Source organism: Leptolyngbya sp. Heron Island J (assembly GCF_000482245.1).
GTDB lineage: Bacteria > Cyanobacteriota > Cyanobacteriia > Phormidesmidales > Phormidesmidaceae > Leptothoe.
In genome coordinates this window covers 1-115,343 of the sequence record NZ_AWNH01000070.1, presented here as the reverse complement: position 1 = coordinate 115,343, position 115,343 = coordinate 1, and the positions used below count along the sequence as shown (strand labels likewise).

General features: G+C 48.7%; 99 protein-coding genes and 1 pseudogene (1 of these 100 running past the window's edge). 55 read left to right on the top strand and 45 right to left on the bottom strand.

Going from position 1 to position 115,343, the window contains the following annotated elements:
* Window positions 1-734 carry the start of a S8 family serine peptidase gene (locus N836_RS73580; RefSeq protein WP_023074245.1) on the bottom strand. Its footprint begins 1,822 nt before the window's first position, so 734 of the gene's 2,556 nt are visible here — the first part of the coding sequence; the start codon lies at window positions 732-734; its stop codon lies beyond the left edge, outside the window.
* Between the two features lie 642 nt (window positions 735-1,376).
* On the opposite strand from N836_RS73580, the gene N836_RS59030 reads away from it, so the two are divergent.
* From N836_RS59030 to N836_RS77625, 6 genes are all read left to right on the top strand, one after another.
* Window positions 1,377-2,801, top strand: a complete 1,425-nt coding sequence (locus tag N836_RS59030; protein ID WP_023074244.1) for an L-lactate MFS transporter — start codon at window positions 1,377-1,379, stop codon at window positions 2,799-2,801.
* On the top strand, window positions 2,791-4,875 hold the full coding sequence (locus N836_RS59025) for an AMP-binding protein (RefSeq protein ID WP_023074243.1): 2,085 nt from the start codon (window positions 2,791-2,793) through the stop codon (window positions 4,873-4,875). The genes N836_RS59030 and N836_RS59025 overlap by 11 nt, the downstream gene beginning before the upstream one ends.
* Before the next feature lie 333 nt (window positions 4,876-5,208).
* Window positions 5,209-6,063, top strand: coding sequence for an RnfABCDGE type electron transport complex subunit D (locus N836_RS59020; RefSeq protein ID WP_023074242.1), 855 nt, complete (start codon window positions 5,209-5,211; stop codon window positions 6,061-6,063).
* 87 nt (window positions 6,064-6,150) lie between these two features.
* Window positions 6,151-7,644, top strand: a complete 1,494-nt coding sequence (locus N836_RS59015) for a DUF2330 domain-containing protein (RefSeq protein ID WP_031293344.1) — start codon at window positions 6,151-6,153, stop codon at window positions 7,642-7,644.
* Between the two features lie 95 nt (window positions 7,645-7,739).
* On the top strand, window positions 7,740-9,509 hold the full coding sequence (locus tag N836_RS59010; protein ID WP_023074240.1) for an ABC transporter substrate-binding protein: 1,770 nt from the start codon (window positions 7,740-7,742) through the stop codon (window positions 9,507-9,509).
* A 326-nt stretch (window positions 9,510-9,835) separates the two neighbouring features.
* Complete coding sequence (locus N836_RS77625) at window positions 9,836-10,957, top strand: pentapeptide repeat-containing protein (protein WP_023074239.1); 1,122 nt, start codon at window positions 9,836-9,838, stop codon at window positions 10,955-10,957.
* Between the two features lie 13 nt (window positions 10,958-10,970).
* Here the strand turns inward: N836_RS77625 and N836_RS59000 are convergent, their stop codons facing one another.
* The 3 genes from N836_RS59000 to sufR all read right to left on the bottom strand — a co-directional run bounded on the left by N836_RS59000 (window position 10,971) and on the right by sufR (window position 12,616).
* Window positions 10,971-11,354, bottom strand: a complete 384-nt coding sequence (locus tag N836_RS59000; protein ID WP_023074238.1) for a hypothetical protein — start codon at window positions 11,352-11,354, stop codon at window positions 10,971-10,973.
* A 219-nt stretch (window positions 11,355-11,573) separates the two neighbouring features.
* Window positions 11,574-11,858, bottom strand: a complete 285-nt coding sequence (locus N836_RS58995; protein ID WP_023074237.1) for a hypothetical protein — start codon at window positions 11,856-11,858, stop codon at window positions 11,574-11,576.
* 80 nt (window positions 11,859-11,938) lie between these two features.
* Complete coding sequence (gene sufR / locus N836_RS58990; RefSeq protein ID WP_327058720.1) at window positions 11,939-12,616, bottom strand: iron-sulfur cluster biosynthesis transcriptional regulator SufR; 678 nt, start codon at window positions 12,614-12,616, stop codon at window positions 11,939-11,941.
* Window positions 12,617-12,754: 138 nt separating this feature from the next.
* On the opposite strand from sufR, the gene N836_RS58985 reads away from it, so the two are divergent.
* The 7 genes from N836_RS58985 (at window position 12,755) to ybaK (ending at window position 20,440) form a co-directional block, all read left to right on the top strand.
* Window positions 12,755-13,114: a ferredoxin-thioredoxin reductase catalytic domain-containing protein gene (locus N836_RS58985; RefSeq protein ID WP_023074235.1), complete on the top strand. Its 360-nt coding sequence runs from the start codon at window positions 12,755-12,757 to the stop codon at window positions 13,112-13,114.
* Window positions 13,115-13,216: 102 nt separating this feature from the next.
* Window positions 13,217-14,653: a Fe-S cluster assembly protein SufB gene (gene sufB / locus N836_RS58980; protein ID WP_023074234.1), complete on the top strand. Its 1,437-nt coding sequence runs from the start codon at window positions 13,217-13,219 to the stop codon at window positions 14,651-14,653.
* Window positions 14,654-14,682: 29 nt separating this feature from the next.
* Complete coding sequence (gene sufC / locus N836_RS58975) at window positions 14,683-15,465, top strand: Fe-S cluster assembly ATPase SufC (protein ID WP_023074233.1); 783 nt, start codon at window positions 14,683-14,685, stop codon at window positions 15,463-15,465.
* Window positions 15,462-16,742 carry a Fe-S cluster assembly protein SufD gene (gene sufD / locus N836_RS58970; RefSeq protein ID WP_023074232.1) on the top strand — a complete coding sequence of 427 codons (1,281 nt, stop codon included), beginning with the start codon at window positions 15,462-15,464 and terminating at the stop codon, window positions 16,740-16,742. Before sufC ends, sufD begins: the two co-directional genes overlap by 4 nt.
* A 15-nt stretch (window positions 16,743-16,757) precedes the next feature.
* Window positions 16,758-18,008 carry a SufS family cysteine desulfurase gene (locus N836_RS58965; protein WP_023074231.1) on the top strand — a complete coding sequence of 417 codons (1,251 nt, stop codon included), beginning with the start codon at window positions 16,758-16,760 and terminating at the stop codon, window positions 18,006-18,008.
* Between the two features lie 171 nt (window positions 18,009-18,179).
* A complete protein-coding gene (locus N836_RS73570; protein WP_023074230.1) occupies window positions 18,180-19,805 on the top strand; it encodes a diguanylate cyclase domain-containing protein in 1,626 nt (541 codons plus the stop codon).
* A gap of 167 nt (window positions 19,806-19,972) precedes the next feature.
* Window positions 19,973-20,440 (top strand): Cys-tRNA(Pro) deacylase, encoded by a 468-nt coding sequence (gene ybaK, locus N836_RS58960; protein ID WP_023074229.1) that lies wholly within the window; start codon window positions 19,973-19,975, stop codon window positions 20,438-20,440.
* Window positions 20,441-20,447: 7 nt separating this feature from the next.
* On the opposite strand, the gene N836_RS58955 is transcribed toward ybaK, so the two are convergent.
* Window positions 20,448-21,203 (bottom strand): response regulator, encoded by a 756-nt coding sequence (locus tag N836_RS58955; protein ID WP_023074228.1) that lies wholly within the window; start codon window positions 21,201-21,203, stop codon window positions 20,448-20,450.
* A 1,145-nt stretch (window positions 21,204-22,348) separates the two neighbouring features.
* Here N836_RS58955 and N836_RS58950 point away from each other — a divergent pair.
* From N836_RS58950 to N836_RS58940, 3 genes are all read left to right on the top strand, one after another.
* A complete protein-coding gene (locus N836_RS58950; RefSeq protein ID WP_161635000.1) occupies window positions 22,349-23,584 on the top strand; it encodes a sensor histidine kinase in 1,236 nt (411 codons plus the stop codon).
* Between the two features lie 196 nt (window positions 23,585-23,780).
* A complete protein-coding gene (gene proS, locus N836_RS58945) occupies window positions 23,781-25,592 on the top strand; it encodes a proline--tRNA ligase (RefSeq protein WP_023074226.1) in 1,812 nt (603 codons plus the stop codon).
* A gap of 77 nt (window positions 25,593-25,669) precedes the next feature.
* Window positions 25,670-26,458, top strand: coding sequence for an LmeA family phospholipid-binding protein (locus N836_RS58940; RefSeq protein ID WP_023074225.1), 789 nt, complete (start codon window positions 25,670-25,672; stop codon window positions 26,456-26,458).
* 102 nt (window positions 26,459-26,560) lie between these two features.
* On the opposite strand, the gene N836_RS58935 is transcribed toward N836_RS58940, so the two are convergent.
* On the bottom strand, window positions 26,561-27,322 hold the full coding sequence (locus N836_RS58935; protein ID WP_023074224.1) for a class II aldolase/adducin family protein: 762 nt from the start codon (window positions 27,320-27,322) through the stop codon (window positions 26,561-26,563).
* Between the two features lie 564 nt (window positions 27,323-27,886).
* Between N836_RS58935 and N836_RS58930 the strand changes: the two genes are divergently transcribed.
* Window positions 27,887-28,150 carry an ArsR/SmtB family transcription factor gene (locus N836_RS58930; protein WP_023074223.1) on the top strand — a complete coding sequence of 88 codons (264 nt, stop codon included), beginning with the start codon at window positions 27,887-27,889 and terminating at the stop codon, window positions 28,148-28,150.
* Between the two features lie 378 nt (window positions 28,151-28,528).
* Here N836_RS58930 and N836_RS58925 read toward each other — a convergent pair whose 3' ends face one another.
* Genes N836_RS58925 through hpxO form a run of 3 tightly spaced genes read right to left on the bottom strand, consistent with a single transcriptional unit; the run spans window position 28,529 to window position 31,459 of the window.
* Window positions 28,529-29,890 carry an 8-oxoguanine deaminase gene (locus N836_RS58925; RefSeq protein WP_023074222.1) on the bottom strand — a complete coding sequence of 454 codons (1,362 nt, stop codon included), beginning with the start codon at window positions 29,888-29,890 and terminating at the stop codon, window positions 28,529-28,531.
* Window positions 29,891-29,897: 7 nt separating this feature from the next.
* Window positions 29,898-30,266 carry a hydroxyisourate hydrolase gene (gene uraH, locus N836_RS58920; protein WP_023074221.1) on the bottom strand — a complete coding sequence of 123 codons (369 nt, stop codon included), beginning with the start codon at window positions 30,264-30,266 and terminating at the stop codon, window positions 29,898-29,900.
* 26 nt (window positions 30,267-30,292) lie between these two features.
* Entirely contained in the window at window positions 30,293-31,459 is a 1,167-nt protein-coding gene (hpxO, locus tag N836_RS58915) for an FAD-dependent urate hydroxylase HpxO (RefSeq protein WP_023074220.1), read from the bottom strand.
* Window positions 31,460-31,859: 400 nt separating this feature from the next.
* On the opposite strand from hpxO, the gene N836_RS58910 reads away from it, so the two are divergent.
* From N836_RS58910 to N836_RS58895, 4 genes are all read left to right on the top strand, one after another.
* Entirely contained in the window at window positions 31,860-33,272 is a 1,413-nt protein-coding gene (locus N836_RS58910) for a uracil-xanthine permease family protein (protein ID WP_023074219.1), read from the top strand.
* Between the two features lie 149 nt (window positions 33,273-33,421).
* Complete coding sequence (locus tag N836_RS58905; RefSeq protein ID WP_036053869.1) at window positions 33,422-34,510, top strand: TIGR03032 family protein; 1,089 nt, start codon at window positions 33,422-33,424, stop codon at window positions 34,508-34,510.
* A 152-nt stretch (window positions 34,511-34,662) separates the two neighbouring features.
* Window positions 34,663-35,934, top strand: coding sequence for an adenylate/guanylate cyclase domain-containing protein (locus N836_RS58900; protein WP_023074217.1), 1,272 nt, complete (start codon window positions 34,663-34,665; stop codon window positions 35,932-35,934).
* 144 nt (window positions 35,935-36,078) lie between these two features.
* On the top strand, window positions 36,079-37,317 hold the full coding sequence (locus N836_RS58895; RefSeq protein ID WP_023074216.1) for a hypothetical protein: 1,239 nt from the start codon (window positions 36,079-36,081) through the stop codon (window positions 37,315-37,317).
* On the opposite strand, the gene N836_RS76630 is transcribed toward N836_RS58895, so the two are convergent.
* The gene (locus N836_RS76630; RefSeq protein WP_161634999.1) at window positions 37,309-37,452 is read right to left on the bottom strand and encodes a hypothetical protein; all 144 of its coding nucleotides are present in this window, start codon (window positions 37,450-37,452) and stop codon (window positions 37,309-37,311) included. The two genes, N836_RS58895 and N836_RS76630, sit on opposite strands and share 9 nt — an antisense overlap.
* Window positions 37,453-37,586: 134 nt before the next feature.
* Here N836_RS76630 and N836_RS58890 point away from each other — a divergent pair, with 134 nt between their 5' ends.
* Window positions 37,587-38,405, top strand: coding sequence for a hypothetical protein (locus N836_RS58890; protein WP_023074214.1), 819 nt, complete (start codon window positions 37,587-37,589; stop codon window positions 38,403-38,405).
* An 874-nt stretch (window positions 38,406-39,279) separates the two neighbouring features.
* The gene (locus N836_RS73565) at window positions 39,280-40,893 is read left to right on the top strand and encodes a DnaJ domain-containing protein (RefSeq protein ID WP_023074213.1); all 1,614 of its coding nucleotides are present in this window, start codon (window positions 39,280-39,282) and stop codon (window positions 40,891-40,893) included.
* A gap of 83 nt (window positions 40,894-40,976) precedes the next feature.
* Here N836_RS73565 and N836_RS77620 read toward each other — a convergent pair whose 3' ends face one another.
* Window positions 40,977-41,354 carry a hypothetical protein gene (locus N836_RS77620; RefSeq protein ID WP_023074212.1) on the bottom strand — a complete coding sequence of 126 codons (378 nt, stop codon included), beginning with the start codon at window positions 41,352-41,354 and terminating at the stop codon, window positions 40,977-40,979.
* Window positions 41,355-41,781: 427 nt separating this feature from the next.
* Between N836_RS77620 and N836_RS73560 the strand changes: the two genes are divergently transcribed.
* Window positions 41,782-42,249 carry a DEP domain-containing protein gene (locus N836_RS73560; protein WP_023074211.1) on the top strand — a complete coding sequence of 156 codons (468 nt, stop codon included), beginning with the start codon at window positions 41,782-41,784 and terminating at the stop codon, window positions 42,247-42,249.
* Between the two features lie 266 nt (window positions 42,250-42,515).
* Here the strand turns inward: N836_RS73560 and N836_RS58885 are convergent, their stop codons facing one another.
* Window positions 42,516-45,530 carry a leucine-rich repeat domain-containing protein gene (locus tag N836_RS58885; protein WP_051394619.1) on the bottom strand — a complete coding sequence of 1,005 codons (3,015 nt, stop codon included), beginning with the start codon at window positions 45,528-45,530 and terminating at the stop codon, window positions 42,516-42,518.
* A gap of 39 nt (window positions 45,531-45,569) precedes the next feature.
* On the bottom strand, window positions 45,570-47,828 hold the full coding sequence (locus N836_RS58880) for a Tex family protein (protein WP_023074209.1): 2,259 nt from the start codon (window positions 47,826-47,828) through the stop codon (window positions 45,570-45,572).
* A 106-nt stretch (window positions 47,829-47,934) separates the two neighbouring features.
* Between N836_RS58880 and N836_RS58875 the strand changes: the two genes are divergently transcribed.
* Window positions 47,935-48,369: a hypothetical protein gene (locus tag N836_RS58875; protein ID WP_023074208.1), complete on the top strand. Its 435-nt coding sequence runs from the start codon at window positions 47,935-47,937 to the stop codon at window positions 48,367-48,369.
* Between the two features lie 112 nt (window positions 48,370-48,481).
* Here N836_RS58875 and N836_RS58870 read toward each other — a convergent pair whose 3' ends face one another.
* The 12 genes from N836_RS58870 to N836_RS58815 form a co-directional block, all read right to left on the bottom strand.
* Window positions 48,482-49,708, bottom strand: a complete 1,227-nt coding sequence (locus N836_RS58870; RefSeq protein WP_023074207.1) for a glycosyltransferase — start codon at window positions 49,706-49,708, stop codon at window positions 48,482-48,484.
* Between the two features lie 118 nt (window positions 49,709-49,826).
* Window positions 49,827-51,467 (bottom strand): LA_3751/LA_3752 family putative glycosyltransferase, encoded by a 1,641-nt coding sequence (locus N836_RS58865; protein WP_023074206.1) that lies wholly within the window; start codon window positions 51,465-51,467, stop codon window positions 49,827-49,829.
* Window positions 51,468-51,787: 320 nt separating this feature from the next.
* Window positions 51,788-52,360 (bottom strand): chemotaxis protein CheW, encoded by a 573-nt coding sequence (locus N836_RS58860; RefSeq protein WP_023074205.1) that lies wholly within the window; start codon window positions 52,358-52,360, stop codon window positions 51,788-51,790.
* Window positions 52,361-52,392: 32 nt separating this feature from the next.
* Window positions 52,393-55,851: a hybrid sensor histidine kinase/response regulator gene (locus N836_RS58855; RefSeq protein WP_023074204.1), complete on the bottom strand. Its 3,459-nt coding sequence runs from the start codon at window positions 55,849-55,851 to the stop codon at window positions 52,393-52,395.
* A 135-nt stretch (window positions 55,852-55,986) separates the two neighbouring features.
* Window positions 55,987-58,323: a methyl-accepting chemotaxis protein gene (locus N836_RS58850; protein ID WP_023074203.1), complete on the bottom strand. Its 2,337-nt coding sequence runs from the start codon at window positions 58,321-58,323 to the stop codon at window positions 55,987-55,989.
* A 62-nt stretch (window positions 58,324-58,385) separates the two neighbouring features.
* Window positions 58,386-58,934, bottom strand: a complete 549-nt coding sequence (locus tag N836_RS58845; protein WP_023074202.1) for a chemotaxis protein CheW — start codon at window positions 58,932-58,934, stop codon at window positions 58,386-58,388.
* Window positions 58,931-59,296: a response regulator transcription factor gene (locus tag N836_RS58840; RefSeq protein WP_023074201.1), complete on the bottom strand. Its 366-nt coding sequence runs from the start codon at window positions 59,294-59,296 to the stop codon at window positions 58,931-58,933. Before N836_RS58840 ends, N836_RS58845 begins: the two co-directional genes overlap by 4 nt.
* 120 nt (window positions 59,297-59,416) lie before the next feature.
* Complete coding sequence (locus tag N836_RS58835) at window positions 59,417-60,706, bottom strand: response regulator (protein ID WP_161634998.1); 1,290 nt, start codon at window positions 60,704-60,706, stop codon at window positions 59,417-59,419.
* A 1,491-nt stretch (window positions 60,707-62,197) separates the two neighbouring features.
* The gene (locus tag N836_RS58830) at window positions 62,198-62,746 is read right to left on the bottom strand and encodes a CBS domain-containing protein (protein WP_023074198.1); all 549 of its coding nucleotides are present in this window, start codon (window positions 62,744-62,746) and stop codon (window positions 62,198-62,200) included.
* 222 nt (window positions 62,747-62,968) lie between these two features.
* Window positions 62,969-63,430, bottom strand: a complete 462-nt coding sequence (locus tag N836_RS58825; protein ID WP_023074197.1) for a CBS domain-containing protein — start codon at window positions 63,428-63,430, stop codon at window positions 62,969-62,971.
* Between the two features lie 70 nt (window positions 63,431-63,500).
* Window positions 63,501-63,725 carry a hypothetical protein gene (locus N836_RS58820; protein WP_023074196.1) on the bottom strand — a complete coding sequence of 75 codons (225 nt, stop codon included), beginning with the start codon at window positions 63,723-63,725 and terminating at the stop codon, window positions 63,501-63,503.
* Between the two features lie 26 nt (window positions 63,726-63,751).
* Complete coding sequence (locus N836_RS58815) at window positions 63,752-64,048, bottom strand: 2Fe-2S iron-sulfur cluster-binding protein (protein WP_023074195.1); 297 nt, start codon at window positions 64,046-64,048, stop codon at window positions 63,752-63,754.
* A 182-nt stretch (window positions 64,049-64,230) separates the two neighbouring features.
* Here N836_RS58815 and N836_RS58810 point away from each other — a divergent pair, with 182 nt between their 5' ends.
* Window positions 64,231-64,605: a recombinase family protein gene (locus N836_RS58810; RefSeq protein WP_023074194.1), complete on the top strand. Its 375-nt coding sequence runs from the start codon at window positions 64,231-64,233 to the stop codon at window positions 64,603-64,605.
* 132 nt (window positions 64,606-64,737) lie between these two features.
* Entirely contained in the window at window positions 64,738-65,952 is a 1,215-nt protein-coding gene (locus N836_RS58805) for a CBS domain-containing protein (protein ID WP_031293322.1), read from the top strand.
* Window positions 65,953-66,030: 78 nt separating this feature from the next.
* Here N836_RS58805 and N836_RS58800 read toward each other — a convergent pair whose 3' ends face one another.
* Entirely contained in the window at window positions 66,031-67,218 is a 1,188-nt protein-coding gene (locus tag N836_RS58800) for a M20 family metallopeptidase (protein WP_023074192.1), read from the bottom strand.
* Window positions 67,219-67,615: 397 nt separating this feature from the next.
* Here N836_RS58800 and N836_RS58795 point away from each other — a divergent pair, with 397 nt between their 5' ends.
* The 6 genes from N836_RS58795 (at window position 67,616) to N836_RS58770 (ending at window position 73,456) form a co-directional block, all read left to right on the top strand.
* Complete coding sequence (locus tag N836_RS58795; protein WP_023074191.1) at window positions 67,616-69,253, top strand: ABC transporter substrate-binding protein; 1,638 nt, start codon at window positions 67,616-67,618, stop codon at window positions 69,251-69,253.
* Window positions 69,244-70,251, top strand: coding sequence for an ABC transporter permease (locus tag N836_RS58790; RefSeq protein ID WP_023074190.1), 1,008 nt, complete (start codon window positions 69,244-69,246; stop codon window positions 70,249-70,251). The genes N836_RS58795 and N836_RS58790 overlap by 10 nt, the downstream gene beginning before the upstream one ends.
* The gene (locus tag N836_RS58785; RefSeq protein WP_023074189.1) at window positions 70,248-71,108 is read left to right on the top strand and encodes an ABC transporter permease; all 861 of its coding nucleotides are present in this window, start codon (window positions 70,248-70,250) and stop codon (window positions 71,106-71,108) included. Before N836_RS58790 ends, N836_RS58785 begins: the two co-directional genes overlap by 4 nt.
* Before the next feature lie 2 nt (window positions 71,109-71,110).
* Complete coding sequence (locus N836_RS58780) at window positions 71,111-72,040, top strand: ABC transporter ATP-binding protein (RefSeq protein WP_023074188.1); 930 nt, start codon at window positions 71,111-71,113, stop codon at window positions 72,038-72,040.
* Window positions 72,027-72,647 (top strand): ABC transporter ATP-binding protein, encoded by a 621-nt coding sequence (locus tag N836_RS58775; protein ID WP_023074187.1) that lies wholly within the window; start codon window positions 72,027-72,029, stop codon window positions 72,645-72,647. The genes N836_RS58780 and N836_RS58775 overlap by 14 nt, the downstream gene beginning before the upstream one ends.
* Window positions 72,648-72,811: 164 nt before the next feature.
* Window positions 72,812-73,456 (top strand): hypothetical protein, encoded by a 645-nt coding sequence (locus N836_RS58770; protein WP_023074186.1) that lies wholly within the window; start codon window positions 72,812-72,814, stop codon window positions 73,454-73,456.
* Between the two features lie 18 nt (window positions 73,457-73,474).
* Here N836_RS58770 and N836_RS58765 read toward each other — a convergent pair whose 3' ends face one another.
* Both N836_RS58765 and N836_RS58760 read right to left on the bottom strand, forming a co-directional pair.
* Window positions 73,475-74,344, bottom strand: a complete 870-nt coding sequence (locus N836_RS58765; RefSeq protein WP_023074185.1) for a DMT family transporter — start codon at window positions 74,342-74,344, stop codon at window positions 73,475-73,477.
* Window positions 74,341-75,204 (bottom strand): methylated-DNA--[protein]-cysteine S-methyltransferase, encoded by an 864-nt coding sequence (locus tag N836_RS58760; RefSeq protein ID WP_023074184.1) that lies wholly within the window; start codon window positions 75,202-75,204, stop codon window positions 74,341-74,343. Before N836_RS58760 ends, N836_RS58765 begins: the two co-directional genes overlap by 4 nt.
* A gap of 577 nt (window positions 75,205-75,781) precedes the next feature.
* Between N836_RS58760 and N836_RS58755 the strand changes: the two genes are divergently transcribed.
* Window positions 75,782-76,837 (top strand): PstS family phosphate ABC transporter substrate-binding protein, encoded by a 1,056-nt coding sequence (locus N836_RS58755; RefSeq protein WP_023074182.1) that lies wholly within the window; start codon window positions 75,782-75,784, stop codon window positions 76,835-76,837.
* Window positions 76,838-77,084: 247 nt separating this feature from the next.
* Here the strand turns inward: N836_RS58755 and N836_RS58750 are convergent, their stop codons facing one another.
* The gene (locus N836_RS58750; RefSeq protein ID WP_023074181.1) at window positions 77,085-77,690 is read right to left on the bottom strand and encodes a TetR/AcrR family transcriptional regulator; all 606 of its coding nucleotides are present in this window, start codon (window positions 77,688-77,690) and stop codon (window positions 77,085-77,087) included.
* A gap of 362 nt (window positions 77,691-78,052) precedes the next feature.
* Between N836_RS58750 and N836_RS58745 the strand changes: the two genes are divergently transcribed.
* Window positions 78,053-78,751, top strand: a complete 699-nt coding sequence (locus N836_RS58745) for an SDR family NAD(P)-dependent oxidoreductase (protein ID WP_023074179.1) — start codon at window positions 78,053-78,055, stop codon at window positions 78,749-78,751.
* Window positions 78,752-78,824: 73 nt separating this feature from the next.
* Window positions 78,825-79,814, top strand: a complete 990-nt coding sequence (locus tag N836_RS58740; RefSeq protein WP_031293320.1) for an NADPH:quinone reductase — start codon at window positions 78,825-78,827, stop codon at window positions 79,812-79,814.
* Window positions 79,815-79,998: 184 nt separating this feature from the next.
* On the opposite strand, the gene N836_RS58735 is transcribed toward N836_RS58740, so the two are convergent.
* Window positions 79,999-80,697, bottom strand: a complete 699-nt coding sequence (locus N836_RS58735) for a glutathione S-transferase family protein (RefSeq protein ID WP_031293319.1) — start codon at window positions 80,695-80,697, stop codon at window positions 79,999-80,001.
* Window positions 80,698-80,858: 161 nt separating this feature from the next.
* On the opposite strand from N836_RS58735, the gene N836_RS58730 reads away from it, so the two are divergent.
* Window positions 80,859-81,221: a winged helix-turn-helix transcriptional regulator gene (locus N836_RS58730; RefSeq protein WP_023074176.1), complete on the top strand. Its 363-nt coding sequence runs from the start codon at window positions 80,859-80,861 to the stop codon at window positions 81,219-81,221.
* Window positions 81,222-81,339: 118 nt separating this feature from the next.
* Window positions 81,340-81,483 (top strand): hypothetical protein, encoded by a 144-nt coding sequence (locus N836_RS76625; RefSeq protein WP_023074175.1) that lies wholly within the window; start codon window positions 81,340-81,342, stop codon window positions 81,481-81,483.
* A gap of 10 nt (window positions 81,484-81,493) precedes the next feature.
* On the opposite strand, the gene queC is transcribed toward N836_RS76625, so the two are convergent.
* The 4 genes from queC to N836_RS58710 all read right to left on the bottom strand — a co-directional run bounded on the left by queC (window position 81,494) and on the right by N836_RS58710 (window position 83,980).
* Window positions 81,494-82,186, bottom strand: coding sequence for a 7-cyano-7-deazaguanine synthase QueC (gene queC, locus N836_RS58725; protein ID WP_023074174.1), 693 nt, complete (start codon window positions 82,184-82,186; stop codon window positions 81,494-81,496).
* Window positions 82,187-82,188: 2 nt separating this feature from the next.
* Window positions 82,189-82,806, bottom strand: a complete 618-nt coding sequence (locus N836_RS58720; protein ID WP_200867442.1) for a 7-carboxy-7-deazaguanine synthase QueE — start codon at window positions 82,804-82,806, stop codon at window positions 82,189-82,191.
* Window positions 82,807-82,834: 28 nt separating this feature from the next.
* Window positions 82,835-83,224, bottom strand: coding sequence for a 6-pyruvoyl trahydropterin synthase family protein (locus N836_RS58715; RefSeq protein WP_023074172.1), 390 nt, complete (start codon window positions 83,222-83,224; stop codon window positions 82,835-82,837).
* 156 nt (window positions 83,225-83,380) lie between these two features.
* Window positions 83,381-83,980: a TetR/AcrR family transcriptional regulator gene (locus tag N836_RS58710; RefSeq protein WP_023074171.1), complete on the bottom strand. Its 600-nt coding sequence runs from the start codon at window positions 83,978-83,980 to the stop codon at window positions 83,381-83,383.
* Between the two features lie 203 nt (window positions 83,981-84,183).
* Here N836_RS58710 and N836_RS75990 point away from each other — a divergent pair, with 203 nt between their 5' ends.
* The 3 genes from N836_RS75990 to N836_RS58700 all read left to right on the top strand — a co-directional run bounded on the left by N836_RS75990 (window position 84,184) and on the right by N836_RS58700 (window position 86,365).
* Entirely contained in the window at window positions 84,184-84,468 is a 285-nt protein-coding gene (locus tag N836_RS75990; RefSeq protein WP_152532204.1) for a hypothetical protein, read from the top strand.
* A gap of 20 nt (window positions 84,469-84,488) precedes the next feature.
* Entirely contained in the window at window positions 84,489-85,373 is an 885-nt protein-coding gene (locus N836_RS58705) for a hydroxypyruvate isomerase family protein (protein ID WP_023074170.1), read from the top strand.
* A 101-nt stretch (window positions 85,374-85,474) separates the two neighbouring features.
* Entirely contained in the window at window positions 85,475-86,365 is an 891-nt protein-coding gene (locus tag N836_RS58700) for an aldo/keto reductase (RefSeq protein WP_031293316.1), read from the top strand.
* Window positions 86,366-86,433: 68 nt separating this feature from the next.
* Here N836_RS58700 and N836_RS58695 read toward each other — a convergent pair whose 3' ends face one another.
* On the bottom strand, window positions 86,434-88,113 hold the full coding sequence (locus N836_RS58695; protein ID WP_023074168.1) for a glycoside hydrolase family 13 protein: 1,680 nt from the start codon (window positions 88,111-88,113) through the stop codon (window positions 86,434-86,436).
* A gap of 177 nt (window positions 88,114-88,290) precedes the next feature.
* Here N836_RS58695 and N836_RS58690 point away from each other — a divergent pair, with 177 nt between their 5' ends.
* The gene (locus tag N836_RS58690; RefSeq protein WP_023074167.1) at window positions 88,291-89,550 is read left to right on the top strand and encodes an MFS transporter; all 1,260 of its coding nucleotides are present in this window, start codon (window positions 88,291-88,293) and stop codon (window positions 89,548-89,550) included.
* Here N836_RS58690 and N836_RS0138645 read toward each other — a convergent pair.
* From N836_RS0138645 to N836_RS58680, 3 genes are all read right to left on the bottom strand, one after another.
* On the bottom strand, window positions 89,474-89,830 hold the full coding sequence (locus N836_RS0138645; protein ID WP_031293315.1) for a FeoC-like transcriptional regulator: 357 nt from the start codon (window positions 89,828-89,830) through the stop codon (window positions 89,474-89,476). The two genes, N836_RS58690 and N836_RS0138645, sit on opposite strands and share 77 nt — an antisense overlap.
* A 78-nt stretch (window positions 89,831-89,908) precedes the next feature.
* On the bottom strand, window positions 89,909-92,242 hold the full coding sequence (feoB, locus tag N836_RS58685; protein WP_023074166.1) for a Fe(2+) transporter permease subunit FeoB: 2,334 nt from the start codon (window positions 92,240-92,242) through the stop codon (window positions 89,909-89,911).
* Window positions 92,235-92,921: a FeoA family protein gene (locus tag N836_RS58680; protein ID WP_023074165.1), complete on the bottom strand. Its 687-nt coding sequence runs from the start codon at window positions 92,919-92,921 to the stop codon at window positions 92,235-92,237. The genes feoB and N836_RS58680 overlap by 8 nt, the downstream gene beginning before the upstream one ends.
* Window positions 92,922-93,810: 889 nt before the next feature.
* On the opposite strand from N836_RS58680, the gene N836_RS58675 reads away from it, so the two are divergent.
* The 4 genes from N836_RS58675 (at window position 93,811) to N836_RS58660 (ending at window position 97,430) form a co-directional block, all read left to right on the top strand.
* The gene (locus tag N836_RS58675; protein WP_023074164.1) at window positions 93,811-94,128 is read left to right on the top strand and encodes a DUF5132 domain-containing protein; all 318 of its coding nucleotides are present in this window, start codon (window positions 93,811-93,813) and stop codon (window positions 94,126-94,128) included.
* Between the two features lie 68 nt (window positions 94,129-94,196).
* Window positions 94,197-94,754, top strand: coding sequence for an HMA2 domain-containing protein (locus N836_RS58670; RefSeq protein WP_023074163.1), 558 nt, complete (start codon window positions 94,197-94,199; stop codon window positions 94,752-94,754).
* 6 nt (window positions 94,755-94,760) lie between these two features.
* Window positions 94,761-96,929 (top strand): heavy metal translocating P-type ATPase, encoded by a 2,169-nt coding sequence (locus tag N836_RS58665; protein WP_023074162.1) that lies wholly within the window; start codon window positions 94,761-94,763, stop codon window positions 96,927-96,929.
* A gap of 210 nt (window positions 96,930-97,139) precedes the next feature.
* The gene (locus tag N836_RS58660) at window positions 97,140-97,430 is read left to right on the top strand and encodes a hypothetical protein (protein WP_023074161.1); all 291 of its coding nucleotides are present in this window, start codon (window positions 97,140-97,142) and stop codon (window positions 97,428-97,430) included.
* Window positions 97,431-97,532: 102 nt separating this feature from the next.
* On the opposite strand, the gene N836_RS58655 is transcribed toward N836_RS58660, so the two are convergent.
* Window positions 97,533-98,585, bottom strand: coding sequence for an acyl-CoA dehydrogenase (locus tag N836_RS58655; RefSeq protein ID WP_023074160.1), 1,053 nt, complete (start codon window positions 98,583-98,585; stop codon window positions 97,533-97,535).
* 53 nt (window positions 98,586-98,638) lie between these two features.
* The gene (locus N836_RS58650; RefSeq protein ID WP_023074159.1) at window positions 98,639-102,454 is read right to left on the bottom strand and encodes an NB-ARC domain-containing protein; all 3,816 of its coding nucleotides are present in this window, start codon (window positions 102,452-102,454) and stop codon (window positions 98,639-98,641) included.
* 385 nt (window positions 102,455-102,839) lie between these two features.
* On the opposite strand from N836_RS58650, the gene N836_RS58645 reads away from it, so the two are divergent.
* From N836_RS58645 to N836_RS58635, 3 genes are all read left to right on the top strand, one after another.
* Window positions 102,840-103,259 carry a hypothetical protein gene (locus tag N836_RS58645; protein WP_152532203.1) on the top strand — a complete coding sequence of 140 codons (420 nt, stop codon included), beginning with the start codon at window positions 102,840-102,842 and terminating at the stop codon, window positions 103,257-103,259.
* A 153-nt stretch (window positions 103,260-103,412) separates the two neighbouring features.
* A complete protein-coding gene (locus N836_RS58640; protein ID WP_023074157.1) occupies window positions 103,413-103,718 on the top strand; it encodes a hypothetical protein in 306 nt (101 codons plus the stop codon).
* A gap of 43 nt (window positions 103,719-103,761) precedes the next feature.
* Window positions 103,762-103,965 (top strand): hypothetical protein, encoded by a 204-nt coding sequence (locus N836_RS58635; RefSeq protein ID WP_023074156.1) that lies wholly within the window; start codon window positions 103,762-103,764, stop codon window positions 103,963-103,965.
* Between the two features lie 73 nt (window positions 103,966-104,038).
* On the opposite strand, the gene N836_RS58630 is transcribed toward N836_RS58635, so the two are convergent.
* Window positions 104,039-104,923 carry a LysR substrate-binding domain-containing protein gene (locus N836_RS58630; protein ID WP_023074155.1) on the bottom strand — a complete coding sequence of 295 codons (885 nt, stop codon included), beginning with the start codon at window positions 104,921-104,923 and terminating at the stop codon, window positions 104,039-104,041.
* Window positions 104,924-104,986: 63 nt separating this feature from the next.
* On the opposite strand from N836_RS58630, the gene N836_RS58625 reads away from it, so the two are divergent.
* The 4 genes from N836_RS58625 to phnE all read left to right on the top strand — a co-directional run bounded on the left by N836_RS58625 (window position 104,987) and on the right by phnE (window position 108,861).
* Complete coding sequence (locus N836_RS58625; RefSeq protein ID WP_023074154.1) at window positions 104,987-106,144, top strand: alpha/beta fold hydrolase; 1,158 nt, start codon at window positions 104,987-104,989, stop codon at window positions 106,142-106,144.
* Between the two features lie 147 nt (window positions 106,145-106,291).
* Complete coding sequence (phnC, locus tag N836_RS58620; RefSeq protein WP_023074153.1) at window positions 106,292-107,074, top strand: phosphonate ABC transporter ATP-binding protein; 783 nt, start codon at window positions 106,292-106,294, stop codon at window positions 107,072-107,074.
* A 108-nt stretch (window positions 107,075-107,182) separates the two neighbouring features.
* Window positions 107,183-108,031, top strand: a complete 849-nt coding sequence (gene phnD, locus N836_RS58615; RefSeq protein WP_023074152.1) for a phosphate/phosphite/phosphonate ABC transporter substrate-binding protein — start codon at window positions 107,183-107,185, stop codon at window positions 108,029-108,031.
* A gap of 14 nt (window positions 108,032-108,045) precedes the next feature.
* Window positions 108,046-108,861, top strand: coding sequence for a phosphonate ABC transporter, permease protein PhnE (gene phnE, locus N836_RS58610; protein WP_023074151.1), 816 nt, complete (start codon window positions 108,046-108,048; stop codon window positions 108,859-108,861).
* Window positions 108,862-109,051: 190 nt separating this feature from the next.
* On the opposite strand, the gene N836_RS0138635 is transcribed toward phnE, so the two are convergent.
* Window positions 109,052-110,740, bottom strand: coding sequence for a TAXI family TRAP transporter solute-binding subunit (locus N836_RS0138635; RefSeq protein WP_023074150.1), 1,689 nt, complete (start codon window positions 110,738-110,740; stop codon window positions 109,052-109,054).
* 32 nt (window positions 110,741-110,772) lie between these two features.
* Between N836_RS0138635 and N836_RS58605 the strand changes: the two genes are divergently transcribed.
* Window positions 110,773-111,606, top strand: coding sequence for a class I SAM-dependent methyltransferase (locus tag N836_RS58605; protein WP_023074149.1), 834 nt, complete (start codon window positions 110,773-110,775; stop codon window positions 111,604-111,606).
* Window positions 111,607-112,024: 418 nt separating this feature from the next.
* Complete coding sequence (locus tag N836_RS58600) at window positions 112,025-114,049, top strand: S41 family peptidase (RefSeq protein WP_023074148.1); 2,025 nt, start codon at window positions 112,025-112,027, stop codon at window positions 114,047-114,049.
* A gap of 106 nt (window positions 114,050-114,155) precedes the next feature.
* Here the strand turns inward: N836_RS58600 and N836_RS58595 are convergent, their stop codons facing one another.
* From N836_RS58595 to N836_RS0138630, 3 genes and pseudogenes are all read right to left on the bottom strand, one after another.
* Complete coding sequence (locus tag N836_RS58595) at window positions 114,156-114,401, bottom strand: hypothetical protein (RefSeq protein ID WP_023074147.1); 246 nt, start codon at window positions 114,399-114,401, stop codon at window positions 114,156-114,158.
* A 100-nt stretch (window positions 114,402-114,501) separates the two neighbouring features.
* Window positions 114,502-115,002: a helix-turn-helix domain-containing protein gene (locus N836_RS58590; RefSeq protein ID WP_023074146.1), complete on the bottom strand. Its 501-nt coding sequence runs from the start codon at window positions 115,000-115,002 to the stop codon at window positions 114,502-114,504.
* Window positions 114,999-115,343: pseudogene (locus N836_RS0138630) on the bottom strand (Uma2 family endonuclease); the annotation flags it as partial. The gene N836_RS58590 and the pseudogene N836_RS0138630, both read right to left, overlap by 4 nt.

Sequence of the window (115,343 nt, the reverse complement as noted above, 5' to 3'; positions counted from 1 at the left end):
GGACGGGCAGAGCGAAGATTTTCTAAATCGGCTAGGGCGCTGATGGAGGTCAGGGGCAACCAGCCGGAGACGGTATCTCCAAAGGCAGAGCCTGCAAACCCCAGGTTTTCTAAATCGGCCAATAGCTGTTGGGGATCCCTGTGGGCGATCGCATCAATGATGACACCGTCGCCATAGGTCTGGAGACTGTCTGCAGCCGTGGAAATTATATTATTGGCAAATGCGATCGCATCATTCCCCAGCCCTTCCATAGAAAAGTCTGGACTCAGGGCGGCCAGAGGCATCCCCAAAGTTTGCACCAATTGATGGTCAGCAAACGCCTGATGGCCCAAAAACAGATCGTTGAGGGTGAAGCCATCCTGAGCAGTTGCTGGCAGCATCTCGATTTCAGGCACAGAGAGGCCTACATCAAGCAACTCTTCTACAGCCGACAAGTCACCCGCTAACAGCAACGTGACCAGTTCTTCTATAAGCGCTTCTGGAGTCGGTAAATCATCACCATCATTCAAATCCACAGCTGCCCCCAGGAGGGCAGCCACATCATTAATGGCACTGTCTGCAACGAGCGGCTGAGACAATTCACCCCTCACAGCAGCAGCAAGCTGACCTACCAAAGAGGAGAGGTAGTTACGTTCAGCAGAAGTATTATCAAAAACGTCGAATAGGGATGCAAGCAAGTCTAAAGATAAGTCATTAGACAACTCGGCAGTGATCGGCAATAACCAATGACGCATGCTTAGGATGAGATTACTAAACGTACTACTTCGGCTCTCTGATCTACTTATTCAAAATCCTGAGCCACTTATTCAAGTTGATTGGCGTTGCTGATTGAGAGGATGAACCGATCTGTTAGAGGTGCCATATAGCAGCACCTTTCAGGTAAAAACATAGTTTGGATCAGCAACACCAATGCATTTAAATCCGCCAACACAGTTTGATCAGGGACACCAGCTTAAACCACGACTCTTTTTAGGAATGAGAATTCAATTAGGTCCTATCTTTTGCCGTACAGGCGTTCCATGGCACGCCTCTGCAGACAATATTTTTGGATCTGATAAAACCCTGATCCCTGTGATCTTGATAAGAGATACTAGAAAACACTCCTCTTGTTCTCGAAAGAATGGCTGCGGATCATATTATTTTTTCCTCCTAAAATAATTTTTACACAAGACTCCACTGCGGAGAAATCATGAATATCTAAACCTCCTAGCCAGTTCCATGAATGCGACGGGGTATTTGAAAATGATTTTCCAGCCGTATCCCAACACCAAACTCTCACACCTTGTTTTTGAGCTTCAATCTTGATTTCATCATAATGTCCCAAAATCCTGCTATCGTGCGTGAGAGCCAAATCGTTAATTATCAGTGCTTGTGACGTGAGAAAAGCTACCGTAACCGAAGGCAAATTGCTCCCCACCTTCCCCTTCCCTGCCGAGGCTCGTTTGTTTGGCTTGCCGCCCGATCAGGGTCGCTGGCTGTTTATTCCGCTCGGCTTAATGGTGTTGCTCTGTTTAGGTACGGTTTATTCCTGGAGCATTTTTAGCGGCCCCTTTGAGGCAGAACTCAAAAGTCGTCCGGGTACGATTTTACTGCCATTTTTGGTTTTGGGAGTCACCTTTACCCTGGTGATGCCGATTACCGGACTGTACATGAATCGCTGTAGCCCACGCATTCTTACCAGTTTGGGGGGAATCTTAGTGGGTCTGGGCTACCTGCTGGCCAGCCAAGCATCTAGCCTGCTCTGGCTGGTGCTGAGCTATGGCGTAGTGGCCGGTTTGGGGGTGGGCATGACCTACGGCGTGCCCCTGGCAGTGGCAGCTCGCTGGTTTCCCGATCGCAAAGGATTGGCCGTGGGGTTGACGGTCGTGGGATTTGGCCTGTCGCCACTGGTGACTGCACCGCTAGCCTTCAATCTGATTAACGGCAATCCCGCCTGGGATTTACCCGCCCTGGGAATACGCCAGACCTTTGTTTTGCTGGGTATTGTGTTTACGGTGCTAATTGTGGCGATCGCCTCTGTCCTGCGAATGCCGCCGCCCCGCTGGACTCCCAGCAACTTTGCGCAGACGCTCAATCAATCGGTCGAAACGGACGCCAGTCTGCCCATGATGCAAACCCAGACTTTTTATGGGCTAATGTTTTGCTACACCGTCGGTACCTTCGTCGGGCTAACGGCGATCGCCACAACCGCCCAGGTCGGAAGCGAACTGGTTAACCTGGAGGCCGAGGAACTTGCTCTGACTGTGCCGCTATTTGCAGTCTTCAATGGGCTGGGGCGACCGCTGTTTGGATGGTTGAACGATCGCCTGCGCCCCAAGTTCACGATTATCATCATCAACAGTCTGATTTTGATTGCCTCAATTTTGATGATTCACACCAACCCCAATGAACCCGGTCAATTTCTAGTGGCGTTTTCCATTTTCTGGTTTTGTCTAGGGGCGTGGCTGGCAGTCGCACCAGCGGCAACCTTGAGCTTTTTTGGGTTGCCCAACTACCCTAATAACTATGGTTTATTGTTCCTTGCCTTTGGCGGCGGTGGTCTTTCGGGAATTTTTACGGCGATCGCCCTGCGCGGCATCACGGGAAGTTTTGCGCCTTTTTTCTATGTCACGGCGACCCTGGCGATCGCGTCAATTTTGATAGCCTACTTTACCCTCAACGCACCCCGAAAAACGCGGCTGGCGGATTGGCTATTTCGCTATTTGATTAGCCCGATTACGCCTCTGCTAATGACATTAGTAGAGGGTTGGCTGGCAGTGGTAAAACCAAAAGAAATCAGGGAAAAAGGGGATGGCAACTAATCCGCGTTCGACTCCATCTATGCATCGTTTTGATAATCGTTCGGGAAATGATTCTGCCAACTATTTTTCAACCAAAGAACGGTTTGAGCATACCGGGTTAATCGACTATAGCCACCTGCGATCGCTCCCACAGATGTGGGAGATTACAGAACAATACTTTGGCAATGTGGAAGCGCTGATTGATCCCCACAGTCGTCCGGCAGTATCGCTGACTTATCGGCAGGTATATCAGCAAATTCGACAGTTCGCGGCAGGGATACAAACGCTGTTGTCCCCTTCGTCGCCCCTGCAAACTTCATCACAAACTTCATCACAAGATTTATCGCTAAATCTCTCACTAGGTCTATCTCAAAACCCGCCTCAAAATCCACCCATCGTGGCGCTCTTTGCCGACAATAGCTGGCAGTGGCTGGTGGCAGATCAGGGCATCATGCTGGCGGGTGCAGCGGATGCGGTACGATCGGCGACTGCAGATCGAGATGAACTGCTCTACATTCTGGAGCATAGCCAGAGCAGTGGGCTAGTGGTGGAAAACGCCAAAACGTTAGACCGGTTGGGTGATCGCATCTGGACATTGCCAGTGGAGTGGGTGGTGCTTCTGTCAAACGAACAGCCCGACTTACCCGGTCGCCCCTCCCACGTCAAACTACTCACGTTTGACCAACTGCTAGAACTGGGCAACCAGCAACCGCTACAATCCGTCAACACAACTCCAGACACCCTCGCCACGCTGATTTACACCTCTGGCACCACTGGCCAACCCAAAGGGGTAATGCTGAGCCACGCCAACTTTATCTATCAACTGGTAGCTTTAACGGCGATTATTCAACCCCTGGTTGGCGATCGCACCCTCAGCATCTTACCCACCTGGCACAGTTTTGGGCGGGTAGGCGAATACTACACGCTCTCCCAGGGCTGCACTCAGGTATATACCAATCGTCGTTATCTCAAGCAAGATCTGAAAACCTATCAGCCCGCCTATGTGGTGGGAGTGCCGCGATTGTGGGAGTCTATCTTCGAAGGTATTCAAAAGTCTTTTCGAGATCGCCCACCTCGAATGCAAGCATTCATTCAATCGTTTCTGGCGATCAGCAGTCGCTACATTCAAGCGGTACGTACCTGGAAGCACCGCGATTTGCGCAATTTACACCCGACCCGAGCGGCAGTCCTGCGAGCCTGGGCGACCACGCTGTTGCTGGCTCCGCTGCACTACTTGGGGGAACTGTTGCTCTACAAGCGAATGCAGCAAGCCCTGGGTGGCAACGTCAAGCAACTCATCTGTGGCGGCGGTTCCCTGGCTCAGCATTTAGAAGACTTTTTTGAAATGATTGGCATCGAAATTTTGGTCGGTTACGGTCTGACTGAAACCTCCCCCGTACTCAGTGCGCGACGCTATTGGAACAACGTGCGCAAGGCTTCTGGTCAACCATTAATCCAGACCGAATTTCGGGTTGTTGATCTAGAAACCCGACAAGCCTTGCCCGCCGGAAAACGCGGCTTAGTCCTGACAAGAGGTCCCCAAATCATGCAGGGCTATTATCGCAACCCCGAAGCCACCGCCAAGGCCATTGATCCCGAAGGCTGGTTTGATACAGGCGATATTGGCTGGCTAGCAGACGATGGCAGCATTATCCTGACCGGCAGAGCCAAGGATACGATCGTCCTCAGCAATGGCGAAAACATTGAGCCACAACCGATCGAAGATGCCTGCTTACGCAGTTCATTTATCGATCAAATTGTTCTGGTTGGGCAAGATCGAAAAGCACTGGGAGCATTGATTGTGCCTAATCTGGAAGCCCTGCAAGCCTGGGGATTAGCCCAATCACCTCCGTTGATGATTGGGGAGAATGAAGCGATCGCACCCGACAACCTCATCATTCACAAGCTCCTGCGCCAAGAACTCAACCGAGAAGTGCGCGATCGCCCCGGCTACCGTTCTCAGGATGAGATTGCTGCATTTACGCTGTTACCGGAGCCAATGACGATCGAAAATGGTCTGCTCACCCAAACGCTCAAAATTCGCCGCAATGTGGTTGTGGATCGTTACTCTGAGATGATTCAGGGGTTATTTTAGCGTTGCCAATAGATATTGCTCTTCAATGACTTCAGCAAGCATCTTTCGACCATTTTACTGGCGTTAGTAACATGATCGGAGAGTTAGCCATCGCTTGATATATATAGGTTTTATATAGTTAGTTGGTTGTTGTTGGGTATGTTGGATAGTTTTCTATTTCCAAGGATATAGGAAGTTAAGCCAAAAATAAGCCAAGGCGTTATATGTCCTGGCAGAGTACTGCGCTAATAAGGCTTTCAGCAATTCAATCTGTTTCATTTTCTGAAACTTAGGGGGCATCCGGAATTAGCATCGGCCATACTAACAGCCATAGTTGCCGGTCTAAAGTGGTCTATGGCTACCCCGACATTGTTACATCACTTCAGCCTATTCAAAGATGCACGAGACTATCAAATCCTGTGTCTAAGCTTATTTTTGGTCCTAGGGGTAGCCATGCGTGACTGGTCACTTCAACCAGCCATAGTGACAACGGCCATAGTGACAACGTTGGTGAGTCAAATCTTGCTATCTTGGTTAACCAAGGCCAACACCCTAGGAACAGAGCCAAAACTATCATTTACTCACGTTAACTGGCGCAGTCCATTGATTACGGCCCTGGGTCTAAGCTTACTGTTACGAACCGATCATATGACTACAATGGCTCTAGCGGCTGGCATCGCTATTGCCAGCAAGTTCTGCTTGCAGGTCGGTGACAAACATTTCTTTAATCCAGCCAATCTGGGAATTATCGCAGTCCTCACCCTGACTAACGACGCCTGGGTTTCTCCTGGCCAATGGGGCGATGAAATCTGGTACGGCTTGATCTTTATCGGTGCAGGGGGCATGGTGCTCAAGCGCGTTGGGCGTTGGGATACTACTGGGATGTTTCTAGCCAGTTACGCTCTGTTAGAGGCCATACGCAACCTATATCTAGGCTGGACCTGGGATGTGTGGACCCATCGGATGATGAGTGGTTCGCTACTGTTGTTTGCATTGTTTATGGTGACTGATCCTAGGTCAATTCCCAATGCGCGACCGGCAAGGTTGATGTGGGCAGTAGCCATCGCGGCCCTGACGTTTGTATTACGCAATCAGTTTTATCTCTCAACTGCTATTTTCTGGGCCTTGTTTGCGTTATCGCCATTAACAGTTGTGCTGGATCGGCTGTGGGAGTCTCCTCGCTTTGAGTGGAAGACAACAAGTTTATAGAACAGCAAAGTCATTGATATCCATCGTATCTACTGCAAACAACTCAAAAACTAAGACTCCCACCCTCGTTGTTCCTAGAAAAACAAAATGCTTAGTCTGTTCCGTATGGGTATGGTGGCGATCGCCATCATCGCCACCCTGATCATTCATCCTCAACCAGCCCATGCCTTCTGTGGCTTTTACGTCGCCAAAGCTGACACCAATCTTTATAACCAAGCCTCCCAAGTGGCCATTGCTCGCGACGGCACCCACACAGTGTTGACCATGGGCAATGACTACCAGGGGGAAGTGAGCGATTTTGCCCTGGTGGTGCCCGTCCCTACCATCATTACTGCAGATCAAGTTGATGTGGCCGAGCCAGTAGTGCTCGATCGGCTTGATGCCTTCAGCGCACCGCGTCTGGTGGAATATTTTGACCGTGACCCGTGCGAAGTGTTACGTCCTTTTCAGGTTGACGAATCACTGCGGTTAAGTCAGCGGACGACGACGCCATCGGCGGCCCCAGCCCCCACCTCATCCGAGGCCCTCGGCGTCACTATTGAAGAACAGTTTGCCGTGGGGGAATATGACATTCTGATTTTGAGCGCTCGCCAATCCGACGGTCTAGAAACTTGGTTGCGCCAAAATCAGTACCATCTGCCCCAGGGGGCTAGCTCAGTCCTGGCCCCCTATATCCGCCAGGGCATGAAGTTCTTTGTGGCCAGGGTGAATTTAGAGCAGTTTGATCGCAGCGGCTATCAGTCATTGCGACCGCTACAGATTACCTATGACTCACCCAAGTTTATGCTGCCGATTCGCCTCGGGATGCTCAATGCCGATGGCGATCAGAATCTGATCATTTATTTACTCTCACCGGAGGGACGCATTGAGCTGACCAACTATCGCACGGTACCGATTCCCACTGATATTGAGCTACCTCTGTTTGTCCAGGATGAATTTGGCCAGGTCTATCCAGAAATTTTCCAACGCCGCTATCAGCAAGAAAATAAAAATGTGGCATTTCTTGAATATGCCTGGGATATGCGTGGCTGCGATCCTTGCTCAGCGGAGCCCTTAACACCAGCCGAACTAGAGGCGGCTGGTGTTACCTGGCTCGATCGCGCTCCCCAACCACCATCGCTGCCGCCCGGTGTAATTCCCCCCCGTCCCCTGCCGCCAACTAGACCACCTGCTATTTTTATCTCGCGCCTCCATGTGCGCTACAGTCGCGATCGCTTTCCTGAAGATTTAATGTTCCAGACCACCGCTAACCGGCAGTTTTTCCAGGGACGCTATGTCACTCATCATGCCTTTACTGGCAGCCTTGACTGTCCGGCCCGACTGCGAGAGGAGTATGCTAACGAGGCGGATCGTCGTCAGCTAGAGGCATGGCTGGGTCAGGAGTATCGCGACATTGTCAAGGCTGCTCAGGATCGAGGTCAGACCTATCTACGGAACTTAATGGCTCGGTTTGAACAGGAATCCCAAAATCTAGCCCGACTCACCGGTCGAGATATCCAGACTATTCGTCAGCGGATTAGCGACGAGGTGCCGCAGCCGACACCATCGCCCTGGCTGGTTCGTTATCCCCAAGCTGGATAAATACGGTCAACAATTAGCCAAGGTGAAGTGTAGCTAAGGGCATGAATCGCTAGAATAGCTAGAAATTGTGTCTGGCTGTTCCTTCTAAGTGTTTTATGGGCTTTCGTAAGTTTCGCCGGTGGTCCTACTGGCTGATGAGCTTGGTGATAGTGGTTGCGATCGCAGGCTGCTCCCTGGATAACTTCAAAACCAGCGATACTGAACTATCGCGGTTGGTCTACAGCATCCTCAGCGATCCCAAAACCTTTAACTACGCCCTCAGCAGTGAACGCCCTAATATCTTCCCTTTAACCTATAAAGGACTGATCAGCGAAAACTACGAAACTGGCGAAATCGAGCCGGAGCTAGCTGAATCTTGGGAATTTTCCGATGATGGCCTGGCCCTCACCTATACCCTCCGAGAAAACTTGAAATGGTCCGACGGCGAACCTCTCTCCGTTGACGATGTCGTCTTTACCTACAACGACATCTTTCTAAATGACGCCATCCCTACCCAAATTCGTGACATTCTTCGCATTGGTGAAGAAGGCAAACTGCCTCAGGTGATTAAACTTAACGAGCGTCAGGTCAGATTTGAAGTCCCTGAACCCTTTGCCCCATTTTTGCGTAATACCGGGGTCAACATCATGCCCAAACATGCCCTGGAAGACGCCATTACCCAAACCGATTCTGAGGGTAATCCATTATTTTTATCAACCTGGGGCACCAGCACACCCCCCAGTGAAATTATTAGCAATGGCCCTTACATGCTCAAAGCCTTTACCCCTGGCGAGCGGGTAGTCTTTGAACGCAATCCCTACTATTGGCGTACCGACGATCAGGGCCAGCCCCAACCCTATCTCCAGGAAATCATCTGGCAGGTGGTCGAGTCCCAAGATAGCGAATTTGTGCAATTTCGCTCCGGTGGTCTGGATCTGACCAGCGTCAAACCCGATAACTTTTCATTGCTTAAACGCGAGGAGGAGCGTGGTCAGTTCACCATCTACAACGGTGGACCTGCCCCCAGTAGCCTGTTTATATCGTTCAATCTCAACAAAGGCTCCCGTGATGGCACCCCCCTAGTCGATCCTGTCAAATCGCGCTGGTTTAATACCCTGGAGTTTCGCCAGGCCGTCGCCCATGCCATCGACCGCCCCACGATGCTGAACAATATTTATCAGGGTCTGGGAGTCCTTCAAAACTCATCTATTTTCCCCTTGAGCCCCTATTCTGCCAGTCCTGAAGAAGACGGCATCAAAGCCTACAACTACAACCTGGAAACCGCTAAAGATCTCCTGCTGTCCGTCGGTTTTCAATATAACGACAGCGGCCAGCTGCTCGATGCCGAGGGCAACCAAGTACGGTTTACCCTGATCACTAATGCAGGCAATAAAGTACGTGAAGCCATTGGTGCTCAGATCAAGCAGGATTTAAGCAAAATTGGCATCATCGTAGACTTTACCCCGGTTAGTTGGGGCTCCCTGGTCGAAAAGCTCGGCGATAGTCTCGACTGGGAATGTCACTTAATTAGCTTTGGCGGTGGCTTAGAACCCAACGGTGGCTCTAATGTTTGGAATCCAGACGGTGGCCTACATGCCTTTAATCAAAAACCACTGCCAGGCCAAGATCCTATTGAAGGTCGTGTCGTCGCCGATTGGGAAGCAGAAATTGGCCAGCTATACCTTAAAGGAGCCCAGGAATTAGATGAAGCCAAACGTCGGGAAATCTACGTAGAGGCCCAGCGAATTGTCCAAGAGCAGCTGCCGTTTATCTACCTGATCAACCAGTACTCCATGGCCGCCATTCGCGACAAAGTCCAGAATGTGAAATACTCTCCCCTGGGAGCATTATGGAATGTTTATGAACTTAGCCTGGCCGAGGAATAGTTTTGTTACTAAATAGTCTTTTTTGATAAGGAATTGCAATGGAGCCTTAAAGGAATTGGAGGTTCTGGGGTCAGCCTTACAAACGATGGTCATAATCGGCTTACATTAGACTTTAATCATGAAGTCTGATTATTGAAAAACGTTTAGAAACTGAGTTAACACCACCCAAAAGTCCTACAAGAGTCCCATTAGCTAGTGAATCGGTTGATAGGCCTAACATTTTCAAGCATATTTAGACTGGCGGTTGTACGGCATCGCCTTCTGGACAAACCACGGTGTTGTTTTGCTCAACTAGCCGTTCCGTCACCGCTGTTATAACTCTACCCATGGACGATATCGCGAAAGCCTATAACGTACTGGAGTTAGAGCCCGGTGCCTCACTCTCAGACGTCAATCAGGCTTATAAAGACCTCGTATTTATATGGCATCCAGATCGGATTCCAGCCGATAACACACGGCTACGCGATAAAGCCCAAGACAAGCTTAAACGTCTCAACGATGCCCGCAGTCGTTTAAAGCAGCATCTGCGTGACGGGGCGTCAAAGCCTAAACCCAATAAATATAATCCTGAGCGCTACGGCAGCCACCGCTATCGTTCCTACAGTCAAAATCGATATACCTATCCCTACAGCACTGCCAATACAGCTCAAAACGGCAGTGGGACAACGGATACAGCAGCAGCAGGGTATAGCAACGGCACTGCGGCCCAAAGCCGTCGGGCTGCGAGTAATGGCTACAGCTCAGCTGGCTATGGCTCCGCCAATAACTACAGACCCACCAATGGCTCCACCGCTAATAATGGTGCTGCCGCTAGTAACTCCACATCGTCCCACTCTGCCTACAAAGATCCAGTCGTTTCCAATGGGAATGGCACTAATGGTTCCAGCAATGGCGCAGCTGCTCAAAGTAACTCGAATAACGGCAATAGTGCCACCAGTAGCAGCCCAGCTAACGGTCGTAGCTCTGCGTATAGCTCCGCCTATCGTCCGGTCAATGACAATAGCTATGCAGACTATATCTATCAAGTACCTCAGTCCAGCAGCTATTCTGCTCCGCAGAACTCAAATGCTCGCAAAAAAGCTGACCCCGATTTAGAAGGCTCTGATTTTAAGGGAGCCAATCTTAAGGAAAAGGATTTTTCCGGTCGCAACCTGAGTAAGTCGAATCTAGAAGGTGCAGACCTCAGCGATGCCTTTTTGCATAAGGTCAACCTGAATCAGGCTAACCTGCATAAAGCTAAGCTCTTTCGAGCAAACTTACTGCAGGCTAACCTGAGTCATGCCAATCTGCGGGAAGCCAACCTAGTTGGCGCAGACCTTAGTGGCGCAGACCTTAGTGGCGCAGACCTCAGTGGTGCCATCATCGGCTACGGCAATAAGGTCATGGTCAAACTGACCGCCGCCAGGCTAACGGGCACAATTATGCCCGATGGCCGCATCCACGAGTAAGCCGCTAGGACTGCTACCAGTCATTTGTTTGGGTCCACCGCACTTCAACAAAGTCACGCACTGCGTCACGATTGTCATCACTACGTTTGGCCTGTAGTCGCTCCAGCAAAACTTTTTTCCTAGCGTGAGTCTGATTTTGGGGCTCAAGGGTAATCAGTAAATTCACAACCTCCATCGCTTTTTTTTCAGCCCCCGAAACCATGAAGACATCACTTAGCAAAACCAAGGATGGCACATGACGAGCGTTCTGCCGTCTGGCCTTTTGCAATAGAGCAGCCACTGAATGAAGCATGTCTTCACTATCGTAGATACTCAGGCTCACAACTTTAGTCCATAGCGTCCGAGCCTTGAGATACAGATGATCAGCAGAGCGATTGCTTCGATCAAATAACATCATGTTCAGTCAAATTCCATAGTCCTTCACACAGTAGATAGGTCGAAACACAGATCGCTTGAACCTGGCTCCCACCCACCTTGCTAAGAAGAATGTTCTGGATTAAGGACAGTTCCTAGAAACGGACAAACTTCATCATTTTTATAAAAAAATAAAAATAAGCCCTAAATAGGACAAAAACTCCTGAATCATTGGCCCAAAACCGCCATGGTGGAAAATGCGCTATTTCTCTGAGGTCAAATCCTCTAAGTTTCTAGCATCCCACTTAAGTACAGAGGCACTAATACCTTGCTCCTGCTTACGCTTGGCATCCACTTCAAACCAAGCAATGATTTGTGCGGTGGTCAGATCATCAACTGAGGTCTCCAAATCCTTAGCAATAAATGCTAAAAGCTTTGCCGTCGAAAGGGTTAACCGGGTCAGAAATTTTTCTGGTGTGGTTAGCAGAGCTTTATCTACCTCCGCAGATTCTTCGGGCGTCAAAAACTGGAGAGTTTGATCGAACATAGGAGTCTAATGTCATTGATGAGCATGGCACAGCAAACTTAGGCATTCCATAGAACACCTCCGCAATCAAATCAGAAAAACTACTTCTTCTGAATCCTATAACCGCAGAGGTTTTCACCGCGTACCAGCCAGTGGGTGCGTTCTACCTGACAGTCGGGTAAGGCTACTGCGAACATCGCAAGTTCATGACCGCAGACAGCGGGATAGGATGCGGCCACCTGGGAAATAGCGCAGTTGTATTCGGTGATAATGTACGTATCTTCATCGTCACCGCTGTGGAGCTCGGCCATGTAGCCTTCGGCCTGGCGTAGCTCCACCAGATGCTGAACGCGCTCAGGGAGGGTACCGTTACCCAGGGTTTTACAATAGTTCTCGGCCTTACGCTGCCACTGCTCTCGTAAAATTACACCCACCTGTTCCGCCCCAACGGTTGCCGTCATGGTGTCGAGTAATGACACGGCAAATTGGTCGTACTGAGAGGGAAATTGAGCCCGCCCTTTGGAGCTGAGCTGATAGATGTAATTGGGACGGCCCATACCAGACTGCATCGCCTGGTGTTCTACTAGATCTTCGGCCTGTAAATCTTTGAGATGACGTCGAATCGCCTGGGGACTGACGCTCAGATTCTCAGCTAGGGTCTGGGCTGTCGCCTGACCAGATTTCATCAAAAATTGGAGGATATCGTCCTTAGTGGATGGCTGCTGCAGTGAGGTCATCGGCCCTGAAGTTGCGATCGCAATATTACAGACTGTAAACAATAAAACTGACTCTTCTTACTTTAACAACATACGTGTTGCTAAAGTCTGCCAGCTCGATTACTCTTTAAAAAGAGTTAAGCAACCTGTGTGTTGTTTAATTATAGAATCATCTGGTTGTCTCAGCATCCCCATTCACCCATGACCTTAAGTAAACCCACACAGGCCACTGACAAAAATCTTGAGTTAATACGAAATTTTGCCCAAAGTTATGCCAAGCGTACCGGCACCTATTTTTGCGCCGATCTCGGTGTAACCGCAGTGGTACTGGAGGGTTTAGCGAAGCATAAGGATGACTTTGGCTCACCGCTATGTCCCTGCCGGCACTACGAAGATAAGGAAGCCGAGGTCAAAAGCACCTATTGGAACTGTCCCTGTGTTCCCATGCAGGAGCGTCGCGAGTGTCATTGCATGCTTTTCCTCACAGAGGATAACGACTTTGCTGGTGAAGACCAGGAAATTTCCTTCGATCACATTCGCAAAGAAACCAATAAGTACTAGCCTGATCGTTTGGTCAAAGACCTGACGTTTTGCTATTCATCCGGTCAGTTTGCGAAAACTCCAGATTTGTTCAATCACACCCCTCAGCCCTCTCGGTAAACCATGAGCACTAGCGTTCAAGCTGTTGTTAGTCAGCCCTATAAGTACGGATTTGTCACTGATGTAGAATCCGATGTTATTCCTCGCGGGTTGAGCGAAGACATCATTCGTTTAATCTCACAGAAAAAGAACGAACCGGAATTTATGTTGGAATTCCGTCTCAAGGCCTACCGACAGTGGCTTAAGATGACGGAGCCCAACTGGCCCAATGTCAACTACGAGCCCATCAACTATCAGGACATCATCTACTACTCGGCTCCCAAGCAAAGTGAAAAGCTCAAGAGCCTAGATGAGGTAGACCCAGAAATTCTGGCCACCTTTGAAAAGCTGGGTCTACCTTTATCAGAGCAAAAGCGCCTTACCAATGTGGCCGTTGATGCTGTGTTTGACAGTGTTTCCATCGCCACCACATTTAAAGAGGAGCTAGCAGAGCACGGCATCATTTTCTGCTCGATCTCAGAAGCAGTTCAGGACCATCCAGAACTGATCAAAAAGTATCTCGGTAGTGTGGTACCTTCGGCAGACAACTACTTTACAGCTCTAAACTCGGCTGTTTTTAGCGATGGGTCCTTTGTTTATATCCCCGAAAATACCCAGTGTCCGATGGACCTGTCTACCTATTTCCGGATTAACAATGGCGATTCCGGTCAGTTCGAGAGAACGCTAGTTATTGCTGACAAGGGTAGCTCTGTTACCTATCTGGAGGGCTGCACCGCCCCCATGTATGACAGCAATCAGCTACATGCGGCAGTGGTGGAGCTAGTGACACTAGACGACGCCAAAATCAACTACTCTACTGTGCAAAACTGGTTTGCTGGTGACAAAAATGGCAAAGGCGGCATCTATAACTTTGTCACCAAGCGCGGTCTCTGTGCTGGTAAAAATTCCAAAATTTCCTGGACCCAGGTGGAAACCGGTTCGGCTATCACCTGGAAGTATCCCAGCTGTGTCTTAGTGGGAGATAACTCCGTTGGCGAGTTTTACTCAGTAGCTCTGACCAACAACATGCAGCAGGCCGATACGGGTACCAAGATGGTTCACGTGGGCAAAAATACCCGTAGCACCATTATTTCCAAAGGAATTTCGGCAGGTAATTCCAAAAATAGCTATCGTGGTCTGGTTAAAGTCGGTCCTAAAGCTGAGAATGCCCGCAACTACTCCCAGTGTGATTCCATGCTGATTGGCGACACGTCCAACGCCAACACCTACCCTTACATCCAAGTTCAAAACAATACTGGTCAGGTAGAACACGAAGCTTCCACCTCCAAGATTGGCGAAGACCAGCTGTTTTACTTTGCCCAGCGAGGCATTTCTCCTGAAGATGCTGTTTCTATGATCATCAGCGGTTTCTGCCGGGATGTGTTTAATAAGCTCCCCATGGAATTTGCTGCTGAGGCCGATAAACTGTTGGCCCTCAAGTTAGAAAATGCCGTTGGCTAGCGCCCCACCCCAAGACATATCAGATATACATGATTAATCCAGACGCAAAAACAATTCTCTCTGTTAAAGATCTACGAGCTAGCGTAGATGGGACCGAAATTCTCAAGGGTATGAACCTAGAGGTTAAAGCCGGTGAAGTCCACGCTATTATGGGTCTGAACGGCTCCGGCAAGAGTACCTTTTCTAAAGTTTTGGCAGGTCATCCCGATTACGAAGTGACCCATGGCACCATCGAGTTTAACGGCAAGGACCTGTCTGAGCTAGAGCCCCATGAGCGAGCCACTGCTGGTGTCTTTCTAGCGTTTCAATATCCTTTGGAAATTCCTGGGGTGAGCAACCGTGAATTTTTGCGGGTGGCCTACAATGCTCATCGCAAGGCCCGAGGTGAAGACGAGATTGACGTCTTTGACTTTGACGACCTGATCGAAGAGAAAGCTGAGGTTGTCAAAATGAATGTCAGCTTTTTGGATCGCAGCGTTAATGAGGGCTTTTCTGGCGGTGAGAAAAAGCGCAACGAGATTTTACAAATGGCTTTGTTGGAGCCTACTCTGGCGATTTTGGACGAAACTGACTCTGGTTTAGATATTGATGCTTTAAAGACCGTGGCTGAGGGGGTCAATCAGCTGGCCACTGCTGACAATGCCAACCTGGTGATTACCCACTATCAGCGATTGCTCAACTACATCGTGCCTGACTACGTTCATGTCATGTGCGGTGGGCATATCATTAAAACCGGCGGTAAGGAACTCGCCTTGGCCCTTGAAGCTAAAGGCTACGAATGGCTCTTGGAAGAGCAGGCGGTGCCTTCATGAGTAATGTTGTAACCGTGGCTCAGCGCGATCGCTACTTGACCGCGCTACTGACTCAGGCTGCTACCTCAGCTCAGCAGTCGCCTCTAGAGCTAGACACTTTGCGGGCAGCGGCTCAGTCGTTGGTTCAAGAGCGCACATTCCCTTCCAACCGCGATGAGGCTTGGCGCTTTACCGACCTATCGCCAATGCTGGATAAGTCGTTTCAGGCTCCCGCCAATCCTAGTCAGGCGGTGCTAGAGCAAGCCCAGACACTACTGACCAGTGTTAGCCTGACTGACGCCAGCCGCTTGGTGTTTGTCAATGGCGTCTATGTCGACAGTCTTTCTCAGGCTGTTGATGGTGTTAGCGTACTGAGTCAGCTGACAGCTATCCCTGATGGATTAGCCCAGGTGCATGGCAGTAACGAAGTATTTACGGCTCTAAATACGGCTGGATTTGTAGATGCTGCGGTACTCCACATTGGCAGAAACACAGTTATTGAACGCCCAGTTCAGGTAATTTACCTAACAGTCGGTGAAGGTTTATTTGTACAGCCCCGCTGTCTGGTAATCGCAGAAACTGGCAGTGCTGTGACGTTACTGGAAGAATTTCACAGTAGTGGCTCTAGCTTTACCAATAGCGTCAGTGAAATTTGGGTACATGACAATGCCGAGGTGACCCACCTGTGTCTTCAGCAAGAATCCACTGACGGGATACACATTGGTAAAACAGCCGTTTCTCAGGCGCGGGATAGTCGATATCGCAACACTACCCTTAATTTAGGCGCTGGCATCTCTCGCCATCACCTTGAGGTGTATCAGACAGGTCCTCAAACCGAGACCGACCTATATGGTCTGACGGCCATTCGTGACCAGCAGCTGGCCGATACCCATAGTTTAGTGGCGCTCAATCATCCCCATGGGACCGCTAATCAGCTCCAGAAGAATATCATTGATGGGCGTGCCCACGGTGTGTTTAACGGTCAGGTGTATGTGCCTAAACCGGCGCAGTTAACCAACGCCTCCCAGCTGAATCGCAATCTGCTGCTATCGCCTAAGTCGCGGGTAGACACCAAACCCGAGCTAGATATTGTGGCCGACAATGTGAAGTGTGCCCACGGGGCTACCGTCAGTCAGCTGGCACCGGATGAAGTCTTCTATTTACAAAGTCGGGGCATTAATCGTGACCAGGCCCAGCGACTTCTCATTTACGCCTTTGCCATGGAAATTATTGAGCCGATTCCTGTGGCTCCCCTGCGAGAGCGTATGACCCAGTACATTCAGCAATGGACAGTGTAGGCAATGACTCTAACGATGGCCAAACCTCTCGCCGATGAAGTCCGGGCGGATTTTCCGATCCTGGATCAAACGGTGAATGGCAAGCCGCTGATTTACTTTGATAATGCAGCCACATCTCAGAAGCCTAAAGCTGTTCTGGATGCTCTGGTGAATTATTACAATCGGGATAATGCCAATGTCCATCGTGGTGTTCATACCCTAAGCGCTCGGGCAACGGCGGCCTATGAAGCCACTCGCGATAAGGTGGCGGCATTTGTCAACGCGGCCAGTCGGGATGAGATTGTCTTTACCCGTAATGCCAGTGAAGCAATTAACCTGGTGGCCTATGCCTGGGGTTTGAGTAACTTGAAAGCTGGGGACGAGGTGATTCTGTCGGTGATGGAACACCACAGCAACCTGGTGCCCTGGCAGTTGGTGGCACAGCGGACAGGCGCTGTATTAAAGCATGTACAACTGACAGAAACTCAGGAATTTGACCTAGATCATTTTCGGGAGTTGATTGGCGATCGCACCAAGCTGGTGGCCATCAACCATATCTCAAACACTCTGGGCTGTATTAATCCGGTAGAAGACGTCGTCAAGCTGGCCCATGCTCAAGGCGCGAAAGTGCTGATTGACGCCTGCCAGAGCGTGCCCCACATGCCTGTGGATGTCCAGGCCATTGACTGCGATTGGTTGGTGGCTTCAGCTCACAAAATGTGTGGCCCCACGGGCGCTGGGTTTCTCTACGGCAAACTCGATATCCTCAACGCTATGCCCCCATTTTTGGGCGGTGGTGAGATGATTCAGGATGTTTATCTGGATCACTCGACCTATGCGGAACTGCCCCACAAGTTTGAAGCTGGAACCCCAGCGATTGCTGAAGTGATCATGCTGGGAGCGGCAGTGGATTACCTGATGGGGATTGGCATGGAGCGGATTGCCCAGTACGAGCATGAGCTCACCCAGTATTTGTATGAGCGCCTGGCGGATGTACCTAAGCTGAAGCTCTATGGACCAATGCCCAATGCCGATGGTAGTGGACGGGCTGCGATCGCGACCTTTACCGTCGATAGCCTCCATCCCCAAGATATCTCAACCTTTTTAGACCAGGCCGGTATTGCCATTCGCTCAGGGCACCACTGCACTCAACCACTGCATCGGTTGCTGAATATAGACTCCACCGCTCGGGCGAGTCTGTACTTCTACAACACCTACGATGAAATCGATAGCTTTGTTGCCGCCCTCAAAGACACGATTGAGTTCTTTGGCAACATTTTTGACTAGTACTAATGGGTGAACAGTGAAGGCATTGCTCACCCATTAGTACTAGCAAACAGAGTTAAAACACGACGCTGCTGAGGAATCCTAATTGAAGAAGTCTGATATCTGTAGTTTTTAGGGGGCTCTTGCCCAACCTATAGCTGCATCAGATTGATTTATTCTTAATCAATTAGGATGTCACTTACATCTGAACAATCGCATCAGCCACTAGTAACGTCTGTTTTTTTAGATGCCTATGCATCCCCTAGCGCCCTATCCCAAGCCCTCTTGGACCTGAACAGATGTGCCTCGATTTACCGTGGTGATGTGGATGCGGCGACAGCTGCGATCGCCTACTCAGCGGTTAAAAATTTGGGCCTGACCAGTTGTCAGGTATGGCTATATGCCGACAGTCGCACTGCCTTTAAACCAGTAGCTCATTATGGGTCCGATGCCCTGAGCCAGCCTGTTCAAATCGCTGAACATGCTGACTATTTTGAGAACCTGGGCCAGCAGGATTGGCTAGTGGTTAATACAGCTGAAGCAATCCATCAAGCTGCCAACCGCAGCCCCACAGATATCTCGGTCAGTTGGCCACCCTATCTACGGAGCCAACAGCCAACCATTACCGCTCTGATCGAAGTCCCCATCCACCATGACCAACAAATTGTTGGCGTTCTATGCTGTGTTCAACACCATGCTCCCAGGGTTTGGCAAGCCGCTGAAAAATCTTTCGCGCTAACTGCGGCCTGTCTGATTGCCCTGGCCATAAGCCATGCCAGCCAGCAACAAAAAACTAAAGCCTTAAACAAACAGGACCACCAGCTCAAGTTAGCAAACATTGAGCGACAACAAGCAGAGCAAGCCTGGCAAGAAAGCCAACGCTTTATCCGAGGTATCCTGGACGCCAGCAGCAACATTCTCTATGTCAATAATTTTGCCAGCGGCACTAATTACTATGTCAATGGCTATATGGAGAATATCCTGGGGTATTCTCCAGACGAGATTCAACAATTCGGCGCTCATTTTTTAGAACGTTTAGCCCATCCCCATGACATAAACACTATTCAACAAGCTCGTCAACAGCTAGCCCAGTCGCAAAGCGGAGACGTGATTGAAAATGAATATCGACTCCAGCATAAACAGGGCCACTGGCATTGGTTGCTTTGCCGAGAAACTATCTTTCAGTGGAACCCAGATGGAACTCCTCTACAGCTGTTGGGGACCGCCACAGACATTACCATGCACAAAGAAAACACTGCAGCCTTACAACAGCAAAATCAAGAACTCACAGCTCTGGCTCGGGTCGACGCCTTAACCCAGATTGCCAATCGTCGCGTTTTTGATGAGTTTCTCCGCAATGCCTGGATGTCTCACAACCAGACTCCCCTGACTCTCATTCTGTGTGATATCGACTACTTTAAGCTCTACAACGATACCTATGGACACCAGGCTGGGGATGAATGTCTGCGGCTTGTGGCGCAGGCATTACAAAAGGCAGTTAAACGTCAGCCTGACCTGGTTGCCCGCTATGGGGGTGAGGAATTTGCAGTGGTACTTCCCAATACTGCCCTCGTCGGAGCACAGTATGTGGCTCAGGCTATTCAAACATCCGTACAAGAGCTTAAAATTGAGCATCGTCTGTCAACAGTGAGCACCTATCTCACTGTTAGTTTAGGAATTGCCACGGTTGCATCCACCACAAATGGATCTCCCCAAGAGCTGATTAGCGCCGCCGATCAGGGGCTCTATCAGGCGAAATCCGATGGTCGAGCCCAATTCTCAGTTGGGCAGTTGGACATACCTGTGACAAATTTTTAATCAACCAACCACAAACACTTTCAGCTAGCATGACTCTCAATCGCAGTCTCTACTTAGGAATGAGGATTCAATGAGGTCCTATCTTTTGCCGTACAGGCGTTCCATGGAACGCCTCTGCAGACAACATTGTTGGATTTGATAAAATCCTGATCCCTTAGCAACGGCCTATGAAAACTAACGCCGCCCGTCTGCTTGACACCCTGGCTATTGACTATCAGATTCTGACCTATACGGTAGACCCAGATAACTTGGTGGCTAGCGCTACCGCTGACAAACTGGGGCTAGCCCACGATCAAGTTTTTAAGACACTGGTAATTCGGGGCGATCGCAACGGAATTTGCCTGGCTGTGTTAGCGGCCAACGCGCAGCTCAACCTCAAGGCTCTGGCTAAGCTGACCAAGGACCGAAAACTGTTACCTGTCGCCCTCAAAGAAGTACAGCCCCTGACTGGCTATATCCGCGGTGGTGTCACCGCCCTCGCTGGCAAAAAGAACTATCCGACCTACGTCGATGAATGGATTGAGGCCCACGACAAAATTGCCGTCTCAGCTGGCATGCGTGGAGCTATGCTTTGGCTGAGCCCACAGGATTACATTAAAGCCACCCAGGCAGTTGTGGGTTCTATCATCTTGTAGAGGCAGTTTATCGGGCTAGCAACATATAACCCCGTCCCTGAATCGTCATAATCTGCACCGTACTGGTATCGAGCTTGGTTCTGAGACGTGAAATATGCACATCCAGGGCCTTTGTCTCTAAATCAGCATCATGGGTGTATCCCCACACCCGTTGAAAAATATTCTCTCGCGTAAAAATTTGTCCTGGGGACTGAGCCAACAGATACAAAATGTGAAACTCAATCTCAGTAAGGCGAATAGAGGTATTTGAGTCATACACCTTACGGGTCTGGGGATAGAGAATGAGATTGCTCACAGAGACCACTGGCAAATGATTGACTTGGCTAGTGGAGCGTTCTCTTCCTGCTGGAGACAAACGTCTCAATATTGAACGAATTCGAGCAATGAGCTCTCGACTGGAAAAGGGCTTAACAATATAGTCATTTGCCCCCAAATCTAAACCCACTACCCGATCAGAGGGACTACCCAACACAGTTGCCATAATAATTGGCACATCTGATTTCTGGCGAATCAGCCGACATACTTGCAAACCATCCAACTTCGGCATCAGGATATCCAACACAACGAGGTCAATCGCATAAGCTCTAAACTGAGCTATGGCATCTGCCCCATCCACGGCCAAAACTACTTCATAGCCAGCCTGAGTTAAATTACGCTGCAAAGCGTTACGAATATGAACCTCATCCTCAGCAATCAGGATGACAGCTTTACCGTTAACCACTGACATAACCTCAATGCACAGCTCTGCAAAATAAACGCCCATTGGGCATTTATTTTGCTCAATCAGAGCACTGTGGAGGAAAAATCGGCAAAAGTGACTTAGGCCTTAGCCTGTAGCTAAATCAAAGAATTAATGCCGTTGCTGCTTTAGAGGATGAATCAATCTGCTAAGCAGTGCAATTAGCCCAAACTTGACAGATGAAATCACACTGAGGAGCAGCAACGCCGGATTACTATTAGCCAAGTAAACAACTGATAAGGGCACATACCATGAGTGCCCTTACGGCCATATCACTTAATAAAATATTTCCTCTTTTGGGAAATATTACGTGACGTAATTACTGTTTGTTGAATTAAAATCTCCTCAATTTTGCAGATTGTAATCTATGTTGATGAAGTCTAACTCGTTTGACACTGTAACATTTGAAAGGTCGGATTCAGACCCTGATCTAGTTAGAGGTAGAGCACCTTAACAATTCGATACACATTTAAACAAATGTGTCAGTAATCCGTGTTTGATGATTGACTGCAGTCTAATGCTTTATTACGAGTTCATGTGAGGTTAGTAAGTCGGTTACTTGATTGCTACGTGGTCTTTTGGAAAAGAATTAAGAGTTTGGTTGGTAGCCTATTACTAAGTCAAACTCTGTTCTTATCCTAAGAACAGGTAGCTTGGAATAAAGACTTTAAGACACTTGTTTACTTAAAGGGCTGCTGGTTGTTAGTTTTTCGATGCCTTAAATTATTTAAAAGCCCGTTGGTTATCTCCTTGATTTTGCTCAGATTGAAAATGTTGATGTAAGTCTTTGAGCAAACGTTTTATACTCCATAAAATTTTTATGGGATTTTAAATTTTTATTTTTTAGATACTAAATTAGATATGTATCTTGGTTTTATCCACATAAAGTTTCTCCCGTCCTTTATTTTTATTGAAGGCTAAATTAGCAAAATACTTTTATAGCTGTTAACCAACCTGTTAACCGTTTCACTTGCACGACTTGGACTAGTTAATTCATTGGTGAACTATAGATATTGGTAGTTTTCTTGTGATTTAATAGCATCAAGTCAACTGTCCCCATGCACCTTTCTCACTGTATGGTGATGACGTAGGAGGCCAGGCAAGTCTTGAGCAATAACGGGTTTGAATTTAATTTAGTTCAGTCTGAAATGATTGATGCAGACCCGTCTATGTTGTCCGCTTCAGAAGCCTCTAACCATGGCATAAGTTTTCAACTAACAGAGCAAATTTTAGGGCTCATACAGCGAGGAGACTCTTTTCAAAAATTAGTTAGTTGGTTGCCGATGACTGTGGCCAAACAGTTTGATCTGCGTGGCTGTCAGATAGAGCTATATGAAAACCAACAGCAGCAAGCCAAATTAGTGGGTGGCGTTGGTGATGGCTGGCTGGGACCAGCTAACCAGTCCCGGCCCATTACTCAGCTATGGGACCTCTATAAGCCCCTAACTCAAGGAACATCGCTGCAGTTTAGCTCCCAGTGTCTAGGGACTAAAAAACCATCGGATGCTTCTTTGACATGGCTGGGCTGTCCAATCATGATGCGAACCACCTCGTTAGGGAATATGTGGGTGCTGCGTTCAGGTCAACGCGCTTTTGATGGGACGGAGTCAAAGCAGCTATGTCGACTGGCAAATTATGTTGCGATCGCACTTCATCAAACCCATCTAGAACAAACCATAGACCAGCAACAGACCCAAATTCGCCAATTGCGTAACGCCAAAGACGAATTTCTACAGCTCATCTCCCACGAATTATTTATTCCGCTGGGGAGTATTCAGCTATCCGCCCAAACCCTGGAGAGAATCTTTAAAGACGCCTCATGGCGCAAGGTACCTCAGCGTAGCACTGTACTCAAAGTGTTGAGCCTCCTCAGCCAAGAATGTCGGCGACAGAAACAGTTTGTCGACAATCTCATTACCCTGATGTTTCCCGAACACCAAAAAGCATCAGAACCGGTATTAATGAACCTGAGCGAGTGGTTGCCCTCATTGCTACGCACATTTACCACCAGGTTGGAGCAAGAGTCTTTAAAGCTCAGCATCACTATTCCCCAAGAGCCATTGTTATTTGAGTGCGACGTCACCCAGCTCGAGCGAGTGATCACAGAGCTGATCAACAATGCCATCAAATACACGCCAGCTAAAAAGACAGTCAAAATCACCGTCAAAGCTATCGATACTGCAGTAGAAATCGCCATCGCCAATACCGGTGTGCAAATTCCACCCAGCCACCAACCCTACATCTTTGAAAAGTTTTATCGCGTCCCTGAGATAGACAAACAACAGTATGGCGGTAGCGGACTGGGTCTGGCTCTGACAAAGCAGCTGGTTATCAATTTAGGCGGCACCATTGAATTAAAAAGCACAAGGCAAAAAACCACATTTACAGTGAAGCTGCCCAAGTAGAAAACCTGATACATTCTTAGTTTTTAGGGAGCTGCCGTTGGCTAAGCTCAACCTGCCTACAGGGCGTTACTACATCCGTCACACCCACAAAAAGCCGGAATCTTAAAACATCCTCTTACCAAATTTTCTACTTCAACGCAGTACTGCTTGCTTTAATGGACTAAACTGTGTTGATGTTGTGAGAATCTGCTGAACTATGCGCCTGTCCCAGATGCTGTTTGTCACGCTGCGTGAAGATCCGGCTGAGGCGGAGATTCCCAGTCACAAGCTCCTAATCAGGGCGGGCTATATCCGGCGAGTTGCCAGCGGGGTATTTGCCTATTTGCCACTGATGTGGCGAGTGCTCAATAAGGTATCAGCCATCGTCCGTGAAGAAATGAACGCGACGGGAGCCCAGGAATGTTTGCTCCCCCAGCTGCAGCCTGCTGAACTATGGCAGGAGTCGGGCCGGTGGGACACCTACACCAAGGCAGAAGGAATCATGTTTGCCCTGACCGACCGGCGTCAGCAGGAAGTGGCCCTGGGCCCCACCCATGAAGAGGTGATTACGGCTGTAGCCCGCGACATGGTGCGCTCCTATCGGCAGCTGCCCACCCATCTGTATCAGATTCAAACTAAGTTTCGCGATGAGATTCGCCCCCGATTTGGTCTGATGCGGGGTCGGGAATTCATTATGAAAGATGGCTATTCGTTCCATGGGGACATTGATAGTCTCAAAGCCACCTATGACGAGATGTACCAGGCCTACAGCAATATTTTGGCTCGCTGTGGTCTCAAGTTTCGGGCAGTGGAAGCAGACTCTGGAGCCATTGGCGGGTCTGGCTCCCACGAATTTATGGTCCTGGCCGATGCGGGGGAAGATGAGGTGCTGTTCACCGAGGATGGCAAGTACGCCGCCAATGTGGAAAAGGCGGTATCGCTGCCTGCGGATGCCATTCCCTCAGAGTTTAATGAATATAAAAAACTAGAAACTCCTAACACTTCCACCATTGAGACGATGGCTAAGTTTCTAGATTGCTCGCCGACTCAAATTGTCAAAAACGTTCTCTACCAGGCGGTTTATGACAATGGTCAAACCGTACTGGTCTTGATCAATATCCGTGGTGACCAGGACGTTAACGATACTAAATTGCAAAACGCCCTGACCAATCTAGCCGATGATTATGGCGCATCCACCCTGTTGTCGTTAGAGGTTCCTGATGCTGAGGCCCAAGCTAAATGGGCGGCTCAGCCTTTACCCCTGGGCTACATTGCCCCTGATATTTCGAACGACTACATTCAAAAACAGGACAACATAGTTCCCCACTTCCTCCGCCTCATCGACGAGACCGCTGTGGATCTCAAGAACTTTGCCACAGGCGCAAATGAAAAGGGCTATCACGTGGTCGGTGCCAACTGGGGTGACCAGTTCACTTTGCCGAAAAAGGTTGTCGATGTTCGCAAAGCCATAGCCGGCGATCGCGCCGTTCACGACTCTAGCCAAACCATTCAAACTGCACGGGGCATCGAGATCGGCCATATTTTCCAGCTGGGCACCAAGTATTCTACTGCCCTGGGAGCCACCTTTACCGATGAAGGCGGTAAGCCTCAACCACTAGTAATGGGCTGCTACGGCATTGGCGTATCCCGTCTGGCCCAGGCAGCTGTGGAACAGTCCTACGACAAAAATGGGATTATTTGGCCAGTTGCGATCGCACCCTACCACGCCGTTGTTGTCGTCCCCAACATCAACGACGCTGACCAGATGGCGGCTGCAGAAAAGCTGTATACCGATCTGAATGCTGCCGGTGTGGAAACCCTGCTCGACGACCGTAAAGAACGAGCTGGGGTGAAATTCAAAGATTCCGAACTAATTGGCATTCCTTTCCGGGTGGTGACGGGCCGCTCATTGAAAGAGGGTAAGGTAGAAGCGGTCAAACGTGCCGATGGCGAATCGGTTGAATTGCCCCTGGATGAGGTGGTAAGCACCGTGAAGCAATGGGTCGATGAGGCCGTTGCAGGCGTATAAATCATCCAAGCAGTCCCGTAGCAACCCCGTAGGGTGGGCAATGCCCACCCTAGAATTTGATGCCAGTTTTGTAGGCCATGGAATTTATTTCAATCCTGCTGTCCAGCCTTTTGTTTATCGGTTCACCCATTGGTTTTGGGTTGGATACCATTGCTGAAAATGCAATTCGGTCTCGGTTAGATGGTGTCGAAGATGTTCAGGTACGAGTGGATAATGGGTCAAATTTAAACCTGCTCAAAGGGAAAATCGACCGGCTGCAGGTAGGGGTGCGGGGGCTGTATCCAGTAGAAGGATTTCGGGTTGCGATCGCAGATCTAGAAACCGATCCAATTGATCTAGACTTCAGCAGTCTTAGACGGGGCAACGTAGTTCTAGACCAGCCGCTCAACGGGGCACTCCACATAGTGATCACCCCAGAAGACCTTAACCAGTACTTACTATCCCCCGAGTTCACCGAGCGACTTAATAACATTCAAGTCAACCTGGGCAATGCCGCCCAGAACCGTGAGGTCAGCCGCTATCAGTTTAGTAACCCCAACGCCACCTTTCTCCCCGACAACCAACTGCAGCTAGAACTCGATTTAGCCGATCCTAATCGAGACGAAGTTCTAAACATCAAGGCCCAAACCAGCTTTACCATCGAAAACGGCCACCGGCTGATTTTAGTGAACCCGCAGGTTTCTGTAAACGACAGCGAAGCCCCCGAACAACTACTCGATGCCTTTACCGAAAACTTGGGCGATCGCCTCAGTTTGAGACGTCTGGAGGACTCCGGCATCACCACCCGTATTTTGGACGCATCCATCAGCCCTGAACAATTTGACCTGGTCATGTGGGTCAGCATTGATCCCAGCTTTACGCAGTAGCACCCTAATGATAGGTTCCCATTGAGGTATGGGAAAAATCAATAATGTAAGAATTATCTCTCATGATAGTTTTTTAGTTTGAGACAACTGCCTATGCCAAGACTATGCCAACAGATCCGGCTCCTGTCGCAGGATTTTGTCATACAGCGACTGAAAACTAAACCATCCGATCCGATGAGACCCAATTTGGCTATAGGTTAAACTCGCCGTCTCAGGCTCAATCAGAACCGGATTGCCTGCAGCTTCTGCCATCAACTGTGCCTGGCAAGACCGATCCATGGTGATAAACCACCAGGCAGCTTCATCTACCGTATGGCCAACGGTGAGCAATCCATGATTACGCAGAATCACTGCTTTTCTATCCCCTAAGGTAGCTGCAATGCGTTTACCCTCTTCCGGATCTAGAACTACCCCGGTATAGTCATCAAACAATGCATGATCTTGATAAAATGCACAGGCATCCTGAGTCAGGGGATCAAGCGGTCGTCCCAGGGTGGACCAGCTTTTGCCATAGAGTGAATGGGCATGGGCAGCGGCATTGGCATCCGGTCGCGCCTGGTGGATTTGGGAGTGGATTGCAAACGCCGCCGCATTGACCGACTGATTGCCTTGGACAACCTCACCCTGGTGATTGACCAGCAAGAGATCAGATACGCGAATATGCCCAAAATACATACCAAACGGATTTACCCAAAAGCAATCTGACCACTCAGGATCGCGTACGGTAATGTGTCCAGCCACACCTTCATCAAAACCATAGCGAGCAAACAAACGAAAAGCTGCTGCTAAACGCTGTTGACGGTGGCGACGTTCATCTTCCACATTGTCAAACGTGGGTGGGGTGGGGAAGCTTAAGTCTGACATGGCCTGACTATTACAAGATCACCTTTCCTATTTAAGGGGAATTGGGTGGAATTACCAACCTATCCTCCAAAGAATATTAGAGGGTGCTGGTTTTGCTAATGCGGTACGCAACAGTTTTTTTCTTCATACTTTGTCTCTCTTGGAGCCGAAATAGAGTTAACCCACTCAATTAATATCTCCATGAGCACCAATATTAAACTCCTTCTCTAACAATACTGTCAGGCGTTAATCTTTAGTTTTTTTTAAGCCATGCAAAAAGAAATTTAATTTTTGGCATAAAGCCTCTGTTTACAAGGGTTTACCAATAAAACTGTTTCTTTTTAAAAAGAGGCTTCAGGGTTTTTTCGGACATAACTTTTTTAACGGTTGGGGAATCGTATACACATAAATATTTAATTGATTTCTTGCGATATCAATGCATGACGGCCTCTCACCTAACTACAACTCTCTTGCTTCATAGAGCATCTGATGAGGTCAACAAAACCATCATTTTTAAATTATTTACTTTTAATACATGACAACAAATGAGTAACAGTCCTACTGAACTTCAAAGGATACTTTGTCATGACCCAAGAGCCAGTAATCTCGGGATTTCACGCCCTATCCGATCCAATCCGCATACAGATACTTGAACTGCTCCAGAATGAGGAGCTGTGCGTAAGCGACATGTGTCAGAAACTAGGCATAGCCCAGTCTAGAATATCGTTTCACCTAAAGGCCCTGAAAATTGCTGCCTTGGTTAGCGTACGGCAGCAAGGTCGATGGATGTACTATAGCTTGAACAAAGAGCAGTTTGGTCATCTAGAAGCCTATCTGTCTGGCTACTAAGGCTTGAGTAAAGTCCCTTAATAGTTGTTTAATCCGTGTTCTCGTAGGTGATTCAAACATAGTAAATTTACATCCATCAGTCCTATCTATCCTGGGTATGCCAACAGGTCTCTGACGTTTTAACCGATAGGTGGTTGTTTACAGGTCAGACTGTTTCCCAAAAAATTCATTCGCCCTGCATTCCCTTGAGGTCGTTGCGCGCACTCAAGGGAATTTTTATGTCGCAACAATGCTCTTGCTACTGCTTAAGGGATCAGGATTTAGATCCAAAAATGTTGTCTGCAGAGGCGTTCCATTGATGCGCTACTGAGGGATTTGGCGAAGCCCTCATCATGCTAAAGTCCAACTCCGTCGACATCGTTCACTAGATGAGGTGATTCAGCTTGCCAAATCAGCTGCAAGGCGATTGCAGATTTCTATCAGGGGTCCAAGTTCTACGGTGGTCAGTCGTCCCTGAGCAATCACTTTCTTGCCATTGATAAAGCTATAGTCCACCGCTGGGGGCTGACAAAAGATTAGGGCTGCAACAACGTCGTGGTGACTACCAACAAAGGCAGGCGTATCCAGATTAAAGGCAATAAAGTCAGCAGACATGCCGGGTGCCAGATAGCCAATGTCGTCTCGCCCCAAGACCTGGGCTCCCCCTCGGGTGGCTAACTCCAGGGTTTCACGAGCGGTAATAGCGATCGCAGACTGGTCACGAACTCGGGCCAATAAAAAAGCGGTCCGGGCCTCCTGTAACAGATGACTGGCATCATTTGAGGCGGCTCCATCAACACCGATGCCAACATTGACGCCAGCCGCGCGCATTTTGCGCACTGGGGCAATACCGCTGGCCAGGCGCATGTTGCTACAGGGGCAGTGAGCTACTCCCGTATGGGTGTGGGCAAATTTTTGGATGGCAGCATCGCTGAGCTGAACGCAGTGGGCGTGCCAGACGTCTTTGCCCAGCCAGCCGAGCGACTCGGCGTAGTCACCGGGTCTGAGGCCAAATTTTTCCAGGCTGTAGTCCACATCGCTTTTGTTTTCTGCCAGGTGGGTGTGTAGTCGCACCCCTGGATAGCTACGGGCCAGAGCTGCAGACTCGCGCATGAGATCCGGTGAGACGGAAAAGGGAGAGCAGGGGGCCAACACCAGGCGCAGCATGGAATGACGGCTGTTGTCGTGGTAGGTCTCGATCAGCCGCTGGGAGTCTTTGAGAATATCGGCTTCGGTTTCCACTAGACTATCGGGGGGTAGCCCTCCCTGGCTTTCGCCAACGCTCATGCTGCCACGGCTGGCATGGAACCGCAAACCGATGGCCTGTACACTGCGAATCTCATCGTCAAGGGTACAGTCATTGGGAAATATGTAGAGATGATCGCTGCTGGTGGTACAGCCTGAAAGCATCAGTTCAGCTGCCGCCATCTGGGTGCTGGCGTCGATGGCCTCGCTGGTAAGGTTGGCCCAGATAGGGTAAAGCGTTTGCAGCCAGGTAAATAAATCACAGTCTTGGGCAGCGGGTACAGCCCGAGTCAGGGTTTGGTAAAAGTGGTGGTGGGTGTTAACCAGACCTGGGAGAACAATGTGGCGGTTTTGTAAATCGAGGACTTCATCGACTGCGATCTCACCCATCTCCTGGGTCCGGCCCACCTGCCGAATCACATTATCCTGAACCAGTAGCGCTCCATCTCGAATCTCTCGTCGCTGGTCGTCCATGGTCACCAGCGTATGGATATGTTTAACCAGTAATGTGCTCATACCCCCACTAACTGCCGCGATAAGTGCTATAGGACCAGGGAGAAACTAACAGCGGTACATGATAGTGGGCTGTGGCATCGGCAATGCCAAATCGGATGGGCACCAGGTCTAAAAAAGGCAGCGGGTCTGAAGCACTGGTCTGGGCGGCAAAATAGTCACCGACCCAAAACCGTAATTCATAGATACCAATTGCCATGGCCGCCGCCGCTAACAGAGGGCGATCTGTACGACCATCGCTGTTGGTGATTGTGCTAGCCAGACACTGTTCGCCGTTCTCTGCTAGCCCATAAAGCTCTAGTTTGATACCAGCAGCAGGACAGCCATTTGCTGTATCTAACACATGGGTAGTGAGTTTGCCGGTAGTTGCCTCTGTCATGGTCCGTCATGGTCCGTCATGATTGATCAATGCATGGGACCCAGTAAGATTGTTTGTGCGATCGCAGCCATAATTTTAGTGCCATCTTCTGAGGCCAGCTCAGTGTACCACTGCTGGGTTTTGGTCGGCACTTTTCCATGGGTCATTTCAGCCCGCTTACGGGCCTTGAGAATAATCTGAGCCACTCGCTCCAGCCGCCTGTCCTGATAGCGCTGCAGAGCATCAGCGACGCTGATATTGGTAGTAGCCAAATAGCTGGCCAGTGCCCAGGCATCCTCCATCGCCTGACATCCCCCCTGGCCCAAATCAGGGGCCGTACTGTGGGCTGCATCCCCAATCAGCGCCACTCGACCCTTGACCAAAGCTTTGAGCGGCTCAATGTCATGAATTTCCACCCGGTTGGTTTTGTCAGGATCAAGCTGTTGGATCAGCGTCTGCACCGGCTGCGCCCACCCAGAAAAATGATCTGACAGTTCCTGCCGATAAGTGTCAGGATTATTTTCAGTGCCCTTGGGTAAAGGCACATCCAGAAAGAAGTAAAAGCGATTGTCCCCAACGGGCATCACCGAAGCTCGCTGACCATGAGCAACGTAAATATCCCAGCTGTCAGGTGGAGCTAGCTCATCACTCACAGGCACCAGCCCATTCCAATTGACATAGCCCACATAGCGACGCTCGGTACCATGCCCCAACACATAGCTACGAATGATGGAGTGAGTACCATCGGCCCCCACAACGACATCCCCCGTTGCCCGATGGCCATCGTCAAAAATTGCAGTAGCACTGTTGGCATTCTGCTCAATCGCCACACAGCGTTTATCTAGCTGCACCTGGTCTGCTCCCAACGCCGACAGCAGCATCTGTTGCAAATCAGTGCGAGCGACTGGATAGGGAGCCTGACCAACGCGCTCCACCAGGGGAGAGAGATTAAACCGGGTAAGTACATCGCCAGTTTTGCCATCGTAATAGGCCATCTGTTCCATGAGGCCACCGATGCGAGCAATCTCACTTCCTAACCCCAAACGATTGAGCACCTTCACCCCGTTAGACCAGAGCGAGATGCCAGCCCCCGCCGGGCGCAGCGCTTTAACCCGGTCGTAGACTTCCACATCGTAGCCTGCCTGCCTCATAGCCAGGGCCGTGGTTAAACCGCCCATGCCCGCACCGACAACAATAACTTTAAGATTTTCCATACAGAATCGTTTGGGGTTGGGTTGAGTTGATGAGTTCGCTACGGAAGTGAGTGGTAAGCTTTCAGCACTGGTGAGCATAGCTGCGGAATTGTTACCAAAGTTGTTGACAGACCCAACTCAATCATAGAATGAAACAGGGACAATTTCTAGTCAGTCAATAACAACCGTACTGTCTCTTCTCCAATATTTAGCCTCAACCCTTAGACAGTTTACCGCTGGCTCACGCTAACAGCCCGGATCGATAACATCTGTATACGGAAGAACATTTTTTGTTTGATGGTTGACCTTAAATACTAGTGATAACTACGCAGTGTGCCCGTCAGAGATAACCGTACGATTTGTGAGATCGGCGTTACGCTCCCCATGTCGGACCCCGTTGCTGAGAATGAGGAGAAAATCGGTGAGCGAGCACGAGAGATTTATTCAGTATCCAGACGAAACTGTCGGTGATCTGCCACCAGAGCCCGTGGTTGCCAAGTCCACCGACTTAATCTACGGACTAGAAGCTAAACCACCTTTACGAGAGACTCTATTCGCAGCAGTTCAGCATGTTCTAGCCAGCTTTATTGGCATTATCACCCCCTCTTTAATCATCGGCGGTACTCTCGGTTTAGAACCTGACGACCAAGCGTATCTCATCAGTATGTCGCTGTTTGTTTCAGGCATTGCCACCTTTATTCAGACTCGCCGTATTGGTCCGGTTGGGTCAGGGTTACTCAGCATCCAGGGTACTAGTTTTGCCTTTATTGGTCCGATTATCGGAGCTGGAACAGCGGCCATTGCTGGCGGAGCCACACCTACCGAGGCAATGGGATTAATTTTTGGGATGTGTCTGCTGGGCTCATGTATCGAAATGGTGTTTAGTCAATTTATCGAGACCATTAGCCGAGTCATTACTCCACTGGTGACGGGTACAGTGGTGATGTTGATTGGGCTAACCCTGATTAATGCTGGCGTTCTAGCAATGGGTGGCGGTGCCCTAGCAAGACAAAATCAGACCTATGGCAGTGCTCAAAATATCTTTTTGTCATTTTTGGTATTGGTGATCATTATTGTTCTCAACAGTAGTCGTAATACATTTCTCCGCATGGCATCGATCGCCATTGGTTTGATTGTTGGTTATATTGTTGGCTTATTTATGGGAGTTGTGGATCTGAGCGGGCTAGGGCAAACAGCAGTATTCACTCTGCCAATTCCATTCAAATATGGTTTTGGATTTAATCCAACGGCGTTTATCCCCTTTGCTTTTTTGTATTTAATTACAACCATTGAGTCCATTGGCGATTTAACCGCTACCTCGGTTGTAACCGGACAGCCCATTCAAGGAGAAACCTATTTTCGCCGGATGCGCGGTGGAGTACTGGCAGATGGTCTGAATTCTTTTATCGCCGCTTTGTTTAACACGTTTCCTAATACGACATTTAGCCAAAATAACGGCGTGATCCAGCTTACGGGTATTGGCAGCCGCTATGTGGGGTACTTTATCGCCGTTATTCTTAGCATATTGGGATTATTTCCCATCATCGGTGGTGTGCTACAGGCAATTCCACAACCTGTATTGGGTGGGGCCACGATTATTATGTTTGGTAGTGTTGCCGCTGCTGGCATCAAAATTGTTGCCTCAATTGAGATCGGCAGACGCGAGGCGATTATTTTGGCCACATCTCTGGGATTAGGTTTGGGGGTAGCGTTTGCACCAGACCTGCTGACCGGGTTACCCCCCCTGGCTAAGAATATCTTTGGCTCTGGTATTTCCACCGGAGGTATCTGTGCGCTGGTGTTAAATATCTTGTTACCGGGAGAACGTCGGTGATGGCAATGAAGACGGGGGGGATTGCCTCGGCTGCGCCCATTCATATCCAGAGCACCGTATATATACGGTAGCTGACACAGCAGGGTTAGTAGATTGTGAACGCATCGGTTGTTTGCTTATCATCTGCCGTGCCGACGGCATCATGATTCATGAATATGACTACCCCACCCACCGCTGCACTCCGCAGTGTGCATACCCAAACCTTGCCAGAGTTGTTAACGCAGATCGGTGGGAGTTTGGTGGTATCTACCTATCAAGCAGGCAAATTGATTGTGGTTCGAGCCGATGGCGAGACCTTAAATACTCACTTTCGGATATTTAGTAAACCCATGGGGGTAGCGGTTGATGCGACTCGACTGGCCATTGGCACTAGTAGCCAAATTTGGATTAGTTACAACGTGCCCGCTGCAGCTGCCAAATTAGAACCCGCAGGCAAACATGACGCCTGTTACATCCCCAGACATATCCACACCACTGGTGACATTGATATCCATGAGATGGCCCTGGGCACGGACGGTCTGTGGTTTGTCAATACGCGGTTCTCATGTCTATGTACATTAGATTTTGACCACAGTTTTGTGCCGCGCTGGCGACCGCCTTTTGTTAGCGCCTATGCTCCAGAAGATCGCTGCCACCTGAATGGATTGGGCATGGTGGAGGGTACCCCCCGCTATGTCACAGCGTTAGGACAGACCGATACCCCCGGTGGCTGGCGGCAAAATAAGGCCAATGGTGGTCTGCTCATGGACATTACCGATAACCGCATCATTGCCACTGGTCTGTCGATGCCCCATTCCCCCCGCTGGCATCGGCAGCAGCTGTGGGTGCTGGAGTCGGGTCAAGGCAGCCTGGCCAAGGTGGATATTAACACTGGTAACCTCAGCACCGTAGCGACTCTGCCTGGATTTACTCGGGGGCTAACCTTTTATGGTCCGCTGGCGTTTATTGGCCTCTCCCAGGTGCGAGAAACTGCCACGTTTGGCAGTGTGCCAATCACCGAACAGCCAACCGAGCGAATTTGTGGGGTTTGGGTCGTCAATATAGAAACTGGTCAAACTATAGCCTTTTTGAAGTTTGAAGCTGCAGTCCAGGAAATTTTTGCAGTAGAGCTATTGCTAGGGGCAAAGTTTCCTGAAGTGATCAACGAAGAAAACGAGGTGTTCAAAACCTCCTATGTAATACCTGACGCCGCCCTGGCAGAAGTTGCATTTTCAGCACCCACCATTGATGGTCATTGATGGTTCGCCACCGGCTATGGGGTAAGGTATTGAGCAGTTCCATGGGCTAGCATTCATGAGCCCGCCACACCATAGATCAAGCATCCCTACGTAAATACTCCTGGATTTTTCTAGCATCCATGTAAACATGGCTAAAGGTGCTGCTCCCTGCTATGAATGCCTCGTCCCCTAAATCCGATGATTGCTCACTCAACACCCAATCGCCTGAACAGCTTGTTGCAGAAAATAGGCAACTGCATGAGGCACTGGCTTTAGCCGAGAGCGAACGCGATAACCTTGAGGCATTGATCAGCATTGTGACTGAACATTCCACTGTGCTGGAGAATTCTCTCAACCAGCAAAAGCGGGAAATGGCCAGCTATATTGAGCAGGTAAAAATTGTTACTTCAGCAGCAGCGGCAGTCCAAAAAGATATATTCACCTCAGAGCAATTGGCCACCGTTGCCGATCGTACTGATGAGCTGGGGAATCTAGCCAAGGTATTTACAGAAACCGTGTTAGCCGTCAAAAGCCATGAGCAGACCCTGATTAAAACCAACCAGCATTTGGAACACCTGCTGCAGGCCTATAGCCGGTTTGTCCCCCAGGAGCTGCTGCATTTTTTGCAAAAAGAGAGCGTGATTGACTTGCGGCTAGGGGATCACGTTAGCAAGGAAATGGCAATTTTATTTTCCGACATTCGCGGTTTTACCACCCTGGCCGAAACCATGACACCGCAGGAAAATTTTAACTTTATCAACACGTATTTGGGCTATGTGAGTCCCGAAATCGCCAACCACAATGGTCTAATTATGAAATACATGGGAGATGGCTTAATGGCCGTCTTTCCCGATGGCGTGGATGATGCGCTGCAGGCCTGTATTGCCCAAGCCCAACGGCTACGCGACTACAATCGACACCGCCATACCAACGGGCAAGCCCCTTTGAGTGTGGGCATGGGCATTCATGTCGGCCGCATGATGGTCGGTATTGTTGGTGAGAGTCATCGGATGCAGGGAGATGCCCTGTCTGACAATGTTAATCTGACCGCTCGGCTGGAGGGATTAACCAAATACTATGGGGTGCAGCTGTTGGTTTCAGAAGATGTGCTGCAAAAGCTGGCGGATCGCGATCGCTACCCAGTGCGGCTGATTGATCGAGCCATCGTCAAAGGGCGACACACACCCATCACCGTATACGAAGTACTCGACGCTGAAGACGATACCCTACGGGCCACCAAGCTCAAAACCTTACCCGCCTATTTAGAAGCCCTGGATTTTTATCAACGCGGACAGCTGCACCAGGCCCAAAGCTGTTTTGAGCACGTCTACCAGGCCAACCCCACCGACAAAACGGTTCAGCTTTATCTAGAACGATTACAGCTATTGCAGCTCCAGGGACTGCCCCATGACTGGCAAGGTATTTGGGAATTTACCCAAAAGTGAAGATCTCCTTTTGCCCCTGCCTGGAAGCCCACTCCCCAGCATCAAATTGCTATCCTTTGAGCAGAAATAATTACAATCAAAGTCCGTCTGCCCCCACGCTATGGTTATATACCGCTGGTGGGTTACACAAGACGAGTTGGCATCATGAGAGTTCTAGATAAACGGCGCTGGATAACAGTATTGCTCTTTGGGTTGGCGATCTTACTCTCAGTGGGGGTTTGGCTAGATCGTGGCAGTAGCGGCCCCAAAACGGCACTGGCGGCTAAGGTCAACTTGTGGGCCGATCGGCAGGTCGCCGCTGCCCTGCGTTCAGGATTTGAGCAAGCTGAACAGGCAACGGACCTAGCCCAAACTGCTAGATCGGTGGAGCAGTGGGATGAGGTAGTAGAGGCCTGGATCAGTGCGATCGCAACACTCCAAACGATTCCTGCCAACAGTCCAGAACGGTTTTTTGCTCAACGTAAACAGCGAGAATTCTTAGAAAATCTAGCACTGGCCCAACAGCAGGCCAATCGACTCAGCTGGCCTAACGTCTTCCCCAGTTTGGGTAGCCCAATTCTAGATGAGCAGCTGCGGCTTTATCTCAGCTATCTCGCCACATTTGGCCCACCCGACATATTAATTGTAGGCAGCTCGCGAGCCCTGCAGGGCCTCGACCCACAACCCTTGCAAACCCTATTAAATGCCCAGGGATATCCAGTGCGGGTGTACAACTTCAGCATCAATGGAGCCACAGCCCAGGTGATGAACTTTGTGCTGCAGCGGCTATTGACCCCCGAGCAGTTACCCAAGCTGGTGATCTGGGGCGATGGGTCGCGGGCGTTTAACAGCCGCCGGTTAGATGCCACATTTGCCAGCATTCTCGATTCACCAGGGTATCAGGCAGTCCTGGCAGGAGAACGCCCTGGTTTTGCTGACCGTGCGCCACTCCCCAAGCTACCCAGTACGATCAATGCCTATGGATTTTTGCCCGTGTTAGCTGAATTTGATCCAGTCGTTTTTTATCAAACCTTTCCTCGGGTTAGTGGTCGTTATGATGCGTTTTATAATCCCTTTGGCCTGACAGGGCTGCAGCTGGGGTCGTTGCGATCGCTAGTAAACTACCTCAAAAGCCAAAATGTCGACTTAGTTTACGTCCATCTTCCCCTCAGCAGTGACTACTTAGATGACTATCGCCTCCCCCTAGACCGACAATTTCAACAGTTTTTACAAACCCAAAGCCAGCGTCTCGGGTTTGTCGTGATTGACTTACTATCCCAATGGGTCAATCAAGATAGCTTTTTTGCCGACCCCAGTCATCTCAACCAAAAAGGAGCCACCGCCACTGTGCAACAAGTCGCCCGCAACCCTTTACTGCTTGAAAAACTCAACGCCCTAGAATAAGGCTCCGAGCGTTCCATAACAACCTGAATCAATCAACACACCATTACCACTGCCGGTGCCATTCTGTTGACCACCCGTTGTGATCTTGTCCGCATCTACCAAAATAACAATCATCTCACTGTTCAACATTGGCATATCTCTATCCAATTTAAACAAAATCCTTAAATCTAGTCCAGATACCCTGAGGATTGCCCCCCCGGGGTATTGTTGTCAGCTTGGACAGTGCTCATAATTGGGCGTTATTCTCCTCACCCCCGAGAGATTGCCCTATGAGTTATCAAACGTCTAAAATTTTTACAGCTATCGGTTTACTGGCTGTCGTTGGCGTCATTGGTTGTAGTCAAGAATCAGTCCCGGTTGCCGAAGCAGGCACTTTAAGCATTGAAGCCAACGGTGAAGATTTTGTCCGTCAGGGATTTACCACCAAAGATGGCTGGCAGATCAGTTTTGACCATGTCTATGTAACCCTGGATAGTGTCAAAGCCTATCAAACCGAGCCACCATTTGATCCACAGCAAAGTGACACCCTCAACGCCAAGACAGAAGTTAGCCTTGATCAGCCGACTACCATTGACCTGGCTGTAGGTAGTGAGCCCATCGAAGTTGGCAAGCTAGATGCCCCCGCCGGTCGATACAACGCCCTCTCCTGGCAAATGGTTGCGGCCCTCAGCGGTGCCGCCCAGGGCTATCCAATCATGATGGTTGGCTCAGCCAGCAAAGATGGAGAAACCATCGATTTCTCTCTCAAACTCTCAGAAGAGCTAAGTTTTACCTGCGGCGATTTTATTGGCGATGAACGCAAAGGATTTGTCAACAGTGGCGAGAGTGCTGACGTAGAAGCCACATTCCATTTTGATCATTTATTTGGTGATGCAGAGGCTCCGGCTGAAGATGCTATTAATACGGGAGCCTTGGGCTTTGACCCCCTGGCAGTCCTGGCAGAAAATGGTCAGCTAGATATCGACAGTGCAGCCTTAAAGACAAGACTCTCCGATGCAGACCATCAGAAGCTAATGGAGATTTTACCAAGCTTGGGTCATGTGGGTGAAGGGCACTGCGAAGAAACAACACTAACCACTTCTTCTTAACCGCACTACCACCCTTCTTTACCAAAAAAATCATATAGCAAGACAGCTGGTAAAGGATTCATCGGTTATCCAGTCCCCTAGCCTGCCAGATTTGGGGCTACCGTATATACATAAGTCGGAGAATAGCTCTTGAGTTCAAGCCCTAATCCCAAACCCTTCTCCCTGGCGGGCTACCGTGTATACACAAGTCGGAGAGTAGCTCCAATTTCCGAGCCCTCATCCCCCAACCCCTTCTCCCCCAGGGAGAAGGGGTTGGGGGATGAGGGCCAATTCAAGGTATGAAGCACCTTTCAAAGCACTATCTTCTAGATGTGTATAAACAATAGAAATTTGAGGGGAGGGGGACAAGACTTAAAAGCTTGACACAACACTAAACGGGCTCAGAACCATTAAGCAGCAATAGTTACTTGGCCTGAGTGCTAGCAACAATCTCCTAAACTCCACGCAACAGTTTTTGAAATGTGGAAAACCCGCGCGAACCTATAGCTGTATGGTCAGGCACCATAACCTGAGAAAACATTGTATAAGGACGCTAGGGTGTTCCTATCTCAGTGCAACGTATTTAACTGACTACATTGTCAAGCTGGTTTTTCCCTGCTTTTATCCTTTAAATCACAGACTTACCAATTTTGCAACAGGAGTTTGTATTTGTTTACTCAAGCCTGATAAAGCTCTATCAGCAGGCATGAAGGCTTCTTCAAAGTAGTGATAGTGACCGGGTCAGATAATGTGAAATTTGCTAGCATAGCCCCAAAACTAAATATTTTTTAGATATTACTCATGCCGAGGACCATCCTTATTTAAGTTACTGAGCTTACTCGATAATCCTTCAAAACTAATTGGCTATTGAAATACAGTCTTACCGTCTAAGCTCATGGCAAGCTTGAACTATTATTATGGCGTGCTTTGTTTAGAGCCCGGCAGCACCAAAGAAGATATCAAACGAGCCTATCGAAAATTAGCCCAGCAGTGGCATCCAGACAAATTTTCAAATCAACCCGAGCAGCTCCAACAAGCCCGAGAAAAGTTTGAGCTCATCAAGGAAGCCTATGACACGCTCATTCAGCTCTCCGAGCCAACCAACTTTGGCACCAGAATCTCAGTACGTCCCCCCAGTGCTGAAGAGCATTATGAAATAGGGATCGCCTATCTACAGACCGGAAAACATAAACAGGCTATCGAAAGCTTTACCCAGGCGATCCGCAAACGTCCCCATTATTTGCAAGCCTATCAAGCTCGCGCCTTTACCCTAGAACAGCTAGGCCTAGATCTACAAGCCAAAGCCGACTTTAAGAAAGTAGCTGAGCTAAAACGCCATACCCCATCCTCTGTTGACAATTCTCTGACTGAGGCTGAAATGGTCTTTCAACAAGGACTAGCACAGTTTAAAGCTCGAAAATATGGAGCAGCCATTGAGCATTTTACAACTGTTATTCAGCTCAATCCTAATCATATAGATGCCTATCGCTATCGTAGTCAAGCCTATTTCCGTCGAGGCTATGACGACCGGGCCGATGCAGACTTCAGACGCATGCGAGATTTAGAACAGCGAACCTCAGCCCCGAGACAATCGTCGGCTCAGGTACGGTCTCGTTCTCCGAGGTGGCAATGTCTCCATACCCTATCTCGTCATACTGCAGTTGTTTCTGCTGTGGCCCTGACCAGAGATGGGAAAAAGCTGGTCACTGGCAGCTACGACCAAACCCTACGGATTTGGAGCGTCAAAACCGGCAGTTTATTAAGAACCCTGAGTGACCATAGTAAGGAGATTTATTGTATAGCCATCAGCGGGGATGGAAAATTAATCGCCAGCGGCGGTACAGATCGAACCATTCAACTTTGGGATCTACGGACGGGAGACTTAGTACGCTCGTTGGGTAATTTGATCCTGGGACATGCAGATACGGTTACAGCGCTAGCCTTTAGCCCCAACAATCAGTTTTTAGTCAGCACCAGCCAGGATAAGACAGTGCGGCTCTGGTCATTAAAGTCTGGCAAAGAGGGTTATACTCTCAAAGACAATCCAGCAGCGATTCTAGCGTTAGCTATGAGCTGGGATGGGAAATCTTTTGTCTATGGCGGTAAGGGAAATCTGCTCAGCCTGCGTCATACTAAGACTGGTAAGGTAATTCGCTCGTTTTCGGCTAACCCGACTAGAGCTGTGGCCCTTAGTCGACAGGGTTCTCTCTTAGCAGTCGGCAGTGGGGCTGAGATTGTTATGTGGAATCGTCAATATCAGAAAAAACTATTTGAACTCAGGGGTCATGCTGAGACGGTGAGTTCTTTGGCTTTTAGCGCTGATGGTCAGATATTGGTGAGTGGCAGTTATGATCACACTGTTAAGATCTGGCATGTAAGCACTGGGAAAATTATTGATACCCTGGTTGGGCATCAGGCTGGTGTTTATTCTGTTGCTTATAGTCTGGATGGGAAGTTGATTGTCAGCGGTAGTGCTGATCATACGGTGAAGGTTTGGCAGCTGAGCTAATAAGGTCAGATAGCCTGATAAGGTGACACGCAGATTTGGTGGTGGCTAGAGCGATCGCATGTGCGATCGCTCTAGCCCTAGCTCTAGATAATTTTTACCTTCTTGGTCAAAATTGCCATCACTTCATTGGGGCGTCCGGTGGGTAGCGGACGGCTCCAGTCGTTGGGGTCAGTATAGTTGAGTTTATGCAACAGCTTGATGGTGGTCTGGACAAAGTGCAAACTCCCTAGCAGCAGATGCCGTCCCGTTTCGTAGGAAGATTCTGGTAGCGAGGCAGACAGATTGGTGAGCGCTGACGCGCTCTGATTTGAATTTTGAAACATGGGTTCTGGTTCTCCAGAGATAGGACAAGGAAAGCCAGAACCTAAGTCCTCAGCCCCCGCAAAATGTGTGGCAAATCGCAGAGGTTGAGGCATAATAACCCCATCCCAAGGATTGCTAGGTAATCCGCGGGTAGCCATCGGTTAGGTGTCGCTAGCACCTGCCGATGGTGCTAAGTATTAGGTTCTAGTAGAACAGCTGCACTGGCAGCATTGAGTCACTTTAGAACGGTAGCCAGACTTTCGTCAAGCGGGCTGTTATGGATTGCATAGCTCCAGCGTCAGAGTCTTGGAAGAACAGGTTTAACCGCAAAAAATCATTTCACAGCTCAATCACTTAAAACGACGGAAGTAATTTAAAACCTCGCGTTGCGCTGCGCTGCGCTGTTGCTATTCTCAGCTGAATTAATCATCCTTCAGATATTTTTCAGTTTACAGTCAGATGCCATTCAGCTACCTCTGGCATCTTGATTATTCAGATGGGGATAGACCTGTATAGGCTGCCTCAATACAACAAAAGACAATTTCAGTCCTATAAATTCTCCTATTTTTATTGAGAAGTCCTCACATGGTGTCAAAAACAAAAGTTGAAACTGTTGCCGTTGCCTGCCTGAATCTCAAGATTTTCTACAGTAAGGCCGAAGCATTAGTTACAGACTTTAATAATCTCTACCCTCAGTACGACTACGAAAGCCTGGTCCAATGGATCTTAGCGGGCGATGTAACGTATGTAGATCAGAAGCTTAAGCTGGCTCCCTACGTTACCCCAGAAGCGTTAGAACAGCTCGTTACCCAGATGAGAAGCAGCAGTGCCGGAATATCGATTAAAGACCGTCGCTATAAGCTCAAGGTATATCCAAAGTGCTTTATTGGCAATGAAGCCGTCGATTGGCTAATAAATAACGCTAACCTCACGCCGCACGAAGCTATCCGCGTGGGACAACGTATGTTAGAACGCCACATTATTCATCATGTGCTCGATGAACAAGATTTTGAAAACAACCACTTTTTCTATCGCTTCTATGTAGATGAATAGCCCAGGGGATGTACTTGGCCCACTTCGTCAGGTTCACCTCGCCTATGTGAATTAGCGCGACGACCATCCATAGACAGGTCGTTAGGTGGGTCAGATGTGTCCAGTTTCTGCCTTGACCCACCTAAGCTTTCAGGGCATCGTAGAGACGGGATTTTTTTTTACAGTATTTCTATGATTTGAGTGGTATCTAATTGCTGAACACACCTAGACAGTTTTGAACCTTGAGGCTGAGATTTTGGATTACTGTGGGTTGGCCAGTATTCATGTTATGAATCACTATTGGTATTTTCTTCTGATGATAACTGTTTAGTGTCTTGCCCACGCAATAATGGCAAGCGCTTGTAGGCTTCAATGATTAAGGTGACGAATTTTTCTTCGCTGAAGCGCTCGTCTTGCATAAGCTGGAATGCGCCAATAACACCAATAGAAAGTAGAGCGCCAATGATAACAATAGGCAAAATATACCAAGGTACGAGACGACTGACAATGGCAAACAGAGCTGTAACAATAAATAATACGAACAAATAGAATAGACCCGACCCCCAAGGAGTATGAGAGCGTGCTAAAGGAGTTGTCTGTAGATTTGGGATAGGTGCAGGAGGCGGAAACCTCTGCTCTAGTTCTTTGCGAGATTCTTGACGTTCTTCTCGATTTTGACTACTTTCTATTCCTTCAAGTAAGTCGCGAACGCGAACTTTTTGGCGAAGACCAGAGGGTACGAAGTCTTCCACACCCATTTCTTCCATGTCGAGTAGGTTTTTGTAGTCCACTAGAACATTAGGATTGCTAGGTAAGGGAACTTTTTCGTCTACTTCTAGGCCAGGTATGCTGCTGTGAATGTAGTCAAACTGATCGCGAATACTTTCTAGTAGGATACGTCGAGTGCTTTGGTTTCCACTAACCCAGACAAACATTTTTCGATCTTCCTTGTCGGCTTTGACGAGGGCTTTATTGACGCCTTTAGTAAGAACTACACCATTTCGCCAGTAGGTGCGTTTAGAGATGAGTTGATTCATACGGACAATGAATCGTGAGATAACACTACCAGGAAGAATATTATAATGATACTGAAAGGGGAGAATATCATTCCAATCGCCGGTTTCAGGTTCTTCTTTGCTAAGAAGATCGGGTAGGAGATAATTTTTGTCCTCGTAGCCTTCAAGAGGAAAGCACAGTTCAAACTTGCGCATGATGTCAAGGATGAACAGATGTTTGTCAGCAGGGTATTTTTTTTTATCCAGGATACGATGGAGCATAGAGCGCTCCAAAATTCCCTTATGCTCGGTCATGAGAGCATTATCATTAAGAATAGAGTAAACACCATTAGTTACCCACTCTGGGTTAAGAATATTGTCTTGCTTAAGGCGAGGATCATCACTAAAGTTAAGTGCGATACCCAGATCATGAAGAAAGCCAACCAGAGTTTTCTGATTTTGTTCTTGGGTGATGTTTTGAGATTGGCAAATATGTTGGTATTGGTGATATTCGATATAGTCGGCATCGAGTTTCTCTAGCTGGTCTTTCACAGCAAACCAAGAAGCAGGAAGGCTGTCAAAGACGTGGGGCTGGTTGGCAATTTGCTGTTGAATTTCACGCTTGAGTTTTTCAATACCCTTGTGTTTAAGGTTGCTACAGGAAGTCTCAATAAATCTAACTATATTGGGATACTTTTTCTTAAGGCCACGCCGATCAATATCGAGGGGTTTTTGATCAACCTGGTTTCCAACAATAATTACGGGAGAGTTATCACTAAAGCTGCGAATAATTTTGAGCCAGTATTCAATACGATTGGCATCTTCATCTTGACGAGCACTAAGAATAAGCAAATAAAGGCTACGCTTGGTAAGGAAAAACTGATGGGTAGCGTGCATGATTTCCTGACCACCAAAGTCCCACACGTTAAGCTTGACTTGTTGATTTTTAGCTGTCACTATCCAATCACGAATGTTGATACCTTCAGTCATACGCTCACTGGCATCAAAGGTCCCGTCAATAAGCCGTTTTGCCAAAGACGTTTTACCAACCTTAGCTTCACCTACGAAAAGAACCTTAGCTTCATTAAGCTGGCGAGAGGATTCTTCACTATTTTGTAGATAATAGTTGATGATTATGGCAGGCACATCAACTTTACTGACAATTTCAGGAGGAATGGATAAATGAGGATTCTTCCTGAGGTAGAACCGAGATAAGTTCGTGAGTTGGGCGATTTCTTCCGGTAAACTTCTCAATTGATTTGAACTTAGATCGAGCTGAGATAAATTCTTAAGTTGCCCAATTTCGGCAGGTACGCTATCCAGCTGGTTTGCGCGGATGTAAAGTACGGATAAATTAGTGAGTTGGGCGATTTCCTTAGCCAAGCTGCTTAGTTGGTTTACACTCAGATCCAGCCAAGCTAAATCAGTAAGTTGTCCAATTTCGACTGGCAGACTATTCAATTGATTTGCTCTAAGATCAAGCTCACACAATTTGGCCAGTTGAGCAATTTCTGTAGGTAAACTACTCAGTTGGTTTGCACTCAAATTGAGTACTAATAGGTTGATAAGCTGAGCAATTTCTGTGGGTAAACTACTCAGTTGGTTTGCACTCAGGTCAAGTTCCCATAGACTAATGAGCTGAGCAATTTCTGCAGGTAGACTCTTGAATTGATTTGCTCTTAAATCGAGAATTGATAAATTCTTAAGTTTGGTGATTTCTGGAGGTAGGCCATCCAAATTGTTTGCTTTGAGATCCAGCTCCCATAATTTAGTCAGTTCTCCGATTTCTGGAGGTAGGCTATCCAACTGGTTCGCACTGAGATCAAGCCAGGGTAAGTTGGTGAGTTGACTTATTGCAGCTGGGAAATAGCCCAGTTGGTTAGCTCTAAGGTAAAGCCAAGATAATTCGACTAGCTGACCGATTTCAGTAGGTAGACTGGTTAGTTGATTCGCGCTGAGATCTAACCAAGCTAAATTCGTAAGTTGCCCAATTTCGGCAGGTAGCCTACTCAGTTGATTTGCGCGTAGGGCGAACCGAGATAGATTTGTAAGTTGTCCAATTTCGGCAGGCAGGTAGCTCAATTGGTTCTCACTCAGATAGAGCTGAGATAATTTGGTAAGTTGTGTAAGTTCAACCGGTAAACTATGCAGTTGATTCTTACTGAGATCGAGCGCTGATAAATTGCTGAGTTGTCCAATCTCAGCGGGCAACTCACTCAAACCATATCCAGAGAGATCGAGTTTTGTTGTTCTGGTCCTAGCTGCTGTCTCGATAACCTTCAGAAGCTGATCTTTTGTCATTGGCATCGTCTTTATCACCTCCTTTAGTTAAGGGGTTCAAATCATCTACTTTCTTCGTTTTGAGCGACTAAACTTTGCTTGCAAATCTGCCAAACTAGCCGACTTTGGTGTTGCTTTCTCCACCGCCTGCTTCTTACTCGGTCTCGGTGCCGCCTTCCCACCACCCCCATCAACTGCTTTTATACTCAGCCCAATTCGCTTTAACTCTTTATTCACTTCCATCACTTTCACCTTCACCACCTGACCCACCTGCACAATCTCCTTCGGGTCTTTCACAAATCGATTCGCCAGCTGAGAAATATGCACCAGCCCATCCTGATGCACGCCAATATCCACAAAGGCCCCAAAGTTCGCCACGTTGGTAATCACGCCCTCTAACACCATGCCTTCCTTCAGGTCTGAAATCTCATTTACCCCCTCTTGGAAGTTGGCATAGGTAAACTCTGCTCGCGGATCTCGTCCTGGCTTCTCTAGCTCTTCAACAATGTCTCGCAGCGTCGGCAGTCCCACCGCCTCGGTGACATACCGCTGCAGGTCCAAATTGGCTAAATTTAGCTCACTTAGCCCCGCTTTCACATCCACGCCTTTGTCTTTCAAAATTGTGGTGGCCGTGTCATAACTCTCTGGATGCACGGCGGTATTGTCCAACGGGTTCTTACCGTCACGAATGCGTAAAAAGCCCGCACATTGCTCATAGGCTTTTGGCCCTAGTTTTGCCACTTTCAACAACTGTCGTCGGCTATTAAATGCACCATTCTCATTACGGTAGGCAACAATATTGTTAGCAATGGCAGAACTCACCCCCGACACATAGGTGAGTAATTCGCGGGACGCAATGTTTAAATCTACACCGACATAGTTCACGCAGCTTTCTACCGTGGCATCGAGCTTTTGTTTGAGTAGCTTCTGGTCCACATCGTGCTGATACTGACCTACACCAATGGACTTGGGTTCAATTTTTACTAGCTCTGCTAGGGGGTCCTGCAGTCGTCGGGCAATGCTTATGGCTCCGCGCACGGTGATATCCAGGTCTGGAAATTCTGCGATCGCAACCTCACTGGCTGAATAAATCGACGCCCCCGACTCATTCACCATCACCTTAATCGGCTTTGGATCTAGCTCCCGAATCACTTCCGCAACAAACCCATCAGTCTCTCGGCTGGCGGTACCATTACCAATAGCAATCAGCTGAATATTGTGTCGAGCAATCATCTCCGAGAGAATCTTGGCCGCACTCTCCTGTTTGCCCGTATGGGGAAAAATCGCTTTATATTCTAAAAATTTGCCAGTGCCATCAATGGCGGCGACCTTACAGCCTGTGCGGAATCCTGGATCTACGCCTAAGGTGGGTTTCATCCCAGCTGGAGCGGCTAACAACAGATTTTTGATATTGACGGCAAAGGTGTCGATGGATTCGCTATCGGCCCAGGCTTTTTTCTCGGCAATCACCTCATTGGTGAGGGAATTTTTCATCAGCCGTGAGAAGGTGTCTTTAATTAGGGTCTGGTAAAACTCTCTTATGTTGGCTTGTTTGGTGCGAATCTGATTGCGTTCTAGATGGTCGAGAATGGTGTCTTCATCACCAGTGAGGTTAACTTTAAGAATGCCTTCTTTGTCGCCGCGCAACAGGGCGAGTAAATTGTGGGGAGCCAGCTTTGCGATCGCACATTCATACTTGCGATACATCTCATACTTGGTGCTGCCTTCGGGATAGTCTGGCTTAATCTTGGAGCTAAAGACCCCCGTTTTTAGTAACGTCTGTCGTACATAGGCCCGCAGGTCTGACTGCTCAGCAATTCCCTCTGCCAGAATGTCGGCGGCTCCCTGTAAAGCGGCTGCCGCATCGGGCACCTCATCCGTAACAAAGCCGGTGGCCAATTCTTCTAGGGATTTCACCGCTGCCCCCGACTGGTTTAGCTGGGCGATTTGCTGGGCCAGGGGTTCGAGACCTTTTTCACGGGCCACCGTAGCACGGGTGCGACGTTTGGGGCGATAGGGTAAATAGAGGTCTTCTAGTTCGGTTTTGCTGGTGCAACGGGTAATGCGATCGCGGAGCTCGTCGGTGAGCTTGCCCTGGCTGTCAATGGACTCCAGTACCGTCTGTTTACGGTTGGTTAGCTCTGTGAGATAGGCGAACTGCTCCTCAATCTGCCGCAGCTGGCGTTCATCTAGCTCCCCCGTTTTTTCCTTACGATAGCGGGCGATAAACGGCACTGTCGCCCCCGTTTCCAGCAGTTCTAACGCCGCCTCTACTTGAGCCGGTCGAACAGACAGATCCTTGGCGATAACAGGCGCAAACTGCATAGAGCGTTCCTATAAAACAAGCAGCCATGATTATAGCTAAGGAGTCCTTGCCCCCATGGGTCCATAATTGCTATACCGTGAAATTACAGACGCGGTTAATAAGGCGATGGAACGACCCGTAGGTGTGACAATTTTGGCCATTATCGATGCCCTACAGGCTCTGTTGCTGGGCTTTTTAGGGGTTGCGGCCTTTTTTCTAAGTAAGCTGATTCTAGAACGGATGCGTCTGGACCCAGAGATGTCAGACTTGCTGGAACAGCTACCGCCAGGGGTAATTGATGCGTTTCCTAGGGTGATTGGGGGCATCTTTTTGGTGCTGGCCCTGGCCAATGCCGCGATCGCAGTTGGCCTCTGGGCGCTGCAGTCCTGGGCCTGGTATTTAAATCTGGGGCTGCAGGCCCTAGGCATTTTTGGCAACCTGGGGGGACTGCTGATGATTAATCCCGTCAGCCTGGCCTCCGTTGCCTTTAGCGGGTTTTATATTTACTACTTTTTGCAAGAACCCGTTCAAGAAGCCTTTGGCATCAACAATGCTTTCTAGAGCATTACTGACAAAAAAGCTGCCCTCTTAGCTCGGGGAGCTTAAGACTCAAAGCCCCCAAACTTGACGGTTTGGGGGCCTGAATAACCTGAAGCCAATTTGACAGCTACCGTCAATTATCCGATTTTTTCACCTGGGTGACCCGCCAGCTAAGCTTGAGATTCATCCAGAAGTTCCAGGCGGTTACCACTGCGATCGCAATCAGGTTAGCTAGATATCGATACTGCTGGCCAAAGACGACGTTAAAAATCAGGTTGAGCAGCAGTACATTCAGCACCAACCCCGACAGGCAAACTACGTTAAATTTGAGAAATCGCTTGAGTCGGGCTCCCATGCCTTGCTGGGATCTAGCAATGTCTGCAAAGGTCCAGGCGTCATTCCATAAAAAGTTATTGAGAATCGCGACCTCACCGGCAATAATTTTGCTGCGGGTGAGACCCCAGGCCAGGGTGCTGGGGTCGCTCAATAAATAGAGCACCACCATATCCACAAATACGCCGCTTAAACCTACCACCCCAAACCGCAAAAATCGACCGATGGGAAATTTCTGACGAATGCGGGCAATGCGCCCTTGCGATCGCAGCCGTACCAAGTGACCCAGGTATTCTACATATTGCTTCCAGGTCACCTTGCTTTCGCCTTCCTCCCGTTCCTGAAACACATAACCAACTTCGGCAATCTCACCCACATTGCCCCGACCAATCACCTCTAGCAAAATTTTGTAACCCAGGGGGTTGAGGGTGTGACCGGCAATAGCACTGCGCCGCACCATAAAATATCCGCTCATGGGATCGGTAACGCGACCGACCACACTGGGCAGAATCAGCAGCCCACAGACCTGGGCTCCCCGCGATAAGAAGCGCCGGATCGGGCTCCAATCGCTGACGCCACCTCCATGCACATGGCGGCTGGCCACCGCCAGATCGGCCCCTGCCTGTACATGGTGAATCATTTGCTTGAGGGTTTCAGGAGGGTGCTGCAAATCGGCATCGATGACGCCTAAAATTTCTCCCTGGGCCACCTGCCAGCCACGGATTACGGCTGAGGAGAGCCCCCGTTCTTGCTGACGTCGCATCACCCGCAGCTGCGGGTAGTTGGAGGTGAGTTGCTGGGCGACTTCCCAGGTATTGTCTGGGCTATTATCATCGACCAAAATTAGCTCATACTGGTTGGGCAGCAGATTATCCAGCAGAGCTGAGAGGTATGACACCAACTTGCCAACGTTTTTGCTTTCGTTATAGGTAGGGATCACCAAGGAAAATGGCAAACCGCTATGGGTAGACGTAATTCTTAATGGTCCTTGGGGGGGCTTAACCAGCTCAGAAGTATAGGAATTCATTGATACAGATTTACCAGGAGAGATACCCCACTGGGCGGGGGAGTACACATAACGCCCCTAGCAAGGCCTTACTGCTAAAGCTCTACTAAGGCTGATAGTTAGCGGAGTCCTGTTTAGGTTATTGATTAACGTTTATCAGTCCACGATAGAACGAATATTTACCAAAGGTACCCAATGATCTAAAGGATATACGCATGGCAGTATTATCGTTGCCAAACTGATTGGACCGTAAGATGCCTTGGTTGGGGATCAAGCAGGAAATGTCTGGCTCACAGAGATATAAAAATGATGACTCGCCCTGGTTCACGAGTTCTGCCGCTAGCTGGGTGACGGCGGTTTCGGTTTCGGTGCGAAAAAATGTCTTAAAGCGCAGGCTGGGCCAGAGCTGATGGGCGACCTGCTGGTGGGACATGGCCACCCAGGGTTCGTTGTAGCTGGCCAGGGCGGCAATGGCAGGGGCAACGGGGGCACGGTTGCTAGACAGTGAAATCGAGTTGGTCTGGGGATCGTAATAGTCCTTTAAACCCCCGTTGATGAGATTGATGTGTATGCCTAAGGCCATCACCAGGGCAATAGCAGCCAGGGTTTGCCAGCGTTTTTGGCGTATTGGCCACAGATGCTGCAACCCGGCGGCAATAATGAGGCCGGTTATGGGGACCAAAATGAGATACAGCCTGGGTCCCCATTGCGGGTCCTCAAGGCTGGAGGGGGCAATCAGGGGAACTGCGATCGCAAATAAGCTGCCAACGGTGATCAGCACAATACTTGCAGCGCGAGCCCGTCCTCCCATCCACCAGGGGAGTGCCAATGCCAGCAACCAGGCAGGGAAATACCGCAGCAGTGCAACCACCATATAGCTATAGTTATGCCAGATTTGAGTCGCTCGCTGACCAATGGATACACTGCTTTCTATGGCATACATGCCCAGGGTACGACCATAGATGACGCCGTTCATGCCTAGCAATCCCAGAATCGTCAGCGACATTGCGCCAGTAAAGGCCACCACTAAGCCCAGGGTTAATCCACGGGGAATGACCACTCGCCATCGAGTCGGTATCTGGGGAATCCGGCTAGCCACGACCAGGGCTGCCAAAATGATGGCTAAACACAACAATTCAGGCCGCAACCACACCGCTAACCCGACACAGACGCCGTTAACCAAGGCTTCATTCAGGCTGATGCGATCGGTTTGTCCTGCTGGCAACAGATGAATCAGTAGCCCTGAGACACCCCAAAAGGCTAGTGCGATCGCCAGGGTATGTTCCCAGTAAATCGCCCCGTAGAGAGTCAAGGGCGATGCCAAAATTACCAAGCCTAAGCTCAGGGCAATGATAGCTGAGTGAATCCGCCACACTCGACACACTTGCCACAGCCGCAACCAAGTAACCCATAAAGATATCAGGGGCACCACATATAGACCGTGGTAGCCTATCAGTCGATAGAACGGCGCAGTAATCGCCGGGAATATAAATGGAAACGTAATAAAATAATTTCCCTGTTGCTCATAAACATAGGGTGGTGCAAACGGATAAAGCCCCTGTCGCCAGAGGGTCAGCACCCAGGCCGGTTGAGGCAGATCCAGAGATGTTTGCCACTTGCCAGCACTAAACTGCTGGGACAACAGGGCTTTTAATCCAGCATCACCGCTAAAAAATACTCCATCTCGGCTGTAGAACTGTAGTCCTAAACTCAACCCTATGCCGACTATCAATACAAGTCCAGGTAAAAGCCAGGACAGCCACTTCCTTGATTTGAGCATTAGTATAGCGACGCTGAAGGCGTTGGCAAAACAATTTAGATACGTCCATGCAGAAGTCAGTCGCTGTATTTCTAAAACAGCACTGTTCAGTTAGCTAAGTTCAACAGCGCCTCAGTCTGTGCTCAGTACAAATAGTTACCCGATTACCACTAGCTTTAAAGTTGCACCACTTTATACAAAGCTTTTCTAAGGGTGACATTAACGGTGCAATTTACCGTTGCTGATTTACGACGATGAACCGATGGATTGAAAATGCCATCCAGCCATATCTCTAAGACGAAATCATAGTTCAGATCAACAACGCCTTCAATTTTAATGAGTTAGATGGTGGGTGGTAGCAAAGGTTGAGTCTGTAACAGCTGATCCGGATTGAGAACAAATAAAAGCGGCTCGACGTCAGACTGGACAATCAATCCGCTAACACATCTTATATTCACCCGAGTAGCATAGTTCGACGGTAGCGGCACTATGGCTGACTGGGCAAATCGTCGCACAGCTGGAGATGAGGCCACCGGCAGCCCCGCTAATTCTCCTTGATGGCTGCGAATAATAATTAAATATCCACCAGCAGACTGTTGCTCCAGGTATGGATATGATTGTGATGTGACATCTTCTGGCAACCCAAATGCCGGTAAACTGGCCTGGTAACTCATGGAGCCAAAAAGCTGCTGGGAAATATCTAAAACAAGCAGCTCTTTACCTTCATAAACAGTAAGGCCTGTCCCAGAATTATGATAGTCTCCCTGGGTCTCACTTTTACGTACTACCTTCTTGACCGCAAAAATTGGTAACGCAAACCACTCACGTTGCATTTGAAAAACAATGACCTGTTGCGTAGGCTCGCCTTTATAGGTTCTCAGACGTCGAGATTTGAGGGAAGATAAAGGAGTCATGGGGGTGATTACACTGCACTGAGGGATTGCTGTTAGAGTACCTGCTCAATTATTTGCAGAAGCTCATGATCCTGATAGGGTTTGGTAATGTAAGCAGTTGCGCCTAAACGCATCGCCAGCTGGCGATGTTTTTCGCTACCGCGCGAGGTCAGCATAATAATCGGTAAGTTCTTAAACCTGGCATCAGATTTAAGCTCAGCCAGCACACCATATCCATCTAGGCGCGGCATTTCAATATCACATACAATCGCATCAACGATTAATCCCCTAGATAATTGGTCTACCGCATCTTGACCATCTTTGCCCTGCTCTACACTATAGCCAGCTTGTTCTAGGGTCGTCCGTAGCAGCCGACGCATATTAATAGAGTCGTCAATCACCAGGATATTAATTTGTTGCACCTGAGGTAAGGCCAGCGGTTGAGGTGGTTCAGTCTCCCCTAGCCCAGACTGTAGCAGGTTCTGCCAATGGGGACGAGAATTGTTATCATCCTGTTCTGTTTCATCGCGCTCAACCCATTCCAGCAGTTTAACGGCATCGGCTAGAGGCACGACATGGCCATCTTCCAAAATAGTGCAACCGTTAAAGCCTGGCGGTAAGCTAATGACATTTTCAATCTGACGGATAACAACTTCTCGTTCTCCCCAAAACCGATCGATATGAATGCCACTTAAGCGTTCTCCTTGATTGACAATGAGAATTGATGGCTCATTGATAATCGGCACAGCTTCTCTATTGGTGGGCCGCATCGGACAGCGAAACTCTAGCCACCGATCCAGGTAGATCAGCGGCACGGTCAGCCCTTCCCAGTTAATCACTTTTTGCTCCGGCGTGTCGAAGATCTGCGTAGTTTTGAGACGGATCATCTCTTCGATACTATCGGTAGGAAATGCCAGTTGCATACCGCTGGTTTCCACCAGCAATACTCGCATGATGGAAAGGGTAAAGGGGACGCTAATGGTAAATGTTGTGCCCACTCCAGGCTGAGTGTCAACTTTAACCTCACTGCGAATCTGCTCAAGACTAGTACGGACCACATCCATACCAATACCTCGACCTGACAAACTGGTCACTTGAGAAGCCGTACTGAACCCAGGTTCAAAAATCATCCCCAGGAGCTCACTCTGACTCATGCTATTGAGCAGGTCTTCTGTCAATCCCATTTGATGGGCACGACTGCGAATTTTCGTGAGGTTAATACCTGCCCCATCATCGCTGATGGAAATCAAGGTTTGATTGCCTCTGTGGGTAGCTCGAATTTCAATGGTGCCTTGGGGGGATTTTCCTTGTAACTGACGGGTCTCGGCATCTTCAATACCATGGTCAAATGCATTGCGTAGCAAGTGCATGAGGGGATCGCGAAGATGTACCGCAACAAAGCGATCAATTAGGGTAGCCCCGCCTGAAATTTTTAGTTCGACTGCTTTGCCATACTGCAAAGATAACTCTCTAACTGTTCTAGGAAAGCGCTCAACAATATCAGACAGAGGTCGCATCCTTGCCCGTGTCACGTTGATCTGTAATGATTTAGCGGTACGGTTTAAATTGCTGGAGGCCTGTTTAATCTCCCGCATGTTGAGTTTTACATCGCTAGAGACTTCTCTCAGCTGCACCAAGGTTTCTCGTTGGGACTGGGATAGAAGATGTAAATCACTATAACGATCAAGCTCCAGACTATCGAAAGTCTGTTCAGATGCTGTTAGCGGATCTGCGATCGCAGGTGCGTTAGTTGTCTCTTGCCACGACGGGGCTACATTGGTGGCTACTTGAGAGACCAACAGCTCTATTTGACGAGCTTCAGCTCCATTGATTGATCCCATCCGAGATACTGGGGTATCAACTGCGAGCTGATCACAAAATGTTTGTAGCTCTACGTTCGTTTTATCTAGACTCACCATCCGTTTAGAAAACAGATTGATCAAATCCTCCATTTGATCCAGGCGTGAGTTGATCGTATTACGCTGAATGATCAGTTCTCCAAATAAGTCATTTAACTGTGTTAAGAGCTTAATGGGGACTCGAACCGTATTTTCTTGTGGATCTTGAGCATTGACTGTAGGAGACTCTACCGGTTCAACCAAAATTTCTACAAAATCATCATCTGCTGCTGTTGAGGATTGAGCAGGTGAAACTAGATTAGTTTGAGGCTCTACAACGGTCTCATTAACCTCAATGGATGAATTTATGTCCTCCTCAATGGCGACTGAGGCATCATCGAAATAAAATTCAGTTGGATTAAAGCTCTCAATTGCAGCTTCAATACCAGCCATATCAAACTCATGAACATCGTCTGCAACAGCGTCCGATGGATTAAAGCTCTCAATTGCAGCTTCAATACCAGCCATATCAAACTCATGAACATCGTCTGCAACAGCGTCCGATGGCGTAACTAGAGTATCCTGCTCCTCGTAAATTTCTGCAGCGATTGCTTCATCCAGGCTAGCGCTAGCGGTAGTACTTGGATCAGTATCTAAGGTTTCTACAAAAGCAACTTGATCAAAGTCAATCTTTTCTGAAACATCGACGGTCTCAACGGCATCTGCCTCAACCGTCTCTTCAGCTTCTACAACATCTGAATCATGAATAAAATTGAGATTCGAGAATGCTTCTGTATCCAGGTCTAAAGTCTTAAACTCAGAGTCCTCCGCAGTGACGAATGACTCTGAGCCCATAAACTCTAATTGTTCATTTTCAAACAGTTTAGAGACATCGGCAATATCAACCGGCTCTAGCTGGGTGGGTATCTTATCAAGTTTGCCAACCATCACCAAAGCTTGAGAACGCTGCCAGAGTTCTAGCGCTTGATGGGCAATCGGTTCTACCTGGTCTGGGGTCGCTGCTCTCAGTTGCTGATCAATGGAGGCACAGAGTTCGCAGAACGCATCCAGCTGCAGCATTTTACCGAGATCGTTCAGCTCCTCTACCATCATCTCCAATTCTTCCCGCAGACAGGGAGAACCAGGTGTAGTTAATACTGATGTGAGTCGTTCCAGCAGCTCATCCACCTCAGTGCCGAACATGACGGCTGCTGTACTATCGTCGGATTCTTCAGCCAGTAGAGCCAGTTCATCACTGGCTTGGACCTCACCCAGACGCTCACGAAGTTTCTCAAAGTTAGGATAGGCTTGCTCTTTCAACCAGGCTTCGGTAATCGGCAGCGCTTGACGATGGAGTGAGCTAATCTGGCGCATGGTATCTAGCCCCTGCAACAGCAGTATCTCCAGCGCCGCATCCATTTCAACTGAGCCACGACGAACCCTAATAATTTTTAGGGAGTCCTCGAATTGATGGGCCACCTGACTCATGGATGGGCATTCGATCATTGAGCCGATGCCTTTAATCGTATGGACTGCTCGTAGTGCCGCATCCATCTGCTGTGGATTCACCCCGGTTTCAGCAAGGCCGAGTAATACTGATTCAATAGTATTGAGATATTCATCAACTTCATCTAAGAAGTTGAGCCAGACCTCACGATCTGCTTCATGTGACATGGTTTTAATTTAATAGAGCAGAAATAGATTTGAAATAGGAGATATGGGCTACTGTCGGGCTGTCGATCTTAGAGATGAAGATAATTCTGCTAGAGAACCATGGCTCTCCATCCCTGAAGACGAGTGATGGTTGGATTAGGCTTCTGTTTTAATTTTGAACTGGTCTACTGTAGATTCTAATTCGCGGGCAACTTCTACGGTATTTTGCAGTGTTTCAGCAACTTCACGGGAAGAATCTGAGGTGCGCTTAGAGGCGGTGGTAATCTCCTGCATGAGCTGAGTCACCGTTTGAGATGTTTCAGCCTGTGAAACGGTTGCTTTCGAAATAGATTGGAGTAGATGATCAATTTCTTGTGATACTTCCACAATCTGCCCTAAGCCTTCTTTCGTTTCTTGCACCAGTTGAGTACCTTCTACTACCTGAGTAGTGCCTCGTTCCATGGCTTCTACCACATCTCGAGTCCCCATCTGAATGTTTTTCACAATCTGCTCAATCTCTTTAGTGGCAGCTGCTGACTGTTCTGCGAGCTGACCAACTTCGCTGGCAACTACTGCGAAACCTTGACCTTCTTCACCAGCGTGAGCAGCCTCAATACTAGCGTTGACGGCTAAAAGGTTAGTTTTCATTGCAATCTCGTTAATCAGCGAAACTACCTGAGAAATTTGCTGTGAAGCTTCACCCAGTTGTTTCACTTTCTTTCCTGTTTCCGCCACTGTAGACCGCAGGCCAAGAATACTTTCTACGGTTCGATCCATAGCAGTTCCACTGTTTTGGGCAGCGCTGGAGGCAACCTGAGCAACCTGGGCAGCTTGACGAGCATTGTCGGCAACTTCCTGAATGGAGTTCGACATCTGCTCCACTGAATTCAGGGTGTTGGTAATTTCGTCCATCTGCGCCAGGGCGTCATCGGCCAGCTGTTGAATAGCGCCCTCGCTGTGGTTAATCGACTCGTTTACCTGTCCAGCGGACTGTTTCACCTGGATCACAATGGAACGCAGGTTCTCAATAATGGTATTGAAAACGTCACCGATGATGCCAATCTCACCTGCTGTTAGCTCTGTACGGACGGTGAGATTACCGCTAGAGGCCTCTTCCATCTCATTTAGAAGCTGTACTAGCTCACGCTGTAACACTTCAGTTCTTCTGCGTTCCTCTTCAGCTCTTTCCATCTGGGCTTGGGTAGAGAGCTGCTGCTGTAGCGATTCTTCCTGTTTAACGAGCAGTGTCTGAATTTGGGATGCCATGAGATTAATGTTGGCACCCAGCTGGGCAATCTCATCATTGCCTTGGGTATTGATGCGCGTGTCAAAATCTCCTTGCCCCAACCGCTTTACGGATTCAGTAATTTGCAGAATTGGCAGAGTCGCACGCGTAGCAACCAAGGTGGAAACAGCGACCACCAACAGTACAGTAATGCCAGTACCCACAAGGACTGTATTTAAAAGCTGTTGAGAGGCAGAAAATGCAGTAGAGGTATCAACTAAACTGACGACGCTCCAGTTAAGTTGTGGGTTGTTGGGATCATGGATAATGGGCGCATAGGCCGTGAGTTGAGCGTTTTGCCCTTCATTCAGAATATCAACTTGCGGCTCTCTGTCCTGTAGCCAGGAAACCGAATCAGAGAGGTTAGTTAGAATTGGGTTGGACTCAACACCGTCAGTGTTGGTTAGAAAGATTTGTTCATTAGCATCAATCAGGGCTACTTCCGCATCGGTCGATACAAAATCACTCACCCGCTGTTTTAGTTCTTGAAAGTCAAGACGAACACGGATCATGTAAAGCATCTCACCCGTTTCGGTATCAAAAATGGGTGCTGCTCCGACTAGGGCAACTTCAAGTTCTCCGGCTTGTGGTGCCCGTGGTTGAACCCAGGTAATTTCCTGGGTATCCATAATGTTTTGAAACCAGTTGTTTTGACTCACGTTCGACGGAATACCGTCTGGGTTACTGACGGCAACTGGGTTACCGTTGAGATCAACCACCGCAATGTCGGCATAAATGGGTGATTTTTCGACCAGGTTCTGGAGAAATGCATTGCGATCGCTAATTTCTGTGGCCTCACGCACTTTGCCATCTGCAAACATGCTCAGTTGGGAGAAGATTCTCAAATCTTGGAACCGAGCATCCATGAACTCTGCAGTAAAACTAGCAATATCAGATGTTGTATGCTCTTGAGTCTCGCTTACCTGAGTTGCAATCCTTTGCCCCACAAAAAAGTACCCCAGACCACCCACGCCCACAACCGGAGCTACTCCCAGCGATAGAGCCAGAGCAAGTACTTTTTTCCTTAGGGTAAGCTTTTGCCAAAACCCCCCAGAGGATGAATTGACAGTAGCAGCAGGCTGCCCAGCATACTGAGGCTCACTAGTATTCAGAGCAGAATCATTAGAGGAATCCATACCATTAGGCAGATTGCCATTACCAGCTGGAATATTATTCAGCTGAGGCGAAAATTCTGTATTGGGGGCCATTGTTGTAAGTTTTTTTAGATTAAGAGTGATAGGAAGTACTGTGAAAGTTAGGCATTAAAGAATTATTCCCAGTTGCTTTGCAACATGGGAGAGCGGGCAATCGCCTCAGCATCCAAGACTAACAACATTTCATCTTGCTGTAGTAAGCATCCACGCAAACAAGGCATCAGACCTGGCGAAAAATATCCCTTAGGCTTCTGAACCAACTCTGGTGCCACATGGACAACCCCTCTCATAGTGGGCACAACTAACCCCAAAAGCACCTGATTATGAGCTGACGATACAAACATATTCTGTTGCTGAGATCGCTGAGCAACACGGATAATAACAACGTTATAATTACGAATATTTGCAGGCAGTGGTGTAGCCAGCAGCATGTGAGCCAAATCAACTAACCATATGACTCGACTGCGTCGAGTTGATAACCCCAGCACACAAGGAGGCATATTTGGCATAGGCGTGATCTGCTGTGCTGGCAGAACAATAATCTCCTGCACCTGATTCATTGTGAACAGTGCCGGTGTTTGCTCATTCAGTTCAAAGCCCAGACAAGCCGCACCAGCAGCTCCTCCGGGTTGAACTTGTCGATGCGCTAAAACTGATGCATTCATTGACTTAAGCTGTATCGAACGGCATTAACAAGTTGGTCTTCAGTGAAGGGTTTAGTGACATATACATTCACACCTTGTTTCATAGCCCAAAGACGATCAATCTCACCTGACTTCGATGTGCAGGCGACAATTGGCATCTTCTGAGTCACTGGATTCTTCTTCAGGTTACGGCACATTTCCAGACCGTTCATCCCAGGCATGACCAGGTCTGTAACAATTGCATTGGGCTGATGTTCTATCGCCTTGTTCAAAGCTTCTTTAGCATCAGTAGCTACAATTACCGTATAACCTCCTTTTCTTAGGTAACTGCTGATGAGTTCCAACTCATTGATAGAATCATCGACAACTAAGATTTTGGCCACTTTTATTCACCTCAAAAGCTGTTCGTTGAATTTTATGTAGAGGAATCAAACTAATAAAGATACTTTTAGATAGACAGCGTCCTATGCTTTAAATAAACAACCATAGCTCTCTAATATCTCTTAAGATAAATTCCTAGATATCACATCTAGTAAACTAGCTCTATTAAAAGGTTTCTCCAAGTAATCGGTAGCCCCCACTAACTTAGCTCTTGTTTTATTAATGATACCTTTCTTGCCTGTTACCATTACAACTGGTATATCTTCAAATCCGGGAAGACGCCGCAGCATTCTACATAATTCATATCCACTAATTGTTGGCATTGTTAAATCTAACAAAATGATATCCGGCTTCAGCCGTTTCAGCTGGAATGTGGCCTTAATGGGCTCAAGAAATTTAAATACCGAGAAGTTTTCTTCACCTAAAAAACGTTCAATTTGATCCAAGGTATTAGGACTGTCATCCACACAGGCAATCACTGGTCGAGATTTTTGACGCTTATTAGGAGTGGGTGTATGGGGTGTTGAGAATTTTCTACCTACAGTCTCAGTGGCAGCTGAGTCTAATCGCTGAATTCGTTTAGGCGCAGAACTTTCAAGTCCAGTGAGTCGATCAAAGGGAGCCTCTGGCTCACGGAGAATGATCGATTTATTATCAACGTAGGGATATAGAAACTTAGCAATATCAAGTTCGTCTTGCTGTAGAATAGCAGCGATATGACGAATACTATACCCCCGTAAAATAGTCCCGAGCTTACTTTTTAATCTCGGAGAAACAAAATTTGAATTGTCAGTTCTAAAAAAGCCATCTTGACTAACAATATAGGGGCGCTGGTGGGGAGATGTAATTAATGGCTTCAGCAGCTTCCAAGTATTTAAACGGGTTTGACATTTTGAAATTGTATCTTTAGGGTCTAGCCTTGAAAACACAGGGATTTCAAAAAGCTCTCTTTCAATTCTGACAGCGCCTCCTGATAGAGACAGAAATGACTCAATTGCCTCTCGTGTCAGCTGTTCTATCAACTCTTGCGCTTGCCAAACCTCTAGGTATTTCTGCTCAACCAGATAACATATAATCTGATATTCAAAATACTGAATTGATTGAATATTCTCAGGCTTGATATTTAACAACTCTTCGGAGTTTTCTTCCAGCCAAGACAATGCCTCATGGCTCATGATGGCTAGCTTTAACTTCAGCCACTTAAGAGAATATGCAAGACTTTTTTCAGATGCATGGGAAGCATAGTTAAGCTTTCCATCCTTAAAGTATATCCACCATGACATTGATTTCGCATCAACTTCTAAGCACCCACTTCCATAGGTATGAACGAAGCTTGCCAACAAAACTGGAGGCTGAAAACTCCGGATAGTCTTGGTGGGGTTTGTGGTTCTTGACTTTTGCAAGCTTTTCATAATGTTCATATACTTACAATTCCCGTAGGCATCCATCCATGGACTACTACCTCATCTCAAGTCAAACTGAAGATAAAAATGTGAAGGAACTAAAACTTGAAAATCTTCCAGGTCTCAAGTTTGAGATTTTAAGCAAAGTCACGTGAATCTACATATCAAGTTTTTGATGAAAAACATAGATTCAACAAGGTTCCAAAAACCCTCAAAAATCAGCAATTTTGACAAACTTCTGTAGAATGCTTGAAAAAATTAATTTCTGAGAGTACTATCCATAGTGTAAATAGCTCCTATAGCGCTATTCCGATGTGATATTTTTAACTTGGCTTAAAGGGAAACACAATTGATACAAAACTCTATTCATTATTTGCAGCTGTTTCTCCGGCAATCTAATCTGAAATTTAGATACTTATTTGACAGCGGCTTTTAAAGGGGGAAGCTTTAAAAGCAGTATCCAGAACTGGATAAACTTCCTAGTTGGAAAGAATCCTAATATCCCAACCTAATATCTCAATTAGATATATTTGGGTTTTCCCAACTTTAGGAAGATCTAGCGTAAAGTCCCACAAAATTGATGGATTTGGGGAGATAACCAGCACATTTAATCCTTTTTTTACAACCTCTCAGGGGTCAATGAAGAGATAGTAATTATTTTTATTTTTTCAAGGGCATAAACACAACAAAGCGGCATTCATCAGTCAGCTCATGAGATGGAACGGATATGCGGGCGAGGCAGAAAAAGTTATCCCTGATGAATTGGAGATACAGATATTTCTGATCCTACCTTATCTATCACTTAGAAAGGCCCTGATGCTTAGAAACCTTTTAATATGGTAGATTTTTCCAACTCTCTTAACAGTAAATTGAAATGAAGTAGTTGGCCTGTACAAAGTAGTCAGCCTATGCTTCGGAGTAGCGTGAACGAGCCGTTCTTAAGATAGTATTCTATTAAACAATTCGTTTTCATGTAGACCAAAGTAGATTTACAAATAATTTTTATATTAGCGAGATATCACCAGATAACGGAAAAGTGTCCTGAGACAAATTATTGGGATGGAAGAGTTAAGGTTAGATTTTAAGAAGTATCCGACTTAAAACATACCAAAGTTGTAGAGGTAATTACTGAGAGCAGAGCGATCGGGCATTGTTTAAAGTGAGCTAGCCCGGTATATTTTTGAAAGCTGATCTGTTCTTAATAGCGATTGCCTGATCTAGAACATACCTAGACTAAAGTAGAAGTTTTGATTGCAGTGAGCTGAAAGTCGCTTTAAGGGGTGGCAGCAGATTCAACGAGAAAGTACGGCAGATAGGGGTGACTGCTCAAGAATTTTGTGCTCAATGCCGGAGCAAACTGAACTTAAAAAATGCCAGCCTGGGAAGTAGGGAGGGCAATCTATTTGGAACCAACCGCTGTTTGACCACAGTGGACAAGCAGCGGGCTGGTGTTGATTAGCTAATTAATACGCGTAGGTTAGTCAGGTGCAACCGCTTAAGCTAGACGTTTTTAGCAGATCTCTGATGGGAAGCAGTGGCCTGGAGTTCTTCGACCACATCCCAGGCAGCTGCACAGGCTGGTGAAGTGGCTCCTTGCTCATCGCAGACTTTGCGTGCCTCCTGACGGGCTACTTCAATTTCATCTTCAATAAACAAGCGTTTGGGCTTTTCAACAAAATCGCTCTTACGTAAGATGTCTGACACCGAAATCACCCCCAGCAGGCGACCTTGAACCACAGGAGCCCGACGGATTTTGGTATTTGCAAATAGACGGGCTACATACTCCACACCGAGATCTGGGGGGACGACAACGCAGGGTTTGCTCATAATTTCAAATACCCGCATTTGCTTGGGGTTGTGGCCATAGGCAGCCACCTTGTAGACAATGTCAGTTTCGGTCACCATGCCATAGGGATCGTCTTCACTACGACGGTCTACGATCAGCGCCCGTAGACCCTTATCTTTCATTAAATCAACGGCTTCAGCAACGGTAGCTGAGCCACTGATAGTAATGACATTAACGGTCATAATGTCCTTTGCCTGCATCATGATTGCTCTGATCCCTTGGTAAACAAAATATACATAAAAAAAGAGGCGTTGCTGATCCGAACTATGCTTTCAAAAGCCTGGACTAATTGCACTGCTTTCAAATTAGTTCACCCTCTAAATCAGCAACGACAAAAGAGATTCTCACATTGAGAGAACCTCTTGTTTTGAACTTGAATTAAGGTACAACACTAGCGTAAAGTACTGGGTAGCACCTAATACCTCTTAAACGTCATATTCGCGCTCTTGTAGAACTTCGGGATCATCCATGTAGGAGCTGTGACCATAGAAGTTTGTTTTGGGTTTTTCAACAAAGTCACTCTTGCGCAGAATATCTGAAATAGAAAGGACCCCCAATAGGCGACCTTGAACAACTGGGGCACAACGAATTTTTGCATTTGCGAATAAACGCGCGACATATTCCACACCCAGCTCTGGTGTGATCACAATGCAGGGTTTGGTCATAATTTGATAAACCCGCATTTCCTTAGGATCATGACCGTATGCGGCTACTTTATAAACAATGTCAGTTTCGGTCACCATGCCATAGGGATCGGCTTCATGGCGACGTTCTACGATCAAGGCCCGTAGCCCCTTCTCTTTCATTAACTTAACGGCCTCAGCGACCGTTGCTGAACCACTTATGGTAATCACATCCTTGGTCATAATTTCCCGCGCTGCCATCATTGTCGTAATCTCCTTAACTTGATAAATAAAATCCCTATGGATAGGCGTTACACGCAACACTGCCCCTTTCTTAAAAGCCAGCCATATAGGTTTCCACTACCGCATCACTCTTCGTGCATAACACCATTAAGTAATCACAATGGTTACAAACAGTCCGAGTCACAAAACGATCAGCTGTACATCGCTGGATAATTTGTTCAGAAAACTGACTGATATCTAGAAGGTAGCGGTCGGCAATGGCCCCACAGTAGGGGCAGCGAATCTGCTGAGAAGAAAGGGATGTCAATTCAGACATGGTGTTTTCCTAGCCCATCGTTGTACTCAATCGAGATTGTCTTCTTGGTGGGTTTGAATGGTGCAATCAGACGAGGGATAAGCTACGCAAGTCAGTACGAATCCAGCCTCTATTTGTTCGTCTTCTAGAAACGACTGATCAGACTGGTCAACAGCACCAGAGATCACCTTGCCAGCACAGGTAGAACAGGCACCAGAGCGACAAGAAACAGGTAAATCAATGCCCTGCTCCTCAGCTGCATCAACAATGTACTGATCGTCAGGTACATCAATAACTTGCTTTTCACCAGCTTCGTCGATCAATGTCACCTTGTAGGTCGCCATTAAATATCTCCTCTCTGCAAAAAATAATGTAACTACTCACCCAGGTTGATATGACCAACATTCAAGGATCACGGTTAAGTTTGATAGGCTATAGAAACACTCAAATCCAAACACCTATATGCTTGAATCAGTAGTGTTTTACTAATCTGGTTTCCCGTTTACTGTTCATCCTCTGATCGCCTATGACTGCTGACCCTCAAAAGAACCCTATCTGGGAAAGATTGGAACTAGGCAGACGCAGCAAAGCGGCACAGGGAGGCTATGCTGGCTATGGCTCGCCTGCGTTTGGAGAAAAATCAGTCAATGGTAATCTGGTGGCCGATGAGAAAGAACAGCGTGTAATCGAACTCATACGCCGTCACCACAAGTCTGGAAAATCGCTACAGCAAATTGCCAACTGGATGAATACCCAGGGCTATAAAACTAAGCGAGGCAGAGATTGGCAACGGATATCAGTCAAGCGTGTTCTAGATAGGCTCTACGGAAAAACTCCCAGGATGTCCGGTAGTGTTTCTGACCAGCCTGCCTCTAAGGCTGAAGATGAGACTCAGGTGTAACCTGCTCTTTTCCAAATGCTTTTTGTATGGGCTTTTCAATCGATGAAACGTTACACCCCTAACTATATACCTCAGGTTGGCTAAAGTCCATACCTCATAAAGTTTTAATCTTGTTTACCTGTTACATCCCTCATGTACCTTGATAAGGCCTTAAATTTAACGCCAGTATCTGATACCCGTTGTTCGGAAATGGAGGGGTATCAAGGGGCGGATGAGGTGAGTACATCGTCTCCCCCCTGGCAAACGGTCACCCCGATGATGACGGACGCCGTTGATCGGCAGATATTACAGGTGGCTCCCGACTGGACTTTAAATCGAGCGATCGCAAGTATGGGAGCTGTGCGCAGCAATTGCGAACTAACCACAGGTCACTCCGGCGGTCGTCATGCCAGCTGTGCCTTGATCGTAGAAAACCAGCAAATCATTGGTATTTTCACTGAGCGCGATATCGTCAGACTAACGGCGGATGGGGTGGACTTAAGCTCGCTGACCGTGGCAGATGCGATGACCTCACCAGTCAAGACGTTGCAGCAAGCTGCCTTTCAAGACATTTTTGCGGTGTTGTTTTTATTCCGTCGCTATCGGATTCGGCATTTACCGATTGTTGATGAACACAATCATCCCATTGGGATTGTGACTCCAGATAGCATTCGGCGAGTGCTGCGGCCTGCAAATTTGCTCAAGATGCGCCGGGTGGCTGACGTGATGTCGACCGATGTGGTTCACGCCTTGCCCACTACACCCGTGATCCAACTAGCCCAACAGATGGCGGAGCATCGGGTGAGCTGCATTGTCATTGTTGAAGTCGATCGTCACGCTACGACCCACCGCGAGATTCAGGCATTTGTGCCCATGGGCATTGTTACAGAGCGCGATATTGTTCAGTTTCAGGCACTGGAATTAAATCTGCAGCGGTTAACGGCCCAGGATGTGATGAGTACACCCCTGTTTTTGTTAGAGCCCACTGATTCATTGTGGACCGCCCATCAGGAAATGCAGATGCGCCACGTGCGCCGTTTAGTTGTGTCGTGGAACTGGGGCAGCGGTCTGGGGATTGTGACCCAGACTAGCCTGCTTAAAGTCTTTGACCCCATTGAGATGTATAGCATCATTGAGAGCCTACAGCGCACCATGCACCAAATTGGCGAGGGCTCACCGGCCGACCCATCGCCAGCAACGCCTCAGGTTTCTGGAGTCAATGACCAGGTGACAGATTTACTGTTTGATATTGAAACTAAACTACTGGGTCTATCGAATAAGACCACGCTATCGGCAGCAGATCAGCAGAATCTGGTGCAAGGGGCGCTGCGATCGCTACAGCAGGTACAGGAGATATTGGGTGGGTAAACGTGGCTGACACAAAATCCTGATTAATCGCAGCCGATATTCCAGGTCAGACACCAGCTCTGTTCCTGCATTCACCCTCTAAACGCGCCGCTGCCAGTATTCATAAACGCTGGTGGCCATAGTCAGTACGCCGGTCGCGATCGCATTTTCATCCACCTCAAACTTAGGATGATGCAGGGGATGATTATGACGGTCTGGGAACCCCACTCCCAGGCGAAACATAGTGCCAGGCACCCGTTCAGTATAGAGAGCAAAATCCTCCGAACCCATGGACGGTTCGGGTAACCATTCGATATGACTTTCTCCCAGGGTAGATTGGGCGGCATTGGCGACAATTTGCACCAGGTAGTCAGTATTGATCACAGACGCCACCCGCCGCTGATAGTTCAGCTCATATTTAGCACCGTGCATGGCGCAGACACCGGCAAGAATTTCCTCAATCCAGGTGGGTAGCTTTTCATAGGTATCGGGCTGTAGCGATCGCACCGTACCCTGCATTACCACCCGGTCAGCAATCACATTGGCAGCTTTACCACCAGAAATCTTGCCAATGGTCACCACAGCTGGGTGTAACGGGTTTAACCGGCGGCTGATGGCCTGCTGCAGCGTCGTCATCACCTGGGAGGCCACCCAAATCGCATCAATCGCCTCATGGGGACGGGCACCATGGCCGGATTCACCAATAATCACAATCTCTAGATCATCCGCCGCCGCCGTCAGAGCCCCCCGGCGCAGACCAACATTGCCCGCCTGAATTGACGGAAACACATGCACCCCAAAAATAGCCGCCACATCCGCCAGCACATCGTCAGCAATCATCCACTTGGCTCCCTGCACCGTTTCCTCAGCAGGCTGAAACAAAAACCGCGTGGTGCCAGCAAACCGTTGCTGTTCAGTCAGTTCGGCTAGCACCATGGCCGTCCCTAAACCTACGGTAGTGTGGACATCATGACCACAGGCATGCATAATTCCCCGATTTTTAGAAACAAAGGGTAGATCCACCTGTTCTGGAATCGGTAACGCATCCATATCCGTGCGCACCGCCAGGATCTTAGATATCTCCCCAGTGCCCTCCAGATTGGCCACCACCCCGGTTTTGCCTACCATTTCTTGAACATGGAACCCGTAGGATGACATGACCCCGGCCACGTAAGCGGCCGTTTGATACTCTTGGCCGCTCAGTTCTGGATGGGCATGGATGTGACGCCGAATTTCAATCAGGCGGGGCGTGATTTTTTCGGTAATGGCTTTAATCTGGTCGTGCATAGGTGCAGGGTGAATGGGCGTTTATTTAGTGTAAAGTGACTCAGCCAACAAGTGACTCAGCCAATCAGAACTCCATAAACAACCTTCAGGTTTCGGTCCGATAGCACAGCCTCGGTATTCTATAGCGGGTCCAACCAAAATCACGGGGTTACTCAAATCAAAAATCTTACTTAAAAGATTGGATTTATGCCCCTCAGGGGCATGGAACCCCTGGGAACTGCTCCGATAACCTGTGGAGCAGACGAGAGTCTTCAGGCTTAGCGATCGCACCCGTAGTTGATTGAGAAAGTCTTCTACCATCTCATGACCCGCTCCACTGCGGAGACCACCAAGCGAGCTAAGAGATCTGTTGACACTCGTCTAAGCCCCCACGCAATTAATAGGGTGTAAGCTCGCTATGGGTAAACGAAAACAGATATTACTTGGGTCTCTGGGAATCGCTTTGCTGGGATCCGTTTTAGTCGGCTGCGGGTCTCGTCCAACGGAGTCTACCGACGGGGCAGAGGAGCCTGCTTCCCGCACAGGTTCAACGCAGCAGATTGTCTTAGCGATCGCTGGCGAAAGCGAGGAAGGTTACGACCCCACTCTGGGCTGGGGACGCTATGGTTCACCCTTGTTTCAAAGCACGCTGCTTAAGAGAGATGCCGACCTAAATATTATCAATGATCTGGCAACAGACTATACGGTGAGTGAGGATGGGCTGACTTGGACTGTGACAATCCGCTATGATGCGGTCTTTTCCGATGGTGAACCCGTGACAGCGTCCGATGTGGCCTACACCTTCAACCAGGCCGCCGCAAGCGGGGGGCTGACAGACGTAACCATTTTGGAAGCAGCGGTGGTCATAGACGACACCACTGTTGAGCTCCGCTTGCAGGAACCCCAAAGCACGTTCGTGAATCGCCTGATTACCCTTGGCATTGTGCCAGAACATGCCCACGGTCCGGAATATGCCCGTAATCCTATTGGGTCGGGTCCTTACCAGATGGTGCAGTGGGATGAAGGGCAACAGCTGATTGTCGAGGCCAACCCCAACTACTACGGCGAGGCTCCCGGTATCGATCGCCTCGTCTTTCTGTTTGTGGAAGAGGATGCCGCCTTTGCCGCTGCCAAAGCGGGAGAAGCACAGGTGGTCAGTGTGCCTCAGGCATTAGCCGTGCAAACGATTGAGGGAATGACGCTCTACGATGTGACCAGCGTTGATAATCGGGGTCTGATGTTTCCCTACCTGCCAGCGTCAGCCGGTGAAACAACTCCCGATGGTGACCCGATTGGCAATGACGTGACGGCAGATCCGGCCATTCGACAGGCGGTGAACTATGCCATTGATCGCCAAGCCTTGGTGGACGGGGTCCTCGAAGGCTACGGGTCTGTTGCCTACGGTCCCGTCAGTGGTCTCGCCTGGGAGGAACCGAGTGCGGCCATCGAAGATGCCCAGCCCGAGCAGGCCCAAGAGATTTTGGCAGCTGGCGGCTGGACGGATAGCAATGGCGACGGTGTGTTGGAAAAAGACGGTCTCACGGCTGAGTTTACGATCCTCTATCCCGCCAGCGATAGCACTCGACAAGCGCTGGCCCTGGCAACGGCAGCAATGCTCAAGCCCGTTGGCATTCAGGCAAACGTCGAGGGTAAAAGCTGGGATGAAATCGAACCCGCCATGCACAGCAATGTCGTGGTATTTGGCTGGGGCAGTCACGACCAGACCGAGATGTACAACTTGTACCACAGTCAGGCTGCCCAGGGAGATTTCTACAATGCGGGTTACTACGCCAATCAAGCCATCGATACAACCCTGGATCTGGCCATGGGCGCATCGTTAGAAGCGGAGGCGATCGCCTTTTGGCAAGCGGCCCAGTGGGATGGCGAAACTGGCTTTACCGCTAAAGGTGATGCGGCGTGGGCCTGGCTGGTCAATCTAGACCACACTTACTTTGTCAGTGACTGTCTGGATATTGGTCAACTCCAGGTTGAGCCCCACGGCCACGGTTGGCCGATTACGGCCAATATCCCTGAGTGGGAGTGGACATGCAACTAACGCCAATATTGATCTTTACGGCCCAAAAGCTGTTGCGGCTCGGTCTCTTGCTGCTGGCGGTGGCCATCTTCACCTTTGTGTTGCTGAGCCTCTCCCCGATTGACCCGGTGCAGGCCTATATCGGTGCCGACATGATGCGCATTAGCCCGGAGCAGCAACAGCTGATCGCCGAGCGCTGGGGTTTAGATCAGCCCATGGCGGTGCGATTTTGGGATTGGCTAGGGCAGCTGCTGCAGGGCAACTGGGGCACCTCGATGGTATTTAACCAACCCGTGGGTGAGGTGATTGCCAAGCGATTTTGGGTGTCGGTGCAGATGCTCGCGATCGCATGGCTGCTGTCTGGCACCCTCGGCTTAGGTCTGGGTATCCTGTCAGGAGCCTTGGCGGGCTCCTGGATCGACCGAGTGATTCGCCTCTACGCTTACACGATGGCCTCAGCCCCCACCTTCTGGGCTGCGCTGTTACTGCTGATTATCTTCTCGGTATCGCTACAGGTAACACCCATCTGTTGTGCCGCACCCCCCGGTGTTTTGGCGGGCGATGTCACTATCTGGCAACACCTGCACCACCTGCTGCTGCCTGCCGTTACCCTTAGCATTATCGGCATTGCCAATATTGCCTTACATACCCGACAAAAGCTGATTGATGTGCTGCATAGCGACTACATCCTGTTTGCCCGCGCCCAGGGTGAACCCCTCTGGGGCGTCATTCGTTACCACGGATTTCGCAACTTAATCCTGCCCGCGTTGACCCTGCAATTTGCCTCCCTGAGTGAGCTATTTGGAGGGTCGGTGCTGGTGGAGCAGGTATTTGCCTATCCCGGCCTAGGCGAAGCCACCGTACAGGCCGCCCTGCGGAGCGATATCCCGTTGCTAGTCGGCATCGTATTTTTCAGTGCGCTGTTTGTTTACACCGGCAATACGATAGCTGACTTGGCCTATCCCATCGTTGATCCACGCATTCGGCTAGAAAGTTCACTGGGGAGTTCACAGTCATGACGATTACGGTTCCTTTTGACCATGTCTCCCGCAGTCTCCGCAATAACCGGCGACAGCGCACGCTTTGGGGGATTGCCCTGTGTACGTTGTTTCTACTAGCGGTCATTGTCAGCACCTGGGTGATTGGCGATGGCGGCCTTGGCCCTGTGCTCACCCAGCGTAATCAGCCCCCCTCTGTAGCCCACCCCTTTGGCACTGATTGGCTGGGGAGAGACATGCTCAGCCGCTCCCTCCACGGCCTGTCCCTCAGTTTGCGAATCGGCCTGCTCGCCGCCGCCATCAGCGCGCTGATCGGCACCGGCCTGGGGTTAGCGGCGGGCACACTGGGGGGCTGGGTTGATGCCGTGATCACCTGGATTATTGATGTCTTCTTTAGCCTGCCCCACCTGGTTCTGCTGATTTTGATTGCCTTTGCAGCCGGTGGGGGCACCCCAGGGGTGATCATTGCCGTAGCGCTCACCCACTGGACAAGTTTGGCGCGGGTGATTCGGGCAGAAGTCTTGCAGGTGAATAGCTCTGACTACGTAAAGATCTCTCACCGCTTTGGCCGATCGCCCTTCTGGATTGCCCGTCATCACATGGTGCCCCATATCATTCCACAGCTGATAGTGGGGCTGATTTTGCTCTTCCCCCACGCGATTTTGCACGAAGCGGCCCTGTCATTTATTGGCATTGGTCTGTCGCCCCATATTCCGGCAATCGGCATTATTTTGGCGGAATCCATGCGCCACCTATCAACGGGCTACTGGTGGCTTGGCATCATGCCGGGGCTGCTGCTGCTGCTGTCGGTCAAATCGTTTGATTGGCTGGGAGAAAATATGCGCGCGTTGCTGGATCCAAAGACAAGTCAGGGGTAACTATGCTCAACATCTCAAACCTGGGGATTACGTTTACCCAATACGATCAAGGACTGCATCGCAAGCAGCTAACGGTGATAACTGATTTGGATTTAACCGTCCAGGCAGGAGAACTGGTAGCGGTGGTGGGTGCCAGCGGCTCCGGGAAAAGTCTTTTGGCCCACACTCTTTTAGGGATATTGCCGGAGAACGCTCAGCTCTCTGGGACGATGGAATTTCAAGGGGAGCCGCTAACCCAGAAACGATGCGAGGCATTGCGGGGTAAAGCGATCGCACTGATTCCCCAATCGGTTGGCTACCTCGACCCGTTAATGGCCGTTGGGCGGCAGGTGCAGCGGGTGGGGCAGCTCAATGGTCTCCCTTCGCGATCGGCCAGATCCCTAATGGAGCGCACCTTTGCTCGCTATGATTTGCCCGCTCATACGCCAAAGCGCTACCCGTTTCAGCTCTCCGGTGGAATGGCGCGGCGGGTGCTCGTCTCAACAGCTGTCATGACTCAGGCTCAGCTTGTGATTGCCGATGAACCGACGCCGGGTCTGCACCCTGACGTGGTGACTGAAACCCTCAATCACCTGCGCGAACTGGCTCAGGGGGGGCGAGGCGTGATGCTGATTACCCACGATATTGAAGCGGCCTTACAGGTCGCTGATCGGGTGGCCGTTTTCTATGCCGGCACCACGGTTGAAATCGCCAACGCTCAGGATTTCACAACTGGTAATCTGCGCCATCCCTACACCCAGGCTCTCTGGCGATCGCTACCTCAAAACGACTTTGTGCCGGTGCCGGGGAATCAGCCCAGCCCTGACCAGCTGCCGGTGGGCTGTCTGTATGGCGATCGCTGTTCCTGGAGCACGGCTGACTGTAAACGGGCGCGACCAGAACTGCAATTTATTCGTCAAGGTTGGGTGAGGTGTATCCATGCTGAAGGGTGAAGGTCTGTGGTTTCGTTACGGCGCTAAGCTGCCGTGGGTGGTGTGCGATCAGTCGCTTGCGATCGCACCGGGGGAAGTTATCGGTCTGATCGCCCCGTCCGGTCATGGCAAGACGACGCTTGGTAAACTACTCGCTGGATATCTAAGGCCCAGCCACGGGCGCATCACGTTAGATCAACAACCGCTGCCAGGAGGCTATTGCCCCGTGCAGCTGGTCTTTCAAAATCCTGAATTGTCGGTCAACCCACGCTGGCGCATTGACCGCATCCTACGGGAAAAACATCCGCCTCAGCCCCACATCCTGGATGCCCTCGGCATTCATCCCGGTTGGCTGACCCGCTATCCCCATGAGTTGAGCGGCGGAGAACTGCAACGAGTTGCGATCGCCCGCGTGCTTAACCGCAACACCCGCTATCTGATTGCCGATGAAATGACGGCTATGCTTGATGCCAATACCCAGGCCTTAATTTGGCAAGTGATCCTAGAGTTTGCTCACCAATATGGTGTTGGCATCCTCGCCATTAGCCACAATCAGCCATTGTTACAGCGGATTTGCCAACGAGATTGTTTGCTTGCTGAGCAGACCCTTGATCTAACAACAATTTAGCGGCCTTTAAGCGTAAAAACTCTGAGGCCTGTAGAGGTGTACAACCCACTCTGAAGTGGCGATTCTTATGGGTAAGTTTGTCAAACGGTTACAATTTTTCTAGGAAACTGCTGTGTATATATTGAAAAATAGATAACGCGCTGAATATCGTTCTAATCCTGGCTATGAAAACTATTAAGAGGCTGTGGCAGCTGATGCCAGTACTATTGCGATCGCTCCTGATAGCAAGTTTCGTAGTCATCCTAGCCGGGGTTAGTACAGCCACCTTGGCAGCTCAACGCCAGCCAGCGCCTCCCACATCCCCGAATCAATCAGACACGCCTTTGATCGCCCGAGCCCTACCCGGTGTCTATGCAGTACCATCATCTTGCTCGGTGCCCATCATTCCATCGATTGTGACCGCAGAAGAAATTGAACTGCGTCAGTATCAGGCCGAGTTTGCCAAATACATTGAAGAACAAGCAGAGCTTGATCGCCAGGCTAACCTCACCAACTCACAGGATGTGTTAGCCATCGAAAAATTTCGGCTGGATTGCGAAATTAAAGTATTACAGGCCCGACAAATTTTAGAGGCGAGGACTCAACAATCTCAACCAGACACCCCCAACATCGCCGTGACCGCTCGAGAAGTTGCACTACGCCAACGTCAGCTTGACATCGCCAAACAAATTGACGAAGGAGAAATCATATCCCACGAAGCCGGTGTAGTCTCTCTCAATCGTGTGTGGACCGCCAGACGAGAGCGTATCGACGCCGAGATTTTAATGCTCCAGACCACGATTCAGCAGGAAAGACAGAATCAACAATAATCTCCAATTTGGCCGACCCTAGGATGCCCTGGCAAACAGATCATTGGCAATTGCAGTACCCAATAACACTAACCCACATCCCACAATCATTGATGACGTTATCGCTTCTCCTAGAACAACTGCTCCCCAAAGCATGGCAAACAAGGGAATCAAATAAGTCACTGTTAACGCTTTAGTGGAGCCAACATTTTGGATCAGTCTGAAATAGAGAATATAGGCAAAGGCGGTGGACAAGACAGCTAAAGCAAGTACAGAGATCACCACACCAGCCGATGGTGTTTGCTGAGGCATAGTAAACGGTAACGCCGGAATAATCACTAATGCCGCCCCTAGCTGACTGCCCGTAGTCACCACCAGCGACGGTACACCAGCCAGGTTTTGCTTAATGTAAGGGGCAGCTATGGCGTACATCAAGGCAGCCGACAGAGCAGCAACGACAGCAATCACAACACCCGATGTAGTTTCAATTGCTTTCCAACCGACTAGGATCACAACACCAATAAATCCTAGAACAAACCCCAGCATGCTTGATGGCGTTAGTCTTTCATGGAGCCACATAAAGGCCACAATCGTCCCAAACAGTGGGGCTGTTCCATTTAAGATCGAGGTAAAGCCTGCGGGCAGAGAGACCGAAGCAAACGCTAACAACAAAAACGGAATCGCTGAATTCAGACAACCCACTACCAACAGAGGGATAACCCGACGACGAAGTTCATCTGCCAATTTCAATCGAACCAGTACTGGCAACAACACTAAACCGGCCAACAACACCCGAAACTCAATTAGCCACACCGGACCCAGCACAGGTGCAGCAATCCGCATAAACAGAAATGAACCACCCCATAGGGCTGCTAGCAATAACAGTTCAAAAATGTTTGATAGCTTCACGATTGTTCCTCACTTTGACCGGCTTCCCAGCCTAGAAGGGCTGTTTTACGATCCTGTCCCCAACGATAGCCACCCAGCTCACCGGAGCCACGAATAACTCGATGACAGGGAATCAGATACCCAACCGGATTACAGCCAACCGCATTACCAATGGCCCGTGCCGCTGTCGGTTTACCAATGGATTTGGCTAACCCCTGATAGGTGGTCAATCCACCAAAGGGAATTTTCAAAAGCGCTTGCCATACCTGGATCTGAAAGTTTGTTCCCTTGATGTGAAGGGCTAAAGGAGATTGATGTGGGCTATGGAAGATTTGGTCACAAATCGCCTCAGTTACTGACTGTTCATGCATGATAGTGGCATTAGGCCATTCTGCTTGTAGCTGCTGTTCGGCCAGTGCTTGATTAGTGCCATTGAGAAAATGCAAATCACAGATACCACGGTCAGTGATGGCAATTAGACAGGTGCCAAACGGAGTATCATGAATGCCATAGCGAATGGTTAGCCCGGCTCCCGCAGCTTTGTATTCGCCCGGTGACATCGCCTCTAAAGTAACAAACAGATCATGCAGACGCCCAGGGCTAGATAAACCAGACTCCAGGGTCAGCTCCAGAAGACTGTTAGTTTCAGCAATTTTTGACTTGGCATAGTCCAGAGTTAAATACTGGGAAAAGCGTTTGGGACTGATACCTGCCCACTGGGTAAACAGTCGCTGAAAGTGATACTCACTTAGGTTTACATGGTGGGCAATGGTAGCTAAGTTGGGTTGCTCCAAATGGTGCTGGCGAATAAACGCGATCGCTTTACGCATCAGTTCATAGGTTTCTCGACCCTTAGCTGGAGCTTCTGTCACTGAATCCATAGGTTTGCTTTAGCTTAGAGTGTTCGCACACTTAATAAAGATATCAATAGCCATCATTTACAACCACCCATTTCTTGCTAAGTGATCATGCAAAATTAATTACTTGGCAAAAAAGTCTTTCCCAAACCCTATGAGCATTTTTTCGATGAGATTCTTCAAGTTTTGCCAAATCTCATAGGTCATAACCTCTATCCAACCCATACTTCATAAATCGCCAAACTATCTCAATCAGACTGAGTTCTGGCGAAGCCATGGGCAGCCCAAACAAAAAAAGCCCTCGTTGTGCCCACTCACTCCGATAACTTGACTCCTGGTCCAGTTGTTGGAGTCAACTACGATGTGTGGCCAGTTGTAGCTCTAACACATGCCGTATATACGGATGGCTGTACAGGGTGTATTAACGGTTACTTCTATCAATAAAATTGAAGTTCTCTATTTTGCCTTAACCTTTTCATTACTATTAATGTTTAGGGATTTGTTATTCTTCTAAGATAAAAAGAAAAAACCTGAATTTCGTGGCTGTAAGGCGTCTTTACCTTTATTAGCAACAAAAGTTTTGAAGTGGAGTGCGGAGCCGATGACCTTAGTGTTTGGAAAGCTGGGGCTTACTACTTGTCTGTTAGCCGTTCTTGCCGGTTGTTCTACACCTACTGATTCTACGTCAGGGGAAGTAGCACCAGAAGATTTGGCTACCGCTTCAGGTGAAAATATGCCTGTGCGCATTGACGGTTCTAGCACAGTATATCCAATCACTGTTGAAATGGCTGAGCGCTTTAAGCAAATGAAGTCTGCTGACAGCTTAGAGATTGCCATTAATTTTTCAGGTACTGGCGGTGGTTTTGACGAATTCTGCCAGGGCGCAACGGACATTAGCAATGCATCTCGTCCGATTACCCAGGAGGAGATGGCTGAATGTAGGACAAACGGAGTGCAGTATGTTGAGCTACCTGTTGCCTTTGACGCTTTAACAGTAGTAGTGAATGGCGAAAATGCTTGGGCTCAGGACATCACTGTAGAAGAACTCAAAAGTCTTTGGGAATCCAGTGCTGAAAATTCAGTTACCCGTTGGAGTCAAATTCGCCCAGACTGGCCGGATGAGGAAATTCTGTTATATGGTCCTGGTGAAGACTCTGGAACCTTCGACTATTTTAACGAAGTGATTATTGGTGAAGACGATGCGAGTCGGACTGACTACGTCAGCAGTGAAGATGATGATGAGTTAGTTCAAGCTGTTCAAAGCGAGCCTAACGCGTTGGGCTATTTTGGCTATGCTTACTACAAAGAAGCTGGAGATAGTTTGAAAGCTCTCGCCATCGATAGTGGTGATGGGCCGATGTATCCCTCTGGAGAAGCTATTCGTTCTAATGAGTACCAGCCGTTGGCACGTCCGCTCTTTATTTATATCAGTGCAGACTCGTTAGATAACAATCCGATGGTAGCGGAATTTGTCGAGTTTTACATGGCTAATACTCGTACTGTTGTGACTGATATTGGTTATGAGCCGCTCCCTAACGAAGCTTTTGGCATTGCTATGGATCATCTGGTTAACCGCAAAGTAGGCAGCGTGTTTGATGGTAAAGCTCAACACGATCTATCTATCGAAGCGCTTTTAGAAAAGGAAGCCGCTTTTTAACTCAGCTTTAGAGAGTCATCTTAGGCTATCTTAAAATCCGTGTGTCAGAACCTTTTAGACAGCCTTCACTGAACACAATAATGTCTCACAGAACCTGAGGCGGTTCCCTAGATATTCCAGGTTGCAATAGCAGACTAGGCTGAATAGGTTCGATACTTGCAAACGCGCTCCTGTTCCAACATTCTCCCGGTTACAAACAAGCAGGCTTGTCCATGAAGATGAGCTGACAACGCCGCCACAGGAGGGGTTAGCGGCAATGCTTGGGATTAAGAATGCTGGCAATTGCTTGCTGGGATAATGCAGCAGCAAATGTCTCATCTAATGGTAAATGCTTGACCAGTAGACGATAGTAGATGGGTCCGTAGAGAATATCCATGGCTAGCTCTGGGTCCAGGTCCGGGGCAAATTCGCCGGATTTAATGCCTTGCAAAATCACCTGGCGAGCGGCGGCGCGTCGAGGGTTGAGAAAGCGATCGCAAAAACTTTCTAAGGCTTTTGAATCACACTGACCCTCAGCGATAATTTGGGTCACAATCCGTCCCACATCACCGCCCATAATCTTGACCACTTGCTGCATCTGCAGTGCCAACGATTCAGCCGCAGTCTTGGTTTCTGGGAATGGCAGACAGGCCTCTACCTGAGCCAAAAACGCATCGATCACCACCGCCGCCTTGCTAGGCCACCAGCGATAAATCGTCGTTTTACCCACACCCGCTTCACGGGCAATGGCCTCAATCGATAGCTTACGTACGCTGCAATGCTGCAGCAGGTTCCAGGCCGCCATCAGAATGGCCTGCTTCGACTCGACTGAGCGCGGGCGTCCGCGCTCAGCTTTAGCTCCTCCTCGCGGCATACCTTTTTCCTCAAACGTTTCAGGATGTTTTGATTATACATACGATACGAACCGTACAGAAATTTCAGCAAAGGGATTGACACTTCCGATACGGATCGGTTAAAAAATAAATATACGAAACGCAGCGTTTTTATTTTAAGTGCGGTTTCGAAGGTGCAGCGACGTAATCTTCCAAACGTTTATTGGATCAACCAATGGTGAAGCGAGAAGAGCACGAAATTCTAAAAATCACCGCTGTGGCCGTTGCCCTATCGGCCTTATTAGAGCTGGTAGTTATTTTTTAGGATGGATTTGCAATTAAATCTGCAAGACCCATGCAAACGTCCACGAGCATTTAGCCACAGATAGTTAGGAGCTATAAGATGATGACAACTAAACGGGCATTGGTAACTGGTGGGAATCGTGGAATTGGCTTTGCGATCGCACAAGGTCTCCTCGCCAAAGGTTACGACATAATCCTCACCTCACGCTCCCTCAATAGCGCCAAACAAGCCGCCCAAAAACTCAACGGCAACGTCATTCCCCTCGAATTAGATGTCAGCGATGATCGCTCCATGGAGCAAGCAGTTCAGAACCTTAAATCACAAGGCATTAACCACCTGGATGTACTAGTCAACAATGCCGGAGTTTACCCCGACAGTAACGTCAACATGCTGACAATCTCTCGCGAACTGTTGGATTCAGCCATGAACACCAACACCTTTGGAGTAATCCGCATGGTGCAAGCTGTCTTGCCTTTGCTGGAAGCAGCAGACAAAGCCAGAGTGATCAATGTCTCCAGCGGCATGGGAGCACTGGACGGTCTGACAACCACAGCCCCCAGCTACTGTCTTTCCAAGCTGGCACTCAATGGTGCCACTATCATGCTGGCCCAATCGCTTCGCTCTAAAGGTATTGTTGTTAATGCTATGTGTCCAGGCTGGGTGAGAACCGATATGGGAGGCGCGTCCGCGCCACGGACACCAGAACAAGGAGCGGATACGGCTATCTGGTTAGCGACCGAAGCATCCGATCAGGAAAATGGTAAGTTTTGGCGCGATCGCAACGAAATCAATTTCTAAAGGTTAAATGGAGAGACGTTGCATGCAACGTCTGTACACCCCAAAAATTGGTCCCGAAAGGAAAAATAATGCTATGAAAGCAATTTGGTATGAACAACCGGGTAAGGCATCAGACGTTCTAAAATATGGCGATGTGGAACAGCCAGAACCCAAAGCCGGTGAGGTACGGGTCAAAATTCATGTTTCCGGCGTTAATCCCTCTGATACTAAGTTTCGCAGTGGTTGGATGGGCTTAAAACAACCCTATGCCAAAACCATTCCCCACAATGATGGTGCCGGAGTAATTGATGCCGTCGGTGAGGGTGTTTCTTCCGAGCGTATAGGAGAACGGGTGTGGATCTATGAGGCCCAGCGACAATCTGCATTTGGGACAGCGGCAGACTATGTGGTGGTACCTGGCCACAAAGCCGTGACTATGCCTGAGGCCCTTGATTTTGCCTCAGGAGCTAGCCTCGGTGTTCCAGCGATGACGGCCCACTTTGCTGTGTTTAGTGATGGCCCGATTACTGACAAAGTAGTGCTGGTGCATGGGGGGGCCGGTGCAGTTGGCAGCTATGCCATTCAGCTGGCTAAGTGGGGTGACGCGAAGACAGTTCTGGCCACAGTGAGTAGTGATGAAAAAGCCGCTGTTGCCAAGCAGATGGGGGCTGATTATGTAATTAATTATCGGCAGGAAGATGTCGTTGCTCGGGTCAGGGAGATTGTGGGGAAGCGGGGGTGCGATCGCATCGTCGATGTCGCCCTGGCAGCCAACATTGATATCAATGCCAAACTTGTTGCCCACAATGGTGTGATTGCCACCTATGAGTCGGGTAATGCGCCCACAGTAAAGATTCCCTTTTACGAATTGCTCTACAAAAATGCGGCCCTACGCACAGTACTGGTTTATGCCATGAGTGAGGCAGCCCATGAAGCAGCTGCAAAAGACATTAATCAGGCTATTCAGGATGGGGCGCTTCAGTATCTGATTGCCGCCCACTATCCCTTAAGTGAAACCGCTGTGGCCCATGATGCGGTGGACAGTGGCCAACTCATCGGCAAGGTTGTGATTGATGTCGTTTAAATCATCTAATACCAAATCCGAATTCAGGCACCCCAATGCAAAATGAATAATCTCGTAGGGGCTTTGCCTTGTACATGTCCATCGATATCGAAGGCCATCAGCCAGGATTTCTATAAATCGCAATCGAAGGAGAAAACCAAGCTGTCTATGATGCGATGGACAGAGGCAAACTCATTTTCAGGTCTTAAAAACGAGAAGCATTTTCTGTTTCGGCGGTGGCTTCATCTCCTTTGCCGAAGAATGCAGGAAAAGGTTTGGGAATGGTGACAGCCTTTTGGGTAGCGGGGCGAGCATCAATGCGATCAAACCAGGCTTTTAAATTGTCCAACCCCTCTATCGAAACCTTGGCCCAGGGGTAAGACCGTGCCCAGGGATACGTAGCAATATCCACAATGGTGAAGTCATCACCCAGCAAATAAGCTTTACCTGCAAGTTGCTTATCTAACACCTGCAACAGTCGTTGAGACTCAGTCACATAACGATTGATCGCATAAGGATCTTCGTGCCCCTTAGGGGCTGCTATGCGCTGAAAGTACATGGCCTGGCCCATCATTGGGCCAATGCCAGACATTTGGAACATCAACCATTGCAGAGCCTGCGATCTTGCCCTTTCGTCCCTAGGCAGAAACTTCTGGTATTTCTCTGCTAAGTACCAAAGAATCGCGCCAGATTCGAAGACAACAAAATCATGATTGCTTCGATCGACAATAGTAGGAATACGACCATTAGGATTGAGCCGCATATACCACTCAGACTTCTGCTCTTTTTTGCCAAAGTCGATATATGTCAGTTCGTACTCAACCTCTGCTTCTTCGAGAAAAATGACAGGTTTCCAGCCATTCATCGTGGAGGCTGTATAGAGATGGATATTGGGGATAGACATAGGGATTTCCTGGCGGGCGATGACTAAAAACTTAAAAGGTATGGACAGCAAGCAAATAGCCCAACAAAAGCGGGACTCATGACATTTGCTGCTGACGTGACTTAACATAATCAGGTAAGTCACTAGAGTCAACCAGTTTACTTTTAGTAACCACATCTCCCATGGGCACTTCTTTAGGAATCACTACCGATGCTCAAGGCCGTAAACACGTTTCAGAACCCTGTCTGGAACCTTGTCCGATTGAACGAGGCATGAGAGTTTTGGGTGGAAAATGGAAGGGGTCGATTCTCTGGCACCTAAAAAATGGCCCGGTACGCTTTAACGATTTGGCACGGCAATTGGGTGGAGCCAGCAAGAAGATGGTGGTGCAGCGACTTCGCGAAATGGAGGAAGCGGGCTTAGTTAGGCGGGAGGTGGTGAGCGATCGACCTATTGCTGTTACATATCAACTCACTGAGTTTGGCCATACTGCGCTAGGCTTTTTGGCAGAGCTCAAAAATTGGGCAGAAACAAACAATATCTAGTCTCTCTGCCTAACTACGTTGTAACAGCGGAGCACAGACCGTTAATCAAAGTCCAAAGTTGCTGCCGCTGTTGAATTCTAATGTTGTATCAAACAGATAAATTAATCAACAGAAAGAGATGATGTCCTCCGGTGGAGATGGGTTTACTCCAATCGTTGGGCTCAGCATAGTGGCATTTGTGCAGATCCTGGATAGTCAACCGCACGGCGGTGAGACCGCCAAACACCAGGTGGCGGAGATTTTTGTATTGATGCTCGGGTAGTGGCTCGGTGTTAAGAGCGGACGTAACTGCGCCCTCTCGAAGTTGCAAGATCAGGCCGACCTGCGTCAATCAAAGCTTGATCTCGAATCCGGCAAGAATCACATAGCCCACAGGGCTCTTCTCCTCCTTGATAACAAGACCAGGTTTGCTCAATGGGCACCCCAAGCTTGAGAGCCCGATGCACAATGTCTACCTTGGAATCCATTACCAACGGAGCGATGAGCTTAGGTGCTTTCCCTTCCAGTCCTGCTTTAGACGACAATGTGGCTAGATGCTGAAAAGCGGCTAAGTATTCTGGTCGGCAATCCGGATAACCAGAATAGTCCACCGCATTGATGCCCAGATAAATTGCCTCCGCGCCTCGGGCTTCAGCCAGGGAAAGAGCAATGGCGATAAAAACAGTATTGCGACCAGGCACATAGGTCGAGGGAATCTCATCCGGTTTTACACCGTCGGTGGGTATCATCATCGCTGGATCTGTCAACGATGAACCACCCCACTGGGCCAGGTTTATATCCACAACCTGATGCTCCCGAATGTTCAAACTGGCTACCACTTGTCGAGCCGCTGCTAGTTCCCGCTCATGCCGTTGTCCGTAGCGAAAAGAGAGAGCAATTAAGTCATAACCATCTGCCATGGCCTGGGCTGCAGACGTTGCCGAATCTAACCCGCCTGACAGTAGAACAATCGCTGTCGGGTTCATCCCTACCTCACTCCTAAAAACTTATGGGTTTGTAAGCTGATGCGCCAGTCAGGATGTTTCAGAACATAGTCAAAAATGAGGGATAGGCTATCTAGGCTATTCCATTCAGGTTGGAGCAACTTGACAGCATCCTTGGGTACTCTTTCAGCCTGAACTTCGGCCCATTCCAGGTCTCGAGCATCCGCAACCACCACCTTTAACTCATTGACCTGAGGGTAGATGCTCTGATGCGGTAGCTTAAACTGTTTGGGCGAAAACGATACCCAATCAAACTGGCCACTGAATGGATGAGCCCCAGATGTTTCCAGGTGGGTACGCAACCCAGATTCCTGAAGATTTTTCGACAGCTGCGACAAATTGTGCATCAAAGGCTCACCCCCTGTAATGACAACCATGTGAGGATTTACGGCTGTTGCCTGCTTGACTAATGTCTCAATCGTTTGTTGTGGATGGTGCTTTGTTGACCAGGAATGTTTTGTATCGCACCAAGGGCAGCCCACATCACAGCCCGCTAACCGAATAAAAAATGCACTCACACCAGTCCAAACTCCCTCACCCTGAACGGAGTGGAAGGTTTCGACAATCGGCAATGTTTGAGTGGGTGCAATGGTAGGCATCATAATTTTGTAAACATCATTAAGGGTAACGTTAGTCGTCCTCATATTCGGCCCAGGAGTTAGGGGTTTCTGAAACCGCTACCTTCAGCCGAATCTGCTCTGGCAAATCTTTTTTAGTTTTGTCGTAGATATACTGAGCAATCATTTCAGCCGTAGTTTCATAGCTATCGGGCAAAACTTCGTTGAGTACGCAGTGGTCTAACCCGCCTTTCAAAACGTCCCTTTTCGCCCAGCGCAATGTGCGGAAGTCTGTCACCATGGCTGGATGAGGACAAAACTCAGATGCATGCAGTTGATGTGAGGTCGCTTCAACACGTACTCGGTAGGTATGACCGTGCATCCGACCGCAGGGACCATCGTAGTCGCGGATATAGTGGGCCGCATCAAATGTGAACTCGGTCTTTAGCTTCCACTTGGGCATATCCCTTCTTACCTTACTTGCCTTGTGCGATCGCGTATCCTACCGCAGTTGCTCCTGTCAGTAGATATGCATATCACGCTACATGTAGAAGCCTAAACTTTTATAAGCCCCTATCTATAGTGTGAGCCCAAATTATAATCCGTGCATCAATGAGTTTCAAATAGCCAGCCCCTGCATAACAACATCCACCAACGAATCCACAAAGGCTTCTGTCAGCGGCGCATGCTTCAGCAAAAGACGATAGAAAAGAGGACTGTAAAGAGCATCAATCATCACGTCCAAATCAACATCCGCTCGCAATTCTCCCCGTTCAATCCCTTGCTTGAACACCTGACCACCATGATTACGACGGGGCATCAGCCAATTTTCACGAAATGCCTCAATCAGCTCTGGATCGGTTTGCCCACCCCCAATCAGCATCGCAATCATCTGCCCACGGGAACTGGTCATTACAACAACCAACTGCTTCATCTGCTGTCGGATATCCTCTTTCGCCGACCCCGTATCAGGAAAGATCAGCTCCGAATTAGTCGCGGCAAAAAAGGCATCCATCACCAGCCGAGCTTTACTGGACCAGCGACGATAAATAGTTGGCTTACCCACACCGGCCTTGACCGCAATGGCCTCAATCGTCAGGTCATTAAAGCCCACATCTTCCATAAGTTCATAGGCTGCCTCCAAAATCCGCTGCCGGATTTCTTCAGAACGAGGACGCCCTGGCCCTCTAGATACCTTGGATGCCGATGTTTTACCCATATCTCTTGATAGAACCCCCTTGACAAAAATTATGAGGTCAAGATAGTTTAGTTACGTGACGTAACGATATTAAATCAAAAATCAACCCAAAGCAAATTCGGCGGGAAAACCCGCTTCAAGTGTCGATTGTTATTCTCAATTAGTTTACGGAACGTAACGGAAATAAAATAAGTTCACTCTATTCAAGATTGCGAACGAAAACCATGAGTTACTTAAATCCTCGCAGGCATTACATACACCGAGAGTTTCCGGTCAAATCCCCTAGGCGGTTACCCTTTCCTCGCCGTTACAAGCTCTTTTTGCTCACCTGGGTCGCTATTTACCCATTAATCACAGCCATTCTCTGGTTATTTAGTCCCTTCCTCAATACCCTGCCATTACCGCTCAGAACGTTGATTCTCACCGTTGTATTGGTTTATCTCATGACCTACATCATCATGCCTAGACTCCAGCAACAATTTCGTCGATGGCTCAACGCTGACAGCTAACCTCTACCTCACAAAATACAATGACGTCTCCAACATCTTCAGAACAACGAGTTCAAAATCAGCGCGGACATCACCTCAACTATGTCCCCCATATTGGCCTTACGGCCCCGGATGATGTGCTCTTTCTAGAACACGCTGGACGTGACCCAATAGACCAAATTAAATTTATTGCTGAGCAAGGCTTTGCAGGGATTGAAGACAATTTTCTCAAAACCCGTCCGGTTGAAGTTCAAACTAAAATCGGTCAAGAACTTGAACGCCATGGTATGCACATGGGTTGTTTTGTTAACAACTTAGAGCTAGGCCAGCCCACCTTTGTCAGTGATGCCCCTGAAGCTAGAGAGATATTGCTACAACAGCTTCGAGAAACGATCGAAGTGGCCAAACGAGTTAATGGTAAATATGTGACAACCCTATCTGGACCTTTAGATCCACGTCTAGATCGGAATTATCAAACAGCAAATATGATTGAGAATCTCAAATACTGCGCGGAGCTAGCTGAGTCCGCTGGCATTGTCTTGGGTCTGGAAGCAATTACCGGGCGCTGGTGGCATGGCACCTTTATGACCACCATTCCCCATGCTTATCTCATTGTCAAAGCAGTTAACAGCCCAGCGGTGAAGCTTGTTTTTGATACCTTTCATGTTCAGATGGAAGGCGGCAACATCCTTGAGAACATTGACCGTGTCTGGGATGAGATCGCCTGTTTTCAAATTGCTGATGTCCCAGGGCGAGTGCAACCTGGCAGTGGCGAAATCAACTATCACAATATCCTCAAGCATATTTATTCCAAAGGATATACCGGGTTGGTTGAGATGGAGCATTCTCTTTCCCAACCTGGTTTAGCAGGAGAGCAAGCCGTTTTGGATGTCTACGATCAGCTTGATTCAACTCTTGCAGGTTGAGAGACCAGCTCCCACACTGGGTTTTGAACCCATCGCTAATTGGCGGCTGTCGCTCAAGCGACAAGATTGGCTTAGAAATTTCTTTACCTACTGAGAAGACAATGAATCCTAACACTTCAAATCAAAACACCCACCCATCTACCCAGTTTCTCATTGGGGGAGAACTTCTGGTCAATCGTCTTGGCTATGGAGCCATGCGCCTGACTGGACAGCCGGGTAATTTTGGTCCCTATGCCGATTGGGAGGGTGGTAAGCAACTTTTACGTCGTGCTGTTGAGCTGGGTGTTAACTTTATCGACACGGCTGAAGCTTACGGCCCTGGGACCAACGAAGAGATTATTGCCGATGCTTTGCATCCCTATGGGCCAGATTTAGTCATTGCCACCAAAGGCGGTATTCATAAACCCGCTCCCGATAATATCCAGGCCGATGGCCGTCCTGAGAGCCTACGACGTGGAGTGGAGGGTAGTTTACAGCGGCTTAAGCGAGAGACTATCGATCTTTATCAGCTTCACCGCCCTGATCCTAAAGTTCCATTTACTGAGTCAATTCAAGCTTTAGCAACACTGCAACAGGAAGGCAAAATTCGTCACATCGGTGTTTCCAATGTTACTTTGGAGCAACTTCAAGCTGCCCAAAAGATTACTGCCATTGCCTCGGTGCAAAACCGCTTTAGTCTGATGGACCGCAGCCATGAAGCAACTCTGGACTATGCCACAGCCCATAATATTGCCTTTATTCCTTACGGTTCCCTTGGCGCTCATCCGTTACGACGTGGGGCACCGCTAGCTCAAACTGAAGGCATCCTGGCTCAAATTGCCCAGACCCATAATGTTAATTCGACCCAGATTGCTTTAGCATGGCTGCTCCATCGTGCTCCCAACATTCTGCTAATTCCGGGTACTACGATGATTGCCCATTTAGAAGACAACGTTAAAGCTACTACTATCTCACTTTCTGATACAGAATTAGCTCAGCTCAATTCTCTTTAGATGTAACTGTCCCACTGATACCGTTGGCTGAGCACCGATAAGACACCACATTTAATGATTGTCTCACTCTATCGGCTCTTTTGTAAGATTGATACCTCAAAGGCCTGTAGATTATCGGCTAAGTCAATTAATTTTCCTGCCTCATAGTGAGTGGATAACAGCACTGTCCAACTTTCACCATCAATGGTGACATCTCGTTTAAAGGGTTGTTCGTAGGAGAAATTAATGGCAACTAAAACTGTCTCTGTCTTTGTTTCCCGCAGATATACCATGTGCTCATGGGGATAATGCACCAGGGTACGCCATTTTCCCCAACGCAGTGCTTCACTCTGTTTGCGCACCCGTAATAGCCGACGATAAAAGTTCAAAATTGAATCCGGATTTTGCAAGGCTGTTTGTACATTTAATTCTGGGTAATTAGCATGAACAGGCAACCAGGGTTCTATATCCTGGCCAAAACTAAAGCCTGCATGGGACCCACCATCCCACTGCATGGGAGTACGGGCACCATCACGGGAGTCGGGGGTTTCTTCTGTTTCACTTTGGACCACGGCCCGATCTTGTAGTTTCTCTTCGGGGATATCGGTGTTGTCTACCATACCTAGCTCCTGACCATAGTAGAGCAGGGGCGTACCTCGGACAGTCAGCAACAAGGTGGCTGCAGCTTTAGCAATAGCCTCAGAATCAACGCATAGACTGCAGTCAATCCAGCGAGAAAGATGTCGAGGAATATCGTGGTTGTCAAGGAAGTAGCAAGGCCAGGCACTAGGTTGTATGGTAATTTCGTTTTTCTCAATTTCTCGCTGTAGATAGCCGGGATACCAGGGACTAAAGGGAAATTCAAATGTAATCGCTAGATGTAGTTCATCTTGATCCACACCGTGAAAAATGACAGAGTCGTAAAGACGATTATCAATAAACGTTTCGCCAATTAGAGCACGATCGTCATACTCCTCTAAAACCGCTCGAATTTCTCGAATAATTCGATGGGTTTCTGGTAGATTTTTGTCATACAAATGGTGATAGTTGTTGTAATTATTTCTGTCAGTTGCCTCATACTTGAGCGGATTATCTCTAAAATAAGGGTCTTTGCTGTAGACGCTAGATGCATCTAGACGAAAGCCATCTACACCTCGGTCTAGCCAAAACCGAATAATGTCATAGATGGCGGCTCGAACATCCGGATTATGCCAGTTAAGATCCGGCTGATTTTCGTTGAAAGTGTGAAAATAAAACTGATCGCGGGCTTCACAATATTTCCAACCGGTCCCCCCAAAATAAGACTGCCAGTTATTCGGTAGCTTTTGTCCTGCAAACGGTGTTTGCCAAAGATACCAATCTGCTTTGGGATTCTCGTGACTAGCAGATGATTCTAAAAACCAGGGATGCTGATTGGAGGTGTGATTAATGACCAGATCCAAGATAATTCTAATACCCCGCTGATGGGCTTTCTCCAGCAGCTCGTCAAAGTCTTCTAAGCTACCAAATGTAGGGCAAATATCCTTGTAGTCGGCAATATCATAGCCATTGTCCACCATCGGTGAGGTATTAATGGGAGAAAGCCAAATAGCATCGATACCCAAGGATGTAGCACTATCTGGATCGCCATCATTGAGGTAGTCTAAGCGTCGAATAATGCCCCGTAGATCACCCGTACCATCTTGGTTACCATCAGCGTAGGTTAGTGGATAAATCTGGTAAATAACTCCCTCTTGCCACCATTTTAGAGACTGACTGGGTTTAACCATGGGGAGACTCCACGCTACAATCGGCTGCTAGGGAAGTATAGCGATTAAGTATCCGATTTTACATTTAGTGATTATTTCTCAAAGGCTCTTCCTAATCCTTGGTTTCTCTACAAGTTTATTTACAAAACCTTTTGATACCTAAGAGAATAACAATGGACCTTCTGGAGCGATAGTAACTTGCTAGCCTGGCTGCCTCAACTGAGACGCGAAATATGGATTCTGGCAACTGGCCAACTGCTGTTGTACATCGGTCAAGGGTTTACCTTAGTTTATGCATCGATTTACTTTGTCAATGAGCTGGGCTTTTCGCCCACCCAGGTGGGCTTAGCCTTAAGCGGCAGTGGTCTGGCTGGGGTGGCCGGTCGATTTTGGTCAGGTTATGCGATTGACTCTGAGTATTGGGGTCGTCGTGGCACCTTGATGCTGTCGGCTGTGATTACAGCGTTAGCCTGTTTTTGTTTGGCCTTTGCCCATAGTTTTGGGCTGTTGGTGGCCGGTAACATGCTATTGGGTTTGGGGGTGAGTATATACTGGCCCGCAAATTTATCGGTGACAACAGACTTGACCACTGTCGAAAATCGGACTGAAGCATTTGCGCTGACGCGCTTGGTGGATAACCTGGGTTTGGCTCTGGGGGCGCTGCTGGCCGGACAGTATGTGGCGATGTCCGGCGACTACAGCATTCTGTTTATTCTCAAGGGATTAACCTATCTTTTATTTGCTGGCGTTATTTATGTGGCCATTGAGGAAACACGACAACCTCAGAGCGATGTGCGTAATGTATGGCAGGATTGGTGGCAGGCACTGTGCGATCGCACCTTGCTCACCTATCTCAGCGCTAACATTATTTTCACCATCTACGCCGCCCAGCACACCAGTACACTCCCCCTCTACTTAGCCAACTTTATCCCCAGCGGCAATACTGAAACCGGCTTCTCAGAACAATGGATTAGCTACTTTTTTGTTTGGCAGGTGTTTCTAAAAATTGTCCTACAGCTGCCCATTACCCGTTTAGTCAAAGTTATCAACCAAGTCTCTGTGCTGCTCATCGCCCTAACCCTCTGGAGTTTTGCGTTCTTTCTCCTTTGGGTAGTCGGCATCACCCCCACCAATGCACTCATCATTACCATTAGTGCCTTTAGCCTGATAGCCCTGTCGGAAATTCTTTACTCCCCGGCAGGCATTTCGCTGCTCGGCGAAATGGCCCCCACCCATCTACGGGGTATTTATTTCTCCTTAGAATCCCAATGCTGGTCCATTGGCTTTACGGTGGGTCCTGCCCTTGGCGGCTGGGCACTCGATCACCCTGAGACCCTGGGAAACAATTTATGGCTGTATCTGATTACTGGAGGATTTGTCGCTAGCTTGATTTTGGCGGTGTTAAAACAACAAATAGTGACTGTTGGGGAGCCTGAGGAGCAGGTTTCTTTTCAATAAAACAGGCCCCGCCACAGCTGTTGTTAGCATTCGCTGCAGCTAGAGACGGGGATACCATCGCTGATGCCACACATTCATAAAATTCTAGGGACTCGGTTGAACAAATAGTGCAGCCATGACAGCGCTCGGGAGCCGGTAGTTTATGGACTCGTCCTTTATGGATCAAGTAGCTGAGCATTCCCCGTAGGGCATTGGCATCGATACCAAATCGCAGCTCCATTTGAGCCAGGGAGACCTTATGTTGCTCAGCGATATAGTTTTGCAGTTCACTTAAAATCATAGGGAAAAAGCGGAGAACCCAGAAACAACCCCTTTAATTCTCTTATTTTCTAAAAGAATTAAAGGGGTTAGAAGCAGATTAATGGGCAATCTGTTGTTTATGGACTTGACGACTGGGGCGGGCAAGTTTTAAGCCCCCGTAGGTCAAACCGAGCACGAGGACAATAATCGCAGTCCAGGCGATAGACTGACCTGGATGTTGTGCAAAGGTGCCCAACTGGTAAAACAAGGTGGCGGTTGCATAGGCCAAACCTGTGGTCCAGCCGCCCACAAAGGCGGTCCAACCCCAGTTGGTTTCTCGGTAAACTGCCCCCATAGCCGCTACGCAGGGGAAATAGAGCAACACAAACAGCAGGTAAGCAAACGCGCCGACCTTACCGTCAAAGCGAGCTACCATCGCGCCAAATGTGCCCATGCCGACTTCCTGTTCTGTTGCCGCTGTTTCCAGCTCACTAACGTCACCAACGCTCAGACCCAGCGGGTCTAACAGCATGCCTGGAACTTCTGACAGATTGGCGGGAATTGAAGCAAAGGCTTCACCCATTCCTCCCCAAAAATCAAATGGTTCATCGGCCACTTCAGCTCCATTGGCGGTTTGTTCACCTAAATCTCCATAGATTGAGTCTAAGGTACCAACAACGGCTTCTTTCGCAAACACGCCGGTAAAAATACCAACGGTGGCAGGCCAGTTGTCTTGATGGATGCCAAAGGGCTCAAAGATCGGGGTCACGGTGCGACTGATGCCGCTGAGGATGGAGCGATCGCTATCTTCATTACCAAAGGAGCCATCGACGCCAATGGAATTCAAAATGCTCAACACCATCACCATCAGGACGATGACTTTACCGGCGCGGAACATAAAGCTCTTCAGCCGTTCCCAGGCCCGCAACAATACACCCTTCACCGTTGGTAGGTGATAGGGGGGCAGCTCCATTACAAAGTGAGAGACCTGCCCTCTTAACAAGGTACTTTTAAGCATTAGCCCGGTAAAAATGGCCATGGCAATGCCAATTAAATACAGCCCAAAGACTATGTTCTGCCCAGCCATGGGGAAAAAGGCGGCAGCAAATAGGGCATAGACCGGCAGACGGGCACCGCAGGACATAAACGGATTCATCATGATCGTCAGCAAGCGATCGCGTTTACTTTCCAGGGTGCGGGTGGCCATAATCGCAGGGACATTGCAGCCAAAGCCAATCAACATCGGCACAAAGGATTTACCTGGCAGCCCGATAAATCGCATAAAGCGATCCATGACAAAGGCAGCCCGTGCCATGTAGCCGGAATCTTCTAATAGGGCCAAAAACAGAAAGAGAATACCAATAATGGGAATAAAGGTGGCAACGGTTTGAATACCACCCCCCATACCATCGGCAAACACCACAATCAGCCATTGGGGTAGACCCATGCGGCTCAGCAGTTCCCCTAAACCATCGACAAAAATGGTACCTGCGGCGATGTCAAAGAAATCGATAAAGGCCCCACCCACATTGATGGTGAGTAAAAAGAGCAGGTACATCATGCCCAGAAAAATGGGAATGCCGAACCAGCGATTGAGAACAATCCGGTCTAACTTGTCGGACGTAGTACTGTCCACTTCGTGGGTGCGTTCTGCCGCTCCCAATACCAGCTGTCGAATCCAGCCGTAGCGGCTGTCGGCGAGCACAATATCAATGTCCTCTTGCTGTATCTGGCGGATTTTGCGGCGGTTTTCAGTGGCCAGCTTCACCAGAACAGGATCCCCTAAGCTGGGGGCTACCTGGTTGTTTTGTTCCAATAGCTTGAGGGCCAACCAGCGAGCATCGGCGGGAGATTGGGTCTCCCGCTCCAGAATTGGCGGCATCAGAGATGCGATCGCATCTTCGACCACAGGCGGATAGGCCACATAGGGATGGGGTTTCGCCGGATTATGTAACTCACGATCCAACACCTGAGTCAAATTCTGGAGCCCCTGTCCCCGCGAGGCCACCATAGTCACCACTGGACAGCCCAACCGCTCCGATAAAATCGTCGAATTAATCTTTAGACCCCGATCCTGGGCCATATCAGTCATGTTGAGCACCACCACCATGGGTAAGCGCATCTCCATAATCTGAGTGGTCAGATAAAGATTACGCTCCAGATTGGAAGCATCCAAAATATTGATCACCAGATCAGCCGCACTGGAGAGCAAATAATCGCGCGCCACCGTTTCATCTAGGCCCGACTGCTCATCGAACGTATCCAAAGAATAGATTCCCGGCAAATCTACCAGAGTAATCTGCCAATTCTCAGACTGAAAATAACCCTCTTTGCGTTCCACAGTCACACCGGGCCAGTTGCCCACTCGCTGATTGGTGCCTGTGAGTTCATTAAAGAGCGTCGTTTTGCCACAGTTAGGATTACCGATCAGACAAATCGTTCGCTTAGACATGATCGATAGACTCCACAATCAAGGTATCGGCTTCCACTTTGCGTAGACTGAGATGAAATCCCCGCACCTCTAATTCCACTGGGTCTCCCAAGGGAGCCTGACGGGTAATGGTAAATTCGGTGCCAGGGACTAACCCCATGGCCAGCAGCTTTTGACGGTAGCTACCAGACCCCTGGTCATACCCCGTAACGCGACCTTGACTACCCACCGGCAGGTCGCGTAGATGAAGGCGTGTATGCATTGACTTCTCCTGAGTAACGTGTTGACTAGACGAGATTTTCAGATCTGCTTGAGCACGGGAGGGATCAGATGTGGTCGGAATCACCGACTGTCGAACGTAAATTTTGTCGGCAACATCGATGCCCAAGCCCAATCGGGTATTGGCAACGGCAACCATAATCGAGCCACCAGCGGTTTGATTAATTACCTCCAGCTCAGTGCCACGATTTAACCCCATGCTGATCAATCGCTGTCTTCCCTCTGGCCCAGCCGTAAAGCCGACTATCCAAACCAGATCTCCAACATGGGCCTGGGATAGGGGAAAGGAAGTGGATGCCTCAGTGTGAGATAACACCTGACTATCCGACATTGCCTCACGCACATCTGGCTGTTCCAGTGATCCTCCTAAAAAGGTGAACCAACCATGGCGATGACGTTGTTGCCTGGGCCTGTAGTCCATAGGGCGCGCTGACTCCTTGTTGAAATTAAGTCTCAATAAATTTGGATTTCATAGTTTGCTCTTAATAGTCCTCATGGTTTGGATGTTGATCGTGGACTTCAGTTCTGTTTGACCAAGGACCACAGAAGCGCTTTAAAATCAAGGTTTTCAGAGAGACTTATCAAAAAACTTTGCGGACGATAGCCATGTATGACTAGGCTCCGTAGAACAGTTCGCAAAATATTATTGACATTCACTCCTAAGCTTAAGTTAGTAGAATTACCTAAGTAACCTCAGGGCTTTTAATTTTCTCTTAATAAATTTGTTTTTATTTCTTGAGAATATTTTTATGTCGTCCATATCTCTTTAAAAATCTCTAAACTCGGTAGGGACGACTTGCCCATAGCTTTGGGCATTGCATCTATGAACATAGTTGAACTATCTAAATACTGAGTTTTGTCTGGATTTTATCTTTAAATTTCATCTGTGATTTGATCTCATTAATTGAGGTTTTAATCTGTAAACACCATCATCAAGTAAATCATCGCTGAAGTATAGTAGAAGCTATTTTCAAGAGAGGCCATCAAGCTCAAATGAGATTCTTGATTTTGTTGCCTGTCTGCTTTTCTGTGATCAAACAAGCCACTTAATTATTGATTTTTTCTTTCGCTAAGAATGGCCAGAGTAGGTAGTTTAACAAGTTAATTGTTGTTTAATTGAATTTGTTGAGATCAACAAAAACTGATCAAAATCTTTGAAAATTCTTGATAGGCTAGTAAAGTAGATCCGAAATGTATCAAAGATATTTTTTCAGCAAGGTCTTTTTTAAGTTGCCAACTTGGCTTTTGATGCATGGAGTCCTTTATGAACAAAGTTTCTTGACATTAGTCCGGACAAGGAGAGAAATACTATGGCAGCCCATCTACCCCAAAACGTTGGTTTAAGAGCACGAGTAACAGAACTCACAGGCCTAAGTACAGGCCAGGTGATTACCATCGGTGTTGCCACCGTTGCCCTCACCCCCATTGTGCTGCCAGTGTTACGGCCCGTGCTAAAAGCCACCATCAAAACGGGAGTGACGGCCTTTGAGAAAACCAAACAGGCCATCGCTGAAACAGGAGAGATTCTGGCGGATATTGCGGCGGAAGCTAAGGCAGAGGCTAGAACCGACTCACTGAAGGCTGTAACCCAGGCTGGGCCAGTTCAATCTGCTGCCAATGAGAATTAGACGTGTCCCTTGACAACACCATGCTCACAATACGCAGTACAGCCCAAAATTAAAGGAGAGGTTTGATAATGGCTGATGAATCACAGACCTTAACGGCATCGGGTACAACGGCTCAGCTGGGGCAATTTTTGGATGAATATCGTGAGGTAGCTCTGATCCTACCGGTTTTGGCAGGATTGTTTGTCACCAGCCGATTACGGTTACGTGGTGCCAACGCCTTGATTGTCAATTTGACCATTGCTGCGATCGCACGTCAGGTCATGCACCAGCTTAAGCAAGAGGCTGTCGTCAATCCAGTGGAAACCAATGGCGCAGCAGCCAGTACCAACGGCGCTAGCAATGCTGAGACCGATGAAGACTACAAAGTTCTGCACTCGGTGCCAGGACGCATTCGGTTGCGCGTTCCACAAATCCAGGAAGACCGCAATTTTGCCAAACGGCTCGAAGCATCCCTCCTAGCTGACCCGATTGTCTCGGGGGTGCGGCTCAACCTGGCGGCGGCTTCAGTGGTGATTCAGTATACGGCCAGCGGGCTATCGGAACTAGACCTGGGGCTGCGTCTATTGAAAATCTTGGAGCAGGCTAAACAAACCGAAACCTCCACACCAGCCGATGCAGTCCTCTAGAACACTATGACCGAACACCAGTTACCGGTTGATGCCATAGCTCCAACAGTCCCCTGGCAAGTAGTGCATCACATCCCAGGACGAGTGCGGCTGCGGATTCCAGCCCTGGTGCCTGCCAATGCACTCCAGACAGCCATCGAGCAAACGGCTGGCATTCAGTCAGTGCGGATTAATCATGCCGCTCGCTCCATGGCCATCTGCTATTCTCCAGCAATAGAGACCGCGCTCCAACATCTGTTGGTGACCCTTGAGCAACAATATTGTCTGCCAGCGGCCTATCCGTCAGCCATGGTGCCGCCGCCTGCAGCGGCTCAACCACCAACGGGAGATTGGGATGGTCTCAAGCTGCCGGTACTAGCCGTGGGGCTATCCCTGGCCAGTCGTTTGTCCTGGTTGCCAGGGATGCGATCGCTAACCATTCTCACCCTACTGGCTGCGGTATATCCGGTGGGCCAGCGAGCCGCCAAGAGTTTAGTCAGCGATCGTAAATTTAACATCGACTGTTTAGACCTGCTGGCCCTGAGCCTGGGGGCCTGGCAGGGCAAACTCCTCACCCCGGCGCTGGTGCTTACCCTGCACGAACTCGGGGATGCCATCCGCGAGCAAACAGCCCGGACCACAGCCGTCCAAGCCGCCAATTTAGAAGATGCGATTGGTCACTTTGCCTGGGTTAAAGACAGCGCTGATACCACGCCTCGACAAATTCCTAGCAGTCAGGTCCAGGTAGGGCAAACGGTGGTGGTCTACCCCGGTGAACAGATTCCAGTGGATGGGGTTGTGCTCAAGGGAAATGCTGTGATTGACCAGCAAAGTTTAACCGGGGAAGCCATGCCCATTGCTAGCCAGACCGGGACCCAGGTTTACGCCTCCACCCTGGTGCGCTCCGGTCAACTGCACATCCAGGCCAAACGGGTGGGGAACAATACCCGCGCCGCTGCCGGTCTAGAACTGCTACGCCAGGCTCCGGTCCACGATACGCGGATGGCCAACTATGCTCAGCAGGTGGCCGATCGGCTGATTCTACCGTCACTGCTGTTGGCCAGCATTGTGTTGTTAACAACCCGTGATACGGCTCGCACTGCCGCCATTTTGACCCTGGATTTTGTCACGGGCATTCGCGTTTCGATTCCCATGGCCTTTTTGAGTGCCCTCAACCATACCACTCGGCACGGTGTACTCATTCGCAGCGGGCGAACGCTAGAACAGCTAGCCAATGTTGACACGATTGTTTTTGACAAAACCGGCACCTTAACCCAGGGAAGAATCACAGTTGTTGACATCCAACCAGCAGCCGGATTGAGTGCTTCTAGAATTTTGCAGCTAGCCGCGACGGCTGAACAACGGCTTAATCATCCGGTAGCCGAGGCCATTACGCAGTTTGCCCTCACCCAACAGATTCCCGTATTAACCCGAGATCATTGGTCCTATGAGGTGGGTTTAGGAATTAAAGCCCAGATTGAGGGGCATGAAGTTTTGGTAGGTAGCGAACGATTTCTGCGGCAGTCCAACATTCAGGGGTCGATCTGTTCTCCATCTCCAGAGACAGCGACTAACTCACTAATTTATGTGGCCTGTGACGGTCAGTTTCAGGGCACCATTCACTACAGCGATCCCCTACGTTCAGAAAGTACTGAGTTAGTGAAGCGGCTGCAAAAGGAGTACGGCATTAGCCTTTATTTATTAACTGGAGACAACCCACAACGGGCCGCCCAGGTGGCGCAAGAGCTAGGAATTGAAAGCCAGCAAGTGTATGCTGAAGCATTTCCTGAGCAAAAAGCACAGATTGTTCGAGATTTACATAAGGCGGGCCACACGGTTGCCTTTGTCGGGGATGGTTTGAATGATTCCATTGCCCTGGCCTATGCCGATGTGTCCGTGTCCTTTGCCCGAGGGGCTGAGGTAGCGCGTGAAACGGCAGATGTGGTGTTGATGGATAACCACTTGTTAGACTTTTTAGAGGTAATTGCGATCGCACGGCAAACCCGCAGCCTGATTGAACAAAACATCGGCCTGGTGGTGCTGCCCAATTTAGCAGCGCTAGGGATTGCCACAACTCGCGGTCTCAGCCCGCTGCTGGCCACCGGCATTCACAATGGCTCAGCGATTATTGCGGGATTAAACAGCCTCAGACCGCTGCTGCAGCATCAGCTCAATCCTCAGCGGATGGCCAGTTAGGGCAATAAGCACAGAGCAAAGATGCAATGAATGCTAAAAATCGCTATAAAATGAGACCTAGATACTCAGCATTAGGGTAAACATTCTCATGGGAGTGTGGACAAAGCTCGGTTCAAAGGCATGAGTCTTTCAACCTAACTATCCTGTCAATCAGTAGCAAAGTTCCAGTTCGATTTAAGTCTCATCTGAAATGCAGCCAAGCCGGGTTCTATGTCTCTTATTCATCTAGAAAAGTCAGTTCTAACCTTTCACCTGCGCGAATTTTTGGAAGATGGTCATACTAGCAATCAGCTGGCCTTGCTGGGCCTGGGCATGATGTTACTAGGGCCAAAACTGTTGCCAACAATCGCTAAGGCATCGCGCCCGGTTGCCAAGCAGCTGGTTAAAAGTAGCCACTCCTATCGACCCCAGATGACTCTCACGGAATGGGTGAATCAATCCAGGCAAACCGCAACAACGACTGCACATCAAGCACCAACCTCAGCGGCCCGCCAGTCGTAGAAACCAGGGGCAATCAGGGATGTCCTATCATTCTCCAAAGTCACGAGCTTACGGCATTTGTTCTCAGCCCTAACAAATTTCAGCCCGCGTCTCGCCTGGCAGCTACAATCTTGCCAGCTGGGTTAAACTGGCGTGCATCATTTGATTACTCTGGCCTGAGACCGAGAACGCCAGGGCTTCACGATAAACTCGCTGGGCTGGGTGGTCGCTAAAGTTAGCCGCTCCCCGCGATACAATCACGGCCCCATGGCCGCACCGCACTGCCAGGTCAATGGCCCAGGCGCGCAAACGCAGTCTCTCCGCCGATGGGGTGGCCAATGTTCTGTAGGTGGCCTCTCGACATTGGTTCACTTCACTGCTGAGTCGTTTATAGGTCTCACCAATAGCAGGCAATGCCGACGACTGCGCCTTTGCTAAAATATCTAACCCCCCCTGAGCGCAGCCCAGGGCAAAGCAGTTGTGGGTGAGGGGATAGCCCCGATCAGCGGTTTGAATCCAGCCAGGCGGTTTAATATCCAAAACCAGTGCCTGGGGGGCCAACCAGTTTTGTAATGTGGCCGTAACGGTTTGCGTCGATGCTAATGCCGCTAGCTGCATGGGTTCACTAAAGGTCAGGGCCGTCTCTACGGGATGAAAAGGAGCCAAGACAAACACAGCCCGGCCATCCGGCAGCTGTGCCGCCAACATCCAGTGTTGAAAAATGCCAAACCCAGTAATCCAGGGCACCATACCGTTAAAGACATAGCCGCCAGCAGTCTCCTGGGCCATGACAGGCTGTTGTTTACGGCGTAAGTGAGAGAAACCCACACCCAGACCGATGCGACCTGAGATCGCAGCCCGCAAATACTTTTGTTTTAGCTCCAGGTTGTCAGAATTCGACAACTCCTGAACACACCGCTGATGCTGGCTTTGCAAAAACACCAGCGCTCCCGAGTAGCGGGCTAACTGTTCAGTAAATTCGTAGATTGCTTGAGCCTCCCAAGCTTGGCCACCCCACTCTTTTGATGCCTTCAGCCCTAAGCATCCATGGCTCCCTAATGCTTGAAATGCCCGGTGCAACGACATTGGCTCCCGATCTAACTGAGCCGCCTGGGGAGCAATCAACGTTTGCAATAAGGTCTGAACAGCCGGATGGGTAACAACAGATGGGCTCATTGAGGCAGAAATAACAGGGTCATACTCCAATGTAGCGGCTGCAGCCAGACGCCTCAATCATGTTGCTGGGTCAGACTGAGATTCAGGTCTTCAGCATCAACGGCTCCTAAATCTTTAAGGCTGACTCGCTGCACTGGATCAATGCCGGTGATGCCCTTGATTTGCATGTTTTCGTAGGGACGTTGGGGTTTGATTTGGCGGCGGGTTTCGTCAATGATGTTGATGATGTGGATCGCACCACTGCGATCGCAGCTCACCAAATTACAACTATCCGACATAAACACCAGGGATTGAATCCCCAGCGGTTGACCAATGGTCATTGGCATCGCCAGTTGTTTTACCTTCCAGGTTTTCGGGTCAGCCGTCCGAGTCTCCCATACATAAATCAAATGGTCGTCACTGCCAGTCGCCATCCAACAACCATCTGGACTAAAGGCAACAGATTTCACACCAGCTGTGCGATGTTGCTCCTCAAAACAATGCAGACATTCCCCCGTCTCCACATCCCAAATAATCACCTTGCCATCATCGCTACCGCTGGCTAACAGTAACGGGTGAGCAGGCTGAGAACTGTGGGCAGGTCTAAAGGCCACTGACCGAATCCGATGCTGATGCCGCTGCTTAAATTTACGAATCGACTGGCCTTTGATCACATCCCAGAGATAAATCGCTTTATCATCGCCACCGCTAGCTAAATACCGACCATCCGGGCTAAACGCCAAGGTTCGAATCCAATGTTGGTGCTGATCAAAGGTATGCAACTTTATCCCCGTCGGTAACTGCCAGAGATGGATTTGCGTATCATCGCCACCACTGGCCAACATCGTACCGCTAGGATTAAACGTAACCGTGCGCACCCAGTGCTGATGCGCTGTCAGCACCTTGACACAGGAGCTATTCTCAAGATTCCAAATCCGAACCGTACTGTCGTCACTGGCGCTGGCCACCCAGCCTTGGTGGGCGGCCACACTCCACACTCGGCCCGTATGCCCCGCTAAGTCTCGGATCGGAGTATTGGGATCTCCTTGGGAGCACTGCCATAACTTAATCCGCCAATCATTCCCCCCACTCACAATTAAATCCAGCTCGGACTCATGGGCAGAGCGTGGGAGCACAGCAACCGACCGAGTGCCCATGGCAAAGCCCCGCAAGATTTTGATGGGCTCAATCGGAGGCATCGGTCTATTCTGTCTGGGAGATACCTTGGATAAAACCACCGAACGATCATCGCCACCACTGGCCAATAGGGTCTGGTGATTGTCTTGGTAAAAGGCAACCGACCACACTCGGCTTCCATGGATTTGGGATTTACCAATTTGAGTCATTTTCTGGAAATCCCACAAAATCACCGTGCCATCGTCGCTACCACTCACCATATAGCCACCGTCCGGACTGACGGCAACCGAGCGCACCCGATCCGTGTGTCCCCTTAAAATCCGAACACAGATTTGAGCGTCAAGGTCCCAAATTCGAACGGTTTGGTCGTCACTACTGCTGATTAAATAACGGCCACAGGGGGAGAAGGCGATCGCACGAGCCCAGTTTTTATGTCCCACGGCTGCCGATGAGATAAAAAGTCGTTTTCTAGCTTGCCAGTCCCAAACCCGGACATTGGTGTCATCACCACAGCTGGCAATCCGACTGCCATCGGGGCTAAAGGTAATGTATCGCAGCGTTTCATTGCTAGTCGGCGTAGCTGGTTCAATATCATGCTCTTGTAACCGCGCTAATTCCTGACCTGTCCGTTCATCGTATAGATACGTCGTGGCATGACTACAGCAGGCAACAATTTCCTGGTCAGGGTGAAACGCCACTGAACGCACCCAGTCTGGAAAGCCGTTCTTTTCCCACACTAAGGAGATATTGTTGAGGCTAGGATGCTCATCAGGACTCGGGTGAAACCGCCAAAGCCTTAATTTGCTATCATCTCCACCCGTGGCGATCAGGGTGTTGTCCCGATTAAAGGCCAATGAACGCACCCAGCCTAGATGCCCCTGCCAGTACGTGCGTTTTTGATAGGTCAGCGCATTCCAAATGTGAATATGACCATTGGTGTCTCCAGCGGCCAAATAGGGTGCTGCAAGGGCATTAAAGCTAGCAGATTGACTAGTAAACGCCACTGACACCACATCACTGAGCATCTCGGTAAAGACAGATTTCTCTAAGTTGCAGTGGTTAAAATTAGTGCCGGTAAGCGTGACCCCCTCCAAATCTGCTTGCCAGATCGCCAGGTGTGAAAAATCTTTATGACTTAAATCTTTGCGTGCTTTGAGTTCTTTGGAGAGTTGAGCCATCAGATTAACTAAGTTACCCCCCAAATAACCAGTTTTATAAACGGCATTAGTATGGTGGGTATTCAAAAAGATTTCCAGTTTTTTCTGAGTTTCGATGGCGCTACCATAGGTTTGTCTAAGGGCATCTAGCACTGGTTTCAACAACTTTTCTGTTTGTTGCTGTCGCACAGAGGGTGCAGCATCGGCCTTGAGCAGAGAGTGTTCATTGAGTAGTCCCCCCTCAGCCATATGCTGGTCAGCTAGGGAACTCAGCTCATCCACCACCCGTTTGACCAGGTGTTGAGTGACATATTCCATCACCGTTGGCTGTAGGGTAAATTCTGCACCTGCCGACCTAATTTCAATCAATGACCGATGTTCTAAAGAACGTAGCGTAGAGACGAGATCTTGTTTATGGGATAGAGCAACAATATCAGCTTGCAAACTGGCAAACGTTACCGGCAGACGGTTAATGGCCAACCAGTACATGGTCTCTTTTTCTAGGAGAGAAAGGCGATTAAACTGCTCTTTGAGTACATCCCGTAGGTCGTCAAACACCAGCTGTTGCTGGTCTAAAAACTGTAGAATATGACCGGCAAACAGATCTTTAATAGTGCCCGTAGCTAACTTGAGCGCCAAAGGATTACCGGAATAACTATCAATCAGCTGGGTTTTGTCAGCATCATTTCCCTGCAGCGGACCGATATCACTTAAAAGATGATGAGCTGCCTGAGAATCTAGCCCGGCTAGAGGTAAAATGCGTACGCTGGCATGTTCCCCTTCGAATGGAATCAATTCCCGTGGTTTTTCACGACTGGTGATGACGACACAGCTGTGTTGTGAATTTTCCAGTTGAGAGCTACCCACTTTTTGTAATAGCTGGCGGTAATATTGATAGTCTTCGTGTTTGTTCCCGTGGGAGTCCAAAACACCAGCCTGTGGATGTCGAGAAGACTTTTTAGTCGGATTAGTCTCTGTGCCAAAGACCTGGTCAAACTGATCTAAAACAAGCAGGCAACGCTTTTGTGCCAAGAGGTCAAACAGATCTGCAATGGTGGCGTTGATCGGACTATCCGGCAACGACTCCAGCAGCGCCTGAAATGAATCAAACTGTCGTAGCGATCGCCAAATTACTAACTCAAATTCAGACTTTACTTGCTTGATCAGCTCTAACACAAGAGCGGTTTTGCCAATCCCACCGATGCCGGTAATGGCGAGTAAGTCACAATGATCCCGACGCATCCACTGACATAGATTTTGGAGTTCCTTTTCACGGCCAATAAACGAGTTGACCTTGGGAGCATTGCCCAAATCAATATAGCTTTGATGTTGCAGGGGTCGCTCTGCCTGAGCTGTCAGCAGTTTGCGCCTCAGAATCGCCAGCTTTCCTGGCCCCTTCCGCTCAATCTCAAATTTGCGGTAAACCTCCCCCAGACGTTTACGCACCGCTGCATGACTGATGTTGAGTCGCTGAGCGATCTCAGCCATAGATAGACCAGCCAACGCTAAGGTTAATGCCTGTTTTTCCGCCTCAGTGACTCCGTAGGCCTTAGCGGCTGAAGTCATAAACTCTTCCGAGATGTCGGGCTCCACCATAAACTCCACATTTTAAGTTCAGAACCATGCACTCATGCTGCCTGGCATACACCTACCGCGATTGACCAGACACAGCTGAGGGTTGACATTAACCGTCTTTGCTAGACTACCTCACATGAGTGAGAAACCAAGCCTGAAGTTATCATTTTTAAATAAAGGCAGTCCTCACATAACTTCAAAAACCTCCAGTTTAGCGAGCTTTAAAGTGAGGCTAACGGCTTGTCCAGTAGCTACCATCAGCTTTTTTTGTTTTGTTAGAAAAAAAGCTAAGGCCGACCTTATGATTGACAGCTTCCTGGTTTATCGCTAATTTATCTTATGTGAGGTTAAACGCTACACACAAGTGATAGCTACTTAAAAATATTTCTCACATAAGGGGGCATCCATGTTTAATAGCTCACACTTTAGGCGCATGAGCCTTTATCAGGTACTGACATCCGTGGATCAGAGTATTCGGCAAACGGTTTTAGATACTGGCTTTGGCAATGTGGAAATAGAGTTTAGTCCTGCCAATCAACAGTGCATCAAAATTGTTGTTAAGAATACAGTTTACGATCTCTGCGAAGTTACCGTAGATGAGGTACAACAGTTGCTAAGAAGTGGTCCCAATTTTCCGGAAGACTACATTAATCCAGAACTTTGGCAGATGCTGGGTACACTCCTACATACCATTTTGGGTCAACAGGGTCCATGCTATGGCTCCATTAGCCTGACGATGGAACGGAAAACCCACCAGCAGCGCTTCTTAATTCACGGTGCGCCATCTTATCAGCTGTATTTAGATCCAGCCAAGATGAATCTTTAATCCCATCATAGGTATGTCGTAGATCGGCAACCTGTAAGTTCAAAACAATTTCAAGCGGCTCGGTTTATGGAGAGATTTCTAAGGCCGAGGAAGGTACTCAGTAGTGCTTTCCTCGGCCATATTTTTGTTCGAAATTACCTCGGGGGACATGCCATGTTTATCAAGTTTCGACCAGCTGTAATCCTGACTCGATTACAGCAGAAGCATCCTGTCAATAGGCGTTTCCAGCAATTTCGCCAACGTCGCCCTTACAGCTTAGTGACTCAAATTGCGTTTCAGCTATTTCGCTGGTTGTTTTTATTTTTTATGGGAGTTTCTCTCGTCACAGTGTTTGCTGGGTGGACCGTTTCCCACGATGTGGCAACAGCGATTTATTTCAATGTAAAACCACTCTTCAAACTGTTTGCGGCAACTACATTTCTGGTATTTGCCTGCGCCTGCCTTAAGGAGTCGATTTGAGGAGCGACCAGCTGTTAGATACTACGTTCATTACTGCAAAACCATGGCTATATTTCCAATTGTGACTTTTTGCTTGTTGTTTGTTGCTATCACCTGGCAGTTGCTCGGCAACAGCCGTAGGTCGTCAGAGCACGAGTTAGATGCGATCAGTTCGTCTGCGGAGGATAAAACATCCATCACCTTGGATATAGATTCATTGACCTCATTGCTTAAGGTGATGGCTCAATTTGATTCTGAACAGAAGTGAGTTTAGGGCAACCAGAATAGTGGAGCGATTCCATGGAATCGCTCCACTATTCTGGTCCAAACATTCATCACCATCAGAAAAGCTCCTGAACCAGCTCAAGAAAATGAGTCAGGGCTGGATGGGGCAAATCTGAACGCCAGGCAACGGCTGATTCAAGCACAGGTGAGGGTTCTATTAGAGGTCTGGCAACCACACCTGGTTGGTGTATCTGCTGAATGGAAGCATGAATCAATGACACACCAAGACCTGCAGCCACCAATCCCATAATCGTTTGTTGTGGAAATGCCTCCTGGACAACGTTGGGGCTAAAGTCTGCCTGCTGACAAAAGCTAATAATGGCATCATATAAAACTGGTCCTACCTGGCGAGGAAACAGAATAAACGACTCATTTGCCAGAGATTTTATCGAGATGGGAGCAGGCGCGTCTTTAGCCAGGGGATGAAAATCGGGCAAGAGGGCAATCATCGGCTCTTGGTAAATCACTGTCTGTTTAAGCAAAGATGCGTCGATGGGCGGATGTAAAAAACCAACGTGAATCTCGTCGGCAAGGAGTGACTTAACCTGGTCATTGGTTGGCAGACGTTGGAGACTGAGGTGAATCTCTGGAAATCTCTGTTTAAATTCACGCACCACCGTTGGCAAAATACGATTGAGCATAGGGCCAGTAAATCCAATGGAGAGCTGCCCTGCCACTCCCTGTCCTACGCGCTGAGCCATAACAACCGCATGGTCAGCCTGAGCCAGCGTTTTTCGGGTTTCTTGCAAAAATACCTGACCCGCCTGCGTCAGCCGAATCCTACGCTTGGTGCGATGAAAAAGCAGAATGCCCAATTCATCTTCCAGATTACGAATTTGCCGACTCAGGGGCTGTTGAGCGATGTGCAACCGCTGGGCCGCCCGCCCAAAATGCAGCTCTTCGGCAACTGCTAAAAAGTAGCGCAGATGGCGTAACTCCATTTGAACCTTTTAGGTGTGAACTATGAACTCAATATGTGTTGGACGTTCATATGAGCTTTTTCTATGGTGACAAATAGAGAGCGCATGGGGGATTCAATGGCTATGCAACGTGAGCAAACACTAGGCCGTATGGTGATGTACCTGGGGACTGTAGGTCTGCTAACCCTGGGGACTGGCCTTAACGCAGCCAATGGCATGGCTCCAATCTCATCAACACTGGCTGAAGTGCCGATCTCGACGGCTAGGATATCTCGTCAGGATTTTCGAATTGAGAGCGATCCGGGGATTGAAATTTTTGTCCGAGAGGTTGGGTCTCAGTCAGAAGCCGCTGGTGTCCCCATCCTGTTAATTCATGGGGGTGGCCCTGGTGGTCTGGCATCCTTTGACCTGGAGGTGCCAGGCTATTCTCTGGCCGCTAACTTTGCCCAGGCAGGTCATTCTGTTTATGTGATGAATGTACGCGGGTGGGAGTCTTCAACTCGCCCCGAGGGTCTGGATGAACCGGCAGCCAACAATCCTCCCCTGGTCACCTCTGAGGCAGCCGTACGCGATATTGGTGCTGTGGTGGGCTGGATACGCGATCGCACCGCTCAATCCCAAGTTGCCCTAGTCGGTTGGGCCACGGGTGGCCACTGGGCTGGCCTGTACACCAGCCAGAACAATGAGGCCATCAGCCATCTGGTAATGCTCAACAGCCTTTATGGTGTAAATGCCCCCTGGCCCCTAACCGAGCGCTTTGAAGATCCTGATCATCCCGGCAGGTTTAACCCCGATGGCGGAGCCTATCGCCTGGTTGACTACGACGGCTTTTTGCGCGGATGGGATCATTCAATTCCGGTGGATGACAAAACTCAGTGGCGAGACCCAGCCGTAGCTGATGCCTATGCCCGTAGAGCCGTTGAGCTAGATCCAACTAGTAAGACGCGGACACCTCCCAGCGCCCGTATCCCTACAGCCTATCGAGAAGAAAGCTTTAACCTGGCCCAAGGATATCGATATTGGAGCGCAGAAGACATTTATACACCCACTCTCGGCCTGCGGGGAGAGCTAGATTTTTGGTCACGCCCAGAAGATTTATCGGCGCTGGAAACAGATTTGATCAATGCGCCAGTAGTCGAAATAGTCACAATTCCAGATGCCACCCATTACTTATTTAACGACCGCCCAGAGCGAGGACGCCATCAGTTTGTGCAAACAGTTCTGGCATTCTTAATCGACTAATCCATATTTTCAAGTCGCTTCCGGCTGCTACGTTTTAGCCACCCCCTCAGCGCTGCTATCCTATGTAGGATATAGTTTACGGGGCTATAGCTCCCGTGGAAATCAATGTATTGTTAGCTGAGACAATGGGTTCACACCAGACAGGGTATGCAAAAACCGATGCAAGCAGCTGCGATCGCTGAACTCGACAATGTGGGGGTTACCTATACAAACGGTATCACCGCACTCAAGTCCATATCCCTGCAGCTTAATCGCGGTGAATTTGCAGTGGTGCTAGGCTCGTCTGGTGCTGGCAAATCGACCTTACTGCGCACAATCAACTACCTGACTCCGCCAACCCAAGGCAGGATAGTGGTCGATGGTCTGAGGCCGCTGTCAAAACCTCAGGTACTCCGTCTACATCGTCAGCGCACTGGCATGATTTTTCAACAGCATCAGCTGATTGAACGCCATTCCGCCTTACAAAACGTCCTCATGGGACGGTTAGCGTACCATTCATTTTGGCGTAGTCTGTTGCCCTTACCCCAAACCGACCAGCAGCTTGCCCTCGATTGTCTAGATCGGGTGGGATTATTGGCTAAGGCCCTGACCCCAGCAAACGCCTTAAGCGGTGGTCAAAAACAGCGCGTTGGCATTGCCCGTGCCCTAGCACAACAGCCCCAGTTAATGCTGGCCGATGAACCGATTGCTAGCTTAGATCCAACCAGTGCCCATAGAATCTTATCTTTGCTACGGACTATTTGTAAGACCGATGGCATCGCCGCCCTAGTGAGCTTACACCAGGTGGAGTTTGCCCAGGCATATGGCGATCGCATCATTGGATTGGCCCAGGGTCAGGTTATATTTGACGGTCCACCATCTGTGTTAGACCGCCATACTTTAGACCAAATCTATACAGATCCGACAACAGTACAGATCCGACAACAGTAGCGGTACCGTAAAGGAACTGAGTGGGGCGTGCGATCGCACCGTTAACTATTGGAGTAAAACATCATGGTCAGCATCAAATTAAAACAAGGGTTCAGGAGTATTTGTTTAATGGGCGCTGTGGTCCTAGTCGGATGCAGTGGCTCAGAGCTATCGGCGGGTGATAAAGCCAACCCATCAAAATTAGTTGTTGCCCTATTGCCAGATGAAGATGCTGCTACCGTGATCCAGGACAATCAGGGCCTGGCCCAGCATTTAGAAGACAGTCTGGACAAAGAGATTGAGCTGATTGTCACCACCGATTACTCATCCATGATTGAAGCCGCCAGCAATGGTCGCTTAGACCTGGCCTATTTTGGACCGCTGTCCTATGTTTTAGCCAAAACCAAAAGTGAGTTAGAACCCTTTGCTGCCCGGCTCAAAAACGGCTCCACCACCTACACATCAGTCATCATTGGCAATGTAGATGCCGGTATCGATGAGTTTGCCGATATCGAAGGCAAAACCGTTGCCTTTGGTGATCCAGCCTCTACCTCCAGCCGTTTGTTTCCCGAACTGGCATTAGCCAAGGCTAATCTAAAATCAGGAGAGAATTATCAGGCAGTCTTTTTAGGTGCCCACGATGCTGTCGCCCTGGCCGTGCAAAATGGCAATGCCCAGGCTGGTGGGCTGAGTCGCCCTATTTTTGAATCCTTAGTAGAAGCCGGCACCATTGATCCGGCAAAGGTGACGATTATCGCAGAGTCAACCCCCATCCCCCAATATCCCTGGACCATGCGCTCTGATTTGGCCCCAGAGCTAAAGCAAGAGATTCGCACAGCATTTTTGGATCTAAACGATCAAGCCGTGTTAGGACCGTTTAAGGCCGACGGTTTTGCAACCATGGAAGATACAGATTATGACAGCATTCGTCAGGCAGGTAGTGTTCTAGGTTTGGATTTAGGCGAATTTGTGCAGTAGCCACCATGCCTACTATGCATAAATCTCCAGAACAGACCCCATGCAACCCTATTCTGCAACAGTACCGACGGAGCTGGGTGCAACAGACAGGCAGGACACTGCTGTTGCTGGGGGTAATCATCGCCAGTTTTGTTGCGGTCGAACTGTTAAATATCGAGCGTATGGCGGCAGGCATTCCAGCGACTTTTTCCCTGCTCGGAGAGATGCTACCACCTGATTTTAGTCGCTTTTCTCAATGGATTGAACCCATTGTCGACACCCTGGCCATGAGTGTTGCTGGCACAGCCATGGCCATTGGTCTCTCCCTGCCCCTTTGTTTATTGGCCGCCAGAAATACAACACCGCATCCTGTTGCTTTTCACATTGCCCGCACCCTTTTGAATGTTGCCCGAGCCATTCCAGAACTGATTTTAGGCATGATTTTGGTAGCCGCTGTGGGATTTGGCAAACTGCCCGGCACATTGGCCCTAGGTCTGCATTCGGTGGGTATGGTGGGTAAGTTCTTTGCTGAAGCCATCGAACTCAGTGACCGAGCCCCGGTAGAAGCAGCCCGCTCAGCAGGCGCAACCGAGCCCCAGGTGATCGTTCACAGCATTCTGCCCCAGGTCTTGCCCCAAATTGCCGATGTTACGTTTTATCGATGGGAGTACAACTTTCGGGCATCAATGGTGTTGGGAGCAGTGGGAGCTGGGGGAATTGGGCTGGAAATTATCAGCGCCCTCCGCATTTTGCAGTACCAGCAAGTCTCGGCCTTATTAATAGTGGTACTGGTGATAGTGACCCTGGTAGACAGCTTGAGTAACCATTTGCGTAAGGAATTTGTCGAGTAAGAAGGCCCCAGTCCCCCAGGACAGGCACGGTCTCTATACCAACTAAAAGACTTCCTAGTTGTGTTATACACTTCGATATCGAGCAAGTTTTTGGTTGTTACTGAATTAGAGGATGGAGCGACCTACGCAAGAGAGTACATATCCGCATCGTTTAGACAATCAAGAGTACTCAAACGAGCTAAGCCCACTCTTACAAAGTCAACCGCCGTTTCAGCCCTTCTTTGATCGCGTCGTAAACCTCCATAAAGACGCCAAAGGACTCCTGGGAAATGCGATCGCACGCCAGATCGTCCAACACTCGCTGCAGCACCTCCTCTATCTGACCCAAACTATCCCCATAAGATAGGCTATCCGCCTGATGAATCACCATCAAATCTTGCATATACTGCGCTGTTGTATGCTGCTGAATTAACTGTCGGTGTTGTGCCTTAGCGTCAATATCTCGTTCAATTTTCTCACAAGCAGTTTTATAGGCTTCATTAAAGGTACGAAACGCTTCTTGGGAGATGTCTTCGTCCACCAGCCGTTTAGCCGCACGATCAAAGATTTGATAAAGTCTTTTCTGCCGTTCTTCCAGGGGTTGTTGAGACGACTCATCGTCATCATCCATCACCTTGATCACATCATCGATATAGCCTTCACATAGGCTTTTACCACGTTTTTCCGCACGCGATCGCAACTCCCAAATCCAGGACGCAATGGGTACAACAATAGACAACAATAATGCCAGAAAGTCAAAATTCTTCGTAATAAACGATGACTTGGGTTGTTGTTTATACGCCGCAACAGCTCCAGGATGAATGGGAATACCAAAACTACTGCTCGGTCGACCAATGTTAGCAACTAAAGGTTTCACCTCAACAGTATCCCTAGAAATAGCACTCGAAATCTCTTGATGATGGTCCTTTAAAAGGATCGCAATTGCTTGGACCACCTGCTTATTAGCCCGTTTGCTGGCATATAACATTTTATAGACTCCCACGGTTGGGATATCAGCAGGTGGAACAGTAGGATTACTACCGCGATAAGTTCCCGTAGGAATCGTTGCAGCCTTAAAGGCCGGATGTTTTATCTTCATCGCGGCAGCTTGCTCAATCGGTAACAATCGCCCACGATGGTATTGCACCAGATCCTGAATTATCCAGTTGCCTGGGGCTCGTACCCGAAAAATTGCATCCACCTGATTCGCCTCAAATGCGACAGCTGCTTCATCATCATCCACCCCAACAAAGTCAAAGTCTTCAACCGTCATGCTAAAGTGCCTGGCTACTTCTAAAAATGATAGAAATTGCCCACTCTCTCGCTGTACGCCAATCCGCTGCCCTTTAAGGTCTGTAAACTGTTCGATGTCGGTTTGGTCCTGTACCACCAGCTGAAATAGATCTCGATAAAGAGTGGCCACAGTCTGAGCATTGGGGCCAGGGGTAATGTCGGACTGGACTGTAATTAGATCCGCCTCTCCAGATTCTAAGCGGTTGATGTTATCGACCGAGCCTACGGTTTCTAGCAAATCCAGGCGAATATTGGGATGATAGTCTTCCACCACCTGTTTAATCGCCTTACCCAGAATATAGCTTTCTCCCCCAGAGCCACCGACAGCAAAGTTGACGTGGTAAATTGGCCGATGGATGACATTAAAACTGACCGAATGCCACAGGTCGACAGTGGTAAAGCCAAACCACACCGTCAGAGCCATCACCAGAAATAGCCGCAGCAAAATCGTTAGCTGGTCCAGCGGCTTAAACAGACGGTCGTTTAATAGCTTGAGCAACTGATCTAGCTGACGATCAAGAAAGTTCTGCTTTTCAGATGCTTCCGGCTGAGACATCAAGATTACCTGCTGTACATTGGGTCTATTATGGCTATTTTGACCAGCCATCGGCGAGTCTGCCCTACCAGTAGAACTTCTTTATGATCCCAAAAACATTTGCCCAATATGAGCAAGAAGGCTGGCAACGTAATGCAGCAACCTACGATGTCATCGATTTGCCAACAACTCGCCAAGCTGTCACGCCTATTTTGGATAGTCTTGGCAGCTTACAAGGTCTACATATTTTAGAACTAGCCTCGGGTACGGGTTACCTGGCAAAACAGGCTGTTGCTCAAGGAGCAACCGTCACTGGTCTTGATATTTCACCCAAGATGGTCAAAATTGCTCAAAAGCGCGTATCTGTTGGAGCATCGTTTTTAGTAGGAGATGCATCCGATCTTCCCTTTGAGGCAGAGCGGTTTGATGCTGTTGTGTGTAGTTTTGGCTTTCCCCACTTTGCCTATCCTCAAAAGGTACTAAAAGAGAGCGCCCGAGTATTAAAATCTGATGGTATTCTCACATTTACTGTTTGGCCAGAATCAGAACTAGACAACAATTTTTTTGGCCTCATCCAAAAAGTCTGTCAAATCTATGCTGACCCGGAAGTAGATCTACCTCCAGCTCCTTCAAGTAGTGCTTTGGCAAATCCAACCATTCGAGAACCGATGATGACCCAGGCAGGCTTCAAAGATATTTACACTCAGACTCTAGATCTCCGATGGCCTTTGCAAGGCCCAGAGACAATGGTGGAGTTTATTGTAAAAGGGTCAGTGCGGACACGAATGCTCTATGAACGGCAAACACCAGCAGTTCAGGCACAAATTCGAGCTGGGTTAGTTACCGAAACGATGGCCTATATACGAGATGGGAAAAAGAGCATTCCATGTCCGGGGATGTTAGTAATCGGATCAAAGGCTGTAGTACGCATGGATTAAAGGCCATTATTAGCGATCGCAACCAGCACTAAAGCATCAACATTTAAGACGGAATGATGAATAAACTTTAAATAGATCAAAGCGAACTTAAAAATGGTGACTATACTTAAGTTCTTAGATTGAATTGTCAACTTTACGATCTAATCGTCACGATTTTGGAGCTTAGGCAGAGTTTTCTTGCCTAGGTTTTCATGCTGGGGATCTAGATGATCGTTTTCTCTAAAAACTGACTAGCCAGCCCAATTTTTAGTAAGTTTTCAAGCTTATGCTGAGGGGCTTAGACAAACATACAAGCCAATAGAAAGTGTTTTTCAGAAGCCGAATAGTCAACGATTGCGCGAATTGTAGACACTCTACACAGACACTCTGCCCAAAGATGTCTGTCAACCGTAATATATAATGCCGTGGGAGAAAAATCATGGTGCGACTAGATACAAAACGAGCAAAAAGAATTACGTCAGCCACAAGAAGCTCCAAACTAAATGGCTATGATCAAGAAAAGATTGGTCTTACTTTTTTAAATAGTGTTCATCCTGCTATCAAACAACAGTTAGCTGATGCAACTGACTTAAAAACTTTTCTTGAGACGGCTGGTGACTTAAGTCTCGATAAACGCAAACAAATCGTTGAACAAGCTCTTATTCTTTTTGAGGACAACTTTGTTCATTTGCCTTTAAAAGAATCGATGCATGGGGTCAATCCTATTCAAAAACTGCGTCTAATCAAACATCGTCTTGAACAAGAAACAGATGCCGAATTAGAGAGTGAGCTGACATTTCACAGTGAAATATTAGATATTTTCAACTCTGTTCGAGATCTACATACAAACTATCTTTTACCTTTTCCATTTGCAGGCAAGATCGCTTTCTTACCCTTCCAGATTGAAGAATATTTTGAAAACGGTGAGCCACACTATATTGCCACTCATTTTGTTCAAGGATTCTCGCATCCACACTTTAAAACAGGTGTCGAAATCAAACTTTGGAATGGGGTGCCGATTGGTCGTGCCATCGAATTATCTGGAGATTTACATGCAGGCAGTAATTTCGCAGCCCGTCATGTTCGTGGAATTGATGGCCTCACTATTCGTCCTTTGGTACGTTCATTGCCACCAGACGCACTGTGGGTTGTGATTGGTTACACCGATCTTGATGGTGTTGAACGTGAAATTAAGCAAGATTGGGTTGTTGCGTCTTCCCTACCAACGTTTGTTGAAGCTGATGCAGATTCATTGAGTACAAGCGCAGCTTCTCAAGGGATTGACTTGGAAGCTCATATCACTCAAGAAACAAAGAAAATGCTGTTTGCGCCAGAAGTGCTGGCAGCAGAGACAAAAGAAACCAAGCTATCTACCCAAAAAGCTGCTGCCGGGCAGACAGTGCCAACTACAATGACTAGTGTTTTTCACGCAAAGAGCGTGAATACAGCATTTGGAGAATTTGGACACATTCGGATTTTTACGTTTAGTGTGAATGATCCTGGGGCATTTATTCATGAGTTTATTCGGCTTGTTGAATTACTACCGCAGGATGGTTTAATTCTGGATGTCCGGGGCAATGGTGGAGGTCATATTTGGGCCAGTGAAGGTCTGCTACAGGTGCTAACACCCGTCGATATAGCACCACAGCCCACTCAGTTTGTTAATACGTCCCTCAACCTACGTATTTGTCAGCGACATGAAACCAACCCTACCGGTCAGATTGACCTTGGAGCTTGGGTACCGTCCATTCGTCGTTCAGTACAAACAGGTGCTGTCTACTCAGGTGGTTTTCCCATTACACCTGTTGATTTTGCTAATCAAATAGGCCAGAGATATCACGGCCCCGTAGTACTGATCACCGATGCCCGTTGTTACAGTGCAACCGATATTTTTGCAGCGGGCTTCCAAGACCATGAAATTGGTCATGTACTTGGCGTCGATGATAATACAGGAGCGGGCGGTGCAAATGTTTGGACCCATGGTCTATTGCAAGCATTATTGCGCTTGCCTAGTCCACCAGACGATGAAATCCCTTATGAGAACTTACCCAATGGGGCTAATATGCGGGTTGCCATCCGCCGTACCCTCCGGGTTGGCAAACAAGCAGGTACCCCGGTTGAGGATTTAGGGATCACACCAGATTCTCGCTATCACATGACAAAAAATGATTTGCTATTAGGCAATATCGACCTCCTTAACAAGGCTGGAGAGATGCTCTCAGGGATGCCTGTACGTAGGCTAAATGTGACAACTACGCTAAATCAAAACACACTTACCCTGCAAGTAGAAACCCTGGGGCTGACCCGTGTTGACGTCTATGTTGATGGTCGTCCGATTGAGAGTTTCGAAGTGACAGACGGTATTCAGTCCATTGAAGTCTCTCTGCCAGCTGGAGCAATGCTCTTAGAGTTGGCAGGTTTCAACGCGAATGAATACGCGGCATCCAGGATGTTAGACCTTTAGTCTCTGTTGCTTAGAGGCTATATAAAACAGAGGAGTATGCTCTATTGTCAGTAACATACTCCTCGGCAGATAGTTCTCAGGGGAGCTATCTGCAGAATCTGCTCTTCTAAGCCACTCTCACTTTCTTGGTCAAAATCGCCATCACCTCATTAGGTCGCCCGGTCGAGATGGGCTTACTCCAATCATTAGGTTCTGCATAGTGCTTACTGTGCAGCTCTTGGATCGTGAGCTGTACCCCTATCAGGGTACCAAATAGCATATGACGAACAGTTTCAAACTGATGTTCGGGCAAAGGCTCTGGGGCAGGCGGAACTGTGGGCGCAGTAGCACCCTGGGTTGGATCGGTTAGCATAAGCTTGAGTCTCCGAAATGATTGTGGTTAAAAACTGACGTCAGGAGTACACCTGATCGCATAATTTATTATGGCCGCTGACCGGACATTAGTCAATACATTATTGTTGTTCTGGCTGTATTGCTTGAAACTTGGTTTGTTTAGCAATCAGTTCTAAGAATTTTGTCGTTGAGCGATCGGGATCGTAAACGCCATTTTCCCATTCACTGACGGTTTGCCGACGAACGCCCAGCTCTTGTGCAAATTGAGCCTGCGTCAGGCTCATATGTTTACGCAGGGCTTTAATAGCATCCTGTTGCCAAATCACCGCACCATCTTTTTTTTGAATGTTATACGCTGCTTGAAATTTACAAAAGACAGCTGTTTGCTTAGTTAGATCAACAGTTTTAACATGATAGCCTGCACTCACCCAGGCTTTTGCTTGTAGCGCACTAGCACTATCGCGATTGCTCCACCAATTTTTCTTATTCAATGCTGACACTGGCAGTGAGTCATCCAATACTGTTTCAATTTCTGCAAATGTGAGCATAGTTTCTTCCTCTCCACATTTTTGTAAATGCTCAAACAGTGGATAGTATTTGCTACCAGGCTTGATACTCATTGAGAAGGGTTATCTTTAACAAGTTTCTGAACAAAGGTTTTATGTTCGGGTGAGGTTAGTCCCTGTTGTAGATTGGTGAGAACATTGCTGAGGCGAGCCTGCCCCCCACAGTGTTCTTCGATCATTAAAACTGCATCGGGTTGGGGTTCGTTGTCGAAGTCGAGGCGTACGGTGGGTGCATCGTCAAGAGCGACACCGGGGGTAAGGCTGGCATATACGCCAAACCAGGTGATTAGCTGCCCATGGGGTTGACCATGACTTTTGAAGCGCCGGGCAGCGGGCATGTAGACAACTCCTTTGATTAGTTCGGCCTTTTTGAGGTGGGAGGAGGCGAGGTGGGG

Coding starts and splice junctions, on each gene's coding strand:
- N836_RS59025 (WP_023074243.1), top strand. CDS start 2,791: ATGGCAACTAATCCGCGTTCGACTCCATCTATGCATCGTTTTGATAAT.
- N836_RS59020 (WP_023074242.1), top strand. CDS start 5,209: ATGGCTACCCCGACATTGTTACATCACTTCAGCCTATTCAAAGATGCA.
- N836_RS59015 (WP_031293344.1), top strand. CDS start 6,151: ATGCTTAGTCTGTTCCGTATGGGTATGGTGGCGATCGCCATCATCGCC.
- N836_RS59010 (WP_023074240.1), top strand. CDS start 7,740: ATGGGCTTTCGTAAGTTTCGCCGGTGGTCCTACTGGCTGATGAGCTTG.
- N836_RS77625 (WP_023074239.1), top strand. CDS start 9,836: ATGGACGATATCGCGAAAGCCTATAACGTACTGGAGTTAGAGCCCGGT.
- N836_RS59000 (WP_023074238.1), bottom strand. CDS start 11,354: ATGATGTTATTTGATCGAAGCAATCGCTCTGCTGATCATCTGTATCTC.
- N836_RS58995 (WP_023074237.1), bottom strand. CDS start 11,858: ATGTTCGATCAAACTCTCCAGTTTTTGACGCCCGAAGAATCTGCGGAG.
- N836_RS58985 (WP_023074235.1), top strand. CDS start 12,755: ATGACCTTAAGTAAACCCACACAGGCCACTGACAAAAATCTTGAGTTA.
- sufB (WP_023074234.1), top strand. CDS start 13,217: ATGAGCACTAGCGTTCAAGCTGTTGTTAGTCAGCCCTATAAGTACGGA.
- sufC (WP_023074233.1), top strand. CDS start 14,683: ATGATTAATCCAGACGCAAAAACAATTCTCTCTGTTAAAGATCTACGA.
- sufD (WP_023074232.1), top strand. CDS start 15,462: ATGAGTAATGTTGTAACCGTGGCTCAGCGCGATCGCTACTTGACCGCG.
- N836_RS58965 (WP_023074231.1), top strand. CDS start 16,758: ATGGCCAAACCTCTCGCCGATGAAGTCCGGGCGGATTTTCCGATCCTG.
- N836_RS73570 (WP_023074230.1), top strand. CDS start 18,180: ATGTCACTTACATCTGAACAATCGCATCAGCCACTAGTAACGTCTGTT.
- ybaK (WP_023074229.1), top strand. CDS start 19,973: ATGAAAACTAACGCCGCCCGTCTGCTTGACACCCTGGCTATTGACTAT.
- N836_RS58955 (WP_023074228.1), bottom strand. CDS start 21,203: ATGGGCGTTTATTTTGCAGAGCTGTGCATTGAGGTTATGTCAGTGGTT.
- N836_RS58950 (WP_161635000.1), top strand. CDS start 22,349: ATGTTGTCCGCTTCAGAAGCCTCTAACCATGGCATAAGTTTTCAACTA.
- proS (WP_023074226.1), top strand. CDS start 23,781: ATGCGCCTGTCCCAGATGCTGTTTGTCACGCTGCGTGAAGATCCGGCT.
- N836_RS58940 (WP_023074225.1), top strand. CDS start 25,670: ATGGAATTTATTTCAATCCTGCTGTCCAGCCTTTTGTTTATCGGTTCA.
- N836_RS58935 (WP_023074224.1), bottom strand. CDS start 27,322: ATGTCAGACTTAAGCTTCCCCACCCCACCCACGTTTGACAATGTGGAA.
- N836_RS58930 (WP_023074223.1), top strand. CDS start 27,887: ATGACCCAAGAGCCAGTAATCTCGGGATTTCACGCCCTATCCGATCCA.
- N836_RS58925 (WP_023074222.1), bottom strand. CDS start 29,890: ATGAGCACATTACTGGTTAAACATATCCATACGCTGGTGACCATGGAC.
- uraH (WP_023074221.1), bottom strand. CDS start 30,266: ATGACAGAGGCAACTACCGGCAAACTCACTACCCATGTGTTAGATACA.
- hpxO (WP_023074220.1), bottom strand. CDS start 31,459: ATGGAAAATCTTAAAGTTATTGTTGTCGGTGCGGGCATGGGCGGTTTA.
- N836_RS58905 (WP_036053869.1), top strand. CDS start 33,422: ATGAATATGACTACCCCACCCACCGCTGCACTCCGCAGTGTGCATACC.
- N836_RS58900 (WP_023074217.1), top strand. CDS start 34,663: ATGAATGCCTCGTCCCCTAAATCCGATGATTGCTCACTCAACACCCAA.
- N836_RS58895 (WP_023074216.1), top strand. CDS start 36,079: ATGAGAGTTCTAGATAAACGGCGCTGGATAACAGTATTGCTCTTTGGG.
- N836_RS76630 (WP_161634999.1), bottom strand. CDS start 37,452: ATGCCAATGTTGAACAGTGAGATGATTGTTATTTTGGTAGATGCGGAC.
- N836_RS58890 (WP_023074214.1), top strand. CDS start 37,587: ATGAGTTATCAAACGTCTAAAATTTTTACAGCTATCGGTTTACTGGCT.
- N836_RS73565 (WP_023074213.1), top strand. CDS start 39,280: ATGGCAAGCTTGAACTATTATTATGGCGTGCTTTGTTTAGAGCCCGGC.
- N836_RS77620 (WP_023074212.1), bottom strand. CDS start 41,354: ATGGCTACCCGCGGATTACCTAGCAATCCTTGGGATGGGGTTATTATG.
- N836_RS73560 (WP_023074211.1), top strand. CDS start 41,782: ATGGTGTCAAAAACAAAAGTTGAAACTGTTGCCGTTGCCTGCCTGAAT.
- N836_RS58885 (WP_051394619.1), bottom strand. CDS start 45,530: ATGCCAATGACAAAAGATCAGCTTCTGAAGGTTATCGAGACAGCAGCT.
- N836_RS58880 (WP_023074209.1), bottom strand. CDS start 47,828: ATGCAGTTTGCGCCTGTTATCGCCAAGGATCTGTCTGTTCGACCGGCT.
- N836_RS58875 (WP_023074208.1), top strand. CDS start 47,935: ATGGAACGACCCGTAGGTGTGACAATTTTGGCCATTATCGATGCCCTA.
- N836_RS58870 (WP_023074207.1), bottom strand. CDS start 49,708: ATGAATTCCTATACTTCTGAGCTGGTTAAGCCCCCCCAAGGACCATTA.
- N836_RS58865 (WP_023074206.1), bottom strand. CDS start 51,467: ATGCTCAAATCAAGGAAGTGGCTGTCCTGGCTTTTACCTGGACTTGTA.
- N836_RS58860 (WP_023074205.1), bottom strand. CDS start 52,360: ATGACTCCTTTATCTTCCCTCAAATCTCGACGTCTGAGAACCTATAAA.
- N836_RS58855 (WP_023074204.1), bottom strand. CDS start 55,851: ATGTCACATGAAGCAGATCGTGAGGTCTGGCTCAACTTCTTAGATGAA.
- N836_RS58850 (WP_023074203.1), bottom strand. CDS start 58,323: ATGGCCCCCAATACAGAATTTTCGCCTCAGCTGAATAATATTCCAGCT.
- N836_RS58845 (WP_023074202.1), bottom strand. CDS start 58,934: ATGAATGCATCAGTTTTAGCGCATCGACAAGTTCAACCCGGAGGAGCT.
- N836_RS58835 (WP_161634998.1), bottom strand. CDS start 60,706: ATGAAAAGCTTGCAAAAGTCAAGAACCACAAACCCCACCAAGACTATC.
- N836_RS58830 (WP_023074198.1), bottom strand. CDS start 62,746: ATGATGCAGGCAAAGGACATTATGACCGTTAATGTCATTACTATCAGT.
- N836_RS58825 (WP_023074197.1), bottom strand. CDS start 63,430: ATGATGGCAGCGCGGGAAATTATGACCAAGGATGTGATTACCATAAGT.
- N836_RS58820 (WP_023074196.1), bottom strand. CDS start 63,725: ATGTCTGAATTGACATCCCTTTCTTCTCAGCAGATTCGCTGCCCCTAC.
- N836_RS58815 (WP_023074195.1), bottom strand. CDS start 64,048: ATGGCGACCTACAAGGTGACATTGATCGACGAAGCTGGTGAAAAGCAA.
- N836_RS58810 (WP_023074194.1), top strand. CDS start 64,231: ATGACTGCTGACCCTCAAAAGAACCCTATCTGGGAAAGATTGGAACTA.
- N836_RS58805 (WP_031293322.1), top strand. CDS start 64,738: ATGTACCTTGATAAGGCCTTAAATTTAACGCCAGTATCTGATACCCGT.
- N836_RS58800 (WP_023074192.1), bottom strand. CDS start 67,218: ATGCACGACCAGATTAAAGCCATTACCGAAAAAATCACGCCCCGCCTG.
- N836_RS58795 (WP_023074191.1), top strand. CDS start 67,616: ATGGGTAAACGAAAACAGATATTACTTGGGTCTCTGGGAATCGCTTTG.
- N836_RS58790 (WP_023074190.1), top strand. CDS start 69,244: ATGCAACTAACGCCAATATTGATCTTTACGGCCCAAAAGCTGTTGCGG.
- N836_RS58785 (WP_023074189.1), top strand. CDS start 70,248: ATGACGATTACGGTTCCTTTTGACCATGTCTCCCGCAGTCTCCGCAAT.
- N836_RS58780 (WP_023074188.1), top strand. CDS start 71,111: ATGCTCAACATCTCAAACCTGGGGATTACGTTTACCCAATACGATCAA.
- N836_RS58775 (WP_023074187.1), top strand. CDS start 72,027: ATGCTGAAGGGTGAAGGTCTGTGGTTTCGTTACGGCGCTAAGCTGCCG.
- N836_RS58770 (WP_023074186.1), top strand. CDS start 72,812: ATGAAAACTATTAAGAGGCTGTGGCAGCTGATGCCAGTACTATTGCGA.
- N836_RS58760 (WP_023074184.1), bottom strand. CDS start 75,204: ATGGATTCAGTGACAGAAGCTCCAGCTAAGGGTCGAGAAACCTATGAA.
- N836_RS58755 (WP_023074182.1), top strand. CDS start 75,782: ATGACCTTAGTGTTTGGAAAGCTGGGGCTTACTACTTGTCTGTTAGCC.
- N836_RS58750 (WP_023074181.1), bottom strand. CDS start 77,690: ATGCCGCGAGGAGGAGCTAAAGCTGAGCGCGGACGCCCGCGCTCAGTC.
- N836_RS58745 (WP_023074179.1), top strand. CDS start 78,053: ATGATGACAACTAAACGGGCATTGGTAACTGGTGGGAATCGTGGAATT.
- N836_RS58740 (WP_031293320.1), top strand. CDS start 78,825: ATGAAAGCAATTTGGTATGAACAACCGGGTAAGGCATCAGACGTTCTA.
- N836_RS58735 (WP_031293319.1), bottom strand. CDS start 80,697: ATGTCTATCCCCAATATCCATCTCTATACAGCCTCCACGATGAATGGC.
- N836_RS58730 (WP_023074176.1), top strand. CDS start 80,859: ATGGGCACTTCTTTAGGAATCACTACCGATGCTCAAGGCCGTAAACAC.
- N836_RS76625 (WP_023074175.1), top strand. CDS start 81,340: ATGATGTCCTCCGGTGGAGATGGGTTTACTCCAATCGTTGGGCTCAGC.
- queC (WP_023074174.1), bottom strand. CDS start 82,186: ATGAACCCGACAGCGATTGTTCTACTGTCAGGCGGGTTAGATTCGGCA.
- N836_RS58720 (WP_200867442.1), bottom strand. CDS start 82,806: ATGATGCCTACCATTGCACCCACTCAAACATTGCCGATTGTCGAAACC.
- N836_RS58715 (WP_023074172.1), bottom strand. CDS start 83,224: ATGCCCAAGTGGAAGCTAAAGACCGAGTTCACATTTGATGCGGCCCAC.
- N836_RS58710 (WP_023074171.1), bottom strand. CDS start 83,980: ATGGGTAAAACATCGGCATCCAAGGTATCTAGAGGGCCAGGGCGTCCT.
- N836_RS75990 (WP_152532204.1), top strand. CDS start 84,184: ATGAGTTACTTAAATCCTCGCAGGCATTACATACACCGAGAGTTTCCG.
- N836_RS58705 (WP_023074170.1), top strand. CDS start 84,489: ATGACGTCTCCAACATCTTCAGAACAACGAGTTCAAAATCAGCGCGGA.
- N836_RS58700 (WP_031293316.1), top strand. CDS start 85,475: ATGAATCCTAACACTTCAAATCAAAACACCCACCCATCTACCCAGTTT.
- N836_RS58695 (WP_023074168.1), bottom strand. CDS start 88,113: ATGGTTAAACCCAGTCAGTCTCTAAAATGGTGGCAAGAGGGAGTTATT.
- N836_RS0138645 (WP_031293315.1), bottom strand. CDS start 89,830: ATGATTTTAAGTGAACTGCAAAACTATATCGCTGAGCAACATAAGGTC.
- feoB (WP_023074166.1), bottom strand. CDS start 92,242: ATGTCTAAGCGAACGATTTGTCTGATCGGTAATCCTAACTGTGGCAAA.
- N836_RS58680 (WP_023074165.1), bottom strand. CDS start 92,921: ATGGACTACAGGCCCAGGCAACAACGTCATCGCCATGGTTGGTTCACC.
- N836_RS58675 (WP_023074164.1), top strand. CDS start 93,811: ATGGCAGCCCATCTACCCCAAAACGTTGGTTTAAGAGCACGAGTAACA.
- N836_RS58670 (WP_023074163.1), top strand. CDS start 94,197: ATGGCTGATGAATCACAGACCTTAACGGCATCGGGTACAACGGCTCAG.
- N836_RS58665 (WP_023074162.1), top strand. CDS start 94,761: ATGACCGAACACCAGTTACCGGTTGATGCCATAGCTCCAACAGTCCCC.
- N836_RS58660 (WP_023074161.1), top strand. CDS start 97,140: ATGTCTCTTATTCATCTAGAAAAGTCAGTTCTAACCTTTCACCTGCGC.
- N836_RS58655 (WP_023074160.1), bottom strand. CDS start 98,585: ATGAGCCCATCTGTTGTTACCCATCCGGCTGTTCAGACCTTATTGCAA.
- N836_RS58650 (WP_023074159.1), bottom strand. CDS start 102,454: ATGGTGGAGCCCGACATCTCGGAAGAGTTTATGACTTCAGCCGCTAAG.
- N836_RS58645 (WP_152532203.1), top strand. CDS start 102,840: ATGTTTAATAGCTCACACTTTAGGCGCATGAGCCTTTATCAGGTACTG.
- N836_RS58640 (WP_023074157.1), top strand. CDS start 103,413: ATGTTTATCAAGTTTCGACCAGCTGTAATCCTGACTCGATTACAGCAG.
- N836_RS58635 (WP_023074156.1), top strand. CDS start 103,762: ATGGCTATATTTCCAATTGTGACTTTTTGCTTGTTGTTTGTTGCTATC.
- N836_RS58630 (WP_023074155.1), bottom strand. CDS start 104,923: ATGGAGTTACGCCATCTGCGCTACTTTTTAGCAGTTGCCGAAGAGCTG.
- N836_RS58625 (WP_023074154.1), top strand. CDS start 104,987: ATGGTGACAAATAGAGAGCGCATGGGGGATTCAATGGCTATGCAACGT.
- phnC (WP_023074153.1), top strand. CDS start 106,292: ATGCAAAAACCGATGCAAGCAGCTGCGATCGCTGAACTCGACAATGTG.
- phnD (WP_023074152.1), top strand. CDS start 107,183: ATGGGCGCTGTGGTCCTAGTCGGATGCAGTGGCTCAGAGCTATCGGCG.
- phnE (WP_023074151.1), top strand. CDS start 108,046: ATGCATAAATCTCCAGAACAGACCCCATGCAACCCTATTCTGCAACAG.
- N836_RS0138635 (WP_023074150.1), bottom strand. CDS start 110,740: ATGGCTGGTCAAAATAGCCATAATAGACCCAATGTACAGCAGGTAATC.
- N836_RS58605 (WP_023074149.1), top strand. CDS start 110,773: ATGATCCCAAAAACATTTGCCCAATATGAGCAAGAAGGCTGGCAACGT.
- N836_RS58600 (WP_023074148.1), top strand. CDS start 112,025: ATGGTGCGACTAGATACAAAACGAGCAAAAAGAATTACGTCAGCCACA.
- N836_RS58595 (WP_023074147.1), bottom strand. CDS start 114,401: ATGCTAACCGATCCAACCCAGGGTGCTACTGCGCCCACAGTTCCGCCT.
- N836_RS58590 (WP_023074146.1), bottom strand. CDS start 115,002: ATGAGTATCAAGCCTGGTAGCAAATACTATCCACTGTTTGAGCATTTA.